Source organism: Planctomycetota bacterium (assembly GCA_016125255.1).
GTDB lineage: Bacteria > Planctomycetota > Phycisphaerae > Phycisphaerales > Zrk34 > RI-421.
Genome location: WGMD01000022.1, coordinates 1 through 115,343, shown reverse-complemented (window position 1 = coordinate 115,343; position 115,343 = coordinate 1). Strand labels below are relative to the sequence as shown.

92 protein-coding genes, 1 tRNA gene and 1 pseudogene are annotated in these 115,343 nt (G+C 63.8%); 52 read left to right on the top strand and 42 right to left on the bottom strand.

The window, feature by feature from the left end:
• Positions 1–112 precede the first annotated feature (112 nt).
• Together GC162_16005 and GC162_16000 are read left to right on the top strand one after the other, a co-directional pair.
• On the top strand, positions 113–994 hold the full coding sequence (locus tag GC162_16005; GenBank protein ID MBI1370144.1) for a methyltransferase: 882 nt from the start codon (positions 113–115) through the stop codon (positions 992–994).
• Between the two features lie 11 nt (positions 995–1,005).
• Positions 1,006–2,298, top strand: coding sequence for a CCA tRNA nucleotidyltransferase (locus tag GC162_16000; GenBank protein MBI1370143.1), 1,293 nt, complete (start codon positions 1,006–1,008; stop codon positions 2,296–2,298).
• Here GC162_16000 and GC162_15995 read toward each other — a convergent pair whose 3' ends face one another.
• Positions 2,299–2,751: a hypothetical protein gene (locus tag GC162_15995; GenBank protein MBI1370142.1), complete on the bottom strand. Its 453-nt coding sequence runs from the start codon at positions 2,749–2,751 to the stop codon at positions 2,299–2,301. It lies immediately after the preceding gene.
• A gap of 149 nt (positions 2,752–2,900) precedes the next feature.
• Here GC162_15995 and GC162_15990 point away from each other — a divergent pair, with 149 nt between their 5' ends.
• Positions 2,901–7,094 (top strand): PQQ-binding-like beta-propeller repeat protein, encoded by a 4,194-nt coding sequence (locus tag GC162_15990; GenBank protein MBI1370141.1) that lies wholly within the window; start codon positions 2,901–2,903, stop codon positions 7,092–7,094.
• On the opposite strand, the gene GC162_15985 is transcribed toward GC162_15990, so the two are convergent.
• Entirely contained in the window at positions 7,081–7,461 is a 381-nt protein-coding gene (locus GC162_15985; GenBank protein ID MBI1370140.1) for a hypothetical protein, read from the bottom strand. The two genes, GC162_15990 and GC162_15985, sit on opposite strands and share 14 nt — an antisense overlap.
• 180 nt (positions 7,462–7,641) lie before the next feature.
• Between GC162_15985 and GC162_15980 the strand changes: the two genes are divergently transcribed.
• The 5 genes from GC162_15980 (at position 7,642) to GC162_15960 (ending at position 11,546) form a co-directional block, all read left to right on the top strand.
• A complete protein-coding gene (locus tag GC162_15980; GenBank protein ID MBI1370139.1) occupies positions 7,642–7,851 on the top strand; it encodes a hypothetical protein in 210 nt (69 codons plus the stop codon).
• Positions 7,852–7,975: 124 nt separating this feature from the next.
• The gene (locus GC162_15975; GenBank protein ID MBI1370138.1) at positions 7,976–8,641 is read left to right on the top strand and encodes a hypothetical protein; all 666 of its coding nucleotides are present in this window, start codon (positions 7,976–7,978) and stop codon (positions 8,639–8,641) included.
• 172 nt (positions 8,642–8,813) lie between these two features.
• Positions 8,814–9,686 carry a protein kinase gene (locus GC162_15970; protein MBI1370137.1) on the top strand — a complete coding sequence of 291 codons (873 nt, stop codon included), beginning with the start codon at positions 8,814–8,816 and terminating at the stop codon, positions 9,684–9,686.
• Between the two features lie 122 nt (positions 9,687–9,808).
• The gene (locus GC162_15965; GenBank protein MBI1370136.1) at positions 9,809–10,795 is read left to right on the top strand and encodes a YHYH protein; all 987 of its coding nucleotides are present in this window, start codon (positions 9,809–9,811) and stop codon (positions 10,793–10,795) included.
• A gap of 40 nt (positions 10,796–10,835) precedes the next feature.
• Positions 10,836–11,546 carry a DNA-binding protein gene (locus GC162_15960; protein MBI1370135.1) on the top strand — a complete coding sequence of 237 codons (711 nt, stop codon included), beginning with the start codon at positions 10,836–10,838 and terminating at the stop codon, positions 11,544–11,546.
• Between the two features lie 61 nt (positions 11,547–11,607).
• Here the strand turns inward: GC162_15960 and GC162_15955 are convergent.
• From GC162_15955 to nrdR, 3 genes are all read right to left on the bottom strand, one after another.
• Positions 11,608–11,681, bottom strand: a tRNA-Cys gene (locus GC162_15955).
• Positions 11,682–11,808: 127 nt separating this feature from the next.
• Positions 11,809–12,708, bottom strand: a complete 900-nt coding sequence (locus tag GC162_15950) for a thioredoxin fold domain-containing protein (protein ID MBI1370134.1) — start codon at positions 12,706–12,708, stop codon at positions 11,809–11,811.
• Positions 12,709–12,767: 59 nt separating this feature from the next.
• On the bottom strand, positions 12,768–13,262 hold the full coding sequence (gene nrdR, locus GC162_15945; protein MBI1370133.1) for a transcriptional repressor NrdR: 495 nt from the start codon (positions 13,260–13,262) through the stop codon (positions 12,768–12,770).
• Positions 13,263–13,928: 666 nt separating this feature from the next.
• Here nrdR and GC162_15940 point away from each other — a divergent pair.
• Complete coding sequence (locus GC162_15940) at positions 13,929–14,684, top strand: dienelactone hydrolase family protein (GenBank protein ID MBI1370132.1); 756 nt, start codon at positions 13,929–13,931, stop codon at positions 14,682–14,684.
• Between the two features lie 886 nt (positions 14,685–15,570).
• On the opposite strand, the gene GC162_15935 is transcribed toward GC162_15940, so the two are convergent.
• The 3 genes from GC162_15935 to GC162_15925 all read right to left on the bottom strand — a co-directional run bounded on the left by GC162_15935 (position 15,571) and on the right by GC162_15925 (position 21,628).
• A complete protein-coding gene (locus GC162_15935) occupies positions 15,571–19,929 on the bottom strand; it encodes a hypothetical protein (GenBank protein MBI1370131.1) in 4,359 nt (1,452 codons plus the stop codon).
• Between the two features lie 15 nt (positions 19,930–19,944).
• Complete coding sequence (locus GC162_15930; GenBank protein ID MBI1370130.1) at positions 19,945–20,793, bottom strand: alpha/beta hydrolase fold domain-containing protein; 849 nt, start codon at positions 20,791–20,793, stop codon at positions 19,945–19,947.
• 67 nt (positions 20,794–20,860) lie between these two features.
• Positions 20,861–21,628, bottom strand: coding sequence for a hypothetical protein (locus tag GC162_15925; protein ID MBI1370129.1), 768 nt, complete (start codon positions 21,626–21,628; stop codon positions 20,861–20,863).
• Between the two features lie 86 nt (positions 21,629–21,714).
• Between GC162_15925 and GC162_15920 the strand changes: the two genes are divergently transcribed.
• Together GC162_15920 and GC162_15915 are read left to right on the top strand one after the other, a co-directional pair.
• Positions 21,715–22,179, top strand: a complete 465-nt coding sequence (locus tag GC162_15920) for a hypothetical protein (protein MBI1370128.1) — start codon at positions 21,715–21,717, stop codon at positions 22,177–22,179.
• 13 nt (positions 22,180–22,192) lie between these two features.
• Positions 22,193–22,414, top strand: a complete 222-nt coding sequence (locus tag GC162_15915; GenBank protein MBI1370127.1) for a hypothetical protein — start codon at positions 22,193–22,195, stop codon at positions 22,412–22,414.
• Between the two features lie 36 nt (positions 22,415–22,450).
• Here GC162_15915 and GC162_15910 read toward each other — a convergent pair whose 3' ends face one another.
• The 5 genes from GC162_15910 to GC162_15890 all read right to left on the bottom strand — a co-directional run bounded on the left by GC162_15910 (position 22,451) and on the right by GC162_15890 (position 26,514).
• The gene (locus GC162_15910) at positions 22,451–23,464 is read right to left on the bottom strand and encodes a hypothetical protein (protein MBI1370126.1); all 1,014 of its coding nucleotides are present in this window, start codon (positions 23,462–23,464) and stop codon (positions 22,451–22,453) included.
• Positions 23,465–23,991: 527 nt separating this feature from the next.
• Complete coding sequence (locus tag GC162_15905; protein ID MBI1370125.1) at positions 23,992–24,351, bottom strand: hypothetical protein; 360 nt, start codon at positions 24,349–24,351, stop codon at positions 23,992–23,994.
• 52 nt (positions 24,352–24,403) lie between these two features.
• The gene (locus tag GC162_15900) at positions 24,404–24,622 is read right to left on the bottom strand and encodes a type II toxin-antitoxin system HicB family antitoxin (GenBank protein MBI1370124.1); all 219 of its coding nucleotides are present in this window, start codon (positions 24,620–24,622) and stop codon (positions 24,404–24,406) included.
• An 8-nt stretch (positions 24,623–24,630) separates the two neighbouring features.
• A complete protein-coding gene (locus tag GC162_15895; protein ID MBI1370123.1) occupies positions 24,631–24,822 on the bottom strand; it encodes an addiction module toxin, HicA family in 192 nt (63 codons plus the stop codon).
• Positions 24,823–24,840: 18 nt separating this feature from the next.
• A complete protein-coding gene (locus tag GC162_15890; GenBank protein ID MBI1370122.1) occupies positions 24,841–26,514 on the bottom strand; it encodes a menaquinone biosynthesis decarboxylase in 1,674 nt (557 codons plus the stop codon).
• A 69-nt stretch (positions 26,515–26,583) separates the two neighbouring features.
• Between GC162_15890 and GC162_15885 the strand changes: the two genes are divergently transcribed.
• The gene (locus GC162_15885) at positions 26,584–26,910 is read left to right on the top strand and encodes a hypothetical protein (protein ID MBI1370121.1); all 327 of its coding nucleotides are present in this window, start codon (positions 26,584–26,586) and stop codon (positions 26,908–26,910) included.
• A 19-nt stretch (positions 26,911–26,929) separates the two neighbouring features.
• Here the strand turns inward: GC162_15885 and GC162_15880 are convergent, their stop codons facing one another.
• Positions 26,930–27,379, bottom strand: a complete 450-nt coding sequence (locus GC162_15880; protein MBI1370120.1) for a nucleoside-diphosphate kinase — start codon at positions 27,377–27,379, stop codon at positions 26,930–26,932.
• A gap of 130 nt (positions 27,380–27,509) precedes the next feature.
• Here GC162_15880 and GC162_15875 point away from each other — a divergent pair, with 130 nt between their 5' ends.
• On the top strand, positions 27,510–28,982 hold the full coding sequence (locus GC162_15875) for a twin-arginine translocation signal domain-containing protein (protein MBI1370119.1): 1,473 nt from the start codon (positions 27,510–27,512) through the stop codon (positions 28,980–28,982).
• Positions 28,983–29,178: 196 nt separating this feature from the next.
• On the opposite strand, the gene GC162_15870 is transcribed toward GC162_15875, so the two are convergent.
• The 4 genes from GC162_15870 to GC162_15855 all read right to left on the bottom strand — a co-directional run bounded on the left by GC162_15870 (position 29,179) and on the right by GC162_15855 (position 33,048).
• Positions 29,179–29,961: a DUF1559 domain-containing protein gene (locus GC162_15870; protein ID MBI1370118.1), complete on the bottom strand. Its 783-nt coding sequence runs from the start codon at positions 29,959–29,961 to the stop codon at positions 29,179–29,181.
• Between the two features lie 233 nt (positions 29,962–30,194).
• Positions 30,195–30,989, bottom strand: coding sequence for a hypothetical protein (locus GC162_15865; GenBank protein ID MBI1370117.1), 795 nt, complete (start codon positions 30,987–30,989; stop codon positions 30,195–30,197).
• Positions 30,990–31,054: 65 nt separating this feature from the next.
• Positions 31,055–32,500 (bottom strand): hypothetical protein, encoded by a 1,446-nt coding sequence (locus tag GC162_15860; protein MBI1370116.1) that lies wholly within the window; start codon positions 32,498–32,500, stop codon positions 31,055–31,057.
• Positions 32,497–33,048 (bottom strand): sigma-70 family RNA polymerase sigma factor, encoded by a 552-nt coding sequence (locus GC162_15855; GenBank protein MBI1370115.1) that lies wholly within the window; start codon positions 33,046–33,048, stop codon positions 32,497–32,499. The genes GC162_15860 and GC162_15855 overlap by 4 nt, the downstream gene beginning before the upstream one ends.
• A 90-nt stretch (positions 33,049–33,138) precedes the next feature.
• Here GC162_15855 and GC162_15850 point away from each other — a divergent pair, with 90 nt between their 5' ends.
• Together GC162_15850 and GC162_15845 are read left to right on the top strand one after the other, a co-directional pair.
• The gene (locus GC162_15850; protein MBI1370114.1) at positions 33,139–34,326 is read left to right on the top strand and encodes an acetate/propionate family kinase; all 1,188 of its coding nucleotides are present in this window, start codon (positions 33,139–33,141) and stop codon (positions 34,324–34,326) included.
• Between the two features lie 3 nt (positions 34,327–34,329).
• Positions 34,330–36,705 (top strand): phosphoketolase, encoded by a 2,376-nt coding sequence (locus GC162_15845; protein ID MBI1370113.1) that lies wholly within the window; start codon positions 34,330–34,332, stop codon positions 36,703–36,705.
• A gap of 100 nt (positions 36,706–36,805) precedes the next feature.
• On the opposite strand, the gene GC162_15840 is transcribed toward GC162_15845, so the two are convergent.
• Positions 36,806–37,210, bottom strand: a complete 405-nt coding sequence (locus tag GC162_15840; protein MBI1370112.1) for a bifunctional nuclease family protein — start codon at positions 37,208–37,210, stop codon at positions 36,806–36,808.
• Positions 37,211–37,276: 66 nt separating this feature from the next.
• On the opposite strand from GC162_15840, the gene GC162_15835 reads away from it, so the two are divergent.
• The 3 genes from GC162_15835 to GC162_15825 all read left to right on the top strand — a co-directional run bounded on the left by GC162_15835 (position 37,277) and on the right by GC162_15825 (position 40,641).
• Entirely contained in the window at positions 37,277–38,149 is an 873-nt protein-coding gene (locus tag GC162_15835) for a hypothetical protein (protein MBI1370111.1), read from the top strand.
• A 364-nt stretch (positions 38,150–38,513) separates the two neighbouring features.
• Positions 38,514–38,999, top strand: coding sequence for a hypothetical protein (locus GC162_15830; GenBank protein MBI1370110.1), 486 nt, complete (start codon positions 38,514–38,516; stop codon positions 38,997–38,999).
• 76 nt (positions 39,000–39,075) lie between these two features.
• Entirely contained in the window at positions 39,076–40,641 is a 1,566-nt protein-coding gene (locus GC162_15825) for a MiaB/RimO family radical SAM methylthiotransferase (GenBank protein MBI1370109.1), read from the top strand.
• Positions 40,642–40,649: 8 nt separating this feature from the next.
• On the opposite strand, the gene GC162_15820 is transcribed toward GC162_15825, so the two are convergent.
• The 5 genes from GC162_15820 to GC162_15800 form a co-directional block, all read right to left on the bottom strand.
• Positions 40,650–41,144, bottom strand: coding sequence for a hypothetical protein (locus tag GC162_15820; protein ID MBI1370108.1), 495 nt, complete (start codon positions 41,142–41,144; stop codon positions 40,650–40,652).
• Between the two features lie 5 nt (positions 41,145–41,149).
• The gene (locus GC162_15815) at positions 41,150–42,397 is read right to left on the bottom strand and encodes a molybdopterin-dependent oxidoreductase (protein MBI1370107.1); all 1,248 of its coding nucleotides are present in this window, start codon (positions 42,395–42,397) and stop codon (positions 41,150–41,152) included.
• A 99-nt stretch (positions 42,398–42,496) separates the two neighbouring features.
• The gene (rpiB, locus tag GC162_15810) at positions 42,497–42,934 is read right to left on the bottom strand and encodes a ribose 5-phosphate isomerase B (protein ID MBI1370106.1); all 438 of its coding nucleotides are present in this window, start codon (positions 42,932–42,934) and stop codon (positions 42,497–42,499) included.
• On the bottom strand, positions 42,931–43,962 hold the full coding sequence (locus GC162_15805; GenBank protein ID MBI1370105.1) for a hypothetical protein: 1,032 nt from the start codon (positions 43,960–43,962) through the stop codon (positions 42,931–42,933). The genes rpiB and GC162_15805 overlap by 4 nt, the downstream gene beginning before the upstream one ends.
• Before the next feature lies 1 nt (position 43,963).
• Positions 43,964–44,413 (bottom strand): transporter, encoded by a 450-nt coding sequence (locus GC162_15800; GenBank protein MBI1370104.1) that lies wholly within the window; start codon positions 44,411–44,413, stop codon positions 43,964–43,966.
• Positions 44,414–44,522: 109 nt separating this feature from the next.
• On the opposite strand from GC162_15800, the gene GC162_15795 reads away from it, so the two are divergent.
• The gene (locus GC162_15795; protein ID MBI1370103.1) at positions 44,523–46,184 is read left to right on the top strand and encodes a fucose isomerase; all 1,662 of its coding nucleotides are present in this window, start codon (positions 44,523–44,525) and stop codon (positions 46,182–46,184) included.
• Positions 46,185–46,214: 30 nt separating this feature from the next.
• On the opposite strand, the gene GC162_15790 is transcribed toward GC162_15795, so the two are convergent.
• Both GC162_15790 and GC162_15785 read right to left on the bottom strand, forming a co-directional pair.
• Complete coding sequence (locus GC162_15790) at positions 46,215–47,042, bottom strand: hypothetical protein (GenBank protein MBI1370102.1); 828 nt, start codon at positions 47,040–47,042, stop codon at positions 46,215–46,217.
• Positions 47,043–47,234: 192 nt separating this feature from the next.
• Positions 47,235–48,161 carry a TIM barrel protein gene (locus GC162_15785; protein ID MBI1370101.1) on the bottom strand — a complete coding sequence of 309 codons (927 nt, stop codon included), beginning with the start codon at positions 48,159–48,161 and terminating at the stop codon, positions 47,235–47,237.
• 29 nt (positions 48,162–48,190) lie between these two features.
• Here GC162_15785 and tsaB point away from each other — a divergent pair, with 29 nt between their 5' ends.
• From tsaB to GC162_15740, 9 genes are all read left to right on the top strand, one after another.
• The gene (gene tsaB / locus GC162_15780; protein ID MBI1370100.1) at positions 48,191–48,880 is read left to right on the top strand and encodes a tRNA (adenosine(37)-N6)-threonylcarbamoyltransferase complex dimerization subunit type 1 TsaB; all 690 of its coding nucleotides are present in this window, start codon (positions 48,191–48,193) and stop codon (positions 48,878–48,880) included.
• Positions 48,881–50,260 carry a ribosome biogenesis GTPase Der gene (gene der, locus GC162_15775; GenBank protein ID MBI1370099.1) on the top strand — a complete coding sequence of 460 codons (1,380 nt, stop codon included), beginning with the start codon at positions 48,881–48,883 and terminating at the stop codon, positions 50,258–50,260. It abuts the gene before it with no gap.
• Positions 50,261–50,537: 277 nt separating this feature from the next.
• On the top strand, positions 50,538–51,260 hold the full coding sequence (locus GC162_15770) for a response regulator (protein MBI1370098.1): 723 nt from the start codon (positions 50,538–50,540) through the stop codon (positions 51,258–51,260).
• Between the two features lie 12 nt (positions 51,261–51,272).
• A complete protein-coding gene (locus GC162_15765; protein MBI1370097.1) occupies positions 51,273–52,484 on the top strand; it encodes a PAS domain-containing protein in 1,212 nt (403 codons plus the stop codon).
• Positions 52,485–52,496: 12 nt separating this feature from the next.
• On the top strand, positions 52,497–53,156 hold the full coding sequence (gene phoU, locus GC162_15760) for a phosphate signaling complex protein PhoU (protein ID MBI1370096.1): 660 nt from the start codon (positions 52,497–52,499) through the stop codon (positions 53,154–53,156).
• Positions 53,157–53,423: 267 nt separating this feature from the next.
• Entirely contained in the window at positions 53,424–56,909 is a 3,486-nt protein-coding gene (locus GC162_15755; GenBank protein MBI1370095.1) for a dehydrogenase, read from the top strand.
• A 19-nt stretch (positions 56,910–56,928) separates the two neighbouring features.
• Positions 56,929–61,542: a c-type cytochrome gene (locus tag GC162_15750; protein MBI1370094.1), complete on the top strand. Its 4,614-nt coding sequence runs from the start codon at positions 56,929–56,931 to the stop codon at positions 61,540–61,542.
• A 21-nt stretch (positions 61,543–61,563) separates the two neighbouring features.
• The gene (locus tag GC162_15745; protein ID MBI1370093.1) at positions 61,564–62,691 is read left to right on the top strand and encodes a gfo/Idh/MocA family oxidoreductase; all 1,128 of its coding nucleotides are present in this window, start codon (positions 61,564–61,566) and stop codon (positions 62,689–62,691) included.
• A gap of 324 nt (positions 62,692–63,015) precedes the next feature.
• Positions 63,016–64,848: a sigma-70 family RNA polymerase sigma factor gene (locus GC162_15740; GenBank protein MBI1370092.1), complete on the top strand. Its 1,833-nt coding sequence runs from the start codon at positions 63,016–63,018 to the stop codon at positions 64,846–64,848.
• A gap of 378 nt (positions 64,849–65,226) precedes the next feature.
• Here GC162_15740 and GC162_15735 read toward each other — a convergent pair whose 3' ends face one another.
• Positions 65,227–68,412 (bottom strand): MMPL family transporter, encoded by a 3,186-nt coding sequence (locus tag GC162_15735; protein MBI1370091.1) that lies wholly within the window; start codon positions 68,410–68,412, stop codon positions 65,227–65,229.
• A 1-nt stretch (position 68,413) separates the two neighbouring features.
• Positions 68,414–69,787, bottom strand: coding sequence for a hypothetical protein (locus GC162_15730; GenBank protein ID MBI1370090.1), 1,374 nt, complete (start codon positions 69,785–69,787; stop codon positions 68,414–68,416).
• A 91-nt stretch (positions 69,788–69,878) separates the two neighbouring features.
• Here GC162_15730 and GC162_15725 point away from each other — a divergent pair, with 91 nt between their 5' ends.
• The 5 genes from GC162_15725 to GC162_15705 are packed head-to-tail and all read left to right on the top strand — an operon-like array spanning position 69,879 to position 75,536.
• Entirely contained in the window at positions 69,879–71,174 is a 1,296-nt protein-coding gene (locus GC162_15725; GenBank protein ID MBI1370089.1) for an efflux RND transporter periplasmic adaptor subunit, read from the top strand.
• Positions 71,175–71,229: 55 nt separating this feature from the next.
• Positions 71,230–72,663 (top strand): gluconate permease, encoded by a 1,434-nt coding sequence (locus GC162_15720; protein MBI1370088.1) that lies wholly within the window; start codon positions 71,230–71,232, stop codon positions 72,661–72,663.
• Positions 72,664–72,680: 17 nt separating this feature from the next.
• Positions 72,681–73,703: an SMP-30/gluconolactonase/LRE family protein gene (locus GC162_15715; protein MBI1370087.1), complete on the top strand. Its 1,023-nt coding sequence runs from the start codon at positions 72,681–72,683 to the stop codon at positions 73,701–73,703.
• Positions 73,704–73,717: 14 nt separating this feature from the next.
• A complete protein-coding gene (locus GC162_15710) occupies positions 73,718–74,725 on the top strand; it encodes an alcohol dehydrogenase catalytic domain-containing protein (GenBank protein MBI1370086.1) in 1,008 nt (335 codons plus the stop codon).
• Between the two features lie 16 nt (positions 74,726–74,741).
• A complete protein-coding gene (locus tag GC162_15705) occupies positions 74,742–75,536 on the top strand; it encodes a glucose 1-dehydrogenase (protein ID MBI1370085.1) in 795 nt (264 codons plus the stop codon).
• Between the two features lie 54 nt (positions 75,537–75,590).
• On the opposite strand, the gene GC162_15700 is transcribed toward GC162_15705, so the two are convergent.
• On the bottom strand, positions 75,591–77,042 hold the full coding sequence (locus GC162_15700) for a hypothetical protein (GenBank protein MBI1370084.1): 1,452 nt from the start codon (positions 77,040–77,042) through the stop codon (positions 75,591–75,593).
• 119 nt (positions 77,043–77,161) lie between these two features.
• Between GC162_15700 and GC162_15695 the strand changes: the two genes are divergently transcribed.
• The 4 genes from GC162_15695 to GC162_15680 all read left to right on the top strand — a co-directional run bounded on the left by GC162_15695 (position 77,162) and on the right by GC162_15680 (position 80,865).
• Positions 77,162–77,947: a hypothetical protein gene (locus GC162_15695; protein ID MBI1370083.1), complete on the top strand. Its 786-nt coding sequence runs from the start codon at positions 77,162–77,164 to the stop codon at positions 77,945–77,947.
• Between the two features lie 121 nt (positions 77,948–78,068).
• Entirely contained in the window at positions 78,069–78,713 is a 645-nt protein-coding gene (locus tag GC162_15690; GenBank protein ID MBI1370082.1) for a sigma-70 family RNA polymerase sigma factor, read from the top strand.
• A complete protein-coding gene (locus GC162_15685; GenBank protein MBI1370081.1) occupies positions 78,710–79,273 on the top strand; it encodes a hypothetical protein in 564 nt (187 codons plus the stop codon). Before GC162_15690 ends, GC162_15685 begins: the two co-directional genes overlap by 4 nt.
• Positions 79,274–79,275: 2 nt before the next feature.
• Positions 79,276–80,865 (top strand): hypothetical protein, encoded by a 1,590-nt coding sequence (locus GC162_15680; protein MBI1370080.1) that lies wholly within the window; start codon positions 79,276–79,278, stop codon positions 80,863–80,865.
• A gap of 27 nt (positions 80,866–80,892) precedes the next feature.
• Here the strand turns inward: GC162_15680 and GC162_15675 are convergent, their stop codons facing one another.
• Complete coding sequence (locus GC162_15675) at positions 80,893–81,273, bottom strand: VOC family protein (protein ID MBI1370079.1); 381 nt, start codon at positions 81,271–81,273, stop codon at positions 80,893–80,895.
• A 15-nt stretch (positions 81,274–81,288) separates the two neighbouring features.
• Positions 81,289–83,079: a hypothetical protein gene (locus tag GC162_15670; protein ID MBI1370078.1), complete on the bottom strand. Its 1,791-nt coding sequence runs from the start codon at positions 83,077–83,079 to the stop codon at positions 81,289–81,291.
• A gap of 713 nt (positions 83,080–83,792) precedes the next feature.
• Between GC162_15670 and GC162_15665 the strand changes: the two genes are divergently transcribed.
• The 3 genes from GC162_15665 to GC162_15655 are packed head-to-tail and all read left to right on the top strand — an operon-like array spanning position 83,793 to position 85,081.
• Positions 83,793–84,245: a hypothetical protein gene (locus tag GC162_15665; protein MBI1370077.1), complete on the top strand. Its 453-nt coding sequence runs from the start codon at positions 83,793–83,795 to the stop codon at positions 84,243–84,245.
• Between the two features lie 49 nt (positions 84,246–84,294).
• Positions 84,295–84,678: a hypothetical protein gene (locus GC162_15660; GenBank protein MBI1370076.1), complete on the top strand. Its 384-nt coding sequence runs from the start codon at positions 84,295–84,297 to the stop codon at positions 84,676–84,678.
• Between the two features lie 40 nt (positions 84,679–84,718).
• The gene (locus GC162_15655; GenBank protein ID MBI1370075.1) at positions 84,719–85,081 is read left to right on the top strand and encodes a hypothetical protein; all 363 of its coding nucleotides are present in this window, start codon (positions 84,719–84,721) and stop codon (positions 85,079–85,081) included.
• Between the two features lie 40 nt (positions 85,082–85,121).
• Here the strand turns inward: GC162_15655 and GC162_15650 are convergent, their stop codons facing one another.
• Positions 85,122–85,319 (bottom strand): hypothetical protein, encoded by a 198-nt coding sequence (locus tag GC162_15650; protein ID MBI1370074.1) that lies wholly within the window; start codon positions 85,317–85,319, stop codon positions 85,122–85,124.
• A gap of 21 nt (positions 85,320–85,340) precedes the next feature.
• Here GC162_15650 and GC162_15645 point away from each other — a divergent pair, with 21 nt between their 5' ends.
• The 4 genes from GC162_15645 (at position 85,341) to GC162_15630 (ending at position 87,301) form a co-directional block, all read left to right on the top strand.
• On the top strand, positions 85,341–85,574 hold the full coding sequence (locus GC162_15645) for a hypothetical protein (GenBank protein ID MBI1370073.1): 234 nt from the start codon (positions 85,341–85,343) through the stop codon (positions 85,572–85,574).
• Between the two features lie 102 nt (positions 85,575–85,676).
• Positions 85,677–86,048 carry a hypothetical protein gene (locus GC162_15640; protein MBI1370072.1) on the top strand — a complete coding sequence of 124 codons (372 nt, stop codon included), beginning with the start codon at positions 85,677–85,679 and terminating at the stop codon, positions 86,046–86,048.
• 32 nt (positions 86,049–86,080) lie between these two features.
• Positions 86,081–86,542 (top strand): hypothetical protein, encoded by a 462-nt coding sequence (locus GC162_15635; protein ID MBI1370071.1) that lies wholly within the window; start codon positions 86,081–86,083, stop codon positions 86,540–86,542.
• A gap of 48 nt (positions 86,543–86,590) precedes the next feature.
• Positions 86,591–87,301, top strand: a complete 711-nt coding sequence (locus GC162_15630) for a hypothetical protein (protein ID MBI1370070.1) — start codon at positions 86,591–86,593, stop codon at positions 87,299–87,301.
• Positions 87,302–87,341: 40 nt separating this feature from the next.
• On the opposite strand, the gene ggt is transcribed toward GC162_15630, so the two are convergent.
• The gene (gene ggt, locus GC162_15625; GenBank protein ID MBI1370069.1) at positions 87,342–88,979 is read right to left on the bottom strand and encodes a gamma-glutamyltransferase; all 1,638 of its coding nucleotides are present in this window, start codon (positions 88,977–88,979) and stop codon (positions 87,342–87,344) included.
• Positions 88,980–89,199: 220 nt separating this feature from the next.
• On the opposite strand from ggt, the gene GC162_15620 reads away from it, so the two are divergent.
• The 6 genes from GC162_15620 to katG all read left to right on the top strand — a co-directional run bounded on the left by GC162_15620 (position 89,200) and on the right by katG (position 97,760).
• Entirely contained in the window at positions 89,200–90,117 is a 918-nt protein-coding gene (locus tag GC162_15620; protein ID MBI1370068.1) for an ATP-binding cassette domain-containing protein, read from the top strand.
• Positions 90,110–90,916, top strand: a complete 807-nt coding sequence (locus GC162_15615) for an ABC transporter permease (GenBank protein MBI1370067.1) — start codon at positions 90,110–90,112, stop codon at positions 90,914–90,916. Before GC162_15620 ends, GC162_15615 begins: the two co-directional genes overlap by 8 nt.
• Before the next feature lie 125 nt (positions 90,917–91,041).
• Positions 91,042–92,868 carry a hypothetical protein gene (locus GC162_15610; GenBank protein ID MBI1370066.1) on the top strand — a complete coding sequence of 609 codons (1,827 nt, stop codon included), beginning with the start codon at positions 91,042–91,044 and terminating at the stop codon, positions 92,866–92,868.
• Positions 92,869–93,011: 143 nt separating this feature from the next.
• A complete protein-coding gene (locus tag GC162_15605) occupies positions 93,012–94,646 on the top strand; it encodes a hypothetical protein (protein ID MBI1370065.1) in 1,635 nt (544 codons plus the stop codon).
• 144 nt (positions 94,647–94,790) lie between these two features.
• Positions 94,791–95,318: an elongation factor P gene (gene efp / locus GC162_15600; protein ID MBI1370064.1), complete on the top strand. Its 528-nt coding sequence runs from the start codon at positions 94,791–94,793 to the stop codon at positions 95,316–95,318.
• Positions 95,319–95,513: 195 nt separating this feature from the next.
• Positions 95,514–97,760, top strand: coding sequence for a catalase/peroxidase HPI (gene katG / locus GC162_15595; GenBank protein ID MBI1370063.1), 2,247 nt, complete (start codon positions 95,514–95,516; stop codon positions 97,758–97,760).
• Between the two features lie 60 nt (positions 97,761–97,820).
• On the opposite strand, the gene GC162_15590 is transcribed toward katG, so the two are convergent.
• The 9 genes and pseudogenes from GC162_15590 to GC162_15550 all read right to left on the bottom strand — a co-directional run bounded on the left by GC162_15590 (position 97,821) and on the right by GC162_15550 (position 109,116).
• Positions 97,821–99,155 carry a hypothetical protein gene (locus GC162_15590; protein MBI1370062.1) on the bottom strand — a complete coding sequence of 445 codons (1,335 nt, stop codon included), beginning with the start codon at positions 99,153–99,155 and terminating at the stop codon, positions 97,821–97,823.
• 256 nt (positions 99,156–99,411) lie between these two features.
• Entirely contained in the window at positions 99,412–100,644 is a 1,233-nt protein-coding gene (locus tag GC162_15585) for an aldehyde dehydrogenase family protein (GenBank protein MBI1370061.1), read from the bottom strand.
• Positions 100,645–100,651: 7 nt separating this feature from the next.
• Positions 100,652–101,020 (bottom strand): annotated as a pseudogene (locus GC162_15580) (dihydrodipicolinate synthase family protein).
• A 103-nt stretch (positions 101,021–101,123) separates the two neighbouring features.
• Positions 101,124–101,717 (bottom strand): hypothetical protein, encoded by a 594-nt coding sequence (locus tag GC162_15575; protein MBI1370060.1) that lies wholly within the window; start codon positions 101,715–101,717, stop codon positions 101,124–101,126.
• 165 nt (positions 101,718–101,882) lie between these two features.
• The gene (locus GC162_15570) at positions 101,883–102,860 is read right to left on the bottom strand and encodes a sialate O-acetylesterase (protein ID MBI1370059.1); all 978 of its coding nucleotides are present in this window, start codon (positions 102,858–102,860) and stop codon (positions 101,883–101,885) included.
• A gap of 267 nt (positions 102,861–103,127) precedes the next feature.
• Positions 103,128–104,582 carry a hypothetical protein gene (locus GC162_15565; protein MBI1370058.1) on the bottom strand — a complete coding sequence of 485 codons (1,455 nt, stop codon included), beginning with the start codon at positions 104,580–104,582 and terminating at the stop codon, positions 103,128–103,130.
• The gene (locus GC162_15560) at positions 104,575–105,120 is read right to left on the bottom strand and encodes a sigma-70 family RNA polymerase sigma factor (GenBank protein ID MBI1370057.1); all 546 of its coding nucleotides are present in this window, start codon (positions 105,118–105,120) and stop codon (positions 104,575–104,577) included. The genes GC162_15565 and GC162_15560 overlap by 8 nt, the downstream gene beginning before the upstream one ends.
• A gap of 171 nt (positions 105,121–105,291) precedes the next feature.
• Positions 105,292–106,770 (bottom strand): hypothetical protein, encoded by a 1,479-nt coding sequence (locus GC162_15555; protein ID MBI1370056.1) that lies wholly within the window; start codon positions 106,768–106,770, stop codon positions 105,292–105,294.
• Positions 106,771–106,779: 9 nt separating this feature from the next.
• The gene (locus GC162_15550; GenBank protein MBI1370055.1) at positions 106,780–109,116 is read right to left on the bottom strand and encodes a c-type cytochrome; all 2,337 of its coding nucleotides are present in this window, start codon (positions 109,114–109,116) and stop codon (positions 106,780–106,782) included.
• Positions 109,117–109,682: 566 nt separating this feature from the next.
• Between GC162_15550 and GC162_15545 the strand changes: the two genes are divergently transcribed.
• Positions 109,683–113,405: a DUF1553 domain-containing protein gene (locus tag GC162_15545; GenBank protein ID MBI1370054.1), complete on the top strand. Its 3,723-nt coding sequence runs from the start codon at positions 109,683–109,685 to the stop codon at positions 113,403–113,405.
• Positions 113,406–113,463: 58 nt separating this feature from the next.
• Positions 113,464–114,939, top strand: coding sequence for a DUF1501 domain-containing protein (locus tag GC162_15540; protein MBI1370053.1), 1,476 nt, complete (start codon positions 113,464–113,466; stop codon positions 114,937–114,939).
• Positions 114,940–115,343: the final 404 nt, after the last annotated feature.

Sequence of the window (115,343 nt, the reverse complement as noted above, 5' to 3'; positions counted from 1 at the left end):
ATGCCCGCCGCCGACTCGCCGACGATGGCGTCATGATCCTCGACATCTACGGCGGCCCCGATGCGCAGGAACCCTGCCTCGACAAACGTCGCTTCGGCGATTTCGTCTACGAATGGGAGCAGCAGTCCTTCGACCCCATCACCGCCGACGTCGTCAACCATATTCACTTCCGCTTCCCCGATGGCTCCGCCAGGGAACGCGCGTTCACCTACCGCTGGCGCCTCTGGACCCTCCCCGAACTGCGCGAAATGCTCGAACAGGCCGGCTTCACTCAACTGCACATCTGCTTCGAATCCGAAGACGGCTACATCGAAGAACCCACCGCCGGGGCCGCCGACGCCTGGGTCGCTTATCTAATCGCGTACGGTTGACGAGTGAATTGTTAGAATGCGGAAGAGTCATGCGCATCATTGCCGGTACATTTCGTGGTCGTCGGCTCATCGGGCCGTCGGATGATTCGACGACGCGGCCGATTACGGATCGCGTCAAGCAGTCGCTGTTCGATCGCCTCGCGGCGGAGGGACGGCTTGAGGACGCGGTCGTGGCGGACCTGTTCTGCGGCACCGGGTCGATGGGGCTCGAATGCATGTCGCGCGGCGCGGCGCATGTCACATTCGTCGACCGCGACCGGGATGCGATCCGCCGGCTCAAGGAGAATCTCGCGACGCTCGAGGTGACGGATCGCGCGACGGTGCTGAGCGTCGATGCGCTGAGCGCGGGGCTGGTCGAGATGCTGCGCCGCCGGCCGTGCGGGCTCATCTTCGTGGACCCGCCGTATGCGATGATGTACGAAGCGGCGGGGCGGTCGCGCGTGTACGCCCAGGTCGGCCGGCTCGCGGCGGCGTGCGGCGACAATGCGGAACTGGTGCTGCGGGCGGAGCGGCACATTCAGCTTGAATCCGTCGACGGCTGGCCCGAGCCCGTGATGCACAATTACGGGTCGATGTCGCTGCATCATTATCTGAAGCGGGCACGCGCGGGCGAGGAAAGTTAAACTACCGGGCGATGGCCGAGGACGCCCCACAACCCGTCGCGCGACAACATCGCTCCGCCGCTCAGCGCGCGGTGCAGGTCCTCCAATGGGAAGGGCACGCAGCGTACTTCGCCGGCGGGTGCGTGCGCGATCAGCTCATGGGCCACGATCCGTCCGACTACGACGTCGCTACCGACGCCCCGCCCGAAAAAGTCCTCAAGCTCTTCCAGACCGCCCGCCTCGTCGGACAGGCGTTCGGCGTCGTCATGGTCAAAGTCAATCACTGCTGGATCGAAGTCGCCACCTTCCGCAGCGAGTCCGGCTACTCCGATGGCCGGCGCCCCGACGCCGTCGAGTTCACCGACGAGAAGACCGACGCGCAGCGCCGCGACTTCACCATCAACGGCCTGTTCTTCGACCCCGTCGCCGACCGGGTCATCGACTACGTCGATGGGCAGCACGACATCGAGCGCCGGCTGATCCGCGCGATCGGGCTCCCGGCCGAACGATTCGCGGAAGATTACCTGCGCATGCTGCGCGCCGTGCGCTTCGCCGCACGGTTCAACTTCGAGATCGACCCCGCCACCGCCGAGGCGATCAAGCTCAACGCGCCGAATCTCGCCAAGATCAGCCGCGAGCGCATCGGGGCGGAGGTGCAGATGATGTTCGAACATCCGGGGCGCACGCACGCCGCCCGGTTGATCGACGAACTGCACCTGGATCAGCCCACGCTCAACGGGCGCACGGTCGATCGCGAACCGATCTGTCTTTCACTGCTCGATGAGTGGGCGGATTTCCCGACGGCGCTGGCGGCGTGGCTCATCGACCGGAACCTCGAGCCGCATCGACCCAACGGGCTTGTCGAAATGATCGACGCGCTGGACCGCATCAAGGTGGTGCAGATCGTGCGGCGGTGGCGCAATGCGCTGATGCTCTCCAACGAGGTGCGCGATGCGCTGAGCGAACTGCTTTTGAATCTGCCGCGGGTGCTGATGTGGTTCGATCTGAACGTGGCGCAGTCGAAGCGGCTGCTGGCGCGGGACGACTGGCCGCGGCTGCACCGGCTGATGAAGGCGGCGATCGGGCTTTGCACGGAGCCGGCGTTTGAGATGGACAAGTTCGAGGCACAGATGGCGGCGTATCAGGCGGCGGGGGTCGCGCCGACGCCGCTCTTGTCGGGCGACGACCTGATCGCCGAGGGCATGACGCCCGGGCCGATCTTCAAGCAGATTCTCGACCGGGTGTACGATGCGCAGTTGTCAGGCGCGATCGCGACGGGCGAGGAGGCGATGACGATGGCCAAGTCGCTGGCGAAGGAAGGGTGATCAGCGGCTGGCGCCGGGGGTTGCGGGGTTGTCGACGAATGTGAGTTTCATGGGCAGGGGGACCTGCGAGTAGCTGGTGTTGGCCAGCTCGCGGGTGATGTCCATGTTGTACTGATACCAGTGCAGGGTCAGAGCGACCATGACGAAGACGAGTCCCCAACTGGCGACTTCGGTGATGCGGCGATGGCGGACTTTCAGGAGCAGGCCGATGGTCAGGCCCATCGTGCCGAACTTGAAGAGCATGAGTCCGAGGATCGAATTGGCGCGGATGAGGTAAGCGCCGATGGGGTTGACTTCGTCCATGCCGATGCTGGTCAGGTGCATGATCGTGGCGTAGAGGTCGCCGAGGCCGAGGATGACAAGCAGTGCCATGAGGATGACGACGCGGCGTCCGCGGCTGCGGAGGGAGGGGTGCAGATGCAGGGGCGTCACGCTGTGAACTTCGTCAGACATCATTCCCGATCTCCAGTTTTCACAACTTCACAAACGCCGGCGACAGGTGGCCCCGCAAGGCCCGATCCAGGTTGATATCGTCCGAGTTGGGGTAGAACTGTAATTGGGGTTGTCGAAGAGGGGCCGATAAGCCGATACAATCAAATGCCATGCGAAGATCGACAGACAGGCGTTGCGGCCGGTTGTTGTTGCGATGGTTGGTGCTGATCGCGGTGGTGTGCCTGCCGGTCGGTCAAGCCGGTCGCGTGCGGGGTGCGGACGTTTACGTTCAGGATTCGCCGGCGGCGGCGGAGCTGTTGGAGACGGCGCGCGACCGGGTGAGCAAGGGCGAGCTGGACGAAGCGGCCCGCATGGTGCAGAAAATTTTCGATGAGCACGGCGGGAAGCTCCTGGAACTGGGCAACGGTTCCTACAGCGAGTCGCGCCGCGTCGCCGCCAAATTTCTGAATGACAATCCGCCGCTGCGCGATCTGTATCAGCAGCTTTACGAACCGGCGGCGAAGGCCGCGCTTTCGGAAGCGGGGTCGGATCCGACGAAGCTGACGGAGGTGCTGCATCGCTATCCGCTGACGCAGTCGGGGTTGGAGGCGGGGCTGCGGCTGGCGGGGCTGGCGCTGGAAAGCGGCGCGGCGGATGCGGCGTCGGTCGTGCTCGCGCAGCTCGCGGATCATCCATTGCGGGGCAAAGACGAACTGACATGGAACCAGCTTCAGGCGGCCAGCGCGATTCTTCAGGGCGATGCCAATCAGTTTCGCGCCTCACGGGCGATGATTGAGAAGTCGGGCAATACGGCGGCGCTGCGACAGCTTGACGAACTGGCGGCGGCGGTGACGCCGCGGCGCGAAACGGCGGCGATGACGCCGTTGGACCCGCAGCCGGCGGCGCATCCGCCGACGGACATCAGTAAGCCCCTGTGGCGCGTCGACATCGGCGGGGCGGAGCGCTACCTCGTCGATCAGTACCAGACGGATCGCGCCCAGATCGACAGCGCGGCGGAGGAGGGACGCTACCTCAACATTCTGCCGCTGGTGTCGGACTCGATGCTGTTCATCAATGACGCTCATACGCTCTACGCACTGGAGCCCAGCAGCGGGCGGGAAATCTGGCGGCGGACGGCGATCGAAATCGATGAGGACACGCAGTCGGTGGCGAGGCCGTACAGCCGGTGGCTGCCCTATGGGGTGGACATGAACCTGGCGGCGGTGTCGGAGGATCGGCTCGTCGCGGTGTGCGGGTTCAGCGCGATGGTGACGAACTACATGTACTTCCGCACGCCGGCGGAAAGCCAGCTTGTCTGCGTCGACGCGCGGACGGGGAAGCTGCTCTGGTCGCGGTTGCCCGACGAGATCGACAACGATGCGGACGGGGGCTTCTGGTACGGCCGGCCGATCGTTTCGCGCGGTCGGGCGTATGTGACGCTTCGCCGCCGGCAGCGCACGCAGTTTCAGGATGTGTACGTCGTCGCCGTCGATCTGCGGAACGGCGACATGCTCTGGAAGCGCCATCTTGCCTCGACGGCGATGTCGGATCGGAACATGGTGCCGAGTCTTTCGCATATGACGCTGCGCGAGGGGTATCTGTATGTCGATTCGAGTCTGGGCGCGGTGGCGAAGGTGTCGGCGGCGGACGGGTCGATCGACTGGCTGACGCTGGTGCCCATCAATGAAGATCAGACGCTTCAGTCGACGCATTATCCCTGGGACGCATCGGCGCCGGTCATCACGGCGGCAGGGGTGATCGTCTACGACGACTGGGCGGGGCTTATCCGCGTGTTCGACCCGGGCACGGGCAAGGTCACGCAGAGTTTCCCGGCGGCGCGCTGGGGCTCGCCGCGCTATCTGAGCAAGTTCGGGTCCGACGTGCTGGCGGTCGGTTCGAACGTCGGCCGGTTCAACGGGCGCACGCTCGATCCGATCTGGATGTACGAGTCGCGCATGTCGACGATGGTGGGCCGCGCTGCGATTGCGGGCGATCAGATGTATCTGCCGGTGGGCGATCACCTGGAGCTGTTGAATCTGACGGACGGCAAGCTGGTGACGCGCATGAATGTGCCGATGCCGGCGAGCGTGCTGGCGATGGACGGACAGCTTGTCACGGTCGACCGCACGGGCGTGAGCAGCTATTCGAGCTGGGCGGTGGCGTCGGAGCAGCTTCACAAGCGTGCGGCCGATCATCCTGACGACGCCCGGCCGTGGATGGCGCTGGCATGGCTGGCCCTGAACAATCAGCGGCTCGACACGCTGACGGACGCCATCGACAAGGCCGTGGCGATCGTCACGGCTCAGAAGCCCGGCGAGCGCGGCGGCGAATTGTTCGATCAGCTTCTGGCGATGACCGAGCAGGTCGACGCATCCAATCACGAATTGCGTCAGCAGCTTTTCGATCGCCTGGCCGCGGTGACCAGTTCGCCGGATCAGGAAGTGACGTATCGATTGGCGCTGGCGAAGCATTTTGAATCGCTGCACAACATCAAGGACGCCATCGAGCAGTATCAGACGATTCTCGCGGAACCGACGTATCGCCGGCGTCTTTACACGCATGACAACGGCTCGCGCCAGGCGGGGCTCGAGGCGCAGCGGCGGCTGACGGCGTTGATCGGGCAGGCGGGGCGCGAAGCGTATGCGCCTTACGAGGCGTTTGCGGATCAGCGGCTTAAGGAACTGGCGAATCAGACGGACGCGGAGGCGCTGATCGAACTGGCGGAGGCGTATCCGTTGTCGACGGTCGCGCCGCAGGCGTTGATGCTGGCGGCGGAGCGGACGGCTTCAGCGGGCAACGGACGCGAAGCGGTCGCACTGCTCCGTCGTGCGTCGCAACTCACCACTGACGAAGCAATGCTCGGCAAGCTGTACGGCCGGCAGGCGGAGCTTTTTGAAGCGGCGCAGCAGCCCAACCGGGCGCGGCGCGTGCTGCGGAGTCTGACGGCGGCGCATCCGGGGGTGCAGCCGGTCCGCAAGGGTCAGCCGGTCGATGCGGTGGCGTGGATGAAGGAACTGGCGCAGTCGGCGGTGTCGCTGGGCGCGATGACGCGCATCAACCCGCCGTTCACGGGCAACGTCATGACCTTCGACGGCGAAGTGCTCGAGCCCATCCAGCAGGACCCCGATGCGATGCCCGCCTCGACGATTCTGCTGCGTCTGCCGGAGGCGTTGCAGTTACGGCGGGCGACGGATTTGTCGGTGGTGTGGACGCGGCCGCTGGAGGGCGAAGAGGAAGTGCAGCTTCTGTCGATGGACCGCAATCAGGTGTGGTTGTGGTACCCGGATTCGCAGCGGATGGCGATGCTGTCGGCGAGCGACGGGACGCTGGCGTGGCATGAGGATGAGGTGTCGCAGAAGTTGGCGGCGATCAATGCGCCCGAGCGTGCACGGACGCCGCAGGAAGCGCAGTTCCGGCGGATGATCGGGCCGGGCATCGGCGTGGTGAAATTGCAGTTGGGCGGGGCGCTGCGTCAGCAGCTTGAGGCGGAGCCGCAGCGTGAGCCGGGGCCGATGGTGGCGATCAGCGATCTGGCCATCAGCGTGGTCGATCCGCGCGGGCGCATCGTGGTCTTCAACGCGGACAACGGCAAGGTGCGCTGGCAAGCGGCGAGCATCGTGCGCAAGGCGGACCTGATCCGCATGGACAGCCGGTACCTGATGATCTGCGGGACGGACGAAGACGAGGCGCCGCTGCTGTGCGTCTACGACGCGAACACGGGCCAACTCATTCACAAGCTGCTCAAGGCGCATAACCAGAACATCACATGGATGGGCCTGACCGACGAGAGCGAACTGCTTTACATCAGCTCGATGCAGATCGAGGCGTTCGATCTGAACCGGGGGCAGTCGATGTGGGTGAGCGAGCCGGGCGTGCGGATGGTCGGTGCGGACGGGGCGTGGCTCGGGTCGGACCGGTTGGCGGCGATGACGCAGGACGGCGACCTGTTGTGGATCGATCTGGCGGACGGGCGGGTGATGAACCGGCTGCCGCTCCGTGACACGCTCAACGCGCCGCTGACGGTCACGTCGGACATGGACACATGGATGCTTGTCGGCGCCAACGGTTGCGTCGTTGCGGGGGATGACGGCGTGGTGAAGTGGCGCGACGCGGTGACGGAGCCGCACCAGTTCGTCAGTGCATCGTTGACGGATCGTTACGTCGTGCTGCTGGCGGCGCCGGCGGACGGGCAGTTCACCGACCCGCATGCCCGCCGGCTCTACTTCCTCGATCGCAACGGCGGGTCGATTCAGTTCGATCAGGCCATCAGCGCCGGCGGACCGCTCTATCGCATGAACATCCTCGATGGCAAGCTGCTGCTGGGCGGACAGAACGTCACGGCGGCCCTGTTCAGCGCGCCCTGACCGGCGGGGCGTTGAGCAACACCGGCAATTCCGTCAGATCGTGCACCTCGGTGGTGATCGTCGGCGACGGCGGGGGGATGACACCGTGCGCCGGCGGCACATACAGCACCGAGTCCCACTCGCCCAGGTAATTTTTCTCCACGCCGAACGCCGCCCAATCCGTCAGCCATCCGCGGTTGGACGTCAGATAGCGGAAGCAGTACTTGCCCGGCGGGAGCTTGAGGTGGCAGACGAAATGGTTGAGCGCCGCCGGGTGCATCGGCGTCTGCGACCGCGACCACTGATTGAAATCGCCCACGAGACACACCCACCGTGCCCCCGGGCAGCGCAGATCGAATCGCCACCGATCGCCCTTGCGTTCCACCATGAACCGGGCCTTTCAGTTGTCGGTATGCCTCTGCCGCGATACGTCCCCGCGGCGTTGTCGCATTCAAGGCGCGGCAAGTCGCCCGGTCAATGCACCATCGTCGCCAAGTCACTGGAAAGTTTGCCCGCCGGCAAGTAAACTGGCGCTTGTATCGCCACCCCGACGGAGCGGGATCGTCCCATGAAGCAACTGTTGATCATCACATGCCTCGTCTTTGCCGCTGCCGTGCTCAGCGGCTGCGAAAAGCCGCTTTTCCCCAAGGATCTCCCGCGCACGCAGTACGAACGCTACGACCGGCTCCGCGGACGCTATATCCCGCAGGAAGAGCAGAACGCCTACGGCGGCAATGAACCGGCCCTGCGCGATCGGCTGACCCCGCCGGCCAACTGACCGGCTGGTTATCCGACGATTTTGTGACTTTTTTGAGTACATCGACAGATTTACGCAAGTTTTCCCGCATATCATGCCGACGTATCGTGTATCCACATTCGCCCCCTGCGATAAGGTGAAATAAGTGCCCCCCAGAGCCAAGCCCAACGCGAACCTTTTCGACCGCCGCACCGTCGTGGTCTGGGTCGCGTTGATTGTCTCGATGACGTTCGTGAGCGGGGTGCTTTTGATGCTCGAACCGGCTCCTTTGGCGCCGTCGGTCGGGCCGGTCTTGACGGTGCTGGATGCCGGTCCGCGCGGGGCCGATACGCTCTTCGCCACCCAAGCCCCGATCGAAGCCGGCCGCTGGCAGGCGATCGTCGTCCATGATTCGCGCACCACGCACGGCGACGCCCGCACGCTCGGCGCCGCTCATCAGCAGCTCGGCTACGGCGGGCTCGTCTACGATTTCGTGATCGGCAACGGCGACGGCGCCCCCGATGGCGAAATTCAGACGGGCTACCGCTGGTCACGCCAGATGGACGCCGCGGCGGTCCGTGGCACCGCCGATGACGCGTGGTACAACCGGCATGCCATTCATGTCTGCCTCATCGGCGACGGTAATCAGGCCGCTCCGACCTCGATGCAGATGGATCAGCTTCTACGCCTCGTCACCGCGCTTCAGTACCGCCTGCACATTCCCTCCGACCGCGTCCTGCTGCTTTCGAATATCACTTCGACGGACAGCCCGGGCCTGCTTTTCCCGGCCAGTTCCTTCCGTCAGCAGCTTCTTGATCTGGACGTCCGCTAATCCAATTGTTAGGATAGAATGATCCGAGTCAGGGGCGGGCAGTTCAGTTGGACGCCGCTTCGGTCGATCATTGGCGAAGTCGTAAAGCTTGTTCTTATGGCACTCGGATTGACGGACGAACTCTGGGACCTGATGCATACGCGCAAGCGGCGATGCTGTTTGAAAGAGGGGAATCGTGGCGAACCTGGCCGGGAAAATTGAACGGATTGGCGGATACAACGTCGTCGCGGTGCTCGGACACGGCGCCGGCAGCACCATCTACGCCGTCCAGCAGAAACGGGATCATCAGCTTTTCGCCCTCAAGCGCGTCGTCCGCGAGCGGCCCGAACAGCAGAAGTTCGTCGATCAGGTGTTGATCGAATACGAAGTCTCCAAGGCCGTCGATCACCCGACCATCCGCCGCTGCTACAAAGTCAAACGCGTCCGCAAGTTCTTCTCGCTCTCCGAAGCCATGCTGGTCATGGAACTTGTCGATGGGCGCAGTCTCGTGCAGAACAAGCCCACGAACATGCGCGAGCTGGTGCGCGTCTTCCTCGCCGTCGCCAGCGGGCTCGCCGCCATGCACAAGGCCGGCTACGTCCACGCCGACATCAAGCCCAACAACATCCTCCTCACCGACCGTGGCGAGGTGAAGATCATCGACCTGGGGCAGGCCTGCCGCATGGGCGCGGTCAAGGACCGCATCCAGGGCACGCCCGACTACATCGCCCCCGAGCAGGTCCACCGCATCGCCCTGACCGGCAAGACCGACATCTTCAACTTCGGCGCCACCATGTACTGGTGCCTCACCGATTCGCACATCCCCACGCTCATCCCCAAGGGCGGCTCCGGCGAAATGATCCGCAAGGAGGACATGGAGCTTCGACCGCCCGTCGACCTCAACCCCAAAGTCCCCCTCGGGCTCAACAGTCTCGTCCTCCACTGCCTTCAGTTCCTCCCCGAAGACCGCCCCGAGTCCATGGCCGAAGTCCGCTCGCGACTCGAAACGATCCTCCTGAAAATCGACCGCGAGCAGAACGTCCCGGCTCAGGCCTCCGGCAAGTAACGCACGCATTTGAATGAAGCTCAGGCCTTCCAGGCATGGGCCCCCTGCGCAATTCGACACGCGCCCCGCGTGTAGGTACATAGTGATCTACTCACACCGTACCTTCCGACCGCGAGGTCCCCATGCAACCGACTTCCCGTTCGTCCCTCGGCACGCTTGTCCGACCGGCCCTGGTGATCGCCGTGCTGGTTCTCGGCGCCATCGCCGCGGCGCAGCAGCAGCGGGCTTTCGAGTCCCGTGTCGCCATCGCCGAACACGACGGCGTCCGCACCATCCGTTCCAACGGTATTCCGAATCACGTGATGGGCGAATTCCCCAACCGCGGGAACCCCAACACGGTGTCGGAACAGAAGTACGAGTTTCATGTCACGATGACCCCGCGCGTCGCCGACCGCATCACGCCGCTGCGCGGCAACCTGTTCGGCGTGGCGATCAACGGCGTGCCCTTCGATCCGGGCACGGCGGAGATATGGACGCCCAACGGACGCGGCCGCATGGGCCCGGGGGCCGGCCCGCCCGATGAATTGTGGAACTACGATGCGCTGTCCGGCAAGATCAACCTCGGCCTCGACGCCAACAACGCCCATGTCCAGCCCACCGGCGCGTACCACTATCACGGCCTGCCCACCGGGCTCATCGCCTCGCTCAGGGAAGGTCAGCGGATGACGCTCGTCGGTTACGCCGCCGACGGGTTCCCGATTTACGCCCGATATGGCTACGTCGATCCGAACAACCCCAACTCCGGCACGCGCGAAATGCAGTCCAGCTATCGCCTCAAGCACGGCCAGCGCCCCGGCGGCGACAAGGCCCCCGGCGGCGCGTATGACGGCACGTATGTGCAGGATTTCGAATACGTCAAAGGCCTCGGCGATCTCGATGAATGCAACGGCCGCGTCGGCGTCACACCCGAATACCCCAAGGGCATCTACCACTATTACCTGACCCGCACGTACCCCTTCGTCCCGCGCTTTTTCCGAGGCACGCCCGATCCGTCCTTCCGCCACGGCCCGCCCGCCGGCGGCCCGGGAGGCGAACGGCGCGGGCCAGGCCCCGGCCCCGGAGGCCCCGGCGGGTTCGGCCCGCCCGATGGCCCGCCGCCGCTGCGATGAGCCACGTTGAGCAATCGCCGCGTGTCAGTATGCTGCGGGGATGCTCGCGCTCGCTCAACAGATCATTGAGCCCATTCCCGGTTTTTACGAGCCGTTCAGTTCGCTTTCGCATCTGATCGGCGCGGGGATCGCGCTGGTGCTCACCGTGCCGCTGATGCGCCGGGCGCGGGGGCATGCGGGTCGCGTGTTTATCGCCGCGCTATTCGCTTTCACCGTGATCTTCCAACTTTCGATGAGCGGCGTGTATCACCTGCTCGGCGAAGGCGCCGGCCGCGAGGTGCTCCAGCGACTCGATCACGCCGCGATCTTCTCGCTGATCGCCGGCACGCTCACGATCGTGCACGGCCTGCTGTTCCGCGGTTGGATGCGGTGGGGTATGATCGGCGGCGTGTGGGCCATGGCGGCGACGGCGATCACGCTCAAGTCGATCTTCTTCGATGATGTGCCCGAATGGATGTCGCTGAGCATGTACCTGGTACTCGGCTGGCTGGGCCTCGTCAGCGGTGCGGCGTTGTGGCGGCGGTTCGGATGGGCGTATGTGCGGCCGATCGTCTGGGGCGGTCTGGCGTACACGATCGGCGCGGTGTGCGAGTTCGTGCGATGGCCGTGGATCTGGCCGAACGTGATCGGTCCGCACGAGGTGTTCCATCTCGCCGTGCTCATCGGCATCGGATGCCACGCCTACTTCGTCTACGGCATCGCCGGCGGACACGTCGATCCGATCACCGTTGTCCGACGCATGGATGAGTAGAAGTGGCGGTAGGGTGATGTACCGAAGCGGCATTCACATCACCGCATCACCCAATCAAAAAAGGCCGCGGTGGGATTTGAACCCACGGATAACGGATTTGCAATCCGTCGCCTTAGGCCACTTGGCTACGCGGCCCGGCGTGACTCACGCACCGACGAACCGGCGGCGTGGCGTCACGGGGATAGAGCGGCGATTGTAGGGCGTTGCGGCGGGCCATTCAAGCCCGACGCAATCTCCCGCTTCAGGGATTCCGGGGACGGGCTCAGTCCTTGAACAGCCGGTCCTTGACGTTCTTGATGAGCTCGACCTTGTCGCCCTGCGGCGCGGCCTCCAGCGCATCGTTGAGATTCTTCAGGGCGCCCGCCTTGTCCTTCTTGTAATACAGACACTGGCTCCGCATCAGGTACAGGTCCTGAGCCGATTGTCCGGTCGGCTTGAGGTTGGCGAAGGCGTCGTCGATGATCTTGATCGCCTCATCGAGGCCCGCCGGGCCGGACTGAAGCGCCTTGCCCGCCTTGTTCTGCACCGCCACGATCTGGTACTTGGCTTTCAGCCCCGCCTCGTTGTTCGCATCCAGCGCGACGATCTGCTCCATCACCTGGTCCTCATTCTCCACGATCAACCCCTCTTCGCTCATCCCAAGTAGCTGATCGAGCTGCTTGGCCTTCTCGACGCCCTCCGCCTTCTCCGCCGCGGCGAGCAGCTCGTCGCGCTTGGCCTTGTAGCCCTGAAGTTTGTGCAGGTGTTCGACATACTTCTCCGGCCCGCCCTCCTGGTAGCCCGTCTTCGCATACGGCTTGCCCGACGCGTCCGTCAGGATAATCGTCGGGAATCCCGTGACGCCGAACTTCTCCATCCATTCCTTGTTCTGCGCCTGCGTCTCCGCGCTGAGCTTGGACTTGTCGTTGGGAAAGTCCAGCTCGACGAGCACGAACTCGTTGGGGATCGAGTTCTTGAACGCCTCCTGACTGAACACTTCGCCGTTGAGCCGCTTGCACCAGATACACCAGTCGGACCCGGTGAAGTCGAGGATCATGTCCTTCTTCTCCGCCGCCGCCTTGGCCATCGACGCCTTCATGTCGCTGGACCATCCCTCGCCGCCGGCAAAGACATTCGAAGCAACCAGCGCGAGCACGAGTAGAGCCGACAGACGTTGACGCATGACCGATCCTTTCGGGGGGTGGTTCTGGTGGGTATGTCGCTGATTATACGCTTAAAAACTCAGAAGAGTTTGCCCTGCGACGGGCCGTCGATCGGGTCGCTTGAGGCGATGACCTCCTTGACCTCTTCCAGCAGGTCCTCGATGTCGCGGAACTGCTTGTACACGCTGGCGAACCGGACATACGCCACGCGATCCACCTGCTTGAGCCGATCCGAAACAAGCTGCCCGATCTCCGTCGAATCGACTTCCCGGTCATACGTGCGGTAAAGCTCATCCTCGACTTCTTCGACAAGCTGTCCGATCCGCTCCGCCGACACCGGCCGCTTGTAGCACGCCTTCGTCAGCCCATTGATGAGCTTCGTCCGGTCAAACGGCACGCGCGAGCCGTCCTTCTTGACGACCATCAGCTTGACCGTCTCCTCGACGCGCTCATAGGTGGTGAATCGGCGGTTGCACGCCAGACATTCCCGCCGGCGGCGGATCACCTTCCCCTGATCGCTCGAGCGGGAGTCGATGACTTTGTCCTGATCTTCGCCGCAGAACGGGCAACGCATGGATACCGCTCCATCGGTGACATGACGGCGCATCCGCCGTCGCGCTGATCCTGTCCGCCATCATACCCGTCGCCCCGCCCGCCGCAAACCGCCGCGAGGCGCCCCCGCGCATCGTCATGTCAATCGCCTCCATCGCTCCCGTCCCGCCGCCCCCGCCTGTAAAACCCGATGCTTCGGGCCTTTCCCCCGCGCACCGCCGAGGCACGGCGCGCCCCGTGCGCACAACCCGATCCAACCCACCCCCGCGCCGCGAAGCCCAATCGCCATCTTCGCCCGCCCCGTGCGCACGACGGTCAAACCCGTGCGCGCTTTTGCCATCCCCATGCGCGATTCGCGCACCATCCATGCACCCGATCGTCCCTTGGTTTCAATAACCAATAACAAATGCCCAATGCCTAATCGCAAATGCATTGGTCATTAGGCATCGGTCAATTGTCATTGGTCATATCGGAACAGAGCGGAACTCCGGACTCCCCGAGTGAGCGTCCCGCCTCCGGGTACGTGCGCAGCCCATGTTCGATATGACTAATGACAAATACCTAATGCCTAATGGCAAATGCATCGGTCTTGACAAATCAGCAATCTCCTTGACGCCTCTTTGCATCGATCCTCCGACTCATGTCATAATGCGCCTCGCACCATCTGACTTTCCCGAGGACCCATCCCTTGATCCTCCTCGACAACGAACACGTCTCCCTCGAAACTCCCTTCGGCCCGATGCGGACGCACATCCTCCGCCCCAAATCCCCCGGTCGATACCCCGGTGTTCTCCTCTACTCCGAAATCTTTCAGGTGACCGCGCCCATCCGCCGCACCGCCGCACTGCTCGCCGGGCACGGGTTCATCGTCGCCGTCCCCGAAATCTATCATGAGCTTGAACCTGCCGGCTCCGTGCTGCCCTACGATCAGGCCGGTGCCGATCGCGGTAACGCACACAAATTCACCAAGGAACTGGCCAGCTACGACGCCGACGCACGCGCCGCCCTCGATCACCTCGCCGCCCGCCCCGACTGCACCGGCAAGCTCGGCGTCATGGGCATCTGCATCGGCGGCCACCTCGCCTTCCGCGCCGCCCTGAACCCCGATGTCCTCGCCGGCGTCTGCTTCTACGCCACCGACCTGCACTCCCGCACGCTCGCTAAGGGCAAACACGACAATTCCCTCGCCCGCGCCGCCGACCTCCGCGCCGAGATGCTTATGATCTGGGGCAAACAAGACCCCCACATCCCCCGCGAAGGCCGGCGACTTATCTACGACACGATGACCGACGCCAACGTGAATTTCACCTGGCACGAATTCAACGCGCAACATGCTTTCCTGCGCGACGAAGGACCGCGCTACGACCCTGCGTTAGCGCTTCAGTGTTATGCGATGGTGGTTGAACTCTTCAAACGGAAACTCGGAGAAGGAGACACGGCGTAGGTTTGGGGAAGCTCCGTGGATTTGGACGAGGGAATGAAATTGGTCATTAGGCATTGGGTATTTGTCAATGGTTATATCGGAATGGAACGCGATCCGCGTAGGGCAGGTCATTGACCTGCCTCCGTTGTGCGAGAAGACGGCAGGTGAATCACCTGCCCTACGCCGCTTCGGCATAAATATTGATGAGGTATTGACTATGATTGATCTTGTCATTCCAACAATATTTGCAATAGTTGGTATAAGTTTGACAATCGAAGGCAAGAGTTTACAGAGACGCTCTGAGCAGGGTAGCCCCGAACATGCGAGGGCAAAACGTTTGCTCATAGGTGCCTTATTTGGATTCGGAGCATGTGGATTAGCATTGGCACATCAAATATTGAGAGCTTATGGTGTTTTTGGGTAATCAAGTAACGGGGGGAAGAAAAGGAAGCGAGGTAGTAGACCAATCATGCTAAACCTGTGGATACAGACGGGTGCCACGGCTTGGCTCGGCAAGCCGTGGCGTTCGTGATTGCGTGCGGCGGACTTCTGGTTGGCTCACGGTTTGGGCGACTCTGCTTTGCGCGGCGCTTCGCAGAGCAAAGAGCGCCCAAACCGTGGCACCCAGCAAATGGAAAATGGAAAATGAATCCGATTTTTCATTGGGGGGAAGGGGACGCGGGGATGGGGACCGGGCCGGGGGCGGCTCGGATGAGGCGCGGAAGGAGAGGCGGCGCGGAGGGGGAGGGGACTCGGAGGAGGCGGGGGGATTCATGTTTGATATGACCAATGACAAATGATCAATGCCTAATAGCAAATGCATTGGTCATTCGGCATTGGGCATTTGAAGTCGCAGGGGGCGAGGGCGGCGTCCCTGCGGGACGGCCGCTAATGGAGGGGCGGGCGGTCAATTGGGTTTGGTGAAGGTCCATCGGCCCCAGAGGCCGGGGGTCAGTTCGGCTTCGCTGGGGACGTCGGCGGTGATGGCGGTGGCTTTGTTGTTCCAGTAGCTGCGTTGGAGGGTTTGGAATCCGTTGCCGCGCAGGACGCCGATGTCGCCGTTGATCGTCTGGCCGGGGGCGGGGTTGAGATCGAGGGCGGCGAGCGGGATGGACATTTCATACATCGCGGCGGCGGGGCGGCCGCGCTCGTCCTTCTCAATGGTGATCGCAAGCTGGACCTGATCGCTCAGATCATCAACGCGATCGATCGTGATCGTGCGCCAGGGCGACGCGAACGGCACCGGTTCCTTCGTGCCCGGCACGACGGCGCGGTAGAGCAGGGCGACGGTCTTGTCCTTGATCTGCGTGATGAGCAGCCGTTCATCGCCCGCCACGGGCTTGCGGCGATTGGGGTCGGCGGCGGGGTCCGAACCGATCATCAGATCAAGACATCCGCCGGTCTTGAAAGGCGCGTTGGGCGTTTCGCCGGAGTTTTTGAGCAGGTCCGGGTCGCGCGTTTTCCATGCGGCGTAGAGCCGATCGCCGGCGACGGCGACGGCGCCGGTGATGTCGTAGGGTTTGGAGTCGCTGTTGAAGTGGGCCGCCACGCCGCGTCGATCGATGACCGCCCACTGCGCTCCGTCCCAGTCATCGAGCTTGCCATCGACCGTTGGCGCTGCGTCGCGCATCGCCACTTTCAGCACGCCCGTCCCGCGCTGGGCCTGTCGCGCCGCTTCCGCTTCGAGCCGCCACGCCTCCGCCTTGCGCAGATCGTCGGCGGTCAACTGCATCGCAACGTCCGGCAGGCGGCGGATCGACTCAAGCCCGTCCACCCGCACGAGCGCGGACCGCGCCCCGTCGCACAGATAAATGTTCCCATCGCTGGTCTGCGCGATCGTGGGGAAGAAGTTCTCATCGTGCAGGGTCACGTCATTGAGCAGCATGTCGCGCTGGGCCTTGGGCATGGTCCACGGTTGCCCGGTGCGCGCATCCTGAAAGAGCTGCGCGACGAACAGGCCGTCGGCGGTGAAGACGTACATGTCGCCGCTGTTGCCGTTGATGCACCAGAGCGGGCCGGCATCGGAGTCGTGCGGCGTGACGAAATCGCCGAGCAGTCGCGTGGAGCCGATGACCTCGCCGCGGAACGTCGGCGTGGGCGCTTCGTGCGAGGCATGCAGTCCCGGCCAAAGACTCGGATAGCTCCATAGGGGTTTGCCGTCGCGCAGCCCGCCGAAACCCTCGCGCGCGAACGGCTCGGGCGCGACGGTCAGCACGGTCCAGCCGGTGTCGCTGATCATCGCCTGATCGCCGCCGGATGAGGCGGGGTTCTGGGCGCCTTCCGCGAGGACATTTGCGGCGGCAAGATCGTAAATCGGCACGCCGGCGTCGGTGAAATTCACCGGCGCATACCGCATCGCCTTGCCGTCGACGCGGGAGACGAGAATGGACAGGTCGCGCGCGAAGGTGACGCCGCCGCTGTTCGCCTTGATGATCGTGACTTCGTCGGGTTCGACGGAGCCATTGGCGTTGACATCGCTCCAGACGAACATCGCGGGGTTCTTCCACGGGTCGCCGGCGAGATTCACGCCCTCGGGCCAGCGCGGCTTGAAGGCGTCGGTCTTGAGCAGTTTCCAATCCGCCGCGCGGCCGAACGAAGCGACGACCCTGGCGACATGATCCCGCATGATCCACAGCGCGACGGTGCTCATGCCGCCGGTCGGATTGGAGTTGTAGCAGTTGGTCATGTACTGCCGGTCGCGGAGATAGATCGGCGTCTGAGGCGGCCCGGCGCGGAACTGATCGCGCGTCACATCCGAATTTTCACGGAAGAAGATCGCGGCGGGTTGGGATTCGCCCTTGTCCCAGTCGAGTTTGAACTCGACGCCGTCGTAGTAGAAGCGCGTGCGGTCGCGCGGATCGAGCGAGCCGCCGCCGCCGTAGCGACACGGTCCGTAGAAGGCATGGACCAGTTCACCGTCGCGGGTCCACACGCTCACGCGCTTGGGCTGAAAGTCGTTTTCGGCGACCCAGATGTGGCCGCGTTCGTCGATGGTCAGCCCGTGCGGATGATTCATGTGGAGCGGGTCATAGAGTCCGTCGGCGGGCGGGCCGGCGTGGCCGATGACGTTGATGAGTTTGCCGGTTTCGTCGAAGACTTTGACCTGATGCGATGTGCCCTGATCGCTGATGCAGATGCGGCCGTCGGGGTCCGTCGCGAGGCCGACCGGGTCATCGAGGCCGGCGTCGATGAGTGTTTTCGTCTGCGAGGATGCGCCGGGATCATGGGCGTCGAGCGTCAGGCGCAGCAGTTTCGTGCCGGACAGGACGAGCAGGCGGCCGCTGTGATCGAAGGCAAGACCGCGGGGACTTTGGATCGGCGTGCGCCCGAGCGTGTTGCCGGTGCGGGCGTCGATGAAGATCAGCGCGCCGACCTGGCGCAGACTTGCGGCGATCAGTCCGTCGTGCACCGCGAGTCCCCCAAGCTGGGCGATCCAGTGCGTATCGCCATCGTCTTCGGACGCGGGTGTGAACGGATATTTGACGATGGCCTTGTCGCCCTTGGCGGTCAGTGCGGTGAGGCGCAGTTCGCCGTGCGTGCGGTCCTTGTTGTCCGAGGCGGCGGTCCATGTCGCGCCGACGTAGGCGTACACATCGGGCAGGGCGTGATCGCCCGTGTCGCGCGTCAGATACGGCGCCGCCGTCCAGTTCCCGCCGACCCAACCGCGTCCGCCGATCTTGTTGCCGTCGAGGTCCACCCACGCCAATCCCGCGCCGCCTTCCGACACCGCGCTGCCGAGGTAGATCATGGGCTTGCCCGTCGGCGAGGGCGCGCCGGGCACATACAGCGCCGCCTGCGGAGGCGTGTGATTCGTGAGCCATCCGCCGGACGTGTCGGCCGTGCTCCACGGCGGATTGCCCCGGTTGTAGACGGAGAATTCGTAACGCAGATCGATCGACTTGTGATAGAGCCCGCGGATGTGATATGTGCCCGGCTCGACCGGCTGCGTCGGCACGTGATACACGCCGTGCCGCGGCGCATCTCGATCGCGCTCCAGATCATCCGACCCGTCCCACCATGCGACATTCTCCCCCGCCGGATACGGCTCGTCGGCGATCAGGTTCCGCACGCGCTTGCCGGCGGCGTCTTCGATGACGAGCGTGACATTACCCGGCTCCGGCAGCGTGAAGCGCACCGCGATCGGCGGATGCGTCTCGCTCGCCTGCTTGGGCAAAATCGCCGACGCAACATCCGCATCGCCCAGCGGCATCATCGCCATCAGCTCATTGACCCATACGCGTCGCCCGTCCTTCGTCCGCCCCTTCATGTGCGGATGCCCCTCGCGCGCGACGCCCGTCAGACGAAGCCGAATCGCCCGCGTCGTGATCGGCTTGTCGAGGTCCATCCTCTGAGGCCAGAACTGATACGGATACCCCTCCTCCTTCAACTCGAATGGCGCGATGTTCCGCCACGCCGCCGACTCCGATCCGCGCGGCGGCGATGCGGCGTCGCCCGTGTACACATCCAGTTCCGCCGCACCGAAGCCCGCACGCAGCGCCTCCAGCCCGCTGAGCGTCACCGCGCGCGGCCAGGTCAGCGTGATCCATTCCGCATGCTCCGGCGAAATCGTCGCCGACCCGCCCTCGGCGCCGTTGTCCCACGGACTCCAATCCTCGTCCTTCATGTTGTTGAGCTTGCCCGCCGCTTCGTCGCGCGCGCTGGCGGTGACCATCGCCTGCGGCGCCAGATTGACGAGGCGCTGCGTCAGCACCACCGCGCCGCCGAGGTAGCCCGTGTAGATCGAATCGGCGACGTCGGCGATGTGCGTGAAGCGGATCGCGCGCGTCCGCGTGCCCGGCTTGAGGACCCAGACGGCCAGCTCCTTCTTGTCGACCTCGGTATCGGCCACGGTGCCGTTGTCGAGCCGCGCCGCCGGCTCCCAGTCCGCGTCATTGTTCAGGTCGCCGGGGTAGGTCGCATCGGGTTTGAGCACGCTGAGGCGCCCGCCGCCGCTCACGAGAATCGACCCGATCGCCACCGGCGCTTTGAAGGCGACGCGCAGATGGCGCGGGCCCGGCTCCGATGACTCGCCGAAGGTCACGCCATGCAGCGACGGCCGACTGTCCCGTGTCCAGATCAGCGTTCGATTCGGATCGCGGTCGACGACAAAGGGTTGCTCCTTGCCGTTGACCCATTCCGCCTGCGCCGCCGTGTCCAGGTCCGCCATGCTGATGGGCGACTGCGCGATGCCGGTCTCGGCGCGGGCCGCGGGGTTGAATGTGAACACGAGTACGAGCACGGTGACGAACGCAAATCGCATCATCATTGATTTCATGGCCAATTACTTCCGGAGGTTCATCACGTCGTGCATGAACTTGAGCATGGCCGCGGCGACTTCGTCGTCGGCGTCCTTGAAGTGTCCGACGATCGAGCCGTGCGTGCGGTCCTTGACGACAATGCACTGGGCCTGCATGTTGCCGGCGGCATGCATGGCGGCGGTGAAGTAGACGTTCTCCTCGGCACGGGCCGCCATGTCGTGGTCGCCGGCGATGTTCAAAAACGGCGGGGCGTCCTTGCGGACCCAATAGCTGGGGGCGAAGGCGTCGATGATCGGTTGCGTGCCGGCGATGCCGCGCTCGGCGCGGATGGTGAAGTGCGTGATCATCTGACCGGAGATCGGCATGTAGCCGGCGACGTCGTTGGGGCTCAGTCCATGTTTGCCCAGATAGTGCGGGTCCATCCCGACCATCGCCGTCAGAAACCCGCCCGCCGAGTGACCGGAGACGAAGACTTTCTTCGGATCGCCGCCGTAGTCGGCGATGTGTCTGATCGTCCACGCCACCGATGCCGCCGCGTCTTCGATGTAGGTCGGGCATTTGACCTTCGGCGAGAAGCGATAGCTGACGAGCACGACGCCGAAGCCCTCGGCCGTGAATCGCTTCGCGAAGGTGACGCCCGATTCGCGACTTCCGCCGGTCAGTCCGCCGCCGTGGAACCAGACGATCGTGGCGTAGCCCGTCGCGCCGGCGGGGCGGTACACGTCGAGTTTGCACTGGGTTTTGGCGTAGTCCGTGTCGGCCGCGTCGCCGAGGTAGGCGATGTCCGCTTCCTTGACGAAGTTGTCGGCGGCGTGAAGGGCGCTCGATTGGAGCAGCAGAAGCGCACAAACAAACAGACGGGTCGATCGCATGAAGGCCTCCGGCGGGTGAGAGGTCGATGGACCGTGTCATTCTTGCAGCATCCTGCCGCCGCGTCCATCACGCACGCGCCGCCGGATCCTGCCGATAGTAATCGCACAGCAGCTTGTACAGTTCGCCATGATGCTCGCGCATCTGCCGCGGCTTCTCGAAATACGCCTCCGTCGCCACCGCGAAAAACTCCGCCGCATTCGTCGCGCCGTACGTATCCAGCACCGTCGCCCGCCCATGCTCCGCATCATCAACGAGCGCCTCGTACTCGCGCGTCATGATCCGGTGCCACGCCTGATACATCTGCCGACTCGACAGCGGCGGCGTCCCGTCCGCATCGTGATCCAGAAAATCCAGATTGTGCGCAAACTCGTGCAGCACGACGTTGTGCCCGTCCGCCTCATTCCTCGCCCCGCCCAAAACCGAATCCCACGCCAGCACAATCGGCCCCCCGTGCGCCGCCTGCCCCAGAATCATGCTCTCCTCTTCGAGCACGAGCGCCCCATACTGCCGCCGCCCCGGCGCGAGCATCGTCGTCGGATAAATCAATACCTCATGCACCGTGGCGAAATAGTCGTGTTCGATATCGAGAATCAAAAGCCCCGCCATCGCCGCGATGGTCCACTTCATTTCCTCCGTCACGGTCAAACCCCCGCAGCCGGTCCATCGCTTCTCCGCCGTGATCACGTGCGCGATGTCGATGAGCGTCGACCGCTCCGCGCGCTCCAGCCGCCGCACCAGCGGCAACTGCTCCACCAGCGCGACCCACTCCGGCGAAACCCGCTGCGCAAGCAACTTCGCCCGCCGCCGTCGTTTGAAATAGTCGAAGGGGAACATGTGGGAGCGATATATACCACATTGATGCGTCGCCGCGCGATTTCATGCTGATGTCTCCCCAGGAAGACGGGCCGCTACAATTCTGTGTGGAGACACCCAGCCATCATCGCCCATCTCAAGTCCTCGCCGCGTGCTTGTCGTCTTCGTGCGGCGTCTTGTTGGTTGTGTCGCTGATGATCCTGTTGCAGGGGATTAGTAAGGAGGCCTATGAACCACTTGAGTCCGTCGATTTCGTCTTGCTCGTCATCGCGAGCCCCATCGTTATGGCGTTGTGGTTACTTTGGCTGGTGACTTTGTTGTTTGGAGTGTGCCGCCGCCGATTACCGCGCACGGCAGCAGTCGCCTTGGTCATCCCCGCGATGGCGATCTATCTGATGCACGGTCTTCCGGCTGAATACTTCCGGCACGACCTTGAATTCTTGCTGTTTGAGGATCAATTTGTGAGCGCGCCGCCTCAACCGACGCACGTTTCCGAAATTCTTGTTCCACCCATCAAGGCCGCGCCGCTCGTCCCGCCGCACGGTTCCGACGCGTCGCCCAACGGGGAGTAGGATAGCGAACGCAATGGCGAACAAGCATCGGCGTCAAACCAACTACAGCGGTATCGCGAACGCAATCTTCGGACTCTTATGCGGATTCATCGCCGCAATTGCTTTGTATTTCGTGGCCTCTTTGTTCTTGCAGACGATCGAACAACAGGGAACGCTGACCCTCGCGATGCTCTACATTACGCCGATCCTGGTTATTGGAGGCGGATTTGTCGGACTCGCCTTCTGCAAAAGATAGACGCTCGTCGGGCCAGAGTTGCTTCGAATGGCGTCATTATTTTTCCCCCGGCAGCGTGAGCCCGTACTGTGCTTTGACGAACTGACGCACCGCATCCGCGAGGGCCTCGGCGAAAAGCTGGCGGGACGCTTCGGTGCGGCGGACGTCCCAGGTCGTCTCGATCTGCACCGCATCGACATGCACGCCCGGCTGATTGGAGCTGTGCGCGGCGATGTCGTACGACCCATTGAAGTAGGGCACATCGGCGTCGAGCGTCCCGGGCGCTTTGGGATTCGGATATTGCAAGCTCGGTGTGGCGGGCCGGCCGTCGGGATGACCGTGCGCCCGGTAGTACGCATCGACCAGACTCGAAAGACTCGTCGGCCCGCGCACCAGTTCCGCCCTCTCGTGCGCCGAAGTCCGGCGCGACGCGGCGAAGCGCAGCGTGCTGCGCGTGCGCAGCGCCTCGGCGAGCTGGTCATCCGTGCCGGGCGTGTCGGGTTTGTCATCCGCGTGCAGGTCGGTCGCGCGGATCAGGTAGCCGTACATGTCGAGCTTGCGCGACGCCGCCAGTCCGTGAATGTCCAGCAGCAGGCCCGCGCCGTATTGCCGCTGCACCGCCTGCACCGCTTCGTCCGCCCGCGCGTGAAAGTCCCGGTAGTGCTCGACCGCCCGCGCGTCCGGCCCGACCTTTTTTCCCGACGCATCGACCCAACCCTGCCGCTCGTCCTGCGCCCATGACCGATTCGGCTCCACCACCTTCCGATGCAGCAGATTCACGACCAGATACGGCTTGTGCTCCTTCCCGTCCGCATCCCGATACGTCAGCGCCGCCGCGATCGCCCGCGCCAGATCGTCCGTATTCGAATCCCGCCCCTTCGCCTCCGCCATCGTCGCCATCCCCTCCGGCACGATCCTCCCCCCGTGCGGCGCGAGCAGCACAATCGGCAAATCCCCCGGCTCGTACACGACCCACGGACTATGCCCCCCATCCTCCGCCCGCGCCCGCCCGCCGTTCAATAGAACAACCAAACCCAACACCATCGCCATCACCCGACGCACATGAATCATCGCTGGAGTATACCGACGCCCACCCACCCCCGCCCGACCCGGAACGGGTCGGCTATATAGCCGACCCCTCCGGGGTCGGTGACTTGGAATTGTTCACGCACTTGTGTGTACCCCGCCGTGATTCACAACCCCACCCGACCCGCACGGCTTGCCAAGCCAAGCCGTGGCACCCGGCGCTGCGACGCATCATCCCAACCCGTTCACAGTCCGCCCGGTCCCCGTTGTAAGAACACATGCGAGAAGGCCATGGATCGACGAGCCGCGACCGTCAAGGAGCGGTCGAAACAGGTCACATTGAGCGGCGCCGTGACCGCTCCCTGACGGTCGCGGCTCGTTAAACTCCGCCCTCTCACACACATTCCAAGATGGGTCGAGCGCAGCGGATACACCACGTAAGGCGAAGCAAACGCCGAAACCAAACCGTCGCCCCACACGATGCACGACCGCCGCGCGAACACGATGAAATATGATTGAATGCTCCCCCGCAAAACGTGACGGGTCCGCTTCGCTTGACCCATCCTACTTCGCTATGGGGTCGGTGCCTTGTCCATCCATAGCGTGGTCAATTCTTTTTCCGATCGCCGATACCAGTCGGCGGCCAAAACAAAAATTCGCTCGACTTCGTTTACGATTTCCTTGAATCCTTGATCTGTCTCGCCGATCCTGACTTGCTCGCCGGTGCGTTTCGTGAAGATTAAAAAGACCTCGTCATAATTGGCTGCGAAGCAGTCGCCATCGATTTGAACGATGTCGGACCAATGGATCGACTCTCTGATCTGATCATTTTGCACAACGTCAAAACCGTCGTCAGAAAGACAAAATCGAAACCGTCTCAGCCGGGGACAAAACACATTGCGGAACGATGCGATCAGGTCACTGATTTTCACAGGAATTCTCCTGCGTGTTACGACAAGGCGATCGCTGCGCTATCTTCCAGCGTCATTTCGTGGCCACGACTTCTGCGGTCGAGCGTGGCTCGGGGATGGGTTGACCGGAGTCTTTGAGCAACTGGATGTGGCCGGCGATGGCTTCCTGAATCATGGCGCGGGCTTCTTCGGGGGTGTCGCCGCAGGAGATGCAGCCGGGCAGGTCAGGGACGAAGACGCTGTAGCTGCCGTCGTCGGCTTTTTCTATCACGATGGTGTATCGACGCGTCATGGGAAACCTCACTGAAGACCGGCCTGCCGGAGAATGGCTCGCAATGTACCGGGCGCGACATCGCGATTGTTCTTGCCGCCGCCAGGGACCGTCAGCGTGCCCGGTTTGGTGGGGTGCTGAAAGTGCAGATGACTGCCGGTCGTTCGTACATGACGCCAACCATCGTCAGTCAAGCGGCGAATCAGATCGCGGTATTTCATGAAAGTATAGTCCCGGAATTAGTCGAGTCCGAATTCCTTCCACCGTCGATCAATCTTCGCCTTAACAACTGCTGACATTTCGAGGCGTGTGGGGTAGTCGCGGAGGGGGTGGCCTTTGGCTTCTTCGCCGGGGATTTTTTTGGTGGCGTCGAAGCCCATTTTGTGGCCCGCGCCGAGGCGGGGGGCGGCGTGGTCGAGGATGTCGAGGGGGCCGGTGACGAGTTCGGTGTCGCGGGCGGGGTCGCAGTTGGCGCAGAGGTGGAACAGGACGTCTTCGTGGTCGTGGACGTTGACGTCTTCATCGACGACGACGATGAGTTTGGTCCAGGCCATTTGGCCGGCGCCCCAGATGGCGTGCATGACGCGGCGGGCTTGCAGCGGGTATTCCTTGCGGATTTTGATGAAGGCGCAGTTGTGGCAGGCGCCGAACATGGGCAGGTCGTAGTCGAGGATGTCGGGGACGAGCGTGCGGAGGAGCGGCAGGAAGAGGCGCTCGGTGGCCTTGCCCATGTAATAGTCTTCCTGCGGGGGGAGGCCGACGATTGTCGTCGGGTAAATCGGATTGCGTCGGTGGGTGACAGCGGTGATGGTGAAGAGCGGATAGCGATCAGGGAGGGAGTAGAAGCCGGTGTGATCGCCGAAGGGGCCTTCGAACACTTCGTGGTTGGGATCGAGTGGGGAGTGGGGAGTGGGGAGTGTGGAGTTGGAGATGCGCGGGTCATAACCGATGGGGCCGCATTCGGTGGAGACGAAGCCCTCGATGACGATCTCGGCGTTGGCGGGGACGTGGAGGTCGATGGTTTTGCAGGGGACGAGTTCGATGGCGCGCTGGTTGAGGAAGCCAGCCATGAGCAACTCGGAAATGCCGGGGGGCAGGGGGGCGGTGGCGGCGTAGGGCAACACACTCTCGCCGCCGAAGGCGATGGCGCAGGGCATGCCCCCGGAACGGCCGAGTTTTTTCCAGGCGCGCCAGTGGCGGGCGCCATCGTGGTGGATGTGCCAGTGCATCGCCGTCTTGTTGCGGTCGAGGAGTTGGGCGCGGTACATGCCGATGTTGCGGCTTGGGCGCGGACCGTCCTTTCCGGCGTCGTCGGGGTGAATCGTGTAGACGCCGCCGAAGGTGATGTAGCGGCCTTCCCCCGGAAGTTGCAGGTCGTACGGGTAGCCAAACTTCCGGGGGTTTCCGTCGTCGGGCCAGCATTTGATGATGGGCAGGTCGAAGAGATTGACATCGTTGCCGGTTTTGACGACTTGCTGGCAGAGGCCGGACTTGACGACCTTGGGCGCGAGGCCGGCGATCTTGGCCAGTTCGAGTCCCTTCTTCATCTTCTCCATGATCCCGACGGGCGGCTCGGGCTTGACGAGTTCGCCGATGCGCTCGGCGAGCGATTCGAACCCGCCGTCCGTGCAACCGAGCGCCATCTCCATGCGGCGATAGGAGCCGAAGGTGTTGATGGCAAGCGGCATGGACGAGCCGGCGACGTTCGAGAAGAGCAGGGCCTTGCCCCCGAGCGTGTGATGACGCGGATCGGTGACGGCGGCGACGGGGGAGGTCGAGGGGGCGGGGGACTTACTGATGCGGTCGGTGATCTCGGTGATTTCAAGAATGGGGGAAACCGGGGCGGCGATGCGATGCAGTTCGCCGGCGGCGTCGAGAGCGTCGATGAAGTCGCGGAGGGTGGGGTAGGTCATGTGGGGATGATAAACTCGAAACTCGAAAATCGAAACTCGAAGGGGGTATCATGTCATGCGGAACGCGGCATGAAAAAGACGATCTACATCGCGGTGTGCGTGCTGCTGGCGGCGGGGATCGCGACGGGCGTGCCGCTGTGGGACGATTTTCTGCCGGGCAATTCGGTGAGGCCGCCGCGCACGGAGACGGATCCGTCGTTGGCGCAGGTGGATGTGCGTGCGATTCGCGATCTCGTTCCGCACGACGAAAGCGAATATATCGAGAGCATTACAACGAGCGCGGATGGGAGCGTGAATGTATGGACGAGTACGGGCGGCGGCGCCGGACATTGGTACGTGCTCAGGAAGACCCATGGTCGATGGGAGTGTGAGCGCGTCATGCAGTATGTTCAGTGATGCGTCGGGCCGGTGGGCGTTACCCGTCGATCCACTTCTGAACCGCGCGGTCGTATTCGACGATTTCGCCGGGTGCGAACCAGAGGGCCAGTTCGCGGTGGGCGGATTCGAGGGAGTCGGAGCCGTGCACGAGGTTCATGGCTTTACTGATTCCGAAATCGCCGCGGAGAGTGCCGGGGTCGGCGTTGGCGCCGTCGGTGGCGCCGATGAGTTTGCGGCAGACGGCGACGGCTTCGCGGCCACGGATGGCGAGAACCAGCACGGGCGTGGACGTGATGAAGTCGATCAAGCTCTGAAAGAACGGCTTGCCGTCGTGCTCGGCGTAGTGCTTTTTGGCGATATCGACGGGGACTTTCATGAACTTGGCGCCGACGACGGCGAGGCCCTTGGCTTCGAATCGCGCGAGCACCTGGCCCATCAGGCCGCGTTGCACTGCGTCGGGTTTGAGGATGATGAGCGTGGTTTGCATGGTCGGCAGGTTCCTTGGGAGGCGTTTTCGGGTTGCGGCCGGTATGGGCGAGCCCATAGAATAGTGAACCGATCCGGGACCGCAACCGTACGAGGCATTGATTCTTACCTTCTACCTGGAGCCCGCCACCATGACGATCCGATCGACCCGCCGTACCTTCATCAAGCAAGTCGCCGTCGCCGGCGCATCGATGCCGCTGGTGATGCCCACGCTCGTCCGCGCCAAGTCGGCCAACGGCAAGCTGGGCATCGGTTTCGTCGGGACCGGCGGCCGCGCGTCCGCTCACACCGGTGAGATTCACAACATGGGCGAACAGGCGATCGCCTTCGCCGATGTGGACAAGAACCAATGGAACGGCGTGCTGGGCAAGAAGGGATGGGAAAGCGCGACGGGGTACACGGATTGGCGGAAGATTTTCGAAAATCACGAGAAGGACATCGACGTCGTCTTCGTCGCCGTGCCGGACCATACGCACTTCGCTCCGTCGATGACGGCTGTCTCGCTCGGCAAGCATTGCTACACGGAAAAGCCGCTGTGCTGGTCGGTGCGCGAGTGTCAGCTTCTGGCCGAAGCGTACGCCAAAAACACGAACGTCGTGACCCAGATGGGCAATCAGGGTCACTCGATGCAGGGTTGGCGCATCGCGTACGAGCTGTACAAGGCCGGGGCGATCGGCGACATCGTCGAGTTCCATACGTGGACGAACCGCCCCGTCTGGCCGCAGGGTTGGGGCAAGCCCACCGGCGAGGACAAGGTCGGCGACAATCTGGATTGGGAGGCGTGGATCGGTGCGGCCCCGATGCGCCCGTACGTCTCGGAATGGAAGGAGGGTCCGTTCGCCAAGGGCGGCGACTGGAAGCATAAGGTGTATCACCCGTTCGCATGGCGCGGCGTGCGCGACTTCGGGTCCGGCGCGCTGGGCGACATGGCCTGTCACACCACCGACGGCATCCACTCGCTCATGGACCCCGACTACCCCATCAGCGTCGAGCCCGTCGGCGTCACCCCGCCGGTCAAGGATGAAGACAGCTATCAGGTCGGCGGCATCTACAAGTTCGAGTACCCGGCCAAGGACGGCAAGCCCGCCTTCAAGGCCTTCTGGTACGAGGGCTACAAGAAGATCGGCGACGACGGCCGGTTCCATGATGAAGACTGCTACATGCCCGAAAAGCCCGCCGAACTGGGCGATCGGCAGATGCCCCGCACCGGCAACATCGTCGTCGGCACCAAGGGCAAGATGCTCGTGACCGGCGACTACTGGAACAGCGCCCGTCTGATTCCCGAAGAGACGCACAACGAATTCATCAAGTCCCAGCCCGGCGGCAAGCTCCCCGAGCTCGTCGAGCGCTCGCCCGGTCACCACAAGGAATTCATCATGGCCTGCAAGGGCGAGAAGCCGCGCGAGTTCAGCCGCTCCAACTGGTCGTACTCGGGCCCGATGACCGCCAAGATTCAGCTCGGCAACGTCGTCGCCCGCGTCGGCAAGAAGATCGAGTGCGACACCAAGACCGGCAAGATCACCAACATCCCCGAGGCCAACGACCTGCTCTGGCGCGAACCGCGCAAGGGCTGGGGCCCGCTTCAGAGCATCGTGGCGCTCTGAGTTCCCGTCACATCCGCTGACCACCACGAAGCCCGCGGCCACACGCCGCGGGCTTCTTCTTGCGCTCCGACCGTGGCCCATTCCCCGCTTCGCACCGGCGCGGAGGGCGTTGGCGCGCCGGTGCGCTTTGGACATCACGGTGCGCGGAAAAGCGAAACACCCGTGCGCGACGCGGGTGAATTGACCCGATGGGCGTTTACGGGAACCCCTCAAAATACCAGTACGCCAGCCCGGCCTGAAACGTGGCGGCGCTTTGCGGGGCGGTCATCATCGTCGCGTGGTTGTACTCGCGCTGCGAGTAGCTGAGCACCGCGCCGTCGCCCGTGGCGATGTTCTGCCAGTCCACCAGCCCGTCCGCGGCGGGGTGACACGTCGGATACAGCCACGACGACGTCCACCCGTTCCAGTCCACCACATCGCCGACGATCACGCGCATCGCGATGTGATCGGCGCTGGCGCGCGTCACCGGCGGATGCTTGCCCGAGCCCACGTAGTTGATGGCGTTGGCGAAAAACGCGTAGTCCTCAAAACGCACCTGCGTGCCCGTGTCGTTGGCGGCGTTGTACGCCTGCTTCATCGTCAGATGCAACCGGCTCCACGAATAGCCGATGTTCCTGAGCACCGCTTCCATGGTCAGCATCCGCCGACTGCTCGGACATCGCATCACGCGCTCGTTGAGTCCGTAATCGTCGCGCAGCACGCCGATGTTCGTCCCGGCGGTATATCCGCCGCCGCCGTTCTCGACGATCATGTACGGATGCGTGCTGCCCGTCCAGACGGTCGCCTTGGGGAACCAGCCCTGAAAATCCGAGGCGTAGGCGATCGAACTGACCGCCCATTGATGGAGATTGCTCGCGCACGCGGCGCGCGAGGCCGCTTCGCGCGCCTGCCGCAGCGACGGCTGAAGGATCGCCACCAGCGCGACGATGATCGCCACGACGACCAGAAGTTCAATCAAAGTAAAGGCGCATCGTCGCATCTTGCGTTCCCTGATCGCCGCCGCTCAAAGAGCGGCGCGACGGATCTATGATCGGGTGCAAACACGTTCGATCGACTTCCGTCCATCGAACGCATCGTCGCCGACCGGCCGCGGCCTGAACGTTCAGACCATCACCCGCCAGAGTGTTTGCTCGGACGCGAGCGGCGACGTCAAGCTGTCAATGCGGCCGCCCGGCTTTCGCCCGGCGGCCGCGAGCAGGCGGACATTCCGTTTCAGCGGCGCGTCCGGCGGCGCGCCAGCGTGAGCGCCATCAAACCCAGTCCGGCCGGCAGTGCGGCGGGGGCGGGGATGGCGATGGCCTGAATCTCGATGCCGGTGAAGATCAACGGGTTCGCCCCGGCACGGTTGTAGAAGAGGTTGATGAATCCGCCGCTTGTCGGTGCGACGTTCAGGAAGACGGCGGAGGAGAGGCCGGGTGTGAATCCGCCGTCGTTCCACGCCGTCAGATTCGCCGCATTCGCGCCGGACGAAGGGAGGTTGATCGTCGCGGCGCCGATCGTGACAGAAGCGCCGTCCAGCGCGCCGTTGCTCTGAATGCGGTTGATGTGGACGGCGATGTTGTAATGGAGGGTCACATCCAGACCGCCGAAGCGGCTGCCGGCGTCGAAGGCCGTTCCCGTGCCGTTGTAGTTGGTATCGGTCTTGTTCGAGTTGCCGTCGAAGATATAGTCCTGCGTGACGCTGTTTGTCTCCCCGGCCACGACGACCGAGCCCCAGTTGCTCCAGACGCCGCCGGAGGAACCGATCGTCTTGGGGACGGAGTCAAAGGTGACGCCGGTGACGGTTGAGCCGGCGGTGTTGGCAAGGTTGGTGAACAGCGCGTTGCCGTTGTTGATGTTCCACGTGGCGTTCGTCGGGGCGAAGATGCCGGCGAAGGCGTAGGTCGTCGTGGACTGCGACGCGTTCATGACGTCGATGGCGATCTTGTCGCCGGCGACGATCGCAGCGCGGGCGGAACCCGAGGCAAGGATCAGGCCAAGCATGACGAGTGTGTGGATCCGATTCATAAAAGTCGTTTCCTTCCAATTCCGTTCAGGATTTCAATCACATTCTCTCCAAAGCGGACCATCCGCTAGGGTTTGACATCGTGCGGATGGTCTGCAGCTCCATCCGTTGCGAGCGTTTGTTGTGGTTCGTTGGCGACGATCTGCAGACCGTTGCAGATCAGGGCGTTGTCGGTTTTGCTGACGGTGATTTCGATGATGCCCGCGACGGGGCGCACGGCGACGAAACGGATGTAGTTGTCGCCGTCGCTGAAGGCGTCGGCGCCGCGTCCGGTGGTCGAGCGCGTCACGCCGGCGACGGTGAAGTCGGCGCCTTGGGCGATGCCGGTGGCGGCGAAAAGAATCAGGTCGTAGGTGCGGCGGTCGTCGAGTCCGTCGAGGCGCATCGTCCACGGCGACGAACCGATGTGGCTGAAAGCGTAATCATCGAAGAGGCCGATCGCCTGCCCGGGGCGCTGGCCGTGCATCTTGACGGTGGAGACAAGCGTGAGGGGCCAGGGCGTTTTGCCGTCGGCGGCGAGCAGTTTGTCGGCAGTGGGACCGGCGACGCGGTTCCAGAAATGTCCGCCCGCGCCCGCCACGCCGGGTCCGTCGTACGCCGGTGTCGGGCCCAAGTCGATGTTGAGCACGCGCTGGGGCGCGGCGGCGGCGAGGTCGGCGTCGTTGAGCACGACCCGGCCGGCGACCCAACGCATGACCTGCCCGGCGGCGAGCGTCAGGGCGATCGGGTTGGCCGGATCGTCGCGCGTCACGGCGACGCGGCCGCGCGTGACATGAATCGTCGGCTCGCCGTCGTCGGGGGCGTCGATGCGGAAGGCGGTGCCGAGGTCGATGACGTGCGTCTGATGCGGCAGATCGACCGTGAAACCGTGCGCGTTTTGGGGCACGGTCGCTTCAAGACGCCCATGCGTGAGCCGCCCGCGGTTGGGCCCGGTCATTTGAAACTCGCACGGGCCGATCAGGTCGACGACGGCGGTCGAGTTGAACATGATCTGCGCGGAGCCGGCGGTGAGCTTGATCGGAGCTGTGAGGGCGGAGCCGAGGGAAAGCTCGCCGTCGGCGAACGCGGCGTCATTCGAGAGGTCGCTGAGGATGGCGAAAGATGCCGGGGCGGCGGAGTGGGGAGCGGGGAGTTGGGAGTGAGGAGTGGAAGGCAAGAATAAGTAGGTCAACGCGGCGGCGATGACAAGCAGCGCGGCGAGCACGGCGTTGATGCTGAACGCTGAACCTTTGAGGTACCAGACGCGTCGCCCCATGGCGGGCTCAGGGTCGGCCTGGGGCGCTGCGGACGATTCCTTCACGCCGACGCTGAGCCGCGCTTCGCGGCGAAGCGTCTGGTACTCCCGGGCGATCAGTTCGTCGCGGATGCGCCGATCGTCGAAGGTCTGCCGCGTGAAGATCGCCGCGTGATCCGGCGAGGCGTTGATCCAGTCGGCCAGCTCACGATGTCCCGCGGCGTCGAGTTCGCCGTCGAGGTAGGCGTGCATCAGCGCGATGGAACGATCCGTGCTCACGCGCGTTCGCCCTCCATCCGTCGGCGGATGCACTCGGCGAGCAGCTCGCGCACCCGGTGCAGCATGACGCGCACCCGATTCGCGTTCGTCCGCATCGCGTCGGCGATCTGCGCGGGCGTGCGGTCGTCGGTGTAGCGCAGCGTCAAAAGCTCGACGCTGCGGTCGGGCAGTTCGTCCATGCAATCCGCCAGCGCCCGCTTGCGGTCCTGAAGCTCATCGTGCAATTGCTCATAACCGGCGGCGACGGCGTCGAGCGTCGCGCCGGCGAACTGGTGCGGATCGCGGCGCGAGCGGCGAAGATGATTAAGCACTTCGAAGCGCGCCATGCCCATCGCCCAACTCGCAAACGGGCGGGACGGGTCATATTCGTCGTACTTGGCGACGAGCGCCGAGGCGGTCTTTTGCAGCACGTCCTCCGCCGCATGTCGATCGCGGATCATCGAGGCGATGAACCCCGCGACGACCGGCTGGGCCGCCGTCCACTGCTCGGCGAGCCGCTGATAGCGATTGGAATGCGAAGCCGAATCGTTCATTCGGGAACTCTCCATATCTATGTCAGCCGCCGCCGGGCGATCATTACAAGGGGCGGGCGATTATTTTGTCGACGCGCCGATCGGTACAATGCGGCGGGAGACCCTATGTCCAGAGCGGCCCGGCACATCCTGTCGATCAACGGCGGCTCGTCGAGTCTTAAATTCTCGCTTTTCGAGGCCGGCACGTCGATCCGCCGCATCCTCGACGGGGCGATTTCACGCATCGGGCTCCCCGACGCCCGGCTGGTCATGCATGGCGATGTCGAACTGGAGGCATCGGTGAACATGCCCGATCACGTCGCGGCGGTGCATGAACTGATCGACCGGCTCGACGCGCTGGGCGCGACGGCTGATCTGGCCGCGGTCGGACATCGCATCGTACACGGCGGGCCGACGTATTGGCGACCCCAGCTTGTCGACGCCGCCATGCTCGATGAGCTTCGGCGGCTCAGTCCGTTCGACCCGGTGCATCTGCCGCAGGAGATCGCGCTGATCGAGGCGATGGGTCACCGGCTCGACGGCGTGGGGCAGGTCGCCTGTTTCGACACGGCGTTCTTTTACGATCTGCCGCGCGTCAGTCGCATGCTTCCGATTCCGCGGCGGTACGAAGCGATGGGTATTCGCCGGTACGGGTTTCACGGCTTGTCGTATGCGTACCTGATGGACGAGCTGGGCGAAGCGGCCACGGGGCGGGTGGTGCTGGCGCATCTGGGTAATGGGGCGAGTCTGGCGGCGGTGCGCGATGGGAAGCCGATCGACACGACGATGGGCTTCACGCCGACGGCGGGCACGATGATGAGCACGCGCAGCGGCGACATCGATCCGGGACTCGTCGCGTATCTGGCGCACGCCGAGGGGATGACGGCGGATCAGTTCAATGACATGGTCAATCATGCTTCGGGTCTGCTGGGCGTATCGGAGACGAGTTCGGACATGCGCGATCTGTTGTCGCGCGAAGCGGGGGACGAACGTGCGGCGGAGGCGGTGACGATGTTCTGCTATCAGGTGCGCCGATGGATCGGCGCATTCGCCGCGGCGCTGGGCGGGCTCGACACGCTGGTCTTCACCGGCGGCATCGGCGAGCATCAACCGGTGATTCGCTCGCGCATCTGTGCGGACCTTGCGTTTGCGGGCGTCGCGCTCGACGCATCGCGCAACGCGACGAATGATACACTCATCAGTGCGGCGGCGAGCAAGGTCGCCGTGCGCGTCGTTCCGACGGACGAGGCGCTTCTGATCGCGCGGCTGGTGAATGGCCTGCTCGACGAAATCGCCGCACAGGGAAAGAAGTGAACCATGACGACCCGGACGTTATCTCCCGAAATGCTCGAGAAAATGGACGCTTACTGGCGGGCGTCGAACTATCTGTCGGTGGGGCAGATTTATCTGTATGACAATCCGCTGCTGCGCCGGCCGCTCGAAATGAGCGACATCAAGAACATGCTGCTGGGGCATTGGGGCACGTCGCCGGGGCAGAACTTCGTGTACGTGCATCTGAACCGCATCATCAATGAGCACGACCTGAACATGATCTACGTGTCGGGCCCCGGGCACGGCGGACCGACGGTTGTCAGCCACACGTACCTCGAAGGCACGTACAGCGAAATCTATCCGAACATCACGCAAGACGAAGCCGGGCTGCGCAAGTTGTTCGTCCAGTTCTCGTTCCCCGGCGGCATTCCGAGCCACGCCTCCCCCGAGTGCCCCGGCTCGATTCACGAAGGCGGCGAACTGGGCTACTCATTGAGTCACGCCTACGGCGCCGTCTTCGACAATCCCGATCTGATCGTCGCCTGCGTCGTCGGCGATGGCGAAGCGGAGACCGGCCCGCTGGCGACCGCATGGCACGCCAACAAGTTCGTCAACCCCGCGGCCGACGGCGTCGTCCTGCCGATCCTGCATCTCAATGGTTTCAAGATCGCCAACCCGACCGTGCTCGCCCGCATTTCGCATGACGAGCTGGCGGCGCTGTTTCACGGTTACGGCTACACGCCGCTGTTTGTCGAAGGCGACGAACCGGCTCTGATGCATGAAGCGATGGCGACGGCGCTCGACGAAGCCGTGCGGCAGATCAAGGCGATTCATCACGCGGCGCGGCGGCAGGGCGATACAAGCCGTCCGCGCTGGCCAATGATCGTCCTGCGCACGCCCAAGGGTTGGACCGGCCCGCGGGAAGTCGATGGCGTGCCGAACACGGGTACGTTTCATGCCCACCAGGTTCCCATCTCCGACCCCCGCGCCAAACCGAACCACCTGAAGCTCATCGAAGACTGGCTCCGCAGCTACCGGCCGCACGATCTGTTCGATGAAACAGGCCGACTCAAGCCCGAACTCGCCGCGCTCGCCCCGAAGGGCGATCGACGCATGGGGGCCAATCCGCATGCCAACGGCGGACTCCTCCTGCGCGATCTGCGCATGCCGGACTTCTGCGATTACGCCCTGGACGTCCCCGAGCCCGGCGTCCGCGGCAAGGGCGACACGCGCGTCCTCGCCCCCTTCCTCCGTGACATCCTCAAGCTCAACGACGATCAGAAAAACTTCCGCATCTTCGGCCCCGACGAGACGATCTCCAACGGACTCGAAGCCGTCTTCGATGTGACGAACCGCCAGTGGCTCGGCGAAACCGTGCCCGGCGATGAGCGGCTCGCGCCGGCCGGACGCGTCGTCGAAATGCTCAGCGAGCATCAGTGCGAGGGCTGGCTCGAGGGCTACCTCCTCACCGGACGCCACGGCCTCTTCAACTGCTACGAGGCCTTCATCCACATCGTCGACTCCATGTTCAATCAGCACGCCAAATGGCTCAAGGTCACCTCGCATCTGCCCTGGCGACGCAGGATCGCCTCGCTCAACATCCTCCTCGCCTCGCACGTCTGGCGGCAGGACCACAACGGATTCACCCATCAGGACCCCGGCTTCATCGACCACGTCGTCAACAAAAAAGCCGAGATCGTCCGCGTGTACCTCCCACCCGATGCGAATTGCCTTTTGTCCGTGATGGATCATTGCCTGCGCAGCCGGCACTACGTCAACGTCGTCGTCGCCGGCAAGCACCCGGCCCCGCAGTGGCTTTCGATGGACGCCGCCGTCAAACACTGCGCCGAAGGCATCGGCATCTGGTCATGGGCCAGCAACGATCAGGCCGACGAACCCGATGTCGTCATGGCCTGCTGCGGCGACGTGCCGACGCTCGAAACGCTCGCCGCCGTCTCGATCCTCCGCGAACAGCTTCCGCATCTCAAAGTCCGCCTCGTCAACATCGTCGACCTCATGAAGCTCGTCCCCCACACCGAACACCCGCACGGCCTGACCGACCCCGACTTCGACGCACTCTTCACTTCCGACAAACCCGTCATCTTCGCCTTCCATGCTTATCCCTGGCTGATCCACCGCCTCACCTACCGCCGCCGCAACCATCACAACATCCATGTCCGCGGCTACAAAGAGGAAGGCACCATCACCACGCCGTTCGACATGACCGTCCTCAACGAACTCGACCGCTTCCACCTCGTCATGGACGTCATCGACCGCGTCAAAGAAACCGGCGAGCCGGGCATCTACCTCAAACAAGCCCTCAAAGACAAACTCATCGAACACCGCCGCTACATCGAAAAGCACGGCCAGGACCTCCCCGAAGTCCGCGAATGGAAATGGGGACACACGGAGCGGGCGTGACAAACAAATTGAATCGGGTTGTTTAGCCGCGACCCGCAGGGGAGCGCTCCCCGTCGCGCTTCCCTGCGGGTCGCGGCTAAACGGGGGCATGTGCGTTGTGTTACCCGTTCGCTCCGCCGGCTTCTTCGAGGACGTGTTCGGCGACGTAGATGGGGACTTCGTTGGCGATGCCGAGGGCGATGGCGTCGCTGGGGCGGGAGTCGATTTCGAGGGTTTGGCCGTCCTGCTGGACGACGAGTTTGGCGAAGAAGGTTCCGTCGCGCAGGTCGTTGATGACGATCTGGGTGAGTTCGCCGCCAAGTTGTTCGATGACGTCGGCGAGGAGTTCGTGGGTCTGGGGGCGTTTGACGGGGATGTTTTTGAGGCGGCGTTCGATGGCGGCGGCTTCGTACATGCCGATGACGATGGGGAAGGTGCGGTCGCCGTCGACTTCGCGCAGGTAGATGACCTGATAGTCCTGCGTTTCGGTGATGAGGATGCGCGAAAGCTCCATGTGGACAGGCATGCGGCGACTCCTGCGTGCGGCGGCGAGCGAATCCGCCGATGGGTGCGGGTGATTATACTCTCGCAGATGCCCAGCGTTCTTTCCATGCCGGTTCCCGCGCGATTCGATCTGACGGCGGCGGTGTGTTTTTACGGGTACTACAAGCTGGCGCCGAACCATTGGGACGCGGCGGCGCGGACGCTGCATCGCCCGCTGCGCGACGCGGCGGACAAACCGGTGGATGTGCGCATCACGCAACCGGCGGGGCGGATGATTCGCATCACATGTACCCGCACGCTCCGCCGGGCGGACCACGCGCCGATCAAAGAGCAGGTCGCGCGGATGCTGCGGATGGACGAGGATTTTGCGGGATGGCATCGGCTCCATCCCGACGCCGCCCGGCGGAAGTTCGGGCGATTGTTCCGCTCGCCGACGCTTTTCGAGGACATCATCAAGACGATCACGAGCTGCAACGTCGCATGGTCGAGTACGAAGGTGATGAACGTGAAGCTGTGCGAGCACTACGGCGGCGGGGCATTTCCGACGCCGGGGGAACTGGCGAAGGCGACGGCGGGGGCGGTGAAGGAGAGGTGCCGCGTGGGGTATCGGGCGGAGCGGATCGTTCGGCTGGCGCGCGATGTGCATGAGGGGCGGATCGATTTGGCGTGGTATGAAGATGCGGGGCGGACGACGGAGGAATTGTTCGCGGCGCTGGTGAAGATTCACGGCATCGGGCCGTATGCGGCGAACAACATCTTGCAGCATCTGGGGCATTACAATCGGCTGGCGGTGGACAGCGAATTGCTGCGGCACTTGCGGCAGGTGCATCGGATCGACGGCTCGCAGCGGCACGTCACGCGCGCGGCCGAGCGGTATTACCGTCAGTATGCGCCGTACCAGTTTCTGGCGTACTGGTTCGAGTTATGGACGGGGTATCAGGAGCGGAACGCGGTGCTGTGACGGCGCGATCCGCATCGCTTGACCATTTTGACATCGCACGCTCCGGCCGGCCGCACAATCGGTACGACCGGTGCGAGCGGTCGAGAATTGACTGGCGCGGCGGTGGCCGAGGCGACGAACGCGCGGCATTGTTGCTCTACGCCATGCGTGCGGCGATGGAGAACAAGGCATGGAAATCACGGACATGGTCAAAGTGACGATGATCGTCGCGGCCTGGTCGATCCTCTGGTACGGCGTGGGGCTCTCGATCGCGACGTCGCAGACCCTCGCCACGGTCGTTTCGCATTTCACGGTCGGGGCGTTCATCGGGTGACCTCTGTGACGACTCGGACACGCGCGATCGCCGCGGCGGTATGATCAGGGCATGGCGCCTCTGATCGGATACGCGGTCGTGCTGATCTACTATCTGTGGTTCGTCGGCGGGGCGGTGCTGGCGGCGCTCGGGTGCGGGCTTTTGCTTTTTCGCCGCACGCGCCGGGCGGGCGCGATCGTGCTGACGGTCGGGCTGATCTGGGGCGGGGCGATCTGGATGCGCGAGCTGATGTTCGCACGGAAGTATGCGTTCGTCGGGCGGCATTTTCAGGACGTGTCGCGCGGCATGACCGAGGCGCAGGTGGTGGACACGCTCGGCGAACCGACGGGGCGCGATGCGAATGTGCTCATCTGGCGGCGGGAGCACATCATGGTCCAGCCGCGCTTCGGGGAGATATGGCGGGGTTGGACGCCGCTCGACGATGATTTTTCGTACAACGAGCCGCAGTCGACGGATTATCTCATCGAGCTCGACGGGCGGGGCGAGGTCCGGCGCAAGCATGATCCGAAGACGGGGCGGTATGTGGATGATGATTGAAGGAGGCGGGGGGACTTAAGTCCCCCCGCCTTGTACAGTCGAATTGCCCGCCGCACCCCGGTAAAATCAGGCCGCGATGTCTGACGCAAATACACGCAAAGTCTATCTCGAAACCTTCGGCTGCCAGATGAACGTGCTGGACAGCGAACTGGTGGTCGCGCAGCTTCGCTCGCTCGGATATGTCGTCACGCCCGACCCGGCGGGGGCGGATGTCGTGCTCTACAACACCTGCTCCGTGCGGCAGGCGGCGGAGGACAAGGTCTACGGCCGGCTCGGCGAGGCGACGCATCTCAAGAAAGCCAACCGCGATGTCGTCGTCGGCGTCATCGGCTGCATGGCCGAGCGTGACGGGGCGACGTTGATGAAACGCTATCCGCAGGTGGACCTCATGTGCGGGCCCGGCGAGCTGGACAAGGTGCCGCTGCTCATCGACAACGTGGTCAAGACGCGCCATCGTCAGACCGCTTTGCAGGGGCACAACGCCCGCCGCTCATCGACGCTCGCCGCCGCGGCGGATGAACTGGAACTGCTCGACCTTTCGCGTTCGATCAGCGCGGAGGATCACAACGGCTCGGCCTATGTGCGGATCACGCGCGGGTGCAACAAGTTCTGCACCTACTGCGTCGTGCCCTTTACGCGCGGGGCTGAGGTGCATCGCCCGCCCGAGCACATCATTGACGAATGCAAGCGGCTTGCCGACGCGGGCGTGATCGAAGTCACGCTGCTGGGGCAGACCGTCAATCACTACCGTTACGATCACGGCGCGGCGGTGAGCGTCAACGGCGTCGAGCAACCGCAGGTCGGACCCGGCGGCGGGGCGTTCCGCAATCCCGACAGCAAATTCAACGTCGGCCGCCGCGTGACGAGCTTCGCCGATCTCTTGAAGCGCATTCACGATGAAGTCCCGGCGATCGCGCGCTTGCGTTTTGTGACCAGTTATCCGCGCGACTTCGGGGATGACATTTTGCAGGTCATGGCCGATTCGCCGCGCATCTGTCGCTATCTGCATGTGCCGGCCCAGTCGGGGTCGGATCGCGTGCTCAAGATCATGAACCGGGAGTACACGGTCGAGGAATACGTGAATTTCATCGACCGGGCGCGCCGGTTCATGCCCGACGTGCAGTTCGCCAGCGACTTCATCGTGGGCTTCCCCACGGAGACGGACGCGGAATTCGTGATGACGATTGATCTCGTCCGCCGCTGCCGCTTCAAGAACAGCTTCATCTTCAAGTATTCCCCGCGCCCCGGCACGCTCGCCATCGACAAGTACGCCGACGATGTCGATGAGGACACGAAGCGCTATCGCAACATGAAGCTGCTCGAGGTGCAGGCGGAAGTGTCGCAGCAGGTGTCCAACGAGCAGATCGGCAGGACGCTCGAGGTCATGGTCGAAGGCGTGAGCCAGCACGTCAAGCGCGGCGTCGCGCGGCGGGGGGACTTAAGTCCCCCCGCCTCCAATGTCGAACTCCGCTGGGAGCAGACCGAAGCGGCGACGCAACTGACCGGCCGCACCGGCGGCGACCTGATCGTCATGTTCGACGGCCCGGCGGAGATGATCGGCCGCATCGTCCCCGTCAAAATCCACACCGCCAAACCCCTCGCCCTCTTCGGCGACCGCGTCGAAGCCGCCGCGACGGTTTGAACCCATTGTTATTTTGATTTGCCCGCGGAAAAATGCTGTTTGAGGTACGTCAGCACCTGTGTCCGTGCCGGTTCGCCGACGTCGGGCATGCCGTTCTTTTTGATCATGGTGACCCAGAGCTCGTCCCATGCGGCGTCGGTCAGATGCTGCTGCGTGACGAGTTGGAGCGAGTGACACATGCTGCACAGGCCCAGCGTCGTGTCGCGCCCGTCGCCGGGGGGTAGCCCGCCGAGCAGTTCGCCGCCGATTGGGGCGGCGGGGGCGTCGACGATGACGAGCGCCGCCATCGGATCGCCCGGCGGCACGTTCGCGCGGCGGGCGTACACGGGCATCGGGTCGTAGTCGATGTACGTCTCAAGCCGCGGCAGCGATTGCATCGGGTCATACGGATTGGGCGCCGGCCGATTGAGCAGACGCGCCATCGGATCGTACGGCTCGTCCGCGCCGATCGAGAAGCCGGCGGCGATGAGCAGCAGCATAAGGATGATCAGGCGTCGAGTCATGCGGTTCACGATGCGAAGACGGCGATGCGGTGCTGCATGTTGTTGAGATAGCCCTTGGGGTTCCAGCCGGGCGTGACGGGCGGCTGGGCCACGCCCTGATCGTCCGTCGCGCACGCCCAGATTTCGTAGTAACCCGCCTCCGGCAGCGCGATCTTCGCACGCCAGTTGTGCCACGCGCCGGGGTTGACCGGCTTGTCGAGCGAAGCGGGGATCCAGGTCGCGCCGAAGTCGATGCTGATGTGCATCTTCTCGACGAGCCGATCACCGGCCCAGGCATGCCCGCGCACCTCCAGTTCCTTCTTGGCGTCGACCTTGAGCCCGGTGCGCGGCGAAGTGATGACCGACTTGACCGGCAGCGAGGACATGATGACCCAGTTGTCATCGGCGACCGTCTCGCCCGGCGCGACGGGGTGTTTGGGCATCATGTACGCCGGGGCGAGCATCTTTTCGCCGTCGTGCACCTTGTCGCGCAGCTCGACGCGCGTGAGCCATTTCTGCGAGCACGAACCGGCCCAACCGGGCACGACGAGCCGCAGCGGAAAACCATTGAGCGGCGGAATCGCCGCGCCGTTCTGTGCGAAGGCGATGAGATTCTTCTCATCCATCGCCTTCTCGATCGGCACGCCGCGCGACAGCGCCTCCTTGCCCGGCAGACGCGACAGGTGCACGTCGGCGCTGTGGTGTCCGGTGTACACGGCCGACTTTTTCACGCCCGCCTTGTTGAGCACATCGCGCAGCCGCACGCCCGTCCACTGCGAGCACGCCACCGCGCCGGTGGTCCACTGATTGCCCGACGCGCCGGGACTGTAAAACGCCCGCCCGTTGCCGGCACATTCGATGACAAGCTGTTGCGTGACAACCTCAAAATCCTTCTTGAGGTCATCGATGGAAAGCGTCATCGGGCGATCGACCTGGCCGTCGATCGTCAGCGTCCAGCCGGCGGCGTCCTGTTTGATCGCCGCCTCGGGCACGAAGCCGTGGTTGCGGACGAAATGACGATTCGATGGGGTGACGGCGTCATCGAGCAGATGGGCCGGCGTCTCGGCGTTGACGGGTTTGTCGGCCAGCAGGATCAGCCCGTCCTTCGTCTTCATCATGTCCGTTTCGGGCACATCGGCGAGGGCGACGGGCATGAGCCCCTCGGGCATCAGCGCGGCGAAGGGAATCGCCGCGCCCAGCGCCGCGGTAAGCGAGCCCAGACTCGCGCCTTTGAGGAAGTCGCGTCGATCGATCGGCGAAGATGATGCGGGCATGAAGGGCCTCCTTGAATGATCCAGCAATTGTCAAAAATACTGCACGGCTTTACCACGGAAGCACCCTCACCCCGGCCCTCTCCCGGAGGGAGAGGGAGGTCACGGCAGGGGTTCGTCGATCTTTTCGATGCGCACCTTATGGCGTCCGCCTTCAAAATCAGTATTGAGCCACATGCGCACGATTTCAAGGCACAGTGCTCCCGACACCTGACGCGCGCCGATGGACAGCCCGTTGGCGTCGTTGTGCATGCGCGAGAGTTTGGCCGTGTCCAGGTTCCAGCACAGGGCGCAGCGCACATGCGGCACGCGGTTGGCCGCGATCGCCTCCCCATTGCCCGACCCGCCGAGCACGATGCACCGGTCCGCCTTGCCATCGCGCACCGCCAGCGCGGCGGGGCGGATGAAATCGGGGTAGTCGCACTTCTCGTTGGAGAACGTGCCGAAGTCGAGCACCTCGTGGCCAAGCCCGGTGAGCATGGCCTTGATCTGCTCCTTGTATTCGTAACCGGCGTGATCCGTGCCGAGCGCGATTTTCATGTCCGACCCTTCCTGAAAAATGTCAGCTCATGCACGCGAAGGGGAACATGCCGACCCTCCGCGGGGGCTGACAACAGTGTACCGATTTCCCGGTGACTCCACCTGACGATCGCGAACCCGATCGGCGCCTGACTGAGCATCGGGGCGAACGTCGAACTGGTCACGCCGCCGACAAGCTGCGCGTCCGGCCCGTCCTTGTCATGCACCGGCGCGCCCGCCGGGGGAATCGCTTCGCCCTCCGCCCGGAAACCGACGAGCACTTTCGCCGGATGCCCCAAGCTCTGCATCCGCGCGACGATTTCCTGCCCGCGGTAGCAGCCGGCCGTGAAGCTCACCGCTTCGTCGAGCACGCCCGTCTCGTGCGGCAGCGAGTCGGCGCCGAAGTCGATGTTGAACATCGGCCGCCCGGCTTCGATCCGCGCGATGTTGAACGCCAGCCAGCCGATGCGCCGGAACGTCTCGCCGCCGTCGGCGAACGCCATGACGTCGCCGACCGGCAGCCAGTAATGCATCCCGATTTCGCCGGTTTCGTCGTAGCGGTAGCTCATCGCCGTCGGCGCGTCGATCTGCTGAGCGTTCGGCCCGTGAAAACTGATGCGATGATGCGACTGCGAGAGATTTTCGATCTTCACATCTTCGCCGAACAATAGATTGTCGAGTTCCCTTGCGATCGGCTCGACCTGGTGAATGTCCAGGTCGATGAGCGTCGCATCCTCGCGGGCGATGAGCAAAAGGTCCGCCATGATGCGGCCCTTGGCGTTGAGCAGAAAGTTCCGCTGCACGTCGCCGATGCTCATCGCCTTCACGTCATTGGAAAGCATGCGGTGCAGGAAATCGACGCGGTCCTTGCCGCTGATGCGCAGCAGCCCGCGATGCGGACTGTCGAGCATCGCCGCGGTCTTGCGGATGGCGGCGTACTCGAGTTCGATGACGTCAAGCTGCGCCACCATTTGCGCCTTGTCGCCCCACGGCAAAAAGAGCGCATCGGCGGCCTGATCGTGCTCGAAAAGTGGCGAGGGCACAGCCATGTTACTGCCCGGGCTTGCGGACGCCGATCGAAAGAAGCAGGTTCGCCCACAACGCCTGATCGGCCGTCTGAATCGTCATGATCAGATCCGGCCCGCGCACTGCCTCGTAAAAGTCCCACTTCTGAATCGGCTCAAGCTTGAGCTTGAGCTTGGCCTTCTTGAAAATCGCGCGGTACTCGTCCCAGATCGGCGGGTCGGACTGAGCGTAGGGATCGTCGGCGGGAATGCCCATCGTGTTCGCCACATCAATGGGCACCGCGTCGACGAGCGCTTCAAGCACCTGCGTGCAGCTTACCACGCCCGGCGAGAGATTCAGATTGATGTGCGTCGCGTTGGGCCCGAGCGTCGTGCCCGAGGGGTAATTGCCGTCGGCGATGAGGATCTTGGAATGATGACCGGCGCGGCCGAGGCATTCGAGAATCGTCGGATGCAAAAGCTTGTAGCGAAGCATGTGCGTCAATCTCTCAGTATGTTGAATGAAAAACTCAAGTCGAAATCGAACCTCGGAACATACCATACCACCTTTCCAAAGATGGAGGCAACGCATGTCAAGTTACAAGATGCCCAAGGCGGCGAAGGTCGCGAAGGTCAAGAGCAAGCAAGTGCTGCTGGTGGCGAGCGGCGATTTGAGGCCGGCGGCGAATCGCGTGTGCTGGCCGGCGCAGGAGGCGATGGAGACGCAGCTCGCCGCGGCGATCAAGGCCTGCGGGTACGAACTGGTCCGCGCGCATCCGTACCGCGCTTCCGAGGGCCACGGCTTCATCGACTCGCAGAAACTCGGCATGCGCATCTTCGCCGACATCGACCCCGATGCGAAGCTCATCGTCGCCGAGGCCGTCTGGCAGTATTCGCATCATGTCCTCAGCGGCCTCATCTCGCACCGCGGGCCGATCCTCACCGTCGCCAACTGGTCCGGCCAGTGGCCCGGGCTCGTCGGCATGCTCAATCTCAACGGCTCGCTCACCAAGGCCGGCGTGAAATACTCGACGCTCTGGAGCGAAAACTTCCTGCAGGACGATCGCTTTTTGAAAAGTCTCGACACCTGGCTCAAGAAGGGCAAGGTCAGCCATCGCATCACGCATGTCGCCCCGCTCGCCAAGGTCAAAGTGCCGGCGGCCGAACGCAAACTCGGCGAAGTCCTCGCGTCGCAGCTTCAGCGCGACAAGGCGATCATGGGCGTCTTCGACGAAGGATGCATGGGCATGTTCAACGCCATCATCCCCGATCACCTGCTCCACCCGACCGGCGTCTATAAGGAACGCCTCAGTCAATCGGCGCTCTTCGCGGCGACGAGCCGCGTGACGGATGCGGAAGCGAAGCGCGTTTTCGAATGGCTCATCGCCAAGGGTATGAAGTTCAAGTTCGGGCCCAATGAGGAAAACGATCTGACCGAGTGGCAGGTGCTCACGCAATGCAAGATGTACATCGCCGCCGTGCGCATCGCGCACGACTTCGGTTGCGACACGATCGGCATTCAATACCAGCAGGGTTTGAAAGATTGTCTGCCCGCCAGCGATCTGGTCGAGGGCATGCTCAACAATGCCGACCGCCCGCCCGTGACGGCGACGGAGAACAAGGGTGATACCCAACTCTACCGCGGCAATCCGCTGCCGCACTTCAACGAAGTCGACGAATGCGCCGGCCTCGACGGACTGCTCACGTACCGCGTACACAAGGCGATGGGCCAACCCGTCGAGAACACGCTGCACGATCTGCGCTGGGGCGACTGGGACGCGAGCGGGACGACGGATGAATATGTCTGGGTATTCGAGATTTCGGGCAGCGCCCCGCCGGCACATTTCATCGACGGCTGGCAAGGCGCCAGCGGCGAGCGGCAGCCCGCCATGTACTTCCGGCTGGGCGGTTCAACGCTCAAGGGCATCAGCCGGCCGGGCGAAATTGTATGGAGCCGGATTTATGTGGCCGACGATGCGCTGAACATGGACATCGGCCGCGCGAAGGTGATCGAACTGCCGCTCACGGAGACGCAGCGCCGCTGGGACGCCACGACGCCGCAGTGGCCGATCATGCACGCGGTGACCTACGGCGTGTCGCGCGATCAGATGATGGCCAAACATCAGAGCAACCACATTCAGGTCGTCTACGCCAAGAACGACAAGGACGCGGACAAGGCGATGTTCGTCAAAGCGTCGATGGCGGCGTCGCTGGGCCTGCGCGTCCATCTCTGCGGGACAAATAAAAAGGGCCAGCCGTGGGGCTGACCCTTCTTTTGGTTGGACTTGCAAATCGACTCAGGAACGACGACGTCCGATCAGGCCCGCGCCGGCGATGAGCCATAGGCCCAAGGACATCGGCTCGGGAACGGACTGGATGAGGTTGAGCTGCTGGCCCGCCCCGCCGTTGTAGAGTTCGAGAATTTCATCGTGGGTCAGCGCCCGGTTCCAGAAGGACCACTCGTCATAAAGCAGCGACCCGCTGCCGTAGATGCCCATGCCGGTGTGCCCGCCGTTGTAGGTCGAGCCGTCGAGACTGCCGGGGGTGATGGAGGCGGTCTGGAAGGACACGCCGGTGACGCCGTCCTGCCACCCGCCGAACTGCGTCGCGGTGCCGGCGGTCTGGTCGATGATCAGCGCGAGGAACATCCACTGCGTGCCGCTGAAGTCCAACCCGAAAGTCTGCCCGGCGGCGACTTCGCTGGCCATATTGGCGGTGCGGATGAAAAACAGGAAATTGGCGTTGTCCCAGCGCACCAGGCCCCAGCCCACATCGGTGCCGTCGAGCTTGTTGCCGACCAGAACCGCCGTCGTGCTGAGCACATCCCAATTGCCGCGCACCCAACCGGCAACCGTGAAATTATTGGTGCCGACGGCCAGCGCGGAGCCCAGATCGACGGAGCTGTCGTCGTCGTCCTGATAAGCATTGTCGAAAACGCTCGTGCCGCTGATGAAACCGGTGGGGGAATTAACGGGATTGACGTTGTTTCCGCTCACGTCATTGAGATCCGTTTCGTAGGTGTAGTACGCTGCAAGCCCGGCCGTCGAAACGGCCGCTTGTACGGCGGAACTGACAAGGAACAGACAGACCACAACCACACAACCGAAGCTGCGCAACGGGAACATAATTCCTCTCCTGGAAGAATTTGGACTCAAACCCCGACCCAGAAATGCGTGGGCCGTATCGCACCGAGATTCTGCGCCTTTGCTCGCGCTCGGACGTGAGCGGCGAAAATATACCGGCGCGATATGGTTATTGTCAATACAATTTTTCGTCGCCGCGAGGGTGAAAAATGGATGTGGAATACGCGCGGCGCGTCAGAGTCGCGCCACCGCCCGCAGCTTTTCGAGGCCGGTCTTCGCCACCGTCAAGGCGTCCTGCTGCCAGAGCGCCTTGTTGAACAACTCGAGACTCAGATAGCAGTTGCAGCGGTTTTCACGGAGGATGTTGATGATTTGGCCGATCGGCGCCGTGCCGTCGCCGGGGTAGACGCGGTCGGCGTCGGTCACCTGCGCTCGGTCCATCGCCGGGTAGTCGTTGAAGTGAAACGAGCGAATCGCCATGCGGCCGAGCAGCGACAGCGATGACGCATCCGTGCCGCCTTTGTACAAGTGAAAGATGTCCGGCAGGACGCACGCATCGGGATGACCGGCTTCGATGGCGACGAAGGTCGCCTCGCTGAGCTTGCCGAGGTTGCGCGAAAAGCCCCAGACTTCAACTTCCGGGATGACGCCGATGTCGTGCCCGATGTCCAGCAGCGCCCGATATCGCTCCGCTGCGACGTACAGGTCGATGACCGGCTCCCTGGTCGCGCCGGCCGGCGGGGCGGCCAGATGCGTGCCGCCCAGTTCCTTCACCAGCGCCATGTCGCGCTTGGCCTGTTCAAGACCCGCCGCACGCTTGGCGTCGTCGTCGATGATCCACGGCGCGAAGCCGATCGCGCTGATGACTTTCAAATTGTGGTCCGCACACTTTTTCGCCAGATCGCCCAGCGATCCGCCCGCCTTCTTGTACGCCTCCATGTCGCCGACCCACGGCTCGATGCCGTCGTACCCCGCCTTGATCGTCACATCAATCTGCTGATCGAGTGGCAACTTCTGCCCGCGAATCGTCGCTGTGTTCAGACATAGTTTCAGGTCCGACGCCGGCTGCTCCGCTTGCACGCGCTGCGGCATCGAACAAGCCGACAGCGCCGCGGCGGAGAGAGTCGAACCGAAAAGCTGACGACGAGTGGGGTGGGTCATGATGCGTCTCCGGGATACAATGGGCCTCGATGAACCAAGGCGATTATAACCTATCGATCGAAACGTCCGGGCGGCACGGGGGGGTGGCGCTGGGGCGGGGGGATGAGCTGATCGAAGCGGTCGATCTGCCGGAGCAGCGGCGGCATGCGGTGGCGCTGTTGCCGACGATTGATGCGCTGTGCGGGCGGCATGGGGTGACCCCCGGAAGCATCGGCGAGATTCATGTGTCGGTCGGGCCGGGGTCGTTTACGGGGCTTCGCATCGGGATCACGACGGCCAAGACGATGGCGCATGTCACAGGCGCGAAGCTCGTCGCGGTGCCGACGCTCGATGTCGTCGTCGAGAACGCTCCGGCGGATCGCAAGACGGTCGCGGTGTGTCTGGCGGCGAAGCGCGGGCAGTGTTTTACGGGGGTGTACGATCGGCGGGGCGATCGGTGGGAGCGGCGCATCGAGCCGAGTCTGCTCACGCCGGGGGAGTTGGTGGAGCAGGTGCCGGGCGAACTGGCGGTGATCGGGGATCATTTGCCGGAATTCGACTGGCCGAGCGGCGTAGAATGTCTGCCTCCGGCGTTGGCCCGGCCGCGTGGTGCGGTGGTGTGGCGGCTGGGGCGGGCGCTGGCGAAAGCCGGCCGATTCGTCGAGCCGCTGGCGCTGGCGCCGCTCTACATTCGCCTGCCCGAAGCGGAAGAGGTCTATCAGGCCAGACACGGAAGCTGAATGTCATTACCGAAAGTCGCCATCGTGGGTCGGCCCAATGTGGGCAAGAGCAGTCTGATGAATATGCTCTCAGGTCGTCGCGTGAGCATCGTCGATCCGACGGCGGGCGTGACGCGCGATCGGGTGAGCTACGAGATGGAGATTCCGCCGGCGGAGCGGGGGGGCAAACCGCGATACTGCGAGCTGGTCGATACGGGCGGGTACGGCGTGTACAGCGGGGATGATGAACTGTGCGTACTCACGAACGACATCGAAGCGCAGATCGCCTTCGCCGTGCAGGAGGCGGCGGTGATTCTGTTCATCGTCGATGCCCAGACGGGTGTCACGCCGCTCGATGAACAGGTCGCGCAATTGCTTCGCCGCAAGGCGGGGGACATGGGGCGGATCGTGCTCGTCGCCAACAAGGTCGACGCCGAGAGCTTCGCCGCCGGTGCGATGGAGGCGACGGCCTTCGGGTTCGGCGAGCCGATGCTCATTTCCGCCACGACGGGCCTGGGCAAGTACAAGCTGCTGAACCTGCTGGCCGACCGGCTCGACTACACCGCCGACATGGCCCCGACGAAAAGCGAGATGCTGCTCGCCATCGTCGGCAAGCGCAACGCCGGCAAGAGCACGCTCGTCAACGCCTTCGCCGGCTCGGAGCGTGTCATCGCCTCCGAACTCGCCGGCACGACGCGCGACAGCGTCGACGTGCGTTTCGACATGGACGGGCGCACGTTCACCGCCATCGACACCGCCGGCGTCCGCAAGCGCAAGAGTCTTGAAGACGACATCGAGTATTACAGTCTGCACCGCGCCCTGCGGTCGATCCGCCGGGCGGATGTGGTGATTCTGCTGCTGGATGCGACGGTGCCGGTCAGCGCGGTGGACAAGAAGCTTTCCAACGAGATCAATGAGCACTTCAAGCCGTGCATTGTCGTGGTCAACAAGTGGGACCTGGTGCCCGAGGCCAAGCAGAAGGAATACGTCGAATATCTGCACGATGCGCTGCGCGGCCTGGACTTCACGCCGACGCATTTCGTCTCCGCAAAGAACAAGCAGGGGCTGACCGCCGTGATGAAAACCGCGCTGGACCTCAATCAGCAGGCCCAGCAGCGCATCACCACCGGCCAGCTCAACGCCATGATCAAGGGCATCCTCGAACAGCGCGGCCCCAGCTCCAAGCTCGGCACGCAGGCCAAGGTCTATTACGTGACCATGCCCGCCGTCCAGCCCCCGACGATCGCCATGTTCGTCAACAACCCCGACCTGTTCGACGCCTCGTACCAGCGCTACATGCTCAACAACATCCGCAAAGTCGCCCCCTTCGCGCAGGTGCCGATCAAACTCCTGTTCCGCCCCCGCCGCCAGACCGACCGCGAAGTCGTCGCCGAGAGTTGAACGCGCACGAGGCCCCACATTTCCACGTGGGGCTCACTTGATCAATCACCGTCACACCCCCAAGCAAGCCCCCACGTGGAAACGTGGGGCCCGTTACCACATTTTGCTCCAAATCCACGGGAAAACCCCGCACGGGCTGCGCGGCTTGTTTGGGTGGCGTTAGAAATCCGTTAGACGCTTGCCTTACGCGGAAACGCCGTCATTATTACGAATATTAACCGTCCCCATGCAGGTGAAACACATGACATCCACCCGTGCCAAAGCCCGCAAGTCCGACATGACGCAATCCGATGCACCCGGCCGCGGGCGCGTGCTTGTGGTCGAAGATGAGGCGGACTTGCAGGAGCTGCTTCAGTACAACCTCGCGCGGGACGGTTTCTCCGTGTCGACGGCGGGGCGGGGGGAGCTGGCGCTTCAGAGCGTCGCGCAGGATCCGCCGGACCTGGTGCTGCTCGATCTGATGTTGCCGGGGATGGATGGATTGGAAGTCTGCCGCTCGCTCAAGAGCGATCCGGCCACGGCTTCGATTCCCGTCGTGATGCTCACCGCCAAGGGCGAGGAAGCCGACGTCGTCGTCGGGCTGGAGATGGGGGCGGACGATTACATCACCAAGCCGTTCAGTCCGCGCGTGCTCATCGCCCGGATCAAAGCGGTGCTGCGTCGGCCGGCGGGCAATGACGCCGCCAATCCCGATGGCGATCAGCCGGCGATTCGCGTCGGGCGGCTACGCATTTCGCCCGCCCGTCACGAAGTGCATGTCGATGACAAACCCGTCGATCTGACGGCGACCGAGTTCCGCATTCTTCATCTCATGGCCCGCCGGGTCGGCCGCGTGTTCACCCGCCAGCAGATTCTCGATGCGCTGCACGAAGGTTTTGCCGCCGTGACCGACCGGTCGGTGGACGTGCAGATCGTGGCGCTGCGTCGCAAGCTCGGCGACGCCGGCTCGTACATCCGCACCGTTCGTGGTGTAGGATATCGGGTCAACGAAGAGGAATAATCCGTGCCCTTCATGCTGGCTGATGCAACGGGCGGGACCGGTTCCGTCGGGTCTCCGTTCGCGTGGATACTGATCGTGCTGCTCGCCGTCGGGCTGGCGGTCTGTGTCATGCTGCTGCGCCGCCGCAGGCACGAAGCGGCATTGATCCGCCACCAGCACGATCAGGCCATGCTCGAAGTGCAGGCCCGGCGCAACGAACTGGAGGCCACGCTCAGCAGCATGCTCGACGGCGTGCTGACGGTCGATCCAGAGCAGCACTTGATGAGTCTCAACGCCGCCGCCGGCCGGCTGCTCGGCGTCGAACCCGATCAGGTCGTCGGCCGCAGTGTTGAAGAAGTCATCACCTCCGACCCCCTTCGCCAGTTCATCGTCGACGCCCTCGCCGCCGACGAACCCATCAAGCGCGACATCGCTCTGGCGACGGGCGAAATGTCCGGCGCGGCCTTCCAGGCGCAGGCCACCGTGCTCACCGACCGCAATGACGAGCGGATCGGATCGCTGATCGCGCTGCACGACGTGACGCAGCTTCGGCGGCTGGAAGTCATGCGCCGAGACTTTGTCGCCAACGTGTCGCACGAAATCAAGACGCCGGTCACGGCCATCAAGGCGGCGGCGGAGACATTGCTCGACTCCGACGAGCACGACCCGGACATCTACCATCAGTTTCTAAGCGTCATCATCCGCCAGGCCGATCGGCTTCAGGCGATTCTCGAAGACCTGCTCAGCTTGGCGCGTATCGAACAGGAAAGCGAGCAGCAGCGTTTGGTCGTCGAGCCGGTGCGCGTGGCGACGGTGCTCGCGCGGGCGGTGGAGACGTGCGGCGCCCGCGCTCAGGCGCGCAAGGCGACGATCGAAGTGGCGTGCCCGGATTATGTGGTCATCCCGGTCAATGCGTCGCTGCTCGAGCAGGCGGTGGTGAACCTCATCGACAACGCCATCAAGTACGGCCCGGAAGGCGGGCGCATCCGCGTCGTCGGTCAACGCATCGGCGAACATGTCGTCGTGAGCGTGCAGGACTTCGGGCAGGGGATCGCGGCGGAGCATTTGCCCCGTATTTTCGAGCGTTTTTACCGCACGGATCGCGCCCGGAGCCGCGAACTGGGCGGCACCGGTCTGGGCCTGGCGATCGTCAAGCACATCGCGCAGGCACACGGCGGGCGGGTTAGTGTAGAATCCAAGCCCGGACAGGGCAGCACATTCCGCATTCACCTGTCGACCTACTGACCGGAGACCGCCGTGAGCATTCATTTGCAGCGTCAGATCGAGAAACTCAAGGGGATGATCCGCGCCCTGAGCACGGCGGCGGAGGACGCCGTCGACAAGGCCATCATGGCCGTCGAAAACCGCGACGCCGCCTCCGCCCGCGAGGTGATCGAGCAGGACCGCAAGATCAACGAGATGGAGATCGACATCGAGGAGGAGTGCCTGCACACGCTGGCGCTGCACCAGCCGGTGGCGTTCGATCTGCGTTACGTCGTGGCGGTGCTCAAGATCAACAACGAGCTGGAGCGCATCGGCGACCACGCGGTGGGCATCGCCGAGCAGGCGGTGTTTCTCGCCAGCGAAGCGACGATCGATTCGGTGCCGTTCAATCTGACGGGCATGACGGTGCGGGTGCGCCAGATGCTCGATCAGGCGCTGGAGGCGCTGATCAATGTGGACACGAACCTGGCGGAGTTCGTGCGCAAGTCCGATGACGAGGTTGATGCGATCCACCGCCAGATGTACGAACAGGTCGAGGCGGCGATCCGCGTGCATCCCGAGCAGGTCGCGCAGCTCGTCAATCTCATGAACATCTCGCGCCAGCTTGAGCGTATCGCCGATTTGACGGTCAACATCGCCGAGGACGTGATCTACATGGCCCGCGGCGACATCGCCCGCCATCACCGCATCTGACGCGCTGGTTTCAATGACGCCCGTTGAGCCGCGAGCCAACGGCGAGCGCTTCCAAACGGGGGTTGCGCCAAATCTCAAGTGGATCTGCGGCGCGGGAACGCCATGGCGATGATCACCGCGGATATCGTGCGTTCGCGCATTTCGGGGGGCGTAAAATATCTCAAATGGTATTCGCAAATCCTCATGGGCGGACGAGGGGCCGATGCTTATGATCGGTCAATCGCACGGAGCGGCGGCGCTCCATTCCTTCCGATCGAGGCCTCGCACATGCAACGATTCGCCCGCATCTGTCTGACGATGGTTCTGCTCGCCTCGTGCCTCGTGAGCGTGGCCCGAGCGGACCGGCCTCTCACGCTTCTGTTCCTCGGCGATCAGGGTCATCACCAGCCCGCCGCCCGCGCCCGGCAGCTCATCCCCGTCCTGCTTCACCGCGGCATCCAGATCGAATACACCGAGAACGTCGACGACCTGAACGACGAAACGCTCGCGCCTTATGACGGGCTGATCCTTTACGCCAACATCGACGCGATCACGCCGTCGCAGGAAGCGGCGCTGCTCCGCTTTGTTGAGTCGGGCAAGGGCTTCGTTCCGATTCACTGCGCTTCGTATTGCTTCCGCAACTCCGAGGCGTTCGTCAAGCTTGTCGGCGCGCAATTCAAATCGCACGGCACCGGCGTCTTCCGCACGCACATCGTCGCGCCGGATCATTCGATCATGCGCGGCTATGAGAGCTTTGAAAGCTGGGACGAGTCGTACGTGCACGACAAGCACAACGAGGCGGGGCGGACCGTGCTGGAGATGCGCGAGAACGAACCGTACACATGGGTGCGCCAGCAGGGCAAAGGCCGGGTGTTTTACACGGCCTGGGGCCACGACGAGCGCACGTGGAGCAATCCGGGATTCCAGGATTTGATCGAGCGGGGGATTCGATGGGCCTGCGGCGCGGACGATGTAGTCGCCGCGATGAAGGCGGCGAAGACGCTCGATCCGTTTGAATATGTGAAGCAGGACGTGGCGTACTATCCGCCGGCCGGGACGCCGGAAGATAAGAAGAAGTGGGAGCGGATGCAGAAGCCGCTTTCGCCGGCCGAGTCGATGAAACACATGGTCGTGCCGGGCGGGTTTCACGTGGAGTTGTTCGCTTCCGAGCCGGATGTGAAGAAGCCGATCTGCATGGCGTGGGACGAGCGCGGGCGGCTCTGGGTCGTCGAGACGCTCGACTACCCCAATGATATTCGCCCCGCCGGTGAAGGCCGCGACCGCATCACGATTTGTGAAGACACCGACCACGACGGCAAGGCGGACAAGTTCACGGTCTTCGCCGATCACCTGAACATTCCGACGAGTCTGACTTTTGCCAACGGCGGCGTCATCGTGCATCAGGCGCCCGATACGCTTTTCCTCAGGGACACGAACGGCGACGACCGGGCGGACGAACGCCGCGTGCTTTTCACCGGTTGGAGCAAGGGCGACACGCACGCCGGTCCGAGCAACTTGCAGTACGGATTCGACAACTGGATCTGGGGCATGCAGGGTTACGCCGGGTTCAACGGCGACATCGGCTCCGAGCGTCATGAATTCCGCATGGGCTTCTACCGCTTCAAGCCCGACGGATCGAAGCTCGAATTCATTCGCTCGACCAACAACAACACATGGGGCCTGGGCTTCTCCGAAGAAGGCGTCATCTTCGGCTCGACCGCCAACAATAATCCTTCCGTTTACATGCCCATCCCCAACCGTTACTACGACGCGGTGAAGGACCTCAAGCCCAAAACGCTCGGCGGCATCGCTGACTCGGCCCGCTTTCTGCCCATCACCGACAAAGTCCGGCAGGTCGATGTCTGGGGCGGCTACACCGCCGGCGCCGGTCACGCCCTCTACACCGCCCGCGCGTTTCCCCAATCCTTCTGGAACCGCGCCGCGTTCGTGAACGGCCCCACCGGCAAACTCACCGGCGTCTTCCTCATCGATCGCGACGGGGCCGACTACCACAGCCGAAATCCCTTCAATCTCATCAGCTCCGATGATGAATGGACCGCGCCGATCTGTGCGGAAGTCGGGCCCGACGGCGCCGTCTGGGTCATCGACTGGTACAACTACATCGTGCAGCACAATCCGACGCCCAAGGGTTACAGCACCGGCCCGGGCAACGCCTACGAAACCGATCTGCGTGACAAGCGACACGGCCGCATCTATCGCGTCGTCTATGACCACGCTCCTGCGTACAAACCCATCGACCTGCACAACGCTTCGCCCGATCAGCTTGTCGCGACCTTGCGGAACGACAATCTGTTCTGGCGGCGGCAGGCGCAGCGGCTGCTCGTCGAGCGCGGCAAGCGCGATGTCGTGCCGGCGCTGATCGATCTGGTGAGCAGCACCGATGTCGACGCACTGGGCCTCAACGTCGGCGCGATTCATGCGCTCTGGACGCTCGACGGGCTTCATGCCCTCGACGGTTCCGACGCCTCCGCTCTCGCGGCGGCGACGGCGGCGCTGCGTCATCCTTCCGCCGGCGTGCGACGAAACGCCGTGCAGGTCCTCCCGCACACTCCGGCGACGATCGATGCGATTCTCGCGGCGAAACTGCTCAATGACGACGACGGACAGGTGCGGCTCATGACGCTGTTGGCGCTTGCCGATGCGCCGGCTTCGGATGCGGCGGGGCGTGCGATCTTCGCCATGATCAGCGAGCCCCGCAATGGCAAGGATCACTGGATGCGCGAAGCGGCGACGATCGCCGCCGTGCATCACGCCTCCGGCTTCCTCGCCGCGGCGTCGAACGATGCGTCGCTCAAACCCGCTGATGCCGCCGACGCCGTGAACCTCATCACCAATCCCTCCTTCGAAGAAGTCGACGCCGGCAAGCCCGTCGGATGGACCCCGCGCACCTACACCGGCCAAGCCCAGCACGCGCTCGTCGAAGGCGGGCACACCGGCAAGTACGCCCTGCATATTCAGTCAGCCGGCGACGGCGCCGACACAAGCTGGTTCACCACCGTCAAACTCAAGCCGCATACGCGCTATCGGCTGACCGGCTGGGTCAAGACCAGGGACATCAACAACGTCGCCAACGGACTCGGCGTCCTGTTCAACATTCACGAACTCCAGTCCTACAAGACGAACGCGCTGAAGGCGACGAACGACTGGCAGCCGCTTCAGGTCGACTTCGACAGCGAGAACCGCAGCGAGGTGACGATCAATTGCCTGTTCGGCGGCTGGGGCCGGTCCGTCGGCGAGGCGTGGTACGACGATCTGTCGGTCACCGAACTGGGCCCGGCGATGGGGAGCGATCTGGCGGGCATCGTGCGGATGGTGCGCGATCAGACGGGCGGGCCTGTCGCCGACACGACGGCGAAGATCGATGCGGATACGACCGTGCTCGAACTGGGCACGCTCGAGAATCTGATGAAGTACGACAAGGGCGTATTGAGCGTCCGCGCCGGCGCGAAGGTCCGGCTGATCTTCACCAACAACGACCACATGCAGCACAACTTCCTGCTCATCAAACCCGGCACATTGGAGGCCGTCGGCGCGGAGGCGGACAAGATGGCGGCCGATCCGAAAGGCCTTGAAAAGAGCTACATTCCGGTGTCGCACGATGTGATCGCGTCGATGCCGCTGGTCGATCCGGGGGCGAAGGCGGTGGTCGATTTCGTCGCGCCGACGGAGCCGGGGCGCTATCCGTATGTCTGTACTTTCCCCGGTCACTGGCGCATCATGCAGGGCGTGTTGATTGTCAAACCGACGAAATAGCACGCCAGGAGCCCCGCCCATGTCGCAGCTAGGCCAACGCATCGAACTCGTCTGGATCACGCTGATCTTCATACTTGCATCGCGCCTGCACGCGGCGGAACCCAAGTACATCCTCTACGAATTTGACAAGACGAAGCTCTCGGCGGACTTCGTCGCCGAGGGCGCGGCGGCGGGGGACCTCGACGGCGACGGGCACGCCGATCTCGTCGCCGGATCGTACTGGTACGCCGGGCCGAAGTTCGAGACGCGCCATGCGTTCTACAACGGCAAGCCGTTCGACCCCAAGGGCTATTCCGACAACTTCTTCGCCTTTACGCACGACATCGACGGCGACGGTCACCTGGATATTCTCATCATCGGCTTCCCCGGTCAGGCGGCGCGCTGGTATCGCAATCCCGGCGACCTTGCGAAGAATCCCGACGCAACATGGCAGGAGCACATCGCGCTCGACGTCGTCGACAACGAATCGCCGACGTTCGCCGACGTGACGGGCGACGGGAAGCCCGAGCTGGTGTGCATGCACGACGGCTGCGTCGGGTTCGCATCGCCGGGCGCGGATGCGACCAGGCCGTGGCCCTTCGTCGCGGTCAGCCCCAAGGGGCCGTATCAGAAATTCACGCACGGACTGGGCGTCGGCGACATCGATGGCGACGGGCGCATCGACATTCTCGAAAAGTCCGGCTGGTGGCAACAGCCGGCGAATTGGGACGGCAAGTCGCCGTGGGGCCGCCATGAATACAACTTCACCGGCGCCGGCGGATCGCAGATGCTCGTCTATGACATCGACGGCGACGGCGACAACGATGTCGTCACCTCGCTCAACGCGCACGGGTACGGACTGGCGTGGTTCGAGCAGAAGCGGCAGGGCGAGGCGATCACCTTCGAGCGCCACGACATCATGACCGATTCGCTCTCGTTCACTCAGTACGGCGTGGCGTTCAGCCAGCTTCACGCCATGGCGCTGACCGACATCGACGGCGACGGGCTCCTCGACGTCGTCACCGGCAAGCGCTACTGGGCGCACGGCGGGCACGACCCCGGCGCGGCCGACCCGGCCGTGCTCTACTGGTTCCAGCTCAAGCGCGAAAACGGGCACGCGACCTTCATCCCCCAGCCCATCGACAACGATTCCGGCGTCGGCACGCAGGTGACCGTCGCCGACGTCAACGGCGACAAGGCCCCCGACATCGTCGTGGCGAACAAAAAGGGCGTGTTCGTGCACGTGCAGAATCGCCGGACGGTGAGCCAGTTCGATTGGTTCTGGGCGAATCACCCGGCGATGAAGTCGATCGGCAAGACGCCTGAGCAGACGGCGGCGGGCATGACGCTGCCGAAGGGCTTCGTCTCGACGCTCGCCATCGGCGAGCCGGATGTGCATCAGCCGATCGCGTACACGATCGACGCGCGCGGCCGGCTTTGGGTGGCGGAAAATGATTCGTATCCCGACTGGCGGCCCGAGGGGCACGACCGCATCATGATCTACGAGGACACCGACGGCGACGGCTACTTCGAGAAGTCGACGCTGTTCTACGACAAGCTCAATTTCGTCAGCGGCATCGAAGTCGGGTTCGGCGGCGTGTTCGTCGGATCGACGCCGAATCTTTTGTTCATTCCCGACCGCGACGGCGATGACAAGCCGGATGCGGAGCCGCAGGTGTTGCTCGACGGCTGGGAGCATCAGGACACGCACGAGATGCTCAACAGTTTCATCTGGGGCCCCGACGGGTGGCTGTACGGTTGTCAGGGCGTGTTCACGCAGTCGCATGTCGGCGCCCCCGGGACGCCCGCGGATCAGCGCCAGCTTGTCAACGCCGCGATCTGGCGCTATCACCCCATCAAAAAGCGCTTCGAGGTGTTCGCGGAGGGGACGAGCAATCCCTGGGGCGTGGATTTCGACGATGATGGGCAATGCTTCAGTACGGCCTGCGTGATTCCGCATGCGTATCACCTGACGCTGGGCGGGCGCTATCAGCGGCAGTCCGGCCAGCACAACAATCGTTTCACCTACGACGACATCAAGACCATCGCCGATCACAGCCACTTCGCCGGCGGGATGCGCGACTTCGGCACCGACGCGATGGACAAGGCCGGCGGCGGTCACGCGCATGCCGGCGCGATGGTGTACCTCGGCGACAACTTCCCGGCGGAGTACCGCGGGAAGCTCTTCATGAACAACATCCACGGCAACCGGATCAACATGGATGTGTTCAAGCCCAAGGGGTCGAGCTACACGCTCTCGCACGGGCCGGACTTCATGCTCGCCAATGACAAGTGGTATCGCGGGCTGTATCTGCGCTACGGTCCGGACGGCGGGGTGTTCGCCAGCGACTGGTACGACCCGCGCGCGTGCCATCAGCAGAAGCCGCACGATCGCACGAACGGGCGCATCTACAAGATCACGTATGGCAAGCCGGCGCCCGTCAAAGTCGACCTGGCGAAGCTTGGCGATGCGGAACTGGTCGCGATGCAGCTTCATCAGAACGACTGGTACGTCCGCACGGCGCGCCGGCTGTTGATGGAGCGCGCCGCGGCGGGCAAGCTCGGAGCGGATGCCGCGCCGGCCCTGGTGAAGATCGTGCGGGAAAACAAGGACGAAACGCGCCGGTTGCGTGCGATGTGGGCCCTGCACGACATCGGGGCGCTCGATGATGCTTTGACGCTCAAGTGCACGGAGGACGAGAGTCCGTTCGTGCGCGGATGGGCGACGCAGCTCGCCCTCGAAGATCGCGCGGCCTCACCCGCAATGGTCAAGCGCATGACGGAGATGGCGGCGAGCGATCCGTCGCCGATCGTGCGGCGGTATGTGGCGTCGGCGATGGGGAGATTGCCGCTCGATGATCGCTGGGCGATCGCGGCGGGGTTGATGACGCATGCGGAGGATGACAAGGACCCGGATGTGCCGCTGATGACGTGGTACGGGGTTGAGCCGCTGGTCGGGGCGGACCCGGCGCGGGCGGTGGCGATGATCGATGACTGCAAGCTGGTGCCGGTGATGTGGTTCACGGTGCGTCGCGCCGCCGACGACGATGCGGGGCTCGCCGTGCTTGTCAGGAAACTCGCGGCGACGGAGGACGGCACGCTGATCCGCCGCATGGTCATGTCGATGCGTCAGACGCTCGAAACGAAGGCGCATGTGACGATGCCCGATGGTTGGGAGCCGGTGTATGCGAAACTGATGGCGATCGAGGACAACGATCTGCACGACAATCTGCGGCTCATCGCGGTCCGCTTCGGCGATCCGCATGTGTTCCCCGAACTTCGAAAAGTCGTGATGGACGGCAAGGCCCCGATGAATCAGCGGCAGGCGGCGCTGGACATTCTCATCAAGGGCGACGACAAGGAGGCGACGGCGGCGTATCAGTACGCGATGGATGTGCCCCCGCTGCGGGCGGCGGCGCTGCGCGGATTGGCGATGACGGAGGACGCGAACACGCCGAATGTCATCCTCGACCGATATGCGAAGCTGAGCGACCCGGAGAAGACCGCGGCGGTGGCGGCGCTGACGGCCCGGCCGGCGTATGCGAAGAAACTCATGGAGGCGGTCGGCAAGGGCGTCGTCCCGCGGCAGGATGTGCCCGTGTTCGCCGTGCGCCAGATGCTCAAGTTCGACGATGCGGCGCTCAATACGCTCATCGGCGACAAGTGGGGCGCGATCCGCGATCTGTCGGCGGACAAGACGCAGCAGATGGCCAAATGGAAGACGCTGCTCAATGACACGTACATGGCGACGGCGGATGCGAGCAACGGGCGCGCGATCTTCACGCGCACCTGTGCCGTGTGTCATACGCTTTACGGCACGGGCGGGAAAATCGGCCCCGATCTGACCGGCTCCAACCGCGCGGACCTGGACTATCTTCTCGAAAACGTGCTCGATCCGAATGCGACGGTCGGCGTCGATTACCAGCTTTCGGTGTTGACGCTCAAGGACGGGCGCATCGTCAGCGGGATGATCCGGCAGGAGAACGATTCGACCGTCACGGTGCAGACGGTGACGGAGGCGAGCGTCGTCGACAAGGCGCAGATCGCGGACCGCAAGACGATGGCGATGTCGATGATGCCCGAGGGCTTGCTCGCGACGATGCAGGATGCGGATGTGCGCGATCTGGCAGCGTATCTGAGAAGCCCGCGGCAGATTCCCTTGCCGGGGGAAGGGCCGACGATTGATGCGGCGACGGGTCGCGTCGCGGGGGCGATCGAAGGGGAGTCGATGAAGGTCGTCAAGGTCAGCGGCGGGCAGGCCAAGCCGCAGGACATGGGCGGCTTCGCGGCGGATCGATGGTCGGGGTCGCAGCATCTTTGGTGGATCAACGCGAAGGTCGGCGATGCGCTGACGCTGGCGATTCCGGTCGAAAAGAGCGGCAAATACCAGGTGTTCGCGGCGATGACCAAGGCGCGGGACTACGGGATCGTGTCGCTTCAGATCGACGGCAAACCGGCGGGCAACGCCATTGATTTATTTAACGCACCGCGCGGCGATCGGTCGGATGTGATCTCGACCGGGCCGGTCGATTTGGGCACCTACGAGCTTTCGCCGGGGGCGACGCTCACCGTGAAGATGGTCGGCAAGAACGCGGAGGCGGAGCCGCGCTACATGTTCGCACTCGATTACCTGTTTCTCAAACCGGTCAAATAGACACACCCAGAGGGAATCGTCATGAGCAAGTCGAAGGTCAACGTCGCGATGGTCGGACTCGGATTCGGCGCGGAGTTCATTCCGATCTACCAGGCGCATCCGAACGCGCACGTGCACGCCATCTGTCAGCGCAATGTCGAGAAGATGAACAAGGTCGGCGACCACCTCGGGATCGCCAAGCGGTATACGAAGTACGAGGACGTGCTGGCCGACGAGGCGGTGGACTTCGTGCATATCAACTCGCCGATTCCGGATCATGCATGGATGAGCATGGAGGCGTTGAAGGCGGGCAAACATGTGATGTGCACGGTGCCGATGGCGACGACGGTCAGGGAATGCGAGCAGATTTGCCAGCTCGTCGAGGAGACGGGGCTCAAGTACATGATGGCGGAGACGGTCGTGTACAGCCGCGAGTTTCTGTTCATCAAGGAGATGTACGAGAAGGGCGAGTTGGGGAAGATTCAGTACATGGCGGCGTCGCATCCGCAGGACATGGACGGTTGGCCGGCGTATTGGGAGAAGATGATTCCGATGCATTACGCGACGCATGTGGTCAGCCCGGTGCTGGGACTGGTCGACGGGCGGGCGGAGTATGTGTCGTGCTTCGGGTCGGGAACGGTGCGCGAGGACATCGCCCAAAAGAGCGGCAACAAGTTCGCGGTCGAGTCGTGTCACATCAAGATCGCGGGGTCGGATGTGGCGGCGCATATCTGGCGCTTTTTGTACGACACGGCTCGTCAGTACCGCGAGAGCTTTGATGTGTACGGGACGAAGAAGAGTTTTGAATGGGCGTTGATCGAAGGCGAGGAGCATGTGCTGCACACGGCCAAGAAACCGGAGCCGGAGATTGCTCAGCGCGTCCAGACGCCGGACTTTGCGCATCTGTTGCCGGAGCCGATTCGCAAGTTCACGCAGTCGATCGAGGACGCGGGGCACCTGTCGTTCATTCAGGGCGGGGGGCACGGCGGATCGCATCCGCATCTCGTCAACGAGATGGTGTCGGCGCTGATGGAGGATCGCGATCCGTGGCCCAACGCGGTGCAGTCGGCGAACTGGACATGCGTGGGGATCTGTGCGCATGAGTCGGCCCTGGCGGGCGGGAAGGTCGTTCCACTGCCGGCGTTTACATTGGCTGCACAAACGGTTTAAAGCGGAGGATATCCGAACCCGCCGCGACGCGGCCCGGTGCAGGCGCCGGGCCGTGAGCGCGCGCGGGGAATGTGACGGACAGGGGTCGCGTCGTGACCTAGGCGATGGGGGAATTTCATTGATTCGCGGGGGTTGGTGGTGTATATTTTCGGCAGATGCTTCATCCTGCCGGATTTGCATCAGAACCATGCAAGCGGATGGCCGGCAGACACGGTTGCGATCGTACGGATGCGGTCGCAGGTGTGATCATGTGGGTTGCGAACGCGACGGGATCGCCTGTCCGCGCTTTTGTAACTGCACAGCCGCTTGATGGTGTGATGTTCCATGATCCATGATCCTCATGTCTGTTCGCCCGCCGCGCCGGTTCGACCGGGGAACCCACTCGCGCTCCGCAGCGACGAGCAGTTGATTCACGAATACATCGCCGATCGCTCGGCCGCGGCGTTTGAGCAACTGGTGCTGCGATACGAACGGCAGGTGTATCGCGTCTGTTACCAGCGGCTCAAGAACAACGCCGACGCGCTCGATGCGGCGCAGGAAGTGTTCTTGAAGCTCTCGCTGGGCGCGGCGGAGATTCACGGGCGGCTGGGCGGCTGGCTGCACCGGTGCGCGGTGAACACGGCCGTGTCGATGATCCGCACCGACAGCGCCCGCCGGCGGCGCGAGGCGGGGGTCGCCTGCACCGACCGGGCGCAGGATGCGACCGACGATCAGCAGGACATGCATGCACTGATCCGCCAGTGCCTTTCGCAGCTTGAGCAGCTTGATCGCGTGATCATCGAGCAGACGATCCTCGGCGACCGCACGCAGGCCCAGGTCGCCAAGGAGCACGGCATCAGCCAGCAGGCCGTCGCCAAACGCCGCGCCCGCGCCATGCGCTGGCTCCGACAGACGCTCAGCGAACGCGGCCTCGTCGGCACGCTCGCCCTCGTCTTCACCGGCATCGTCCGTCGCACCGCGGTCGCCGAATGGGTCGGCCTGCTTTCGACGCCCGGTGGCACGGCATGCAAGGTCGCGGCGGTCGTGCTGCTGGCCGGTGTGCTGGTTTCGCCGCATGGGCAGACGCATTCGCCCTCGGACGATGCGATGGACGAGAGCGCCGCGGCGGACCGGCAAAGCACCGATGCGGCCGCGCGTTCGAATCATGAAGCGATGAACTTCATCGCCGTACCCGCGTGGTACTACAGCGGCACGCGCGGACCATCGAACATGACCACACGTCCGCGCAGTCTCGGCTCGGATGCCGGTCTGTTCGGTGCGGAGGGCGTCTTGACGAACGTCGGCGCGCCGAATGAGACAGTCGCCCCGCCGACGACGAACGTCGCGGCGATGATTGCGGCGGGCTCCAACCCATCCGCGGTCAATCCGCCGGCGGGCAATGAGCCGGGACGCACCATCGCCGCCGCGAGCGAGGAGACGGAGCGTGGTCACGCCCCCGCGGCTCGTCACCGCGCCCGTTCGGAGGAGACCAACGCTTCTCCGATCACCGAGTCGCACGAAGCGATCGTCGCGCATGGCGATGCGTCCGACGCGGCGGCGGCGCACGATGACGATGATGCAACAGACGCTTACCATCCGATCTTCGGTTTCGCCGGCGGGTTCACGACGGACCTGCCGCTGCACGGATTCTTCCCGGTGCGATTCGAGAATCTTGAGGGCAACTGGGGGCATGACGGTCCGCGATGGATTCGTGAGGACGGCGGCGATCGCGGCGGGTTCGGCCTGCCGCTGCCGATCGTGACCGGGGCCACGCACGACATTCCAGTCATCGTCGATGCCAACGACGATGACACGGAAGGCGATGCGACGGACTTGCCGGGTTCATGGGGCGGGTTCGGTCATGTCATCGCCAATCGAGGCGGCGGAGAATCGCCGATCGGCGTATCGGTCGCAGTGATCGGCGATCGCACGAATCCGTTCGTCGGCTCGGTCGGCGGCCCGTTCCACGAGCCGGCGTTCAACCCCGTGACGAATCCGGTCGCCGTGCTGATCGGCGATGAAGCCGAGCCGTGGACTTGGGCGGACGAAGCGCAGTGGATCGCCTTGCTGGGCAACGTGCCGCACCTCTCATTAAACCTCACGTCCGCACCGGAGCCGAGCTGCGGCCTGCTCATGGGTCTGACCGGTGCGATGCTCGTCCTGCGCCGTCGTCGGTAACCGCCGCGGCGAACCGGACATAACGGGACTCTCCAGAAAAATTTGCGGCATGGTTGTGGTGACCGCGCCGGCGGCGACTGTCATATGTTCCGCACGACCACACAGTCACGGGCGCCTTGCTCGTTCGCCTCGAGGATCGATGCGTGCCGCGTAAGACCGTCCGGTGGCTCCGGAGGGGGGCCACGGGTGAACCATGGCTGGGGGGAGCGGGCCGCGAAAGATCGCAAGTCCATCCCCTTGCGATTCGCCAAAGCTCCCCCCAGTCATGCCGTGCGCGCATTTCGTGAAATGGCGGTGTGGTGATGTCAATCCCCGCGTCCCCGTTTCGCGACGCCGCGCACGGCGTGCTTTCGACACATCGCCATATCGCTACATCCATCACATTGGCGCATCCGGCGTTGCCGGCACGACGGCGTCGCTCCGCCGCCCCTTCAATTTCAACACACGCTGAATGTCGTCGAAATACGAATACGCCACCGGCGTGACCAGCAGCGTCAAAAGCAGCGACAGCGACTGTCCGCCGACGATGACGACGGCGATCGTATAGCGCTCTTCCGCGCCGGGGCCGGTGCCGACGAGCAGGGGGGTCATGCCGGCGACGAGCGTCAGCGTCGTCATGAGAATCGGACGCAGCCGATGGCGATTGGCTTCGAGAATCGCCGTCGCGCGGTCCATGCCCGCCGCTTCGAGCTGGATCATGTGATCGACCTGGAGAATGGCGTTCTTCTTCACCACGCCAAAGAGCACCAGCACGCCGAGGGCCGAGTACAGGTTGAGCGTGCTGCCCGTCGCCCAGATCGACAAGAGCGCGAACGGCACGGACAGCGGCAGCGACAGCAGAATCGTCAGCGGATGAATAAAGCTCTCATACTGCGCGGCGAGGATCATGTACATGAAGATCACCGACAGCAGAAAAGCCCACAAAAACTGCGTGAACGTGCGTTCCAGCTCGCGTCCCTTGCCACTGATGCTGTAGGTGTAGGCGGAGGGCATGTTCAGTTTGTCCGCCGCCTGGCGCACCGCTTCGAGTCGATCCGCCTGCGCAAAGCCCGGCGCGATGCCCGCACGCAGGCGGTTGGACCGCTGCCGGTCGAGCCGGTCGATGCGCGACGGCGTGCGGCCCTCCTCGATGCTGGCGATCTGCGAAAGTTGAACCGGCGCCCCGCTCGGACGTGTCAGATATAGACAGTCGAGAATGGCCGGATTCCTGCGATAGCTTTCCGAGAGCCGCAGGCGCACGTCATAATCCTCGTCCGCATCGGGATCGCGGAAGCGCGACACTTCGTTGTCCCCGCCGATCATCACGCGCAGGGCCGTGCCCAACTCGCGCGCGTCGATGTCCATGTCCGCCGCGCGGTCCCGGTCGATGTGCACGCGCAGCTCCGGTTTGTCGAGTTTGAGCGTGGTGTCGGCGTCGGTGATCCCGCCGATCTGGTCCGACTCGTCGCGGAGCGTCTCGGCGTATTTGGCGAGCTTGTCCAGATCGGGCCCGCGGATGACGAAGTCGATGTCATAGTTGCCGCCGCCGATGCGGAAGGATTCGAAGTTGCGCACGCGCGTGCGGATCGTCGGCAGATAGCGTTTGAGTTTCTTTCGGATGGCAAGCATGACGTCACGCTGATGGTACGTGCCGGTCCACGACGAGGCGGGGTGACCGTGCAGCGTGTCTTCGATGAGGCGCGTGATGGAAAAGAGCCGCTTTTCATGCGGTTCGATGCGGACGTAGACGCTGCCGGTGTTGGGGCTGCCCAGGAAGCTGCCGCCGAAGCTCGACTGCGTCATGGTGACGCCGGGCGTCGTGGTCACGTCATGTTCGATCTGCTTCATGACGTCGTCCATGGCGCGGATGCTCGTGCCCTCCGGCGCGGTGACGGAGACTTCGAACTCCGCCTCGTCGACGTCGCTGGGCAGGTATTCCTGCTGGACGAGCCCGTAGATCGGAATCGCCGCGAGCATGGTGGCGATCGCCAGCAGGGCGATGACCCATCGAAACCGCATCGCGCCGCGGAGGAGCCACATGTACCCCCCGTCGATGAATCGATAGAACCCGGTGCGCGAGTCATGTGCGTGACCGTCCTCTGCCTTGGGCGGTTTGAGCAGGCGGGCGCACATGGAGGGCGTCAGCGTGAACGACACGAGCAGACTGATCATCACGGCCGCCGCCGCGGTGATGCCGAACTGGTAGAGGAAGCGCCCGCTGATGCTCGACATGAACGACACGGGCACGAATATCACCGCCAGACTCAGCGTCGTCGCCAGCACCGCCAGCGCGATCTCGGCGGTCCCCTGTCGCGCCGCCTCGAACGCCGAGAGCTTCTTTTCCTCCATGAACCGGTAGATGTTTTCGAGCACGACGATGGCGTCGTCGATGACGATGCCGACCATGAGGACCAGCGCGAGCATGGTGACGCCGTTGAGGGTGAAGCCCATCGCCCACATGACGCCGAACGTGCCGATGAGCGAGGTCGGGATGGCGATGCCGGTGATGAGCGTCACGCGCCAGTTGCGGACGAAGAGCATCACCACCATGCAGGCGAGGATGCTGCCGACGATGAGATGGAAATCGATTTCGTGCAGGGCGGCGTAGATGTAACGCGACTGGTCACGGATGACCTGGACCTGCACATCCGGCGGAAGCTGACCCCGCACGCGCTCCAGATTCGCCTTCACCGCTTCGATCACCGCCACGGTGTTCGCCCCCGACTGGCGCTGAATCTCCAGCGTCACGGTCGGTTTGCCGTCGAGGCGCGACAAGCTGCGCTGCTCGGCGGTGCCGTCCTCGGCATGACCCAGATCGCGCAGGCGCACCGGCACGCCGTTGAGCCGGGCGATGATCAGGTCGTCGAAGGCCTCCTGATCGGGGAGTCGGCCGACGGTGCGGAGAACCTGCTCCTGCTGATCGCCGGTGACGTTGCCGCCGGAGGTGTTGGCGTTCTGATTGGCGATGGCGTCGCGAATCTGAGCGACGGGAATCTTGTAGGACGAGAGGCGGTCGGAGTCGAGCCAGATGTTCATCGTGCGCTCAAGCCCGCCGACGATGCGCACTTCGCCTACGCCTTCGGAACGCTCCAGTTGCCTTTTGAGAATCTTGTCCGCCAGTTCGGTCAGCTCGCGCGTCGTGCGATCGCCCGAGAGCGAGAGAATCAGGACCGGCTGCGAATCGTTGTCGTATTTGCTGATTGTCGGCGGGTCGGTGTCGTCGGGGAGATTGCGCAGGACGGTGGCGACGCGATCGCGCACGTCCTGAGCCGCCGAGTCAATGTCACGCTCGAGTTTGAACTCGGCGATGACGATCGACGAGCCGGCCCCGGTGATGGAGCGAAGCTCGTCGATGCCGTCGACGGTGTTGACGACTTCTTCGATGCGTTCGGTGATTTCGGTTTCGACTTCCTCGGGCGTTCCGCCGGGAAGGTTGGTGCGGACGGAAACACGCGGCAGGTCGACGGAAGGGAAACGATCGACGCCGAGATTCATCAAGGCGGCGACGCCGATGACGACGAGCGCCATGATGAGCATCGTGGCGAAGACGGGGCGCTGGATGCAGATTTCCGGGAGATTCCGCATGTCAGTGCGCCGCTCCGATGTTCAGTTCCGACCGCAGACGGCCTGTCGCGCGGAGCAGCGACAGATACGCCACCTTGCGCACATATTCCTGCGAAACGAGGTCGAGTCGCGTGTTGAGCAGGTCGTCCTGCGCGGTGAGCCGCTCCAGATTCGTCGCCAGCCCGGCGTCGTAACTCGCCTCGGCCTGCTTGAGGGCCAGCTCGGCGGTGCTCAATCGCTGACGCAGTTCGCGAATCTGTTCGCCCGCCGCGGCGAAGTCCGTGCGGGCGGATTCGACTTCGCTGAACACCGTGCGTCGCGTCAATACGGAATTGAGAAACGCCTGCCGTACTTTAGACCACGCCTCGCGCACATCCGCCTCGATGCGCCCCGCCGAGAAGATCGGCAGGTTCGCCCGCAATACCGTATTCCACCCTTGCTCCGTCATGGCATTTTCGACCGTGAGCACATATTCGAGGTTCAGCGTCACCGAGGGGTAATACTGTCCGAACGCCGCATCGACTTCGTGCCGCGCTGCCCGCAGGGCGGCGTCGGCGGCAACGAGTTCCTGACGTTCTCGGATGGCGAGCGTCTGCATCGACGCCGCACCGGGCGCATCCGCCGGAGGATCGAAGCTGTCGGTCAGCGGGCGCGACGCCATCGGCGCGGCGGTGAAAAGGCCCAGCGCCGTGCGGGCGTTGGACAGGGCCTGACGCGCGGCGACGAGCTTGACGCGCGTGCCGGCGGACTGCGCCTCGGCCTGTGACACATCCAGCGGGCGCGCCAGACCGTTGTTGAGCCGCGATTGAATGTCTTTGACGCGCGCGTCCTGCACGGAAGCCGTGTTGACGAGCACGTCGACCGTGTGCTCAAGGCGGAGCACATCATAAAAAGCCCCGGCCGCGTCGAGCAGCACGTTGGCCTGAAGCGTCAACAGAATCGCGCGGCGTTCGTCGATCGTGGCGGCGTCGGCATAGAGCCGAGCGACATCCGAAAACCCGTTGAAGATGTTTTGCTCAAGTCCCGCCGTGACCTGCGTCTGATCCGCCGCCCGATTGTTCGACCCGCCGACCTGCCCGGCCCGATGCGAGTACTCGGGGGCGAGTGTCAGCGTGGGTAAAAAGTTCGCGATCGCGCGCTGGCGTTCGATGACGGATTGAATGTACGTCTCGCCTTCGATCTGCAACGGCTCGTAATTATGATTCGTCCATTCAAGCACCTGCTCCAGCGTCGCCGGCTTGCCGTCCTCCGCCGCGTCCGCCGGCTTCGTGATCCCCAGCGCCTCGCGATAGGGCGCCATCTCCTTGTCCTGATCCACCGCGCAGCCGCCGCCAAACGCCGCCAGCGCCGCCGCCACGACCCACATCAATCTGTTCCGCCACAGCGCACTCGGCAACGATCGACTCCGAAAAGCAGGACCTGGAAAATGGTCAGCGGGAAAACGCGTCCGTTACAATATAGTCGCGATCCGAGGTATAATCATCCGTATGCGTATGACTATATCACATCAACCCGGCGTGGTGCGACTGCTCGTCGTTTCATTTTTCGCCGCGCTGCTCGTGGGCTGCGAGAAGCCGGAGCCGGAGAAGACCAGCGGGGCGCCGAAGATTGACAAGCCCGTGGCGGTGAAGACGGTCGCAGCGGTCAATGCGATGTACCAGCCGGAGATTGCGGTGACGGGGACGCTCGAAGCCGACGCCGATGTGACGATCGCCGCCAAAGTGCCCGGCCGCATCGTGTCGATCGATCATGACCTGGGCGATCGCGTGGCGCCGGGGGCGACGCTCGCGGTCATCAATCCGCGCGACTTCGAACTGGCGGTCAACGAAGGCGCGATGGCGGTCAAAGCGACGCTGGCCAAGCTCGGCCTGGCCGACTTCCCGGCGGCGGATTTTGACGTGACCAAAGTGCCGACAGTGCGGCGGTATTCGTTCGAGCTCGACAATGCATCGAGCCGCTTCGAGCGACTGCGCAAGCTTTACGAGCAGACCCCGCCGCTGATTTCACAGCAGGAATTCGCCGATGCGCAGACGGCTTTCCAAGTCGCGCGCAGCGCGTTCGAGCTGGAGCAGGTCAATGCGCGGGCGCTGCTGGCGGAGGCACAGACGCGTCAGGCCGAACTGGAGCAGGCCCGCCAGCGCCTCGTCGACGCGACGATCCGTGCGCCGATGCCGTCGGACAAGGCGGCGACGCCTTACGCGGTCGCGCAGCGCATGGTGGCGGTCGGCGATTACGTCAAGGAGGGCGATGCGCTGTTCCGCATTCTCGTGGATGATCCGATCCGTCTGCGCGCGATGGTGCCCGAGCGGTTCGCGGTGAAGGTCGCGGCGGGGCTGAAGGTGCGCGTGACGCTGCGGGCGTTTGACGAGCCGTTCGAGGGAGTGGTCAGCCGCGTCAGTCCGCAGGTGGACGTCGTCAGCCGTGCGTTTCCCGTGGAGATTCTCATCGCCAACCCGAAGGCGGAATTGAAGGTTGGGGCCTTCGCCATGGCGGCGATCCTTCTTCCTGAGCGGATTCCCGTCGTCGAAGTGCCCACTGAAGCGATCGTGTCCTTCGCCGGCGTCAATCGTGTGTTCATCGCCGACGGCGACAAGGCCACGCAGGTCCGCGTCACGCTCGGCGAACCGCACGACGGCAAGGTCCATGTCTTCGACGGCCTCAAGGGCGGCGAAGCCGTCATCCTCTCGCCGCCGACCCGCATGATCAACGGCACGCCGATCACGACCGCCGCCGCGCCCGCTTCGGTCGCCCCGCGCTCGACCGCCGTCACCGAAGCCCCGTGATTTCACGCGGTCCCGGGTTGCCAACTTCGTGCATCGCTGTACGATAGCCCCTCACATGGGGCTATCACCGCTTTTCATTCTCATCGTCGGCGTCGTGATCGTGATCGGCATGATCGTGGCCCTCCGCGTCAATGCCTTCATTGCGCTGATCACCGCGGCGATCGTCGTGAGTCTGATGGCGCCGGGCGAGTGGGCCACGAAGATCGAGCGCGTCGCCGCCGCCTTCGGTTCGACCGCCGCGAGCATCGGCATCGTCATCGCCCTCGCCGCCGTCATCGGGCAAGCGATGATGGACAGCGGGGCGGCCGATCGCATCGTGCGTGCATTTCTTTTGCTCCTCGGTGAAAAGCGCGCCAGCTTCGCCCTCGCCGGCAGTGGTTTCGTGCTCTCCATCCCCGTGTTCTTCGACACCGCGTTCTACCTGCTCGTCCCGCTCGCCCGCTCGGCCTACCGGCGCACCGGCAAAAGCTACCTCAAAGTGCTCATGGCCATCGTCGCCGGCGGCGGCGTGACCCATACGCTCGTGCCCCCCACGCCCGGACCGCTCTTCATCGCCAACAAACTCGGCGTCGACCTGGGCGTCATGATCATGATGGGCCTGATCGTCGGGTTCCCCGCCATGTGCGCCGGCCTGCTCTACGGGCGCTGGCTCGATTCGGTCATGCCCATCGAGATGCGCCCGCTCGCCGAGGGTGACGCGATGGCGACGCCGACGCCCGAGGAGCGCGAGCCGAATCTGATCGTGGCGCTGTTGCCGATCATCCTGCCGATCGTGCTCATCACCGCCAACTCGATCGTCAAGGTCATGGCCCAGCATGCGATCCCCGACGCGCCGCTGAGCGACCCCGATCTGACGAACGCCATTCTCAAAGCGGCGGCCGGCGGACTGGGCATCGCACAGCTTTTTCAGTGGACCAATGTACTGGGTAATCCCAATCTGGCGCTTTTGTTCTCGACCGCCATCGCCGTCACCACGCTTTATTTCCAGCGCCGCCCGACGCGCGACCAATTGGCGCACACCATCGAGGCGGCCCTCATGTCCGGCGGCGTGATCATTCTCATCACCGCCGCCGGCGGCGCTTTCGGGGCGATGCTCAAGGCCGCCCAACTCGGCGAGGCCGTCGAGCACGCCTTCGGCAAGACCGCCACCGCCGGTATCCCGCTCTTGCTCTTCGCCTTCGGCATTGCCTCGCTCATCAAGTTCGCGCAGGGCTCCAGCACCGCCGCCATGATCATCACCAGCGGCATGATCGCCGCCATGATTACGCCCGGCTCGCTCACTTTCCACCCCGTCTACCTCGCACTCGCCATCGGGTCCGGCTCGCTCGTCGGGTCGTGGATGAACGACTCGGGATTCTGGATCTACTCGAAGATGGGCGGGCTCACGGAACTGGAAAGTCTCAAGTCGTGGACCCCGCTGCTGGCCATCTGCGGCCTCACGTCCGGCATCGTCACCATCATTCTCGCCTTCGTCTACCCCATGGTCTGACTCCCGGAAGAAACGTCATGAACATCGTCACCCGCCTCGCGGCTCTGATCTTCGCGGTCGTCCTGTTCGCCGGTTGTTCCTCGCATGTGTACCCCACGCTCGGTTCCATCGAACGCCTCGACCCCGCGCTCGATACGCTCATCGCTCCCGATGCGAAGATCGAAGTGCTCGCCGAGGGATACAACTGGTCCGAGGGCCCGGTGTGGGTCAAGCGCGGCGGGTATGTCATCTTCTCCGACGTGCCGGAGAACACGATCTTCAAATGGAAAGAAGGCGAAGGGTCGAGCGTGTACCTCAAGCCGTCGGGTTACACAGGCGACGTGCCGCGCGACAAGGAGTCGGGATCGAACGGGCTGGTCATCGATGCCAACGGGCGACTGATTCTCTGTCAGCACGGCGACCGGCGGCTCGCACGCATGATTCCGCGCACCGACTACCCGCGCCCGAAGTTCGACACGATCGCCGACAAGTACGATGGCAATCGCTTCAACAGCCCCAATGACGCCGCGTTCGGGCCCGATGGCGCGCTGTACTTCACCGATCCGCCTTACGGGCTTGCCAAGGGCTTCGACGACCCTGCCCGCGAGTTGCCCTACGCAGGCGTGTTCCGCATCGCGCCCGATGGCAAAGTCACGCTGCTGACCGACAAGCTGACGTTTCCCAATGGGCTGGCGTTTTCGCCCAATGGCAAGATGCTCTACATCGCGCAGTCGGACCCGAAGGCGGCGCTGTGGATGCAGTATGACTTCAATCCCGACGGGTCGATCAGCAACGGGCGCGTGCTGTTGGATGTGACGGGCATGACGTCGAGCCGCAAGGGATTGCCCGACGGGATGAAGGTCGACAAGAAGGGCAACCTGTTCGCGACAGGCCCCGGCGGCGTGCTGATTCTCAGCCCCGAAGGCAAGCACCTGGGCACGATTCTCACGGGTCAGGCCACCGGCAATTGCTGTTTCGGCGAGGACGGGCATACACTCTTCATCACCGCCGACATGTACCTCCTGCGCGTGCGCCTGCGGACATGCGGCATGGGTTTTTGATGAATGGGTGAACCATGAAAGCGATGCTGCTCAGTGAATATCGTCGGCTGTCGCTCACCGACATGCCCGTGCCGGTCATCGGCGAGGAGGATGTGCTGGTGCGCGTGCGTGCCTGCGGCATCTGCGGGTCGGACATTCATGGGTACGACGGCTCGACCGGACGGCGGATTCCCCCGCTGGTGATGGGGCACGAGGCGGCCGGCGTCATCGAAGCCGTCGGCTCGCAGGTCAGCGAATTCAAACCTGGCGATCGCGTCACATTCGATTCGACCGTCTACTGCGGCAAGTGCCGCTACTGCCGGCGGGGCGATGTGAATCTCTGCGACAATCGACGGGTGCTGGGCGTGAGTTGCGGCGACTATCGTCAGCACGGCGCGTTCGCCGAGTTCGTCGCCGTGCCGCGCCATATCGTCTACCGCCTGCCCGATGAACTGAGCTTCGAGAAGGCCGCGATGATCGAGGCGGTCAGCGTCGCGGTGCATGCGGTCAACCGCACGCCGATCAAGCTCGGCGACACGGCCGTCGTCGTCGGCAGCGGCATGATCGGCCTGCTCGTCATACAGGCCGCCCGACTCGCCGGCTGCGGGCGCATCATCGCCATCGACCTCGACGATGATCGCCTCAAGCTCGCTAAACAGCTCGGTGCGGACGAAGTGGTCAACGCCAAAACACAGACGCCGCCGGTCGATGTCGCCGACGTGGCGTTTGAAGTCGTCGGCGCGACGGCCACGATCAAGACGGCCATCGCGGCCCTGCACAAGGGCGGCGCTCTGACGCTCGTCGGCAATGTTTCGCCGAACGTCGAGCTGCCGTTGCAACAGGTGGTGACGCGCGAGCTGCGGCTGTCGGGTACATGTGCATCGAGCGGCGAGTACCCGGCGTGCATCGACCTGCTCGCCCGCGGCGCGATCGACGTGTCGAGCATGATCACCGCCGTCGCTCCGCTCGAAGAGGGCCCGAGCTGGTTCGACCGCCTGTACGCCCACGAACCGGGGCTGATGAAAGTTATTCTCCAACCTTGATCCATCGAGAATCAACGTGAGCCACAATTTTTGCGATCTGACGGGACGCATTGCGCTGGTCACCGGCGCGAGTCGGGGATTGGGGCAATACTTCGGCCGGGCGCTGGCGCGGGCGGGGGCGGACCTGATCGTCACGGCGCGCGATGCGGCGTCGCTCGATCCGTTCGTCAACGAGATCGCCGCGATGGGCCGCAAGGCCGTGCCGATCGAGCTTGACGTGCGCGACAAGGCGAGCATCGAGAACATGTCGCGCCAAGCCGGGGCGGCATACGGCCGGATCGACATCCTCGTCAACAACGCCGGGTGCAATGTGCGCAAGCCCGCGCTGGACATCACATGGGACGACTGGAATCTCGTCATCGACACGAACCTGCGCGGCACGTTCTTCGTCGCTCAGGCCATCGCCCGAGGCATGATCGAGCGGCGCTACGGGCGCATCATCAACATCGGGTCCGTCACGAGCGTGTTCGGCTACGCCGGCCTCGGCCCGTACTGCGCGAGTCGGGGCGGGACGAAGCAACTGACCATGAGTCTCGCCGACGACTGGGGCAAATTCGGCGTGACCGTCAACTGTCTCGCCCCCGGCTGGTTCCGCACGGAACAGAACAAGGTCATGTACGAAAATCAGGAATGGGTCGATTACCTGTGTGACCGCATCCCGCTCAAACGCCCGGGCAAACCCGATGACCTGGACGGGGCCATCGTGTTCCTCGCGTCCGACGCCAGCGCCTACATCACCGGCCAAACCCTCCTCATCGACGGCGGCATCTCCACCGGCGCCACACGCGCTCTGGCCAAACCCAAAACCTGACCCCCGCAAGTCAAGCAGCGCCGCGTCACGGCGCTGTGCCACAGCTTGGCTTGATCACATGCCGCAAAGTTCGCGGAATTGCGCCAGCCGCGCCTCATAAACTCCGCGCGTCGCCGGGTCGGGTTCGACGAACGCGCCGGTGGCGTCCAGCAATGGAACTTCGGCGGGGCGAACAATGTGTTTGAGCGCCATGTGCCCGATGATCGCCGCGCCGATGGCGGAGGCATCGGCGGCGTCGACAAGCTGGAGCGGCGAGCCGAGTACATCGGCGAGAATCTGCGCCATGAGCGGCGATTTCGTCACGCCGCCGGTCAGACGCAGGGGCGCGTCAACGGGTCGCTGCGGGGCGAGCGTTCTGACCGCGATGGCGAGGGACATGGCGAGGCCTTCGACGGCGGCGCGGGCGATGTGGGCGCGGTCGAAACCTTCGGGGGCATGCGGTTGGATCATCGGTGAAAACGGCACGCCGCGTTCGGGTGTGAAAAACGGCACGACGATCGCGCCATCCGCGCCCGGCGCGACGCCGGCGGCGGCGGAAAAAAGCTGGGGCAGGTCATCGAAATACCGGTCGGCGATCGTGGTCAGCGCCATGCCCCCGTTGTTGAGGGCGCACCCGTTGAGGTAGCGGCCTTCGTGCAGCAGGTAGCACCAGGTCCGCCGCTGCGGATCGAAGCGGGGAGCGTCGGCGAGGCGTCGCACGGCGGCGCTGGTGCCGATCGTCATGACGATCGAACCGTCATCGCCGCCCGCGCCCAGATTCGCCAGCGCCCCATCGCTCGCGCCCGCCGCGACCGGCAAACCCGGCGGCAGACCGGTGGCGCTCGCCGCCGCATGCGTGACACGACCGACAACCGCGCGGGCGTCCACCAGCGGAGGCAGTCGGCTTGCATCGAATCCGGCGAGTTTGAGCGAGGGCCCGTGCCATGTCGCGCTCCGCACATCGAGCAACCCCGTCGCGGCGGCGAGACTGGTGTTCATCGCCCATGTGCCAGTCAGCCGATGCACGACGAAGTCCGTCAACCCGACAAAGCGCGCCGCCCGTTCAAACACGCGCGGCTCGAACTTCGCCCACCATCGCAATCGCGGCGGATGATACAACGGGAGCAGCGGACAACCGGTGCGGGCATAAAGCGCATCGAAGTCCGCTTCGCGACGGAGCGTGTCGAGCATTTCCCCGCCGCGCTGGTCGGCCCATGTCGAAGCGGGGGCGAGCGGCTGATCGTCGTCACCGATGGGCATCAGCGTGTGCATCGCACCGCTCATCGCCACGCCGGCGATTCGGTCGACCGGTACCCCGGCGGTCAGTTCACGCAGCGCCGCGGCGGCGGCGCGCCAGACTTCGTCGGCCGCCTGTTCGAAGCGATCGGCGGCGGGGCGCGAAGTGGTGATCGCGCGGTAGGTCTTGCCCATGATGCGGCCGGTGCGCGACAGCGCGAGGGCTTTACAGCCGCTCGTGCCCAGGTCCAGGGCGATGATGCACGGATCAATCATGGGGTCGATCGCCATAAAATCGTTTCAAACATGAGGAGGATTTTACATTGTCCGCGCGGCCCCGTGGGAACGCATCGGGCGGTTGAGCGTCCCTATACTCAGAGTGTCGGTCCCGGCAATTGTGGAGGTCGCTGATGCCGCTCGCCAAACGCATCTCATCGGTCGGTCGGGTCATGGGTCTTGTCATGCTGATTGCGCTGCCGATGACAGCGCACGGCGAGGACGAAACCGATGCGCTGACGGCCATGCGCAGCGAACTTGCGGCGATGCGACAGGAGCTGGCCCGCACGCAGCTTGAACTGCAGAAGGCGCAGCACGAACTTGAGGAGGTCCGGGCGTTTTTGAGTGAGCCGGATGCGCCGAAGCAGATTGCGGAATGGAAGCAGCAGCGGCAGCAGTGGGAGGAGGAGCGCAAGCAGATCGCGGTGGAGCGCAAGAAGCTGGAGGCGGCGCGGGCGGCGATGCGCGACACGACGCGCGTCGAGCAGCAGAAGATCATCAGCGCGCCCCCGCCGGCCGTGGCGGTCGATCCGGCGGCGCCGCGGTGGGACGTCGATTACAAGATCGCGGTGATCCGCAACAACCTGCCCAACGAGTCGATCTACATCGACCCGGAAATCGGCGAAGTGCTGCTGGAGCGTTATCCCGACATCGATCACAAGCACATCATGATGCGCGGCACATGGCAGAACCGTTCGTCCGTCGCATGGCGATACACGTTCGAGATCCGCATCGCCGACAAACTCGGCCGGATCATCGGACATTGGCGTTACCAGACGCCGATGCTCGCGCCCAATGAACTGCACGCGTTCGAGGTCAAGGTGCCGGTGACGGACGTGGCTTACATTGAGCGGTATCAGATCGGCAACATCGAGCCGGACAAGGGCGAGTCAACCCTGCCGGCGGCGCCGGGGCAGTAGTCGGGGCGTGTTCTACAATTGGTGGAAGCGGGGTGCCGGGGCCGCGTAGCGGCCCGGCTATTTCGTTTGCCGGTCGCAACCGAATGCCGATACGGTGGTAGGGAAAGGTGTGAACAGGCCGATGACGATGGATGCAGCCCCCGGCAGTGCGGCGATGAGGACGAGTTCCGGCGGCAGGCCGGCGCCGGCGGCTGCGGCGTGCGTCGAGCCGGATGATGCGGATTTGGCCCGTCGGGCCGCGGCGGGGGATCCGTCCGCCGCCGGTCAGCTCATCGAGCGCTATCAGGCGATGGTCCGCAAGTTCCTGCGTCGCCTGACCGGCCGCGACGATCTGGCCGATGACTTGGCGCAGGATACCTTCGTCCGCCTGCTTCGTTACGTCGATCGCTACGACCCGAAATATCCGATGCGGACATGGCTGCTGACCATCGCCCGTCGACTGACCATCAACCGCGCTCAGCGGGATAGACGCATGATCGCCACGGATGACTTTTCCTACCACCGATGCGAGGGCCCGCAGCCCGGCGACGCCGCCCAGAAGGGCGATGAGCAGCGCCGCCTCCGCGCTCAGCTTGGCAAGGCGCTTTCGACGCTCAGCGAAGCGCAGCGTCAGGCCGTCGTGCTCTTTCATCAGCAGGAACTGAGCGTGCAGGAAGTGGCGCAGGTCATGGGCCTGCCCGTCGGCACGGTCAAGAGCCACCTGCACCGCGGCCGCGCCGCCATGCGCAAATTGCTCATCGCACAAAACGAGGTGCCCCAGCCATGAAACTCACCTGCACGAACATCGAAACCTGTTGGGACGAACGGCGCGACGCCACGCTTGGCGTCGAGCAGGCCCGCGCGTTCGACGCGCACCTGGCCGAGTGCCCGGCGTGTGCGGACAAGTGGCGGCGCGAGTCGCAGTACCTTGCCATGCTTTCATGCGACGAAGAGCCGGCCGGCGATGCGGCGTTCACGCAGCGCATCGTGCATGCATGGACCGCGCACGCCGCCGACCCGGTCATCGCGCGGCTCACGCCGTGGCTCGCCTTCGCGGCGGCGATCGCGCTGGCGATGACCGTATGGATCACCTTCTCCAATTCGGCATCGCCTCCGCAGATCGGTGCATCCGTGGCGATCGCGCCGCCGGCCCCGGTTTCGCCGCAGGTCAAGCCCAACCCCGTTGGCACGCTGGTGCGTGACCTGAGCAGTCAGATCGACCGCTCGCAGCGCTGGCGGCTGGCGGATGTCGAAGCGGCGGTGGACTGGAATCAGATCGCCGACCTGCTCGACGCCAACTACATTAACGAGCCGGGCAAACCGGCCAATGACCATCCCCGAGGTTGAACATGCCGACGCTACTTCATCGAATCACACTGACCCTCACGCTTGCATTGACGCTGGCATCGACCGGCTTCGCGCAGGAAGCCGCCAAACTCGCGCCGGCCGATGCGAGCATTTTTGTAGAGATCAATGATCTGGCAGCCCTTCGCGCCGACTGGGCGAATGATCCCTTGGGGCAATATCTTCAGACGCAGCTTCCGCCCAATCGCGAGCCGCAGGCGTGGAGCGATGTGCAGGCGATGATGCAGATGACCGGGCCGCAGATTGTCGACAAGTACTTCGGCAAGGTGCTCGCGCTGGTGGTCAAAGGCACGTACGGCGGCGCGCCGGGCGTGGTGCTCTCGAAGGTCGACAAGGCCGACGCCGCCGTCGCGATCGATCGGCTGATGCTTCAGCCGGCGGGTAAAGCGGGAAACTTCGATCTTTATGTGACAGGCGACGGGGCGGCGGGCTTCGCGTTCGCGGATGAATGGATGGCGATGGGCGAGCCGCGCAATGAAGTATTCATCAAGGACATGCTCGCCAATGTCGGCAAGGGCAAGTCGCTGGCCGACGATGAGCAGTTCAAGACGTGGATCGGCAAATTGCCGCAGAATCGGCAGGCCGTGGCGTTCCTCCGCAATCCGGATCAGGACGAGGTGCACGCCGTAGCCGCGCAGCGTGAGCATCGCAATCTGACGCTGACTTACGCCGGTCACTCGCCGAATTTCGCTGAAGGTTTGAGCAAGCTTTCGACCGCCCGAGCGACGGAATTCGGTCCGCTGCCGGAGCGAACGATCGCCGCCATGACCATCAACGGCTACGACACCGAGCCGGACATCCGCTTCACCGAACTTGTCGATCGCGTGCTCGCGCCCAAGACCTATGTCAAGGACATCATGCCCAAGCTTCAGGCGCCCGTGGTGCTGTTCCTCGGCGAGGCGACGGCGCAGGAAATGGACCCAAGCCCCGGCTTCAGCGCCCCGGTCGTCGGCATTGCGATCCACATGCGCGATGCGACCGTCACCACCGACCTCGACAAACTCGTCAACAGCGCGCTCTTGTTCGCGAATCTCGCGACGCTTGAGTGGAAGGTGGACCCGATCGCGATGAGCATGGCTTCGCACAACGGCAAGCCGTATTCCGTGGCGGACATCGGCAAGTCGCTGTCGCAGCATTTCAATCGGCCGGGCCTCGCGGGCACGATCAAGCTGGCGTACGGCCGCGTCGGGGAGTGGTACGTGATCACGTCGCACGAGACGATGTTTAAAGCGATGCTCGACGCGGCGGCCGACCCGGGCAAGTCGCTCGTGATGCAGGATGATTTCAAGGCGATGGGCCTTGAAGATGTGGACGCGCCGATCGTAACGGGCTTCCTCCGCGCTCCGAGACTCGCGGCGCACATTCAGACCTGGATCGACCGCGGCCGCCAGATGCACCCGGAGATCATGGCCGAAGCCACGCACGTCGAACCCAGCAACCGCATCGCCAAAATCGTCCGCGGCATCACCGTTTTGCAAGGCGTCCTCAAGCACTACACCTCGATGACGCTCCAGATGCACAAAACCGACGACGAAGCCATCGGCGCGACGATCAAAGTCATTCGGCCGGAGTAAGACGAAGACGGACCATGGTGCGATTCGTTACATGAGTGATTCGTCGACGACTGCCTCGATGGGGTGACCATCGGGATCGACGACGAATGCCGCGAAGTAGTTCGGTCCGTAGTGCGGACGGAAACCGGGCGCGCCATTGTCACGCCCGCCGTGCTCAATCGCCGCGGCGTGAAATGCCGCGACGGCCTCGGGCGTCGGCGCCGCAAACGCCACATGAAACCCCGGTCCCGCCGGCGTCGCTTCCGGGCGCAGTTTGATCGCCAATCTGTCGCCGCCGCCCGGCGGTCCGTATCCGATCGCTGTGTCATCCGCCCAGACACGCTCATACCCCAGCGCCGAAAGCGCCGCATCGTAAAACGCCGCCGACCGCTTCAGGTCAGTGACGCCGAGCGAAATGTGATGGAGCATATGCATGGAGCGGCATTACGGTTTGGTCAGCGTGTGTTCGAGCTCGGTGACGGCCAGAAGGGACATGGCGGTGGCGTAGAGGGGCTCGCGGTTGTCCCAGAGGGCCAGTCGCGTGCCGCCGAGGGCTTCGGTGCGGTTGCGGGTGTAGTAGCAGCTTGGGGTCTGCATGGTGAGTTGGGTGATGAAGCGGCTGGCGAGGCCAGCATCGACGAGCCAGCGGGGGCGGTCGGCGTCGGGAACGACGCGCGGGTCGCGGAGTCCGATGGCGAGTGCGGCCAGGGCGCGGGCGGATTGCCAGTTGGGTTCGTTGGTGATGCCGGTGGCGATGGTGAAGCCGCCGACGGTGTCGGCGGGGGCGGCCTCGTCAATGGGGCCGGTCCAGGGCTTGACCTGCTGCTTGAGGAGTCGCTCGCAAGCGTCGTGCAGCTTGGGCAGATGGGCCGACGCCTGATCGAGCCGGGCCAGGTCCATCTCGGCGTAGGCGAGCCACGGCAGCGTCGAGGCGAACTTGTCATCATCGCCGTCGGCCTGCTTCCAGAGCGCGGCCAGCGCGAGTTTGATCTGCGCGAGTATCTGCGGATCGCGGGTGCGGTCGTAATAAGCGACGAGGGCGGCGGTGGCGAGTGCGTCGGCGGAGAGCGATGCGACATGCGCCCCGGCTTCGTCGGTGAAGTTGAAGCGGCCGTCGGGCGTCTGCATGCGGCCGAGCGTCGTGGCGAGACGCAGACGAGGCCCTTTGAACTGCGAAGCGCCGGGCGTTTCGAGCAGGGCGAGCAGGGTCAAGGCGGTGTCGGGCAGGTCATGCTCCTCGCCGGTCAATTCGATGACGGCGGCGTTGGCGACGTCGGTGGCGCGGCGGCGGCGGTCTTCGTCGAGCATCGGCAACTTGGCGACGCGCGACAGGGCGAACGCCGCCAGCGCCGCATCGGCCGCCCGGGCGGTCACGGGGTTGTACGCATCGGCGGTCGGTTCATAGGTGCCGGCGAACTGGCCGTTGTCACGCGCACGGCGAAGCAGATTATCCGCAAGCTGCTCGGTCAGAAGCTTCAACGCCGCATCATCCAGCGGGACCGCCGGCCAGAGCAGATTCCCGCGATATAGCGCATTGGGCTCCGCGCCCGGCTGCATCTGCGCCAGGTGAATCACACTGAATCGATACAGCTCCGGCCCGCCCGGCTGAGCAATCTCACGCAGCTTCGTCAGCGGCAGCTTCACATCGCTCAATAGCCGATTGAGCTGGCCCTGCATGTTCGTGTTCGCCGCGATGCGATTGCCCGGGAAGGTCCACGCCCAGGCGCCGCCCGCATGCATGGCCAGCCCGTCGAGATTGATCGCCAGTTTCGACGGCAATTCGTCCAGCCGCGCGATGCGAACGGGCGAAAGGCGATGGGCGAATTGGATGTCCAGTTCCGCCGCCGCCGCCGCCGGAGCCAGATCATCGATCGGCCTCTCCAGCGTGCTCACCAGATCCTTGAGCGCATCATTGACCGCATTGCGAAGCAGGGCCAGCACATTGATGCTCTCCGGCGGATTGAGCGGATCGGCCACGAGCGCCATGCCCTGTCCGCGCGTCGGGCCGTCGATGCGCAGCGTCACATGCACCCCGATCACGTCGCCCGCCTCAATCTCCAGCGTCGACTCCGGCACGCGCGCCCGACGCACCCAGTTCTCCGCCACCTGATACGCCTGCCGCGCCATCGCCTCATCGAGCGGCCGCGCATCGGCGAAAACCCCGTCGACGCAAATCAACATGATGCCCCAGAGCAACACCGCCGTCAGGCCCATGTCGCGTCGACGCAACATCATGTGGAACCGACGCCGCACCGCCCCGAACACGCAGAAAATCGTTAATGCTCGCAATTGCATGACCTTGGACGCCTCGCCAAAAGTTCGCCTCACCGTTCGGCATGCCCATCGCTATTCCTCCTTCCGTGGCGACCGCCACGAGGAGATGAACCGCGATGTACACCCTGCTGCTTCTGGACAATCACAAACGCATCCTCTTCCTGACCCTCTTCTTCTACGCCGCCATGTGCTGACGCTACCAGTGTAGCCACGCCGCCCCCCGCGTGCATCCTCATGTCTCTTCACATCGCCCCCGTCCCCCGGTCCGCTCCGTCCTGATCGTCACACTTCCTTAAATCCCCGATCGCACCCCGCAGGCAACCCGCCGCGATTTCCCCCGTTCCCGGGTGCCCGCATTGCCGCATCAGAATCCTCGCTTTTTCGCCGTTCCAAGCGCGCACGGGCGCGCCCATGCGCGCGCCCGTGGCAACAAGCGTCGCCGCCATGCGCGTCGATACTCGACTTACATCGCCCCTCGCCTCCCCCATGCGCGATTTTGCCGCGCCCGTGCGCGAAAAACGAAACGCCTGTGCGCCATCCTCTGCGATCTCCCATTCCGTCCGCCCGCATCGCACATCAATTCCCCCGACGCGCAAGATACAATGTTGTCACGCAGCGACCCCATCCCGACCTGCGCCCCGACAGCCGACGACTGGATCAAGGCGTCCCCACGCATGGCACACCGGCTCTTGATCTTCGCGACCTGGCTTTCTGCCGGGCTCCTGGCCGTGACGCTCGCGCTGCCGATCGCCGGCATGTGGATCGATCCGTGGGAACAACGCCTTTCGCTCACCAACCAATGCCACCTCACCCTATGGGGCGACGGCTTGGGCACATCCCTCGTCTTCTTCAACGACGCCGCCTACGGCCCCTATCGCGGCAGCATCATCTCCGTGAGCGATGATCAGGGAAACACATCTCCACCCATCAAACGCCGATTCCACATCGGCCCCTTCGCCGGCATTTACTACCGCTATTTCCGCTGGACCGGCGCCACCCTCTGGACCTTCGCCCTGTCCGTCTGGTACCCCGCCCTCCTCTTCACCATCCTCCCCGCCCGCGCCTGGCGACATCGAACGCGCGGGCGTAGGGCAGGATTTATCCTGCCACTTCGGAAGGCGGGATGAATCCCGCCCTACGCAACTGACGAACCGGTTTGACCGAAGGATTCCGATCATGCCGTACAGCATTTCGCCGAGCGTCTTTCGCGGGCTGGATCAAGCGGTGAAGTGGGGCGTGGGCGTCTTCGTCCTGATGACGATCCTCTACGCCCTCGGCGGCTCCTGGGCGGAGCAGCGATTTGTGGAGCGGATGATGCGCGAAGGCGATGTCATCATTCAGGAACTTGCCGACTACAAAACAGCGCACCATGAATATCCCGGTTCGCTCGACGCCATCACGGAGCAAACCCGCCGGCGTGATTCACAGATAAAGATCACGGATTGGCAATACGACCGAACCGCAGAGGGATTTGAGCTTTCGCGCTATGACATGCCGATCTATGGTTCAATGTCAGTGTTCAGGTATTCGTCAGCGACCGGCCAGTGGCAAACGCAGTAGTGCGTAGCCATCCGCGACAACAAAAGGGGTGACTCGATCAATGTCTGCTGACAATTTCAATCAACTCGACGCAAAGGTGCAATCAGTGTTTGCTGCTTTCGGAGAAGATCGTTTGCGTCAACTATGCGGCAACACGCTTCCTACAGCGGCACGTGAGCGTATTGCGACGGCATTGTCAGACAGATTCGATCGCGTCACGGCGCAGCGCTTGGCTATGCACATGACCGATTGGAACGGCGACGCGGCATTCATCGTGGCCCTGCTGCTCCGTCCGGATCAATTCACCGATCAGGACATCCGCGACGGAATCGGCCTGTTCCTCGCACACGCGCCAAACCACATTCGAGAGGCCTGCCGCCTGACCGACACATTTGTCTGGGAAGACTTTCCGTATGATGATTGACGGTGCCAACACGCCTCTTCATGGACCGGGTGTACCTGTGTCACAATCTTGGACGACCGCCGACTTCGATGATCTGTCCTGGCACGATTGCCATGTCCACGGGTTTCGCATGGGGGCGGTCGACGATGAGCGCGGGACAGCCGACCTTGAATTCGATATCGACTTCATCATGGAGTGGCTTGGGCAAGATGACCGGAGATTCCGATTTCGCGTCGCGCCGGCGACGTTGACGTTTCATGAAGTGTTCGGCCTCCGCATCATGATCGACTACGCTGAGCCCGTCGCGGCCGGGGTGACGCCGTTCTCCATCGACGGAATCTATCGTGATCCGCTGACGCATGCATCGGGTGGAACGTCCTTCCGTTGGCGCCTCCCGCTCAACTGGCCGACGGGCGAGATAACATTCCAGAGCCCCGGCTTCACTCAGATTCTCCGACGAGAACCGATCGTGTACGATGGTCAGTTTTTGACGGCGAACCAGCGCGGCGGATAGCGCGCATTTTGTAGGGCAGGATTCATCCTGCCATTCCGGAAGGCGGGATGAATCCCGCCCTACATGCACTAGTCGGCCTCGACAGGTGAGGAATCAGCAACCATGAAGGTCGAATTGCTCACCGATGGCTCGCCGGATTGTCCGCTGGTTCGGCTCTACGACTTCACACCCGCCGAGGCGGAAGCGCTTCGAGCGGGCGTCCGCCGTCTCGCGGATGGGCAGTGCAAGCAACTGGACCTCGCCGCCGATTGCGATGCGTCTCCGATGGGTGGCTTCGCGTTGTCATTCGTCGTCGGTCGTCGGGATGTCGGTCTCACATCGGAAGGTAGACGGCACTTCTGGGAATTGCGTTCGGAGACATGGGACAATTTGGAAGGTCTCCTTGGCCCGTTCGTCAATGGATTGACGGGGTATCAGTGGCTCTCGAATGAGGGCGGAACCGCATTGCTGATCTCAACGAATGGTCATTGGTGAGACGCGGAGCGGCGACTGGTGGGATTGCCTCCATGAAAAAGCGAATTCTCAGGATCGGCATCGTGCTTCTCGTTCTGCTCATCGGCGCGGGGGCGTTGCCGTTTGTGCGGGATGCGGTGGGCAATTCGTGGCGGTGCCGGCAGTTTGAGCATGGGGTGGTCGGGCTTGACCACGCGCCCGGGACGCGGGCGGTCGATGTGCGGTCGCGGGTGGGGCTTCTCTACGGCAATGGCAATCACTGCGACTATTTCGCGGGTCAGTTGCGCACCTATGACGGCGACTTTGCGAAGGTGGAGGCGCACTACGCGGGGCTGACGTTTTACAATCCCGTTCGCGAGAGCCGGGACAACGTGTCGGTCGAACGGGTCGGGCCGGGCGAACTGCCGTATGGGGATATCGTGAGCTGGCGCGTCCCGGAGGGTTTGAAAGAGCCGATGTATCTGGTGTACGTGTTCCGCAATTACGATGCGAACGCGGACCCGCGCTGCAATTGATCCCCTCAGCGACGCAGGTCCGGGCCCGCCCGATTACGAAAGCCGTGAATGCGCACGCGGCGAGTGAAATGCCCATCGCGAATCCGCGGCCCGGCCTATGATGGCTGCGGGATCGTCAATCGTGTCCGGGCGGGCCCGGACATACCCGACTGCATCATTGGACGGCATTTTATGACGAACTCTCGACAACTTCGGCAATGCATCGCTCAAGTCGATGGCGGCGAATTGACGGACATGCCGTCGGGAGCGCCCTATTGCATTGTCTTCCCGCCCGATCCCGCGTGCGCGGTCGTCTATGCCACGAAAGGTCATGCGGCAAATCAACTGCTTGCATCGGAAGATCACGAGCTTCCGATCGGTTTGATCTGCCGTTACGGCTTGCCGCGCGAGGAAGACATTGAGCCGATCATTACGGCGGCTCGCGATCACCCGATCTTTTTTCTGGGCGATTGCGATCCGTTTGATCTGCTGGTGTTCACCTGGTTGCGGGAGCATCTGACGATCCGCTTCCTGGGCATCTCCGATCGTGTCGTGTCGGCTTTGGGCGTCGACGTTACCGAGCGGATCACGATTCCATTTTCAGATGAAGAGCAGCGGGCCATGCTGCTGGTGCGCGAAGTCTGGCCCGACTTCGCGGCGTCCGTCGGGCCAAACTGCGCTCGGCTGCTCAGCGGGAACCGAAAGCTGGAGTTGGAAGCGCTGGTGTCGTTCCGCGAAACTCCTCATTCCAATTTGCTGAAGCTATTGCAAGACGAATAGGTTCAGTTGCGCAGGGCAGGTCATCTGTGTCGAAGGACGGTCAGTCGGCGCGGGGGTCGTGGACGGCGTCATGTCCGAGGCCGACGGCTTGGGAGATGCCCAGGTGGTCGCGCGTGCGGACGGTGTGCCCGCGCTGGCGGAGGGCATCGATCACTTCGGCGGGCATGGCTTTTTCGACGACGACTTCGTCGGGGCGCCATTGTTCATGCAATCGCGGGGCGGCGATGGCGTCGTGCAATGACATGTTCAGGTCGTAACGGTTGACGATCATCTGGACGACTTGCGTGATGATGGTCGGTCCGCCGGCGGCGCCGCAGGCGAGGATGGGCTGGCCTTTTTGCAGGACGATGGTGGGGCTCATGCTCGACAAGGGTCGTTTGCCGGGGGCGATGGCGTTGGCTTCAGCGCCGACGAGGCCGAAGGCGTTGGGGACGCCGGGCTGGATGGAGAAGTCATCCATTTCGTTGTTCATGACGACGCCGGTGCCGGGGATCATGACCTTCGAGCCGAAGGAGGTATTGATGGTGCAGGTGATGGCGACCCAGTTGCCTTGATCGTCGGCGACGGACAGGTGCGTGGTATGCCCGCCGCGGAAAAGATCGTCGCCGGCGGGGGGGGGATCGCCATGCGTCAAGACGGCGGTGGCGTGATCGAGGTTGATGGAGTCGGCGAGTTGTCGGGCGTAGGTTTTGTCGATGAGGCCGCGGGGGACTTTGACGAAGTCGGAGTCGCCGAGCCAGTAGGCGCGGTCGGCGAAGGCGCGTTTCATGGCTTCGACCATGACATGCGCCCGCGTGCCGGGGTCCATCGAAGCGAGGTCGAAATTTTCGAGGATGTTGAGGATTTGTGCGACGTGCATGCCGCCGCTGCTGGGCGGGGGGAAGCCGACGATGGTGAGCCCGCGGTAGGTGCTGATGACAGGGGTGCGGAGTTTGGGGCGATAGTTGGCCAGATCGGCGAAGGTCAGCGTGCCGTTGTGTTCCTTCATCCATGTATCGCATCGCCGGGCGAAGTCGCCGAGGTAGAACCCATCGGGGCCGTCGCGGGCGATCGTGCGAAGCGTATTGGCGAGGTCGAGTTGTTTGAGCGTGTCGCCTTCGCGGAGCGGGGAGCCGTCGGGATGGAAGAACACGGCTGCGGCGGCTTCGTTTTGATGCAGCACCTCGGCGACGCCGGCGAGGCGATCGGCCATGACATGCGAAACGGGCACGCCGCGGTCGGCGATTTGTGCGGCGGGGTTGGCGACGTCGGCGAGGGTCAGTTTGCCGTAATCCTTCTGGGCGAGCGCGAGGGCGGCGAGTTCGCCGGGGACGCCGCTGGCGCGCGGGCCGGTTTTCGATTCCTCGGTGTCGACCTTGCCGTTGTGGACGTACATATCGCGCGCCGCGGCGGCGGGGGCGGTTTCGCGGCCGTCGATGGCGATGAACTGGCCGCTGGCGGTGCGGATGAGGATGAGGCAACCGCCGCCGAGCCCGCTGTTGTGCGAATCGACGACGGCGAGGGTCAGGGCGGCGGCGACGGCGCCGTCGACGGCGTTGCCGCCTCGGGCCATGGCGTTGAGCGCCGCCTGCGTGGCGAGCGGGTGCACGGTGGCGGCGGCGCCGATTCTGGAATTTGTCGCACAGGCGGGTAACGCCAGCGCGAGGACGAGCATCGTAAGTCGCAACATGGTTCGCATGGTGAAAGTATACGGGATGGCCCAATGAAAGAACCACCAAGACACCAAGGACACGAAGGAAGACATCAGAAGCGATGTGAAGGCAAGCGAGGGGTCGCCTGTATCGGTTCGAACATTACTTGTTCAACTCAATATGATCGACTTTATCCTGTTGCATTCCTAGGTGCTCTTGGTGTCTTGGTGGTTCGTCGCTTGTTCGCCCCGCTATAATCGCTGCCTCATGAATGCTCTGACGATTCGCGATCTTCGCAAGACCTATCGCAACGGCGTGGAAGCGCTCAAGGGTGTCGATCTGGATGTGCGCGCCGGCGAATTCTTCGGGCTGCTGGGGCCTAATGGCGCGGGCAAGAGCACGACGATCGGCATCGTCACCTCGCTCATCAATAAAACCGGCGGGACCGTCGAAGTGTTCGGCATCGACCTGGACCGCGATCCGGCGGGCGTCAAGCAACTCATCGGCGTCGTCCCGCAGGAATTCAACTTCAACATGTTCGAGAAGGTCGGGCAGATCGTGCAGCAGCAGGCGGGATACTACGGCCTGCCCCGGAAACTGGCGCGACAGCGGGCGGAGCATTACCTGAAGAAGATGGGGCTTTGGGACAAGCGCCACGACTCGGCGCGGCAACTGTCCGGCGGGATGAAGCGGCGGCTGATGATCGCGCGGGCGATGGTGCATGAGCCGAAGCTGATGATCCTCGACGAGCCGACGGCGGGCGTGGACATCGAGCTGCGCCGATCGACCTGGGCGCTGATGCAGGAAGTCAATCGCAACGGGACGGCGGTGATCCTCACGACGCACTACCTCGAGGAAGCGGAGAGTTTGTGCCGGCAGATCGCCATCATCGACCGCGGCGTCATCGTGGAGAACACGGACAAAAAATCCCTGCTCGCCAAGCTGCATGTCGAGACGTTCATCTTCGACCTCGCTCACACCGCCCCGGCGAACCTCGATCTTAACGGGTATCCGTACCGGCTGACCGATCCGCACACGCTGGAGATCGACGTGTCGAAGGAGCAGGCGCTCAACGACGTGTTCGCCCGGCTCAGCGCGCAGGGCGTCAGCGTCCTTTCGATGCGCAACAAGGCCAACCGGCTCGAGGAGCTTTTCGTCCGCATGGTGGAGAAGAACAATGTTTAGAGCGGACCGGCTCAAGATCAACTGGGTGGCGTTCGAGACGATTCTCATCAAGGAGATCGTCCGCGTGCTGCGCATCTGGCCGCAGACGATTATTCCGCCGGTCATCACGACGACGCTCTACTTCATCATCTTCGGCAAGATCATCGGCTCGCGCGTCGGGACGATGGGCAACGTGCCGTACATGGAATTCATCGTGCCTGGGCTGGTCATGATGAGCGTCATCAACAACTCGTACTCGAACGTCGTGTCGAGTTTCTTCGGCTCCAAGTTTCAGCGGAACGTCGAGGAGATGATGGTCGCCCCGATGCACAACAGCGTCATCCTGCTCGGGTACGTCGCGGGGGGCGTGGCGCGGGCGATGATCGTCGGGTTCGCGGTGGCGCTGGTGAGTCTGTGCTTCGTGCGCGAACTGGTGATTCACAGCGTCTTCATCACCGTGACCGTCGCGCTGGCGACCGCGACGCTGTTTTCGATCGGCGGATTCATCAATGCGCTACTGGCGCGGAAGTTCGACGATGTGGCGATCATTCCGACGTTCGTGCTTACGCCGCTGACCTACCTCGGCGGGGTGTTCTACTCGATCAACCTGCTGCCGCCGTTCTGGCGAACGGTGTCGCGGTTCAATCCGATCGTCTACATGGTCAACGCTTTCCGCTACGGCATTCTCAAGGACCACCTCGACGCCCAATACATCGACATCAACATCGTGACGGCCTACGGCATGATCGTCCTTTTCACGGTCGGGCTGTTCATGCTCGCCCTCTGGATGCTCAACAAGGGCATCGGCCTGCGGCAGTGAACGGCGTGAGGCAATCGGCGGCGGGGGTTGCACGTTCTATCGGCGGGTGCGGGACAGCGGCGGACCGCGTGGGTACAATGCTGCACGCGTCGCCCGTTTGATCCGCACGTCGATGGAGCGCTCGGATGGTCAAACGTCTGCTTGAGGGTCTGCCGGTTGTCACGGTGCTGCTGGTCGCCTTGATGGGCGGGACGGCGATGGCTGACCCGACCGAGGCGGAAAAGACTTTCGATTCGCTGTTCGGCGAAGACGTGTCGCGCGTGCAGGCGACGAGCGACTATCAGGATGACATCGACTTGGCGGGCGTGCTGCTGGAGACGACCAGCGCGACGCAGGATCGCAGCGATCTGCTCAAGGTGCTCATCGACCGCACGGTCATGCTCGCGAGCAAACATCGCAGCGGGTATTCCGTGGCGGAGGAAGCGCTGCGCTACGGGATGAAGCAGTTTCCCGATCAGCGCGTCGACTATCTGACGCGCCTCGTCGATCTGCGTCAGAAGGATTTCACGCAGGCGCCGGCCGACCAGCGCACCGCGGCCGGCGAAAAGCTCATCAAGACGCTCATCGAGCAGTCCGACGCCTCATACGACAAGTATGATTTCGACAATGCGATGCTGCCGCTGCGGCGTGCGACGGGGATCGCCACGGCGGTCAAGTCCGCCGCCCGCGACCTGATCAAGACGCGGATGGACCGCGTGCTGGCGGGACAGTTGATCGCCAAACAGATTCAGACGGCCCGCACCCGCCTCGCCGCCGACAAGACCGACCAGGCGGCGGCGACGGAATTGCTCAAGCTGTATGTCGTGGAGGAGAACAACCCCGAAGAGGCGCGCAAGTACACCTTCCTCGTCGACGGCACGGACTGGCCGCGCAACGTCAAGCTCGCCACGAGCGATCCGACGTCGCTGGCGGATCAGGAACGCTTCGACATGGCCGAGTGGTACCGGCTTCTTTCGACCGAGGCGCATTCGGACCGGGCGAAGGCGGCGATGCTGGCGCGGGCGATGGCGTACTACGACCTTTATCTGGCATCGCACACGGATGAGGATCTGAGCCGGGCGAAGGCGGAGTTGACGCAGAAGCGCGTCAAGGAGGACCTGGCGAAGGTGGTGGCGGCGCTGCCGGACATCGACCGCCCGCAGACGGGGGCGTACGGAGCGTCGGTGAATCTTCTGGCGATGACGGATGTGCGTCGCGATGCGATGCGCGGCACGTGGTCGCTTTCGACGAACGGATTGACGCATGATCCGGCGGACGCGGTGATGATCCGCCTGCCGGTCGAGCCGCACGGCAATTATGAACTGACCGTCAAGTTCACGCTCACCGACACGCCCGGCGACGCGGCGATGATCTACCTGCCGGTGCGTTCGACGGCGGTGATGCTCTACGCCTATTACGCCGAGGACGAGAAGCTCTATCACGGACTGTCGATGATCGACGGCGCGATCGTGACCGATGCGAACAATCCGACGCGCACGAACGGCAATCCGCTGTCGCTGGGCGCATCGCACACGGCGGTGATCCGCGTCGAAACCGAGGGCGACAAGGCGCGGGTGTCGTCGATGATCGATCAGAAGCCGTTCGTCGAATGGAGCGGGCCGATCAATAAGCTCGATGTGTATCACAAATGGCGCCTGCGGCGCACGCCCGGCGCGGTCGCGCTGGCGGCGCTCAATTCGGGCGTGATCTACGAAGCCGTCTCGATCCGCATGCTCGACGGCGAGCTTGTCTCGCTGGTCACCCCCGGCGACAAGACCGCCCCCGGCGCCGCTCCGGCCAATGGCGACAACAAGGGCGACTCCAGGGACGATCAGATGGAACGCATCATGCGCGGGTGGAAACGCATGACGCCTTCGCAGAAAAACTCGCTGGTCCTGCGCCTGCTCAAGAGCAATGACCCCCGCATTCACGACATCGGCGTGCAGCTCGAACGGCGGCTTGAAGGCGAGTGATCCGGCGATTCGCCGCAGCATCAATATTTTTCCGAGAATCACCGGCGGATGGCGCCAATTTCATCGAACGGCGTCGGCGGCGATGCGTCTTTTGGGATAGAATGCCCGCGTATGGCGAAACCTCCTTTCCAGGGTGATGCGATATGGCGCTGATGAGCAAGGGCGCGGCCGTGGTCATGGTGCTGTTGGCGACGCTGAGCGTGCACGCGGCGGGCGAAGACGTGGCGAAGGTGTTCGATTCGCTCTACGGCAAGGAAAAGGCGCAGGCCAGGCAGACGCCTGATCCGTCGGATGACGTGCAGTTGGCGGCGCGCCTGCTCGATGCCGCCAGAACGTCGTCGTCCAACCCGGAACTGGCGACGCTGCTCACGCAGAATGCGTACGAACTGGCGCTGGTCGATGCGTCGGGGTACGAGACGGCGGCGACGGCGCTGGGGATGATGATCAATGCGTCGCCGGACCAGTCGATGGCGCTGATGGGCAAGCTGGTGGACGTGCGGCTCAAGCAGTACAACGGCGCTCCGCCGGACAAGAAGCAGCAGACGGGACAGACCTATCTTCAGTCGCTCATTTCGTACGGCGACGCGCAGGCGGACGCCGATGACAACACGGCGGCGCTGACGACGTACCGGCGGGCGATGGGGATCGCGCGCGGCGTGGGCGTGGACCCCAAGGCGGAGATCGTGCCGCGCGTGGCGCGGGCGACGGCGATGGAGGCGACGTTCAAGAAGATCAAGCTCTACAAGCAGAAGCTTCAGGCCAACCCGCAGGACGCCGACGCGGCGAGCCAGTTGCTTCTGGCGTACATCGTGGACCTGGACCGCCCCGAGGAAGCGCGCAAGTACACCTTCACCGCCCAGGACCAAACGCTCAAGACGAACGTCGGCCTCGCCGGTCGCCCGGCTGATCAGCTCAAGCCGGAGGAACTGCTTCAGCTTGCCGACTGGTACACGCAGCTTGCCGACGGCGTCGCCGCCGACGACCCCAAGAGCGCGATGCTCACGCACGCCAACGTGTATTACACGATGTACCTGGAGAAACATGAGGGGACGGATCTGGACCGCACACGGGTGACGCTCGCGCAGAAGAAGGTCGCCGACGAGATGGCTTCGATCGAGAGCCGGCTTGCTGAGACGCGACAGGCGACAAAGACGAAGCTGGGCGGGGACTGGATCGATGCGTTGGCGCTGGTCAATCTCAATAGCCACGCCGCGCGCGGTCACTGGGAGGCCAAGAACGGCATGTACGCCTGCGACGCGACGTCCGACGCCCGGCTGGACATCCCGATTCTGCCCGACGGGAGCTACGAGGTGCGCGTGCGGCTGGTCCGCAACGGCGGGGCGGCGGAGATCGGGATCAATCTGCCGATCGGGCCCAACAAGGTGGTGACGTTCGTCGTGCAGGGGCTCAAGGGCGAAGCCAGCGGGCTCGCGCGCGTGAACGGGCGCATGTACGACGACAATGTCACGACGGTGCGGCGGTCGATGCTGCCGATGAAATCGCCCGTCGAGGTCTTCGCCCGTGTGAAGATCGACGGGGACAAGGTTTCGATCTTCGGCGCGATCGGGTCCAATACGCGCGTCGACTGGTCGGGGAGCATGAATGAACTATCGAGCTATTACTCGTGGGAGCCGTCGCCCAAGTGTCTGGGCGTCGTCGCCGACTACGGGATCGTCGTCGTGACGGGAGCGGACCTGCGCATGCTCGACGGCAAGGCGTACAAGCCGGGGTACAGCGAGTTTGACCGCAGGGAGATCAAGCCCGAGTCCAAGAAGTGATCCCATCGGCGACGGCGTCCACCGATCCGACCCGCTGATTCGGCGTCACTTGTCTTTGCCCATCCATCCGCCAATAATCTGCGAATTCCCTTTTTCGTCGGATATGGAGCATCGACTGTGAAATCGACCGATTTACGCCCCGGGATGGCTGTCAAGATCGACGGCAACCTCTTCATCATCACCCAATTCACCCACGTCACGCCCGGCAACCTCCGCGCGTTCGTGAACGTGAAGCTGCGCAATGTGCTGACCGGTCTGACGCTCGAACGCCGACTCCGCTCCGGCGAGGAAATCGAGCAGACCGACCTGGACAAGCGCGAGATGCAGTACCTCTACACCGACAACACCGGCCACGTCTTCATGGACAACGAGACGTTCGACCAGCTCGCCATTCAGGACGAGATGCTCGGCGACGCCATGAAGTATCTCAAGCCCAATACCAACGTCACCGTCCTCGTCTACGAAGAGCGCCCCATCACCGTCGATCTGCCCCAGGTCGTCGATCTCGTCGTGACCGAGACCAGCCCGCAGCCCAAGGGCTCGACCGCCACGAACCAGCTCAAGGAAGCCACGCTCGAAACCGGACTCAAGACCCGCGTCCCCCAGTTCATCGAAGTGGGCCAGACCATCCGCGTCAAAACCGAAGACGGCTCCTACCTCTCGCGCGCCTAAACGGACTATCCCCGACACACGAAAGCTCAGGGATGGCCATCCCTGAGCTTTTTTACGCGCAGGGATTACCCGCATGTCTTGGTGCGCGTCGCACGAACCCGTTACACTATGTGCGGGAAATCGCCCGGCGTTGTTGCCAGGGATCAAACGAAAGAGGATCCGGGCTTTCACTCTCCGTCAAGAAAGGACTCATCCATGTCGACCCAAAGCAAATGCCCCTTTCATCAGTCCGCCGGCGGCGGCACGACCAATCGCGACTGGTGGCCCAATCAACTGCGGCTTGATCTGCTGAACCAGCATTCGTGCAAGTCCGATCCGATGGACTGCGACTTTGACTACAAGGCCGCGTTCAACAGTCTCGATTTCGCCGCGCTCAAGAAGGACCTTGCGGCGCTGATGACCGATTCGCAGGACTGGTGGCCCGCCGACTTCGGGCACTACGGCCCGCTGTTCATCCGCATGGCCTGGCACTCGGCCGGCACGTACCGCACCGCCGACGGGCGCGGCGGCGGCGGACGCGGACAGCAGCGCTTCGCCCCGCTCAACAGTTGGCCCGACAACGTCAGTCTCGACAAGGCGCGACGCCTGCTCTGGCCCCTCAAGCAGAAGTACGGCCAGAAGATTTCGTGGGCCGACCTGATGATCCTCGCGGGCAACGTCGCCCTTGAAACGATGGGCTTTGAGACGTTCGGTTTCGGCGGCGGACGCGCGGACGTGTGGGAACCGGACATGGACGTGTACTGGGGCCGCGAAAAGACATGGCTCGGCGGCGATGTGCGATACGCCCACGGCTCCGAAGGCGTCGAGAAGAACACCGCCGTGCTCGTGTCCGATGACGACGCCGACGGCGACATGCACTCGCGCCGGCTCGAGAATCCGCTGGCGGCGGTGCAGATGGGCCTCATCTACGTCAACCCCGAAGGGCCCGACGGCAATCCCGATCCGCTGGCGGCGGCGTACGACATCCGCGTGACATTCGCGCGCATGGCGATGAACGATGAGGAAACCGTCGCGCTCATCGCCGGCGGACACTCGTTCGGCAAGACGCACGGCGCCGCGCCGGCGACACACGTCGCGCACGAACCCGAAGCGGCGGGACTCGAAGAGCAGGGACTCGGCTGGCGCAACAGCTTCGGCTCCGGCCGCGGCGGCGATACGATCACCAGCGGACTCGAAGTCACCTGGACCACCACGCCGACCAAGTGGAGCAACAACTTCTTCGAGAACCTGTTCGGGTACGAATGGCAGCTTACCAAGAGCCCCGGCGGGGCGCATCAGTGGGTCGCGCGCGATGCGGAGGAAACCGTGCCCGATGCGCATGACCCATCGAAGAAGCGCCGCCCGACCATGCTCACCACCGATTTGGCCCTGCGCTTCGACCCGGCGTACGAGAAGATTTCGCGCCGGTTCCTCGAACATCCCGAGCAGCTTGCCGATGCGTTCGCCCGGGCGTGGTTCAAGCTGACGCATCGTGACATGGGGCCGCGCGTTCGTTACCTCGGGCCGGAAGTGCCGGCGGAGGAACTCATCTGGCAGGACCCGATTCCGAAGGTGAACCACAAGCTCATCGACGCCGCCGACATCGCGGCGCTGAAGGCGAAGGTTCTCGCATCGGGGCTGAGCGTATCGGAGCTGGTTTCGACGGCGTGGGCGTCGGCTTCGACGTTCCGCGGGTCGGACAAGCGAGGCGGCGCCAATGGCGCCCGCATCCGTCTCGCCCCGCAAAAGGACTGGCCGGTCAATCAGCCGGCGCAGCTTGCGAAGGTGCTCAAGAAGCTCGAAGCCATCGCCGGCGAGTTCAACGGCGCGGCGGCGGGCGGCAAGAAGGTGTCGTTGGCCGATCTGATCGTGCTGGCCGGTTGCGCGGGCGTTGAGAAGGCGGCCAAGAACGCCGGAGTCGAAGTCACGGTGCCGTTCGCGCCGGGCCGCATGGACGCGACAGCGGAACAGACGGACGCCGATTCGTTCGAGCCGCTGGAGCCCATCGCTGACGGTTTCCGCAACTATCTCAAGGGCAAATACAGCGTGTCGGCCGAGTCGCTGCTCATCGACAAGGCGCAGCTTCTGACGCTGACCGCGCCCCAGATGACCGTACTCATCGGCGGCATGCGCGTGCTCAAGACGAACGCTGACGGGTCGTCGCACGGCGTGTTCACCACACGACCCGAGTCGCTGACCAACGATTTCTTCGTGAACCTGCTGGACATGGGCACCGAATGGAAGCCCACATCCAAAGACGCGGAAGTCTTCGAGGGCAAGGATCGCGCGACGGGCAAGCTCAGGTGGACCGGGACGCGCGTCGATCTGGTCTTCGGGTCCAACTCGGTGCTGCGGGCGCTGGCGGAGGTGTACGGCAGTTCGGATGCCAGGAAGAAGTTCGTGCACGACTTCGTCAAGGCGTGGGACAAGGTGATGAACCTGGACCGGTTCGATCTGGCTTGATGAATCACAGCGGCGGCGATGCCTCGTTTTGCGACGGGGCATCGCCGCTTTTTATTGCGCTCAGCGCCGCGAGCGCCGATGGGCCAGCGCCATGATGCCCGTCACGGCGAGCAGCGCGGTGGACGGTTCGGGGATGGCGACGGTGCCGAAGAACTGAAGCTCGCCGAGGCCGACGAGTCCGTCGCCGCCGTTGGCGTCGATCGAGAGGGCGACGTACCGCGCGGTGATGCCCGACAGATCGAGAATGTCGGTGCTGTCGGTGTTGTTGGTGTAGGGTGCGAAGGCGCGGTTGCTGAATTGCAGCACCCAGTTGCCGGGGTTGTCATCGGGGTTGCCCGGATCGCCGCCGTGATCGAAGGCGCTGATGGCGGTGTAGATGTCGGCCTGCGTGACCTGCCGGGTGGTCAGTCCGTCGTTGAAGGTCTTCATCGCCTCCATCTTGTACACATCACCGAGGTCGACGCGGAACCATTGATCGGCCGGCACGGTCCCATTGCCGGAGAGCCAGACGGTGGCGGGCGATCCGGCGTGGAGCGCGCCCTTGAGCACCGGACCGGACAGTCCGCTGCCGTCGACGGCCTGACTTGCGAGACGATTGGGCGTCGTCGTGGTCCACTGGCTGGAGGCGACGGCGGTGATGTTGTTGTGGTCGATGAGCGTGGGCGTGTCGGTGTTGATGGTCAGGACGGCGACTTCGCTCGGCGGCGTTGCGCCGGAGGTCGTCGAACCGATGTTGTAGCGGTTCTGATTGCCGGCATGCTGGACGTAGTTGTCGACGTTGAAGCGGATGATGGCGTAATCGCCGCCGACGGCGCCGGCGGTGTAGAGCGAGCGGAGGAATGTGGCGAGGGTCGCATCCTGACCCGGCCCGGTGTTGTGCACGGACGGCGAGGCGTTGGTGGCGCCGCCGGGCAGGGCGTTGTCGGCGATCTTGGTCACCTGATTGGCGCCGATGTTCGTGCCCAGAACGGTGCCGGTGCGCGTATCGTTCGCGCCATCGAAGTACCAACTGCTGGGAACAGTCGTGGAGGGCGTGCCGTGCAGGAAGCCAAGACCGTAGATATCGAGATTGCCCAGCACGTTGTTGCCGAGGGCTGAGAGCGTGAACTGCAGATCGGCGGACTGGACATTGGACGCGGTGAGGACATCGGGGAGCTGGAAGTAGGCGATGCCGGCAAAGCCGTTTTGCCCACCGCCGCCGCCGGCGAGCAGGCCGAAGGAGAAGTTCTGCGTTCCGCCGCCGGGGCCTTCGATCGTTCGGCTGTTGGCATGGGCCGCCTGGTTGTAGACGATGACCTCCGCCCATGCCGCCGGGGCGCTCGCCATCGCGATCACTACTGCCATCGCCATCGCCACGCCCAAAAACCCGACCCTACGAAGATGTTGCGTCCTCATTGCTGTCTCCAGTTTCAAGATGTGCAAGTGCTCTGCGTTCTCGTTCCACGCCGCAGCGACGACAGAAACCAAACCGTCAGCCGACACTCATGACCCGCGCACGGAAATTCCCAATTCCACGCACGGGCCGGCGGATCAATCGATTGTCTCTGCGCCTCTGCGGTTAACCGAATTTACCGTAACATCAATGCCCGAGAACCGCAACAAAAATTTGCGCCCCGCAGGCGAAAGCTCAGGGATGGCCATCCCTGAGCCCTCAGGCCCCTTCTTTCGTATCGCGAAGAATCAGCGGTAGATACGCGGCGTCCACATTGTCATAACAGTGCAGCGCGGCGAAGCGGCGCATCGACGCGGGCAGGCCCACGGCGGTGAATCCGGGATGGCCCGACGCGGGGTAGGGCCCGCCGTGGTTCATGGCCGGGGAGACGGCGACGCCCGTGGGCATCTTGTTGTTGAGGAGCCGGCCAACTCGGCGGCGAAGCGGCGGCTCGACCATATGGTACTGTTGGCGATCGGTGAGCCCGGCATGATAGATGCAGCCGGTCAGATTGCCTTCGAGCGATTCGACGATCGCGACCATCTGCGCGATGTCGCGGGCGACGACCATCAGCGCCGCCGGGCCGAATGCTTCAGTCTGAATGACTTGCGGATTGTTTAGGAAGACGCTGCCATCGATGCGAAGAAGCGCGGGCGCGTGCGTGCAGTGCGGTAGGTCGGCGTCGATGGGGCCGGCGAGCAGCGTTGCGCCGGCGTCGTGGAGCAACTTGAGATTGTCGGCGAGCGAAGCGGCGACGGATCGGTCGAGCATTGGGCCGCACTTGGCGCTGGCAAAGCGTGCGGCGACGTCGGCGAGGAACGTCTCGGCGGCGTCGGAGGCGGGGACGATGACCAGCCCGGGGTTCGTGCAGAATTGCCCGCATGCCATGAGACAGCTCGCCGCGAACTGCTCGGCGATGGCGCCGGAATTTTCGGTCAGCGCGCCGGGCAGGATCAGCACGGGGTTGATCGATGACATTTCGAGATAGATGGGTTTGCCCGCTCGATCGGCGGCGGCCTTGAGCAAATCGCCGGCGCGGCGGGAGCCCTTGTACGCCGTCGCGCCAAGGCGATGATCCGCCACCATGCGCAGACCCGACTCCGGTTGCATGTGATAAATCAACTGCACCATCGCCGGGGGCAGACCGAGTTTGCGAATCGTCGCGTCCGTCAGCTCGGCGAGCAGGCGCGTCGTGCCCGGGTGAAGCGGATGCGCCTTGGCGATGACGGGATTGCCGGCTGCGATCGCCGCCGCGAAGTCGCCGCCGCTGATGCTGTTGAACGCGAGCGGGAAATTGTTGGGCCCGATGACCAGCACCGGCCCGATCGGACTCAGGCACGAACGCATGTTCGCCTCGCGATCGATGCGCGGTTCGCGCCAGGTCTGCGAGCGCGCCGCCTGCGCGGCCAGACGGAGCTGACCGGTCGTGCGCGGAAGCTCGACATCCCGCAGGCGCGGCGAGCGGGAGACGCGGCGCGCGCGTCAGCTCGCTGCCATACCCGCACTCGGCGACGGCGAGCTTGATGTACTGCACGAGTTTGATGTGCGTGTCGAGGTGCAGCAGAGGGGTGTACCAGCGATAAATCTCGCGCGCCTCGTCCCACCGGCCCGCCGTCGCCAGATCCCACAGCGCGCGGTTCTCCGCCGGGTAGGCGTTGACGAGCCCGCTGACCCACCCGACCGCCCCGAGCATCAGGCACTCCAGCGCCAGGTCATCGACGCCGGCGAAAAGAATGTAGCGGTCCCCGACGCGGTTGACGAGGTCGGTGATGCGGCGGGGATTCTCCGACGATTCCTTGATGCAGACGATCTTCGGCTCGTCGGCCATGATGCCGCCCGGTCGATTCGAGATCGAGCGACTGATCGGGTTTGAAATGGGTGACCGCGGCCGGGTAAACGCCTTGCCAGTTCACTTGCACGGTGAGGATTCCTTATGCATGAATGTCCACGACGGGATCGCCGAGCACGTCGAAACGGGGGGTGATGCCCAGGCCCGGCGTCGTCGGCGCGGCGAGTCGGCCGTGCTTCCGCTGCGGGGCGCCGTCGGCGATGCTGACGGTGACGTAGCTGTTGAAATCGGTGGAGGTGAAGAGGAAATCGGTCGGCGTGGAATGGGCCAGATGACTGATCGTGGCGGTGACGATGTCGCCGCCCCAACTGTCCTCGATCGTCATGGCGATGCCGAGATTGACGCACAGATCGCGGGCGAGCCGGGCCTTGGTGAGCCCGCCGAACTTGCTGATCTTGATGTTCACCACGTCGGCCGCGCGATCGGCGGCGGCGCGCATGAGCGTATCCGTTCCGTCGATGCACTCGTCGAGCACGAACGGGTGATCGGTGCGGTTGCGGATCGCCAGACATTCCTCGTAGGTCGTGCACGGCTGCTCGATGTAGACATCGACATCGCGCACGCCCCGCACGACGCGCGCCGCATCGTGCATGCGCCATCCGGTGTTGGCGTCGGCGACGAGCCGGTCGCCGCGCAGCAGGCGTTTGGACACGGCGTGAATCCGCTCGATGTTCACACCCGGGTGCGTGCAACATCTCTGCTCGAGTCATTGATCCTTTGGCGCGTGATGTGACATCAAAACAATCTTACCCGAACGGTTGAGCGGCATGTCGGATTCGAAAGCGCTTGCGACATGCGATGGCGCGACCGTGATGAGGGCGGTTGTGTCGGACGACGGATGTCACTTGCCGGCTTTGAGCAACTCGACCATGGCCTTGCCCATGCCTTCGCCGATGTCCATGTAGGTTTCGGCGTTGCCGTTGTAGTGGCCGTTGGACGCGCCGCCGTGGCTCAGCGGATGGCTGTACACGGTGGCGACGTTGCCCTTGAACTGCGGATACTTGCCGGAGGCGCCATCGACGGCGAGTTGGGCGTTGAGGATGAGACCTTCATTGCCCTCGGCTCCCTTTTCGGTCTGGCCGAGCGTGGCGCAGACGAACTTGGCGTTGGGCGCGTTGAAATCCTTGCGAAGCTGAAGGATGAGTTGGACGAGGTTCTGCTCGTAGTGGGCGGCATGAGCGGCGCTGTAGCGGTCCTTGTCGCCCTGCCAGAAGAAGAAGCCGGCGATTTCATATTTGGTCGCGCCGGGGTAGTAGGTCGGTAGTTCTTCGAGCACCTTCTTGGCATTGGCGATGTCGTCATCGTACTGCTTGCCGGCGTACCAGCCGTAGCGCGTCGGCTCGGGATTGGCGTCGGTCTTGAGCCAACGGTCGGGCGTCTGCTTGTAGCCGGCGTAAACCCAGGTCTGCACCTTGCCGGACTTGTCCTTGTCGTCGAACTCATAACCCGGACTGCCGGGCGGGAGCAGGTCCCAGCCGAGCGACCGATTGCCGATGCAGCTTTTGAGGACGAGCACGGGGGCGTCGATGGCGTTGCCGAGGTATTGTCCGATGCCCAGCTCGGGTCCGATGGTCTTGCCCTTGACGGTCATGAACTCGTTGTTGAAAAGCTGCATGGTGTTGCCCTTGCCGACCATGACGCGCACGTTCCGCACATCCTGGCGCACGGTCCATTGACCGGCGTCATCGACGAGGTACGGATATTTGCCTTCATTGACGGCGTGCTGGAGGGAGCCATCCTTGTCTTCGGGGCCGATGTGCCCCATGCCGAGCATATTGGACTGGCCCAGCAGAATGAAGACCTGCACGGGCTTGGCCATGTCCGCGGGCTTGCCATCGGGATCAGGCAGGTTGTCGTTGGCGAGGACGCGCAGCGAGAGCATGGCGATCAGAGCGATGACAACGGCGTTTCGCATGTACGGCATTTGAGTTCCTTCATGAAGGTTTGTTGGGACGGAGCGCATGTGGATCAGGGCGTCGGATGTTTTGCGGTCAGGTCGGGGATTGTCCGCGATGAACTTGTAAATTGCTTCGTCAAGTGCGAAAGCTCTCATTTTCGATCGTGCCTCCCAAACGATTCGTCAATGTCAATGACCGGGTTCCTGTAGGGCCGGTGCGATCGACAGATCAAGATGAAAGACCATGTCGCCGGGCATCCGGTCGATGGTGCTGTCACCGATGCCGAATCCGTCAGCGCCCGAGTGGTACCGTTCGCCGCCGCCCAAGCGGTCGGGGGTGAAGGCCAGATACGGAATACCGGTGGTCCATTCGGTGGTTGAATGGGTCATGCCGATGTCGAAGGCATAGAGCGTGTTCGCATCAAGACGAATCGGCGCGTCGAATATGAACGTCACGTAGTCGCCCGGCCCCCAAGTCGAATTCTGGATCGCGGTCGCCGTCGCGACGGATGTGAACTGCTGATCGATGACGATGCCGATACGAATGGCGAAAGTCTTTTGCGGCTCCGAGGCCTTCATCGTTCGCACGGTCAGCGAACGCAGCAGCACATCATGATCGCCCGTGGCGAAGGTCTGTCCCTTGGCTCGACCGGACGCCGACTTGCCGTCCGCCCACCACTTGTCCTGCCCCGTCACTTCTCCGAGATTGGCAACGTCGTCCGAATCGACTTCGGGGGCGGTGGTGCTGAGCGAGATCGTCGCTTGGCGCGTCGTCGAGGCGATCTCGAGGGGTTGACCGTCGATGAGCCGAATCGCATGACCGGCCGCGACGATCAGCGGTTCGCTTTCGGGTTCCGCGCCGATCCAATGAACGTGGCCGTCCGTCACGCGCAGATCGCATCGGCCATGGTCGTCGATGTGTACGTTGAAAGCCGTGCCGAGGTCGGTGATGTGCGAGCCATCGGGCAGATCGACGGTAAAGCCGCGCGCTTCGTGCGGGCAATCGAAGCTTGCCCAGCCGCGCTGGAGCGTGGCGTGCATCGGATCGTGCATCACGATGCTTGTCGCCCCGCGGAGATTGACGGTCACCCGGCTGGTGAGCAGGAACTGCGCCGAACCGGATCCGATCGAGTACGTGCCTGCGGCATATTCAAAGCCGGGATCGGCGACGATGTCGTTCACGAGCGCGCTGCCGGTTGTGTCGATGAGCGTGGCGACCGGGTGTTCGATCAGAGGCCGATTCACGGTCGGCTTCCCGGACCGGTGCGACATGACGTAAAGGGCGATACTGCATGCGATGACGATCGCCGCCGCCGGCAACACGACGTGCAAGGGGAACCGTTTGGCGCCGCGCACCGGCTCGCGACGAATCGGGATCGATCGTCGCTGCGACGCGATCTGCGCCAGTCGCTCGCCGAGGAAGCTTTCGTGGTCCCGCTGCGTCATGGCGTGACGCATGATCTGGGCATCGGTGCAGAGGGCGACAAAGTACGCACGCAGCGCCGCATTGGAGGACAGCAGATGATTAAGGCGATGAAACTGCGCCGCGTCGATGTCGCCCTGCACGTATCGCTCGGCGAGTTCAGCAAGCTCCATCCGCGCCTCGTCGGAGGATTCGAAGTCGGGGGCGTGCAGGTCAGGCATCGGGGTGCTCCTGCACACGGGAAAGCCGGCCCTCAACGCAGTCGCGCAACGTCGTCCGCACACGTGTCAGCACGCGATAGATCGCATCGGAACGCTTGTTGAGCCGGCTGGCGATCTGGCGGCTGGTCAAACCGTCGCGGTAGCGCAGATCGAGCACCTGCCGCGAGTATCCCTCCACCAGCGCGAGGCACTCGAGCAGCGCGGTCTTGTGCGCCAGCACGGGCTCGGCCGCTTGTCGCTCGAACTCATTTTCCAACTGATCGAGTACGGCGGCGTCGAACAGCAGGGCGTGCTTGTGCGAGTCACGCAGAACGCGCAGCGCCTCAAGCCGGGCGGCGCGACGGAGCCAGTGATGCAGGTGGGTCGAGTCGTTGATTGTGCCCGCCTTTTCGATCGCCGCCATCGCCACCGCCTGGAGCACATCCTCCGCCACGTGTTCGTCGCGCACGATGATGTTGATGTACGCCACGAGCCGGGCATGCTCGTGCATCAAGACGGAAACGATCTGGCTGGGCGTAATCGGCATCTGCGGCTCCATTTCTACTACTGCGCGAAACGGATATTCTGTACAAGACCGCGCACACGTCCGCCGATCTCTGTAAGTCTATGACAAATAATATGTTGCTATTGCGGCGGTGGTTCCACGTATCGCGGCGGCCTTGATTGCGGCGCTCAAAATGATGCGAAGCGACCGGGCATTGCTCGGCGATCAGGGGATTTCGTTGAGCGTGTAGTACGCATCCGGGTGCAGCAGCGGCTGGCCGGAGGCGTTCTTGAGGTCGGGCATGTGGAACTCATGGACATGGCCTTTGACCATGCCCTCGACCGTCACATGCACGGACAGTCCATCATCCGACATGACGGCTCGCGTGACCGTCGGCGTGGTCTGGTCGACTTCGGGACTGCCGTAGGCCTGCTGATAGATATGCGTGAACGTCGCCATACGGTACGTCGATACATCGCTCGCGCCCTTTCGATCGACGGGCTGCGTGAAGGTGATGACAAACCCATCGTGCCGCACACTGATGCGCAGAATCTCAAAGGGCACTTTGCCGGTCCAATCGACGCGCTGCAGCGCGAACGGCTTGGAGCCGCGCACCGGCCAGCCGCGCGACGTTCCGCCGACGATGAGCTGCCCATTGGGCGTGAACTGCACGGCGAGCAGACCCGTGGCGAACCCCTCGCGGAAGGGATAGCACGCGCCCTGCCAGACGCCGTTGATCTTTTCCGTCGTGGCCCGCATGAGCAGACTCATGGTGTAATCACCGATGAAAATCTGATCGTCGAACGGGCCGAACTTCCCGCCGGTGTGGTTGACTTCGTAGCCCGTGTTGGACTGGCCCATGCGACGATATGGAAACACCACCGCGTAAGGCACGAGTTGTTTGACCCGCTTCCGCTCGATTTCGAGGCGCGAGTTGGTATTGGGCTCGACGGGCACGGGCCCCATGTTCGGCGCCTGCGGATACCAGCGGAAACTGGCGGGGTGCCCCATGAATCCGCCCGGCTCGAGCACCTTCAGCGAGCACGAACCGTTCCACGGCCCCTGACTTTCCGTGTAGAACATCACGCCATGCTCATTGGGCCCCACGCCGCCGGGGCTGCGAATGCCGCTGGCGATGGGAATCGTTTTGCCGTCCGGCGTGATCTTCAATGCCCATCCGCGAAACAGATTGTCCGACTGATACGACTTGCTCAGACAGAGCGTGATCCAGATGTTTCCCTCCGCGTCCAGATCGCTGCTGAACCCGAATTCGTGATAGGCGTCAAAGCCCCAGTTGTCGCTGAGCGTTTCGAAGAGGTCGCCGCGGTCGTCGTGGTCGGTGTCGGTGATGCGGGTGACTTCGGTCTGCTGCATGATGTAGAACGCGCCATCGCGATAATCCAGCCCGTGAATTTCATCGAGGCCCGAGGCGTAGAGGTGATACGTCGGGCGCTCGTTGGAGGCGAACGCTCCGGTCACAAGGTAAATTTCCCCGCGGCGCGTTCCGATCGCCAACCGCCCATCGGGCAGCACGGCGAACGCGCCGGCTTCGATGCCCAGTTCGTCGGGCATCGGCAGGTCGACGATCCGGTAGTACTCCGCCTCGCGTCCCGCCGTGCCCCACGATTCGCCGAGCTTCTCAGCGAATGTCCGGGGCGCGATCAGGCCCGCGACGATCAAAACCGTGATGATCAGGTATTTCATTTGCGGTCCTTACCAGCGATATTCGATCTTCAAGGTGTTCGCGCCCGTGTGCAGTTGCATCGCCGCGCGCAGTTCCTGCTTGTCGCCGACGCGAACGATCTGCGCCGCCGACTGCCCGGCGATGTTCAGGCGAAGCGGGCCGATGATGTAGCTGCCAGCACTGTCGGCGGTGATTTCCTTGCCGGCGGCGAGTCGCATCACCAATAGCTTCTCGGCGCCGGTCACAGTGAATGTCAGCGTCCGTCGGAACAGCGCGTTGCCGGTCGCCGCGTCCTTCACGTCCATCGGGTCGTCTTCGACGGCGATATCGCCGATGCGATACAGGAACGTCGGGCGACGCTTATCGTCGAGCCGGTAGCCCTTGAAACGGATGTCGCGCTCGCGGCTTGTCGTCGTCGGCCAGTCGTCGGCGATCGAGCCGAGCAGGGCGAAACACGTATCGCCGGGCAGCGTCACATGATCCTGCCCGAGCAGATGCACATCGCCCGAGCCCTGATTGCGCCAGACCGCTCCGGCATCGACGAAGTCGCCCTTCCAGATTTCCGTCAGCCGCATGCTCTCGGAATCGAATACCAGGTTGATCCCCGCAGGGTAGCCCACACCGATGCCGCGCTTGCCCACATCCCTGTACTTGCGGCGAAGCATGACCGCTTCGTCACCGACCTGAAGCACGAGCGGTTCGTTCTTGAGCCCCTGCGGCAATCGGGCGTTGGTGCCTTCGATGAGGTATTCCCAGATGGCGTCGATCTGGCGATCGGTGTCGCCCATGAGCAATTCGGGCCGGGTCGACACGCCGTTGGGCCAGAAGGCGGGCATGACGGTGGTCGGGCTGAACTGCTGCGGCTTGAGCAGGTAGGCATGGAACCAACTGTATCGCAGCCGCGCCGGCGCATCGCTCAGGTCCAGCGCCGCCATCGTCTGCGGCATCTCGCCTTGAAAGCGATGACAGGCGATGCAACTGAACCCCTTGTTGCCGACCAGTTCCCATCCGACCTTTTTCATCGTGTCATGCTCATCGGGTTTTGCATGCTCGACGAATTTGGGTCCGTCCGGCACGTCGACCTCCGCAAACAGGTCCGCGAGGTCTTCAACATTGTCGCGTCCGAAGATGGGCATGCGCGTGAGCATGTAGGGGCGTACCGATTTGCCTTCGACGAGCACGCGGCGCAGCCAGTCCGCATTGAGCTTCGCGCCGACGCCCGACAGCGGCGGGGGGATGCGGCCCTGCTCGCCGAGGTTCTCATTGTCCGAATGAAAATAGGCGCTGCGATCCGCTTCGATGCCGCCGAGGTCGCCGCGCGCATGACAGGCGATGCAGTTGAACGTGATCAGAACACGTCGAATATGATCGGCGGGCGAGGGCGGAACAGGCGCGGCGGCGAGGGCCGCTCGAATCGCGCCGCGCTGCGCCTCGCTCAATCCAAAATCCGGCGCACCGCCGGGATCATCCGCCAGACATCCACCGGCCATGTTCAAACCCGCGAGCGGCATTGCGGTCTGCTCCGATGAGATGCCTTCGAGATGATGACAATTTGCACAGCCCAACTGCGTGAAGGCCGTCCGACCCTCCGCGACGAGCGAGCCATCGACTGGAATCGTCGCAAGCGGCGGGGCGCCTTGGAGCAGAAAGGCGGCAAGGTCGATCGCTTCCCACGGCGAAAGCTGCATGTTCGGCATGCGCCCCCCGGCCCGGACGGCAAGCGGATTCTCCAGAAACGCCGCGAGACTTTTGTGCGTGTACTTGTCCTGCAATCGGCCCAGCGGAACGGCGTGGGGAAGCGGCTTCTCGGTGGCCTTCGCATCGCGCGGGGCGTGACAGGCGACGCAGCCGACGGTGTGGAACAATTGCTCGCCGCGACGGATCGAATCCTCCTCCGCGGCGCCGGCCTCGGGGAAAGTCTTCGTCAGCGATCGAAGGAACTGAGCGATGGCGTGAGCCGTCCGCTCGCGATTCGCCGAGTCAAGGCGGCCCATGACCTGGGGCATTGTCGTGCCGGGTTTGACATGGGCGGGGTCGGCGATGAAACGCTCAAGATAGTCAGGCCGAATGCGGGTTCCCACGGCCGAGAGGTCGGGGGCCGGTTTGATGCTGATCGTCTCCGCACGCGGCCCGGGATCATGGCAAGCGGTGCAATTCAGCTCGCCGAGCAGAATCAGCCCCGCCTCTGGCGCGGCGTCCGGGCCGAGCCGCTCGACCCCCGTGATGACCGGATGCAGGAGAGGTCCGGCCGCATCCGCACGGCAGACGTCGTGACGAATCATCGCGAAGATCAAAAGGAGGCCAACGATCCGTGTCATGCACGACCTCGCAAAACAAATCCAAACCATGCGCCATCCGACGCCCATGCGTCCCTATTCTAACGACGCAGTCAACAAAAACTGCACAAATAGGCGACTGACAGGCGTTTTGAACACGATCGCGACAAACACGAATGCCATGCGGCAAACGGCGTCCGTTGATGCGCCGGAGGCGAATCGCGGATCAATATGAAGGCATGGCGACGCTCGTTCCGACCCTCGACAATCAACTGAAGTTGCCCGCCGTCTCAGACGTCGTCTACGCCGAGTCCGGCGGACTTCAATACGCATGGCTTGGTAAGGAGGTCTTCGGCCAGCCGCCGTTCACCCGCATCCACCCAAAATACCCGAGACGGAGCGCATTTCTGCGTATCTGGGCTCCACGGCCTGTCGATTCCCAACGCCTCATAGCGTCCCCGCGCTGAGGACTTCTGGGGCATAACACCCATAAGACACGTCATCCCGATATCGCCCACGGCCAAATCGGTTGCTGGTGGATTCAGCAATGACGCGGATCGATGGTATAATGACCATCATCCGAACCGGCGCCGCCGCAATCTTCGACCCGCCTTGATTGTTCCCGGCCAGGCGCCGCCAGAATTCGGAGCCCTCTCATGCATCATCGGAAGACAGCAACCCGCCGGTTCGCCGCACTGCTGTGTCTTGTCATGGCGACGTCGACCGTCTTGGCCGGTGCTGCACCGAAGATCGACTACGCCAACGATGTGCAGCCGATTCTTTCCAATTACTGCTACGCATGTCACGGTCCCGACACCGCGCACCGCAAGGCGCATCTTCGGCTGGACCTGCGCGAAGCGGCGCTGAGCCACGAGCACAACGGCGTCAAAGTCATCCTGAGCGGCGATCCCGATCACAGCGAGCTGGTGCGCCGCGTCGAATCGCATGATCCCGATGAGCTCATGCCGCAGGATCCGGACAAGCGGCTTTCGCCCAGGCAGATCGCCACGCTCCGCGCCTGGGTCGCGCAAGGTGCGGAGTTCCGCGATCACTGGGCTTTTGAGAAGCCGGTCAAGGCGGCGCTGCCGGCGGTGCATGACGAAGCATGGGGGCGCAATCCGATCGATCGATTCGTCCTCGCCAAACTCGAAGCCGAGGGGCTCAAGCCCGCCGCCGAAGCGGACCGCCGCGATCTCATCCGTCGCGTCACGCTCGATCTGACCGGCCTGCTGCCGACGCCGGACGAAGTCGATGCGTTCGTCGTCGATCCCTCGCCCAACGCGTATGAGAAGGTCGTCGATCGTCTGCTCGATTCGCCGCGCTACGGGGAGCACCGGGCGCGGTACTGGATGGACTATGCGCGATTCGGTGATACGCAGGGGCTGCACGTCGATGCCTATCAGAGCCGCTGGCCGTACCGCGATTGGGTCATCAGGGCGTTCAACGACGACATGCCCTATGACCAGTTCACCATCGATCAGCTTGCCGGCGACCTGCTGCCGCCGACGAATGTCGACCAGCTGGTGGCGACGGGGCTGGTCCGCTGCGGGATCGCCACCGGCGAAGGCGGCACGATCATCGAGGAGCTGCGCGTCAATCTGGCGCGCGAGCGGACGGAAATGCTCGGCGCGGTGTACCTGGGGCTCACCACCGGCTGCGCCGTCTGTCACGACCACAAATACGATCCGCTGACGACGAAGGATTTCTATGCGCTCTCGGCGTTCTTCAATAACATCGCCGAGAAGGCATCGACGGATGATCGCGTCGACTGGCCGCCAAGCATCTACATTCCCAAGGCGGCGAATCGTGACGGCTACAACGCGGCGCTGACGAAGAAGGCGGAGATACTCCGGCAGATGGCGGCGCGCCGGGCGAAGGCCGACGAACTGCTCGCGGCGTGGCTCAAGCAGAGCGGGCCAAAGGCCGTGTCCACGGACGGGCTGGAACTGCGTCTGCCTCTCGATGAAAACTACGGCCCCGGCGACACGGATCGCACGCTGCTGCACAACACGGCTCCGCACGCCAATCCGCCGACGTTTCATACCGAAGGCCCCGAAGCGCATTGGGGCGAGGAGACGAATCTCTGGCCCACGTTCCGCTTCGAGACGAACACGAAGGTGAACCTCAGTCCAGCGGGCGACTATGAGAAGGATCAGGCGTTTTCCGTCGGCGGATGGATCAAGCCGCGCAATGTGCCCGGCGGCCGGTATTGGAACACCAAACAAGGCGCGCTGATCGCGCGAATGGATGCGGACGCCAAGTTCCGCGGATGGGACCTGTATTACGCCGATGGCGCCCTTGTCGTGCAGCTTGTTCACGATTGGCCCGACGCCATCAGCGTCAAGACCGTCGGCACCACCGAGTACCGCAATCCCTTCATGCCGCCCGAGGGATCCAACGGCGGGACGAACGTCAACGAGACGCTTCCGCGCGGGAGATGGTCGCATGTGATGTTCACCTACGACGGCTCGGGCAAGGCGGCGGGTGTCAAGGTTTTCGTCAACGGCGTCGAGCAGAAGCTCGCGGTTGATCAGGACAATCTCACCGGTTCGATCCGCACGAGCGTCCCGACCTGGCTGGGCCGGCGACACGACGCGGAGCCCATGCAGGCGACCGGGTACCAGGACATCCGCTTCTACAAGCGGGCGCTGTCTCCCGAGGAAGTCGACCGGGTCGCGAAGGAGGATGTCGCGGCGGAGATTGTCTCGCATCATCCCCTTGCTGAATGGACGGCGGATCAGCGGCAGATCGTCGAGGATGTGTACTTCGAGCGGTATGACGAGCCGAGCATCGCGCTGGCGGCTCAGCTTCCGGCGATCGACGCGGAGTTGATGCGCCTATCGAGCGGCGGAAGTCTGACGCTCATCTGCCGCGAGAAGCCGGGGCTGGCGTATGCGGATATGCTTCGTCGCGGTTCGTTCGGCACGCGGATCGAACGTGTCGAAGCGGACACGCCGCACTTTCTGCCGCCGATGCCCGCCGCGGCGCCGCACAATCGACTGGGGCTCGCCCAGTGGCTCGTCTCGCCGGACAACCCGCTGACGGCGCGCGTGACGGTCAATCGCATATGGCAGGAAGTGTTCGGCTCGGGGATCGTCCAGACCAGCGAGGATCTGGGCATCGTCGGCGAACGGCCGTCGCATCCGAAATTGCTCGACTGGCTGGCGGTCGACTTCCGTGAAAACGGTTGGAAGGTCAAGCGGTTCTACAAGATGCTGGTGATGTCGGCGACGTATCGTCAGTCGGTTCATGCCACGCCCCAACTGACCGAGCGCGATCCGACCAATCGTCTGCTCGCACGCGGACCGCGCTTTCGCATGGACGGCGAGATGCTGCGCGACATGGCGCTTCAGACTTCGGGGCTGCTTGTGGAGAGCGTCGGCGGACCGAGCGTCAAGCCGTATCAGCCCGCCGGCGTCTGGGACGGCAGCTATGGCAATGCCAAGTACACACAGGAGCATGGCGCGAATCTGTACCGCCGCAGTTTGTACACGTTCTGGAAACGCATGGCGCCGATGCCGAACATGGAGGCGTTCGACGCGACCGATCGCTCTTCGACCTGCGTACGCCGGCAGCGGACGAACACGCCGCTGGCGGCCCTGGTATTGATGAACGATCCGCAGTTCCTGGAATCGGCGCGCCGGCTGGGCGCCCGCGTGATCGAAGAAGGCGGCTCGACGGACGCCCAGCGCATCGACTTCCTCGGGCGGATGTTGCGGGCCAAGCCCTTCGATGAGACGGGACGCCATGTGCTGCTGACGGCACTGGAGCAATTCCGCGACCAGCTCAACGCCGACCCGTCACGGACGATGGATCTGTTATCGATCGGCGAATCACCGCATGCCGCGACCGACCCGCAAGCGGCGCCGCCGCCGAGTCTGACCACGAACAAACCGGCGACCGCGTCGCTGGAGGACGCCGGTCATCCGGCATCGCTGGCCAACGACGGTCAGAGCGATGACACCAATCGCTTCTGGTCGATGGATGCGCGGAAGGCGGACACAGCATGGTGGCAGGTGGACCTGTTGGAGCCGACGGACGTCGGGTGCGTCGTCGTCGTGGGCTACTACGGCGACAATCGTTATTACGGCTTCACGGTCGAGACATCGCTCGACGGCAGGACATGGGATCTGGCCGCCGACCGGCGCGACAACAAGCAGCGTTCCACCGAAGCGGGCGTCACATGCACTTTCCCGGTGCGGAAGGCGTGCTACATCCGCGTGACTCAGACCTCCAACTCCGCCAATCCGGGCCGGCATCTTGTCGAAGTGATGGCGTATCGCCAAGCGCCGCGCGTGAGCGATGCAAAGATCGAGCAGGCGGTGTGGATGATGATGGCGACGACCTTGATGAACAGCGACGAAGTGATCAACAAGTGAGGCCCTATCCATGAAACCACAGTCATGTTCAGATCATCACGGCCTGGGCCCATCGCCGATGGACCTGCCGGTGCCGGCGGAACTCAAGGCGCGCTGGCACCAACTGGCGACGCGTCGTCATTTTCTGGGCGCCGGCGGCAAGGTGCTGGCGTGGGCGGGACTCGCGTCCCTGCTGGAGCGCGAAGCGGCGGGGGCACCGGCTCTGATGCACGATCGCGGCGTGCTGGCGGCGCCGCATCTTCCGCCGACGGCCAAGCGCGTCATCTACCTGTTCATGTCCGGCGGACCGCCGCAGATGGACATGTTCGACTACAAGCCGGACCTGGCCAAGTGGTTCGACAAGGACCTGCCCGAAAGCGTGCGCGGGACGGCGATGCCGACGGGCATGACCGCCGGTCAGACGCGCTTCCCCGTCGCGCCTTCGCAATGGGGCTTCAAGCAGTACGGCCAGTGCGGACGATGGGTGACCAATCTGCTGCCGCAGACGGCGAAGTTGTCGGACGACATGGCGCTGATCCGCTCGATGCATACCGATGCGATCAACCATGAGCCGGCAATCTTGCTCATGAACACGGGCAACATGACGCCGGGCAAACCGTCGATGGGTTCGTGGCTCGCTTACGGGCTCGGCAGCACGAACGACAATCTGCCCACGTTCGTCGTCCTCAACTCCAACTTCACCGTCGGTAATCCTCAGCCGATCAACGCTCGGCTCTGGAGCAGCGGATTTCTCTCGTCGCGTTTTGCCGGCGTGATGCTGCGCTCCGGCGCCGATCCGGTGCTGTACCTCAAGGACCCGGCGGGCATGGGCCGCGACACGCGCCGCACGATGCTCGACGCCGTCAATGCGCTCAATGAGCAAATCTATCAGCAGACCGCCGACCCGGAGACGCAGGCGCGGATCAGCCAGTACGAGATGGCGTTCCGCATGCAGACGAGCGTGCCGGAGCTGGCGGATTTTTCCGATGAGCCGCAGAGCACATGGGACCTATACGGTCCTGAGGCGAAGAAGCCCGGCAGTTACGCCTACAACTGCCTCATGGCCCGCCGACTCGCCGAGCGCGGCGTCCGGTTCACGCAGGTCTACAAGCGCGGATGGGATGTGCACGGCGACTGCGTCGGCACGCTGCCCAATCTCTGCCGCGAGACCGATGCGCCGACCTACGCACTGCTCACCGATCTGAAACAGCGCGGCATGCTCGACGACACGCTCGTCGTCTGGAGCGGCGAGTTCGGCCGCACCGTCTACTCGCAGGGCGGACTCTCGCGACAGAACTACGGCCGCGATCACCACGCCAAATGCTTCTCCGTCTGGCTCGCCGGCGGCGGCGTCAAAGGCGGCGTCACCCACGGACAGACCGACGACTTTTCCTATTCGATCGCTCAGGACCCCGTCCACGTCCGCGACCTGGCCGCCACGATCCTTCACACCCTCGGCATCAACCACGAAAAACTCACCTACCGCTTCCAGGGCCTCGACCAGCGCCTCACCGGCATCATCCCCGCCAATGTCGTGCGCGAAGTACTCGCCTAACGGCGCGGTCCAAATTGAAATTCCGCGCGTAAAAAAGCCCGCGTCAGTTCCCGTTGCAGGACTGGTTCGCGGGCGGAGGAGAGAAAAAAAGGCGCAGAACGATGGAAATAGGTAAAGCAAGATGCGTGCCAAATGAGAATCGCCGTTCTGGGGCGAAAATCGCTGATGCGGCCGGCTGCGTCCGATAGCCGTGTTCCAATCCGGCACACCTTGGCGAGCCACAATGCGCCAGATTGGTTCCGCGCATGGGGAAGCTCGGGGATGGCGATCCCTGCGCTTTCGAGTTGGGCGCGTAAAAAAGCCCGTGTCAGTTCCCGTTGCAGGACTGTGTCACGGGCGGAGGAGAGAAAAAAAGGCGCAGAACGATGGAAATAGGTAAAGCAAGATGCGTGCCAAACGAGAAT

What these genes read in the sequence shown, in the direction of transcription:
- GC162_15840 (MBI1370112.1), bottom strand. Translation starts at nt 37,210, where the DNA reads ATGCCTGTCCACATGGAGCTTTCGCGCATCCTCATCACCGAAACGCAG.
- GC162_15815 (MBI1370107.1), bottom strand. Translation starts at nt 42,397, where the DNA reads ATGCCCGCATCATCTTCGCCGATCGATCGACGCGACTTCCTCAAAGGC.
- GC162_15930 (MBI1370130.1), bottom strand. Translation starts at nt 20,793, where the DNA reads ATGCGATCGACCCGTCTGTTTGTTTGTGCGCTTCTGCTGCTCCAATCG.
- GC162_15605 (MBI1370065.1), top strand. Translation starts at nt 93,012, where the DNA reads ATGGCGCTGATGAGCAAGGGCGCGGCCGTGGTCATGGTGCTGTTGGCG.
- tsaB (MBI1370100.1), top strand. Translation starts at nt 48,191, where the DNA reads ATGAACCAAGGCGATTATAACCTATCGATCGAAACGTCCGGGCGGCAC.
- GC162_15680 (MBI1370080.1), top strand. Translation starts at nt 79,276, where the DNA reads ATGCCGACGCTACTTCATCGAATCACACTGACCCTCACGCTTGCATTG.
- GC162_15725 (MBI1370089.1), top strand. Translation starts at nt 69,879, where the DNA reads ATGCGTATGACTATATCACATCAACCCGGCGTGGTGCGACTGCTCGTC.
- GC162_15910 (MBI1370126.1), bottom strand. Translation starts at nt 23,464, where the DNA reads ATGATTCATGTGCGTCGGGTGATGGCGATGGTGTTGGGTTTGGTTGTT.
- GC162_15965 (MBI1370136.1), top strand. Translation starts at nt 9,809, where the DNA reads ATGCAACCGACTTCCCGTTCGTCCCTCGGCACGCTTGTCCGACCGGCC.
- GC162_15880 (MBI1370120.1), bottom strand. Translation starts at nt 27,379, where the DNA reads ATGCAAACCACGCTCATCATCCTCAAACCCGACGCAGTGCAACGCGGC.
- GC162_15835 (MBI1370111.1), top strand. Translation starts at nt 37,277, where the DNA reads ATGCCCAGCGTTCTTTCCATGCCGGTTCCCGCGCGATTCGATCTGACG.
- nrdR (MBI1370133.1), bottom strand. Translation starts at nt 13,262, where the DNA reads ATGCGTTGCCCGTTCTGCGGCGAAGATCAGGACAAAGTCATCGACTCC.
- GC162_15550 (MBI1370055.1), bottom strand. Translation starts at nt 109,116, where the DNA reads ATGGGCGTCGGATGGCGCATGGTTTGGATTTGTTTTGCGAGGTCGTGC.
- GC162_15915 (MBI1370127.1), top strand. Translation starts at nt 22,193, where the DNA reads ATGGCGAACAAGCATCGGCGTCAAACCAACTACAGCGGTATCGCGAAC.
- GC162_15845 (MBI1370113.1), top strand. Translation starts at nt 34,330, where the DNA reads ATGACGACCCGGACGTTATCTCCCGAAATGCTCGAGAAAATGGACGCT.
- GC162_15865 (MBI1370117.1), bottom strand. Translation starts at nt 30,989, where the DNA reads ATGAATCGGATCCACACACTCGTCATGCTTGGCCTGATCCTTGCCTCG.
- GC162_15755 (MBI1370095.1), top strand. Translation starts at nt 53,424, where the DNA reads ATGCAACGATTCGCCCGCATCTGTCTGACGATGGTTCTGCTCGCCTCG.
- GC162_15710 (MBI1370086.1), top strand. Translation starts at nt 73,718, where the DNA reads ATGAAAGCGATGCTGCTCAGTGAATATCGTCGGCTGTCGCTCACCGAC.
- GC162_15870 (MBI1370118.1), bottom strand. Translation starts at nt 29,961, where the DNA reads ATGCGACGATGCGCCTTTACTTTGATTGAACTTCTGGTCGTCGTGGCG.
- GC162_15990 (MBI1370141.1), top strand. Translation starts at nt 2,901, where the DNA reads ATGCGAAGATCGACAGACAGGCGTTGCGGCCGGTTGTTGTTGCGATGG.
- GC162_15615 (MBI1370067.1), top strand. Translation starts at nt 90,110, where the DNA reads ATGTTTAGAGCGGACCGGCTCAAGATCAACTGGGTGGCGTTCGAGACG.
- GC162_15750 (MBI1370094.1), top strand. Translation starts at nt 56,929, where the DNA reads ATGTCGCAGCTAGGCCAACGCATCGAACTCGTCTGGATCACGCTGATC.
- katG (MBI1370063.1), top strand. Translation starts at nt 95,514, where the DNA reads ATGTCGACCCAAAGCAAATGCCCCTTTCATCAGTCCGCCGGCGGCGGC.
- GC162_15640 (MBI1370072.1), top strand. Translation starts at nt 85,677, where the DNA reads ATGAAGGTCGAATTGCTCACCGATGGCTCGCCGGATTGTCCGCTGGTT.
- GC162_15995 (MBI1370142.1), bottom strand. Translation starts at nt 2,751, where the DNA reads ATGTCTGACGAAGTTCACAGCGTGACGCCCCTGCATCTGCACCCCTCC.
- GC162_15820 (MBI1370108.1), bottom strand. Translation starts at nt 41,144, where the DNA reads ATGACTCGACGCCTGATCATCCTTATGCTGCTGCTCATCGCCGCCGGC.
- GC162_15895 (MBI1370123.1), bottom strand. Translation starts at nt 24,822, where the DNA reads ATGAAATACCGCGATCTGATTCGCCGCTTGACTGACGATGGTTGGCGT.
- GC162_15830 (MBI1370110.1), top strand. Translation starts at nt 38,514, where the DNA reads ATGGCGCCTCTGATCGGATACGCGGTCGTGCTGATCTACTATCTGTGG.
- GC162_15985 (MBI1370140.1), bottom strand. Translation starts at nt 7,461, where the DNA reads ATGGTGGAACGCAAGGGCGATCGGTGGCGATTCGATCTGCGCTGCCCG.
- GC162_15590 (MBI1370062.1), bottom strand. Translation starts at nt 99,155, where the DNA reads ATGAGGACGCAACATCTTCGTAGGGTCGGGTTTTTGGGCGTGGCGATG.
- GC162_15875 (MBI1370119.1), top strand. Translation starts at nt 27,510, where the DNA reads ATGACGATCCGATCGACCCGCCGTACCTTCATCAAGCAAGTCGCCGTC.
- GC162_15950 (MBI1370134.1), bottom strand. Translation starts at nt 12,708, where the DNA reads ATGCGTCAACGTCTGTCGGCTCTACTCGTGCTCGCGCTGGTTGCTTCG.
- GC162_15855 (MBI1370115.1), bottom strand. Translation starts at nt 33,048, where the DNA reads ATGGAGAGTTCCCGAATGAACGATTCGGCTTCGCATTCCAATCGCTAT.
- GC162_15740 (MBI1370092.1), top strand. Translation starts at nt 63,016, where the DNA reads ATGATCCATGATCCTCATGTCTGTTCGCCCGCCGCGCCGGTTCGACCG.
- GC162_16000 (MBI1370143.1), top strand. Translation starts at nt 1,006, where the DNA reads ATGGCCGAGGACGCCCCACAACCCGTCGCGCGACAACATCGCTCCGCC.
- GC162_15655 (MBI1370075.1), top strand. Translation starts at nt 84,719, where the DNA reads ATGTCTGCTGACAATTTCAATCAACTCGACGCAAAGGTGCAATCAGTG.
- GC162_15765 (MBI1370097.1), top strand. Translation starts at nt 51,273, where the DNA reads ATGCTGGCTGATGCAACGGGCGGGACCGGTTCCGTCGGGTCTCCGTTC.
- GC162_15560 (MBI1370057.1), bottom strand. Translation starts at nt 105,120, where the DNA reads ATGGAGCCGCAGATGCCGATTACGCCCAGCCAGATCGTTTCCGTCTTG.
- GC162_15660 (MBI1370076.1), top strand. Translation starts at nt 84,295, where the DNA reads ATGCCGTACAGCATTTCGCCGAGCGTCTTTCGCGGGCTGGATCAAGCG.
- GC162_15790 (MBI1370102.1), bottom strand. Translation starts at nt 47,042, where the DNA reads ATGTTCCCGTTGCGCAGCTTCGGTTGTGTGGTTGTGGTCTGTCTGTTC.
- rpiB (MBI1370106.1), bottom strand. Translation starts at nt 42,934, where the DNA reads ATGAAAATCGCGCTCGGCACGGATCACGCCGGTTACGAATACAAGGAG.
- GC162_15735 (MBI1370091.1), bottom strand. Translation starts at nt 68,412, where the DNA reads ATGCGGAATCTCCCGGAAATCTGCATCCAGCGCCCCGTCTTCGCCACG.
- GC162_15745 (MBI1370093.1), top strand. Translation starts at nt 61,564, where the DNA reads ATGAGCAAGTCGAAGGTCAACGTCGCGATGGTCGGACTCGGATTCGGC.
- GC162_15630 (MBI1370070.1), top strand. Translation starts at nt 86,591, where the DNA reads ATGCGCACGCGGCGAGTGAAATGCCCATCGCGAATCCGCGGCCCGGCC.
- GC162_15825 (MBI1370109.1), top strand. Translation starts at nt 39,076, where the DNA reads ATGTCTGACGCAAATACACGCAAAGTCTATCTCGAAACCTTCGGCTGC.
- GC162_16005 (MBI1370144.1), top strand. Translation starts at nt 113, where the DNA reads ATGGGAGCAGCAGTCCTTCGACCCCATCACCGCCGACGTCGTCAACCA.
- GC162_15885 (MBI1370121.1), top strand. Translation starts at nt 26,584, where the DNA reads ATGAAAAAGACGATCTACATCGCGGTGTGCGTGCTGCTGGCGGCGGGG.
- der (MBI1370099.1), top strand. Translation starts at nt 48,881, where the DNA reads ATGTCATTACCGAAAGTCGCCATCGTGGGTCGGCCCAATGTGGGCAAG.
- ggt (MBI1370069.1), bottom strand. Translation starts at nt 88,979, where the DNA reads ATGCGAACCATGTTGCGACTTACGATGCTCGTCCTCGCGCTGGCGTTA.
- GC162_15635 (MBI1370071.1), top strand. Translation starts at nt 86,081, where the DNA reads ATGAAAAAGCGAATTCTCAGGATCGGCATCGTGCTTCTCGTTCTGCTC.
- GC162_15980 (MBI1370139.1), top strand. Translation starts at nt 7,642, where the DNA reads ATGAAGCAACTGTTGATCATCACATGCCTCGTCTTTGCCGCTGCCGTG.
- GC162_15800 (MBI1370104.1), bottom strand. Translation starts at nt 44,413, where the DNA reads ATGCTTCGCTACAAGCTTTTGCATCCGACGATTCTCGAATGCCTCGGC.
- GC162_15650 (MBI1370074.1), bottom strand. Translation starts at nt 85,319, where the DNA reads ATGAAACGTCAACGTCGCCGGCGCGACGCGAAATCGGAATCTCCGGTC.
- GC162_15785 (MBI1370101.1), bottom strand. Translation starts at nt 48,161, where the DNA reads ATGACCCACCCCACTCGTCGTCAGCTTTTCGGTTCGACTCTCTCCGCC.
- GC162_15925 (MBI1370129.1), bottom strand. Translation starts at nt 21,628, where the DNA reads ATGTTCCCCTTCGACTATTTCAAACGACGGCGGCGGGCGAAGTTGCTT.
- GC162_15545 (MBI1370054.1), top strand. Translation starts at nt 109,683, where the DNA reads ATGCATCATCGGAAGACAGCAACCCGCCGGTTCGCCGCACTGCTGTGT.
- GC162_15700 (MBI1370084.1), bottom strand. Translation starts at nt 77,042, where the DNA reads ATGGCGATCGACCCCATGATTGATCCGTGCATCATCGCCCTGGACCTG.
- GC162_15890 (MBI1370122.1), bottom strand. Translation starts at nt 26,514, where the DNA reads ATGACCTACCCCACCCTCCGCGACTTCATCGACGCTCTCGACGCCGCC.
- GC162_15675 (MBI1370079.1), bottom strand. Translation starts at nt 81,273, where the DNA reads ATGCTCCATCACATTTCGCTCGGCGTCACTGACCTGAAGCGGTCGGCG.
- GC162_15665 (MBI1370077.1), top strand. Translation starts at nt 83,793, where the DNA reads ATGGCACACCGGCTCTTGATCTTCGCGACCTGGCTTTCTGCCGGGCTC.
- GC162_15555 (MBI1370056.1), bottom strand. Translation starts at nt 106,770, where the DNA reads ATGAAATACCTGATCATCACGGTTTTGATCGTCGCGGGCCTGATCGCG.
- GC162_15540 (MBI1370053.1), top strand. Translation starts at nt 113,464, where the DNA reads ATGGACCTGCCGGTGCCGGCGGAACTCAAGGCGCGCTGGCACCAACTG.
- GC162_15770 (MBI1370098.1), top strand. Translation starts at nt 50,538, where the DNA reads ATGACGCAATCCGATGCACCCGGCCGCGGGCGCGTGCTTGTGGTCGAA.
- GC162_15610 (MBI1370066.1), top strand. Translation starts at nt 91,042, where the DNA reads ATGGTCAAACGTCTGCTTGAGGGTCTGCCGGTTGTCACGGTGCTGCTG.
- GC162_15695 (MBI1370083.1), top strand. Translation starts at nt 77,162, where the DNA reads ATGCCGCTCGCCAAACGCATCTCATCGGTCGGTCGGGTCATGGGTCTT.
- GC162_15620 (MBI1370068.1), top strand. Translation starts at nt 89,200, where the DNA reads ATGAATGCTCTGACGATTCGCGATCTTCGCAAGACCTATCGCAACGGC.
- GC162_15570 (MBI1370059.1), bottom strand. Translation starts at nt 102,860, where the DNA reads ATGGCCAAGCCCGTGCAGGTCTTCATTCTGCTGGGCCAGTCCAATATG.
- GC162_15935 (MBI1370131.1), bottom strand. Translation starts at nt 19,929, where the DNA reads ATGATGATGCGATTTGCGTTCGTCACCGTGCTCGTACTCGTGTTCACA.
- GC162_15685 (MBI1370081.1), top strand. Translation starts at nt 78,710, where the DNA reads ATGAAACTCACCTGCACGAACATCGAAACCTGTTGGGACGAACGGCGC.
- GC162_15720 (MBI1370088.1), top strand. Translation starts at nt 71,230, where the DNA reads ATGGGGCTATCACCGCTTTTCATTCTCATCGTCGGCGTCGTGATCGTG.
- GC162_15805 (MBI1370105.1), bottom strand. Translation starts at nt 43,962, where the DNA reads ATGGCTGTGCCCTCGCCACTTTTCGAGCACGATCAGGCCGCCGATGCG.
- GC162_15795 (MBI1370103.1), top strand. Translation starts at nt 44,523, where the DNA reads ATGCCCAAGGCGGCGAAGGTCGCGAAGGTCAAGAGCAAGCAAGTGCTG.
- GC162_15900 (MBI1370124.1), bottom strand. Translation starts at nt 24,622, where the DNA reads ATGACGCGTCGATACACCATCGTGATAGAAAAAGCCGACGACGGCAGC.
- efp (MBI1370064.1), top strand. Translation starts at nt 94,791, where the DNA reads ATGGCTGTCAAGATCGACGGCAACCTCTTCATCATCACCCAATTCACC.
- GC162_15690 (MBI1370082.1), top strand. Translation starts at nt 78,069, where the DNA reads ATGACGATGGATGCAGCCCCCGGCAGTGCGGCGATGAGGACGAGTTCC.
- GC162_15715 (MBI1370087.1), top strand. Translation starts at nt 72,681, where the DNA reads ATGAACATCGTCACCCGCCTCGCGGCTCTGATCTTCGCGGTCGTCCTG.
- GC162_15850 (MBI1370114.1), top strand. Translation starts at nt 33,139, where the DNA reads ATGTCCAGAGCGGCCCGGCACATCCTGTCGATCAACGGCGGCTCGTCG.
- GC162_15565 (MBI1370058.1), bottom strand. Translation starts at nt 104,582, where the DNA reads ATGCCTGACCTGCACGCCCCCGACTTCGAATCCTCCGACGAGGCGCGG.
- GC162_15645 (MBI1370073.1), top strand. Translation starts at nt 85,341, where the DNA reads ATGATCGACTACGCTGAGCCCGTCGCGGCCGGGGTGACGCCGTTCTCC.
- GC162_15960 (MBI1370135.1), top strand. Translation starts at nt 10,836, where the DNA reads ATGCTCGCGCTCGCTCAACAGATCATTGAGCCCATTCCCGGTTTTTAC.
- GC162_15670 (MBI1370078.1), bottom strand. Translation starts at nt 83,079, where the DNA reads ATGATGTTGCGTCGACGCGACATGGGCCTGACGGCGGTGTTGCTCTGG.